Source organism: Acidovorax sp. GBBC 1281 (genome assembly GCF_028473645.1).
In the GTDB taxonomy this organism is placed as follows: Bacteria; Pseudomonadota; Gammaproteobacteria; order Burkholderiales; family Burkholderiaceae_C; genus Paracidovorax.
This window is the reverse complement of record NZ_CP097269.1, coordinates 1,514,656-1,625,000: the sequence shown is the minus strand read 5'-3', so window position 1 is coordinate 1,625,000 and position 110,345 is coordinate 1,514,656. Positions and strand designations below refer to the sequence as shown.

The 110,345-nt window shown below is 66.5% G+C and carries 93 protein-coding genes and 3 pseudogenes (2 of these 96 only partly in view); 33 read left to right on the top strand and 63 right to left on the bottom strand.

Annotated elements, in window-relative coordinates; translation table 11 throughout:
- On the top strand, positions 1-28 hold the 3' end of the coding sequence (locus M5C96_RS07380) for an IS5 family transposase (RefSeq protein ID WP_272563915.1). The gene continues 923 nt to the left of window position 1, outside the view; the window shows 28 of its 951 coding nt (coding positions 924-951); its start codon lies off the left edge, out of view; its stop codon occupies positions 26-28.
- 131 nt (positions 29-159) lie between these two features.
- Here M5C96_RS07380 and M5C96_RS07375 read toward each other — a convergent pair whose 3' ends face one another.
- From M5C96_RS07375 to surE, 23 genes are all read right to left on the bottom strand, one after another.
- Positions 160-1,245, bottom strand: coding sequence for an IS5 family transposase (locus tag M5C96_RS07375; RefSeq protein ID WP_272569564.1), 1,086 nt, complete (start codon positions 1,243-1,245; stop codon positions 160-162).
- Between the two features lie 84 nt (positions 1,246-1,329).
- Positions 1,330-1,854, bottom strand: coding sequence for a phosphoribosyltransferase (locus M5C96_RS07370; RefSeq protein WP_272569646.1), 525 nt, complete (start codon positions 1,852-1,854; stop codon positions 1,330-1,332).
- 52 nt (positions 1,855-1,906) lie between these two features.
- The gene (locus tag M5C96_RS07365) at positions 1,907-3,283 is read right to left on the bottom strand and encodes an adenylosuccinate synthase (RefSeq protein ID WP_272568233.1); all 1,377 of its coding nucleotides are present in this window, start codon (positions 3,281-3,283) and stop codon (positions 1,907-1,909) included.
- Between the two features lie 29 nt (positions 3,284-3,312).
- On the bottom strand, positions 3,313-4,461 hold the full coding sequence (locus M5C96_RS07360; RefSeq protein ID WP_272568231.1) for an ATP phosphoribosyltransferase regulatory subunit: 1,149 nt from the start codon (positions 4,459-4,461) through the stop codon (positions 3,313-3,315).
- Positions 4,462-4,681: 220 nt separating this feature from the next.
- Positions 4,682-5,599, bottom strand: coding sequence for a protease modulator HflC (gene hflC / locus M5C96_RS07355; protein ID WP_272568230.1), 918 nt, complete (start codon positions 5,597-5,599; stop codon positions 4,682-4,684).
- A 9-nt stretch (positions 5,600-5,608) separates the two neighbouring features.
- The gene (gene hflK, locus M5C96_RS07350; RefSeq protein ID WP_272568229.1) at positions 5,609-6,970 is read right to left on the bottom strand and encodes an FtsH protease activity modulator HflK; all 1,362 of its coding nucleotides are present in this window, start codon (positions 6,968-6,970) and stop codon (positions 5,609-5,611) included.
- Positions 6,971-7,022: 52 nt separating this feature from the next.
- Positions 7,023-8,201, bottom strand: coding sequence for a GTPase HflX (gene hflX, locus M5C96_RS07345; RefSeq protein ID WP_272568228.1), 1,179 nt, complete (start codon positions 8,199-8,201; stop codon positions 7,023-7,025).
- Positions 8,202-8,256: 55 nt separating this feature from the next.
- A complete protein-coding gene (hfq, locus tag M5C96_RS07340; RefSeq protein WP_272568224.1) occupies positions 8,257-8,511 on the bottom strand; it encodes an RNA chaperone Hfq in 255 nt (84 codons plus the stop codon).
- 100 nt (positions 8,512-8,611) lie between these two features.
- Entirely contained in the window at positions 8,612-9,955 is a 1,344-nt protein-coding gene (der, locus tag M5C96_RS07335) for a ribosome biogenesis GTPase Der (RefSeq protein WP_272568223.1), read from the bottom strand.
- 13 nt (positions 9,956-9,968) lie between these two features.
- On the bottom strand, positions 9,969-11,141 hold the full coding sequence (bamB, locus tag M5C96_RS07330) for an outer membrane protein assembly factor BamB (protein WP_442867366.1): 1,173 nt from the start codon (positions 11,139-11,141) through the stop codon (positions 9,969-9,971).
- Entirely contained in the window at positions 11,138-11,818 is a 681-nt protein-coding gene (locus tag M5C96_RS07325) for a YfgM family protein (protein WP_272568222.1), read from the bottom strand. The genes bamB and M5C96_RS07325 overlap by 4 nt, the downstream gene beginning before the upstream one ends.
- Positions 11,819-11,830: 12 nt before the next feature.
- Positions 11,831-13,096, bottom strand: coding sequence for a histidine--tRNA ligase (gene hisS, locus M5C96_RS07320; protein WP_442867384.1), 1,266 nt, complete (start codon positions 13,094-13,096; stop codon positions 11,831-11,833).
- 143 nt (positions 13,097-13,239) lie between these two features.
- On the bottom strand, positions 13,240-14,484 hold the full coding sequence (gene ispG / locus M5C96_RS07315; protein WP_272569641.1) for a flavodoxin-dependent (E)-4-hydroxy-3-methylbut-2-enyl-diphosphate synthase: 1,245 nt from the start codon (positions 14,482-14,484) through the stop codon (positions 13,240-13,242).
- Positions 14,485-14,516: 32 nt separating this feature from the next.
- Positions 14,517-15,443 (bottom strand): helix-turn-helix domain-containing protein, encoded by a 927-nt coding sequence (locus M5C96_RS07310; protein ID WP_272568221.1) that lies wholly within the window; start codon positions 15,441-15,443, stop codon positions 14,517-14,519.
- Complete coding sequence (pilW, locus tag M5C96_RS07305; RefSeq protein ID WP_442867365.1) at positions 15,436-16,269, bottom strand: type IV pilus biogenesis/stability protein PilW; 834 nt, start codon at positions 16,267-16,269, stop codon at positions 15,436-15,438. The genes M5C96_RS07310 and pilW overlap by 8 nt, the downstream gene beginning before the upstream one ends.
- Before the next feature lie 152 nt (positions 16,270-16,421).
- A complete protein-coding gene (rlmN, locus tag M5C96_RS07300) occupies positions 16,422-17,543 on the bottom strand; it encodes a 23S rRNA (adenine(2503)-C(2))-methyltransferase RlmN (RefSeq protein WP_272568220.1) in 1,122 nt (373 codons plus the stop codon).
- Positions 17,544-17,630: 87 nt separating this feature from the next.
- Positions 17,631-18,056, bottom strand: a complete 426-nt coding sequence (gene ndk, locus M5C96_RS07295; RefSeq protein ID WP_272568219.1) for a nucleoside-diphosphate kinase — start codon at positions 18,054-18,056, stop codon at positions 17,631-17,633.
- 101 nt (positions 18,057-18,157) lie between these two features.
- Positions 18,158-19,612 (bottom strand): pseudouridine synthase, encoded by a 1,455-nt coding sequence (locus M5C96_RS07290; RefSeq protein WP_272568218.1) that lies wholly within the window; start codon positions 19,610-19,612, stop codon positions 18,158-18,160.
- Positions 19,609-20,376: an SMC-Scp complex subunit ScpB gene (scpB, locus tag M5C96_RS07285; RefSeq protein ID WP_272568215.1), complete on the bottom strand. Its 768-nt coding sequence runs from the start codon at positions 20,374-20,376 to the stop codon at positions 19,609-19,611. Before scpB ends, M5C96_RS07290 begins: the two co-directional genes overlap by 4 nt.
- A gap of 150 nt (positions 20,377-20,526) precedes the next feature.
- Positions 20,527-21,543 (bottom strand): RluA family pseudouridine synthase, encoded by a 1,017-nt coding sequence (locus tag M5C96_RS07280; RefSeq protein ID WP_272568213.1) that lies wholly within the window; start codon positions 21,541-21,543, stop codon positions 20,527-20,529.
- Positions 21,540-22,430 (bottom strand): peptidoglycan DD-metalloendopeptidase family protein, encoded by an 891-nt coding sequence (locus tag M5C96_RS07275; RefSeq protein ID WP_272568212.1) that lies wholly within the window; start codon positions 22,428-22,430, stop codon positions 21,540-21,542. Before M5C96_RS07275 ends, M5C96_RS07280 begins: the two co-directional genes overlap by 4 nt.
- Positions 22,431-22,441: 11 nt before the next feature.
- Positions 22,442-23,212, bottom strand: a complete 771-nt coding sequence (locus tag M5C96_RS07270) for a protein-L-isoaspartate(D-aspartate) O-methyltransferase (RefSeq protein ID WP_272568210.1) — start codon at positions 23,210-23,212, stop codon at positions 22,442-22,444.
- Positions 23,209-24,003 (bottom strand): 5'/3'-nucleotidase SurE, encoded by a 795-nt coding sequence (surE, locus tag M5C96_RS07265; RefSeq protein ID WP_272568208.1) that lies wholly within the window; start codon positions 24,001-24,003, stop codon positions 23,209-23,211. The genes M5C96_RS07270 and surE overlap by 4 nt, the downstream gene beginning before the upstream one ends.
- 163 nt (positions 24,004-24,166) lie before the next feature.
- Between surE and M5C96_RS07260 the strand changes: the two genes are divergently transcribed.
- The 4 genes from M5C96_RS07260 to M5C96_RS07245 all read left to right on the top strand — a co-directional run bounded on the left by M5C96_RS07260 (position 24,167) and on the right by M5C96_RS07245 (position 30,523).
- Complete coding sequence (locus M5C96_RS07260) at positions 24,167-25,141, top strand: NADPH:quinone oxidoreductase family protein (protein WP_272568207.1); 975 nt, start codon at positions 24,167-24,169, stop codon at positions 25,139-25,141.
- A gap of 154 nt (positions 25,142-25,295) precedes the next feature.
- A complete protein-coding gene (locus M5C96_RS07255; protein ID WP_272568206.1) occupies positions 25,296-26,825 on the top strand; it encodes a GGDEF domain-containing protein in 1,530 nt (509 codons plus the stop codon).
- Between the two features lie 69 nt (positions 26,826-26,894).
- The gene (locus M5C96_RS07250) at positions 26,895-28,517 is read left to right on the top strand and encodes an alkaline phosphatase D family protein (protein WP_272568205.1); all 1,623 of its coding nucleotides are present in this window, start codon (positions 26,895-26,897) and stop codon (positions 28,515-28,517) included.
- Between the two features lie 176 nt (positions 28,518-28,693).
- Positions 28,694-30,523: a gamma-glutamyltransferase family protein gene (locus tag M5C96_RS07245; RefSeq protein WP_272568203.1), complete on the top strand. Its 1,830-nt coding sequence runs from the start codon at positions 28,694-28,696 to the stop codon at positions 30,521-30,523.
- Between the two features lie 78 nt (positions 30,524-30,601).
- On the opposite strand, the gene M5C96_RS07240 is transcribed toward M5C96_RS07245, so the two are convergent.
- From M5C96_RS07240 to M5C96_RS07215, 6 genes and pseudogenes are all read right to left on the bottom strand, one after another.
- Complete coding sequence (locus M5C96_RS07240; protein WP_272568201.1) at positions 30,602-31,027, bottom strand: cupin domain-containing protein; 426 nt, start codon at positions 31,025-31,027, stop codon at positions 30,602-30,604.
- Between the two features lie 218 nt (positions 31,028-31,245).
- Positions 31,246-31,987 (bottom strand): annotated as a pseudogene (locus M5C96_RS07235) (transporter substrate-binding domain-containing protein).
- A gap of 53 nt (positions 31,988-32,040) precedes the next feature.
- The gene (locus M5C96_RS07230; RefSeq protein WP_272568199.1) at positions 32,041-32,814 is read right to left on the bottom strand and encodes an EAL domain-containing protein; all 774 of its coding nucleotides are present in this window, start codon (positions 32,812-32,814) and stop codon (positions 32,041-32,043) included.
- A gap of 236 nt (positions 32,815-33,050) precedes the next feature.
- Complete coding sequence (locus M5C96_RS07225; protein ID WP_272568198.1) at positions 33,051-34,751, bottom strand: multicopper oxidase family protein; 1,701 nt, start codon at positions 34,749-34,751, stop codon at positions 33,051-33,053.
- Positions 34,752-34,760: 9 nt separating this feature from the next.
- Positions 34,761-35,846, bottom strand: coding sequence for an RCC1 domain-containing protein (locus tag M5C96_RS07220; protein WP_272568197.1), 1,086 nt, complete (start codon positions 35,844-35,846; stop codon positions 34,761-34,763).
- 17 nt (positions 35,847-35,863) lie between these two features.
- Positions 35,864-38,302 carry a hypothetical protein gene (locus M5C96_RS07215; protein WP_272568196.1) on the bottom strand — a complete coding sequence of 813 codons (2,439 nt, stop codon included), beginning with the start codon at positions 38,300-38,302 and terminating at the stop codon, positions 35,864-35,866.
- Positions 38,303-38,630: 328 nt separating this feature from the next.
- Here M5C96_RS07215 and M5C96_RS07210 point away from each other — a divergent pair, with 328 nt between their 5' ends.
- The 4 genes from M5C96_RS07210 (at position 38,631) to M5C96_RS07195 (ending at position 46,450) form a co-directional block, all read left to right on the top strand.
- A complete protein-coding gene (locus M5C96_RS07210; RefSeq protein WP_272568194.1) occupies positions 38,631-39,665 on the top strand; it encodes a helix-turn-helix domain-containing protein in 1,035 nt (344 codons plus the stop codon).
- 54 nt (positions 39,666-39,719) lie between these two features.
- Positions 39,720-41,714, top strand: a complete 1,995-nt coding sequence (gene dnaG, locus M5C96_RS07205; RefSeq protein ID WP_272568192.1) for a DNA primase — start codon at positions 39,720-39,722, stop codon at positions 41,712-41,714.
- A 254-nt stretch (positions 41,715-41,968) separates the two neighbouring features.
- Positions 41,969-44,335, top strand: a complete 2,367-nt coding sequence (gene rpoD, locus M5C96_RS07200) for an RNA polymerase sigma factor RpoD (RefSeq protein ID WP_272568190.1) — start codon at positions 41,969-41,971, stop codon at positions 44,333-44,335.
- A 441-nt stretch (positions 44,336-44,776) separates the two neighbouring features.
- Positions 44,777-46,450: a methyl-accepting chemotaxis protein gene (locus M5C96_RS07195; protein ID WP_272568188.1), complete on the top strand. Its 1,674-nt coding sequence runs from the start codon at positions 44,777-44,779 to the stop codon at positions 46,448-46,450.
- A gap of 27 nt (positions 46,451-46,477) precedes the next feature.
- Here the strand turns inward: M5C96_RS07195 and M5C96_RS07190 are convergent, their stop codons facing one another.
- The 5 genes from M5C96_RS07190 to M5C96_RS07170 all read right to left on the bottom strand — a co-directional run bounded on the left by M5C96_RS07190 (position 46,478) and on the right by M5C96_RS07170 (position 51,516).
- Positions 46,478-47,377, bottom strand: a complete 900-nt coding sequence (locus M5C96_RS07190; RefSeq protein WP_272568187.1) for a LysR substrate-binding domain-containing protein — start codon at positions 47,375-47,377, stop codon at positions 46,478-46,480.
- A 254-nt stretch (positions 47,378-47,631) separates the two neighbouring features.
- Complete coding sequence (locus M5C96_RS07185) at positions 47,632-48,798, bottom strand: mandelate racemase/muconate lactonizing enzyme family protein (RefSeq protein WP_272568186.1); 1,167 nt, start codon at positions 48,796-48,798, stop codon at positions 47,632-47,634.
- Positions 48,799-48,826: 28 nt separating this feature from the next.
- The gene (locus tag M5C96_RS07180; protein ID WP_272568185.1) at positions 48,827-49,540 is read right to left on the bottom strand and encodes an SDR family NAD(P)-dependent oxidoreductase; all 714 of its coding nucleotides are present in this window, start codon (positions 49,538-49,540) and stop codon (positions 48,827-48,829) included.
- On the bottom strand, positions 49,530-50,495 hold the full coding sequence (locus M5C96_RS07175) for a Bug family tripartite tricarboxylate transporter substrate binding protein (RefSeq protein WP_272568184.1): 966 nt from the start codon (positions 50,493-50,495) through the stop codon (positions 49,530-49,532). The genes M5C96_RS07180 and M5C96_RS07175 overlap by 11 nt, the downstream gene beginning before the upstream one ends.
- Positions 50,496-50,577: 82 nt before the next feature.
- A complete protein-coding gene (locus M5C96_RS07170; RefSeq protein ID WP_272551826.1) occupies positions 50,578-51,516 on the bottom strand; it encodes a dihydrodipicolinate synthase family protein in 939 nt (312 codons plus the stop codon).
- Positions 51,517-51,631: 115 nt separating this feature from the next.
- Here M5C96_RS07170 and M5C96_RS07165 point away from each other — a divergent pair, with 115 nt between their 5' ends.
- The 4 genes from M5C96_RS07165 (at position 51,632) to M5C96_RS07150 (ending at position 55,702) form a co-directional block, all read left to right on the top strand.
- Positions 51,632-52,585 (top strand): LysR family transcriptional regulator, encoded by a 954-nt coding sequence (locus tag M5C96_RS07165; protein WP_272568182.1) that lies wholly within the window; start codon positions 51,632-51,634, stop codon positions 52,583-52,585.
- A gap of 148 nt (positions 52,586-52,733) precedes the next feature.
- Complete coding sequence (locus M5C96_RS07160) at positions 52,734-54,371, top strand: sensor histidine kinase (protein WP_272568181.1); 1,638 nt, start codon at positions 52,734-52,736, stop codon at positions 54,369-54,371.
- The gene (locus M5C96_RS07155) at positions 54,368-55,051 is read left to right on the top strand and encodes a response regulator transcription factor (RefSeq protein WP_272568180.1); all 684 of its coding nucleotides are present in this window, start codon (positions 54,368-54,370) and stop codon (positions 55,049-55,051) included. The genes M5C96_RS07160 and M5C96_RS07155 overlap by 4 nt, the downstream gene beginning before the upstream one ends.
- A gap of 168 nt (positions 55,052-55,219) precedes the next feature.
- Complete coding sequence (locus M5C96_RS07150) at positions 55,220-55,702, top strand: SgcJ/EcaC family oxidoreductase (protein ID WP_272568179.1); 483 nt, start codon at positions 55,220-55,222, stop codon at positions 55,700-55,702.
- A gap of 76 nt (positions 55,703-55,778) precedes the next feature.
- On the opposite strand, the gene M5C96_RS07145 is transcribed toward M5C96_RS07150, so the two are convergent.
- The 8 genes from M5C96_RS07145 to M5C96_RS07110 all read right to left on the bottom strand — a co-directional run bounded on the left by M5C96_RS07145 (position 55,779) and on the right by M5C96_RS07110 (position 64,155).
- The gene (locus M5C96_RS07145; RefSeq protein ID WP_272568177.1) at positions 55,779-57,161 is read right to left on the bottom strand and encodes a sulfite reductase subunit alpha; all 1,383 of its coding nucleotides are present in this window, start codon (positions 57,159-57,161) and stop codon (positions 55,779-55,781) included.
- 21 nt (positions 57,162-57,182) lie between these two features.
- The gene (locus M5C96_RS07140) at positions 57,183-58,283 is read right to left on the bottom strand and encodes an FAD:protein FMN transferase (RefSeq protein WP_442867364.1); all 1,101 of its coding nucleotides are present in this window, start codon (positions 58,281-58,283) and stop codon (positions 57,183-57,185) included.
- A gap of 14 nt (positions 58,284-58,297) precedes the next feature.
- Complete coding sequence (locus M5C96_RS07135; protein WP_272568173.1) at positions 58,298-59,110, bottom strand: DUF4198 domain-containing protein; 813 nt, start codon at positions 59,108-59,110, stop codon at positions 58,298-58,300.
- A gap of 48 nt (positions 59,111-59,158) precedes the next feature.
- Positions 59,159-59,683: a DUF2271 domain-containing protein gene (locus tag M5C96_RS07130; protein WP_272568171.1), complete on the bottom strand. Its 525-nt coding sequence runs from the start codon at positions 59,681-59,683 to the stop codon at positions 59,159-59,161.
- Positions 59,684-59,704: 21 nt separating this feature from the next.
- Positions 59,705-60,331 carry a PepSY-associated TM helix domain-containing protein gene (locus tag M5C96_RS07125; RefSeq protein WP_272568170.1) on the bottom strand — a complete coding sequence of 209 codons (627 nt, stop codon included), beginning with the start codon at positions 60,329-60,331 and terminating at the stop codon, positions 59,705-59,707.
- Between the two features lie 491 nt (positions 60,332-60,822).
- Entirely contained in the window at positions 60,823-61,833 is a 1,011-nt protein-coding gene (locus M5C96_RS07120; protein WP_272568169.1) for a tripartite tricarboxylate transporter substrate-binding protein, read from the bottom strand.
- A gap of 89 nt (positions 61,834-61,922) precedes the next feature.
- Entirely contained in the window at positions 61,923-63,152 is a 1,230-nt protein-coding gene (locus M5C96_RS07115) for a CaiB/BaiF CoA transferase family protein (RefSeq protein WP_272568167.1), read from the bottom strand.
- Positions 63,153-63,174: 22 nt separating this feature from the next.
- Entirely contained in the window at positions 63,175-64,155 is a 981-nt protein-coding gene (locus tag M5C96_RS07110; protein ID WP_272568165.1) for a hydroxymethylglutaryl-CoA lyase, read from the bottom strand.
- 130 nt (positions 64,156-64,285) lie between these two features.
- On the opposite strand from M5C96_RS07110, the gene M5C96_RS07105 reads away from it, so the two are divergent.
- The 4 genes from M5C96_RS07105 to M5C96_RS07090 all read left to right on the top strand — a co-directional run bounded on the left by M5C96_RS07105 (position 64,286) and on the right by M5C96_RS07090 (position 67,510).
- The gene (locus tag M5C96_RS07105) at positions 64,286-65,194 is read left to right on the top strand and encodes a LysR family transcriptional regulator (protein ID WP_272568164.1); all 909 of its coding nucleotides are present in this window, start codon (positions 64,286-64,288) and stop codon (positions 65,192-65,194) included.
- A 204-nt stretch (positions 65,195-65,398) separates the two neighbouring features.
- Complete coding sequence (locus M5C96_RS07100; RefSeq protein WP_092744314.1) at positions 65,399-65,704, top strand: winged helix-turn-helix transcriptional regulator; 306 nt, start codon at positions 65,399-65,401, stop codon at positions 65,702-65,704.
- A gap of 145 nt (positions 65,705-65,849) precedes the next feature.
- Entirely contained in the window at positions 65,850-66,209 is a 360-nt protein-coding gene (locus M5C96_RS07095; protein ID WP_272568163.1) for an FKBP-type peptidyl-prolyl cis-trans isomerase, read from the top strand.
- Positions 66,210-66,430: 221 nt separating this feature from the next.
- Entirely contained in the window at positions 66,431-67,510 is a 1,080-nt protein-coding gene (locus tag M5C96_RS07090; RefSeq protein ID WP_272568161.1) for a TIGR03118 family protein, read from the top strand.
- A gap of 63 nt (positions 67,511-67,573) precedes the next feature.
- On the opposite strand, the gene M5C96_RS07085 is transcribed toward M5C96_RS07090, so the two are convergent.
- The 4 genes from M5C96_RS07085 to ppsA form a co-directional block, all read right to left on the bottom strand.
- Positions 67,574-68,065, bottom strand: coding sequence for a hypothetical protein (locus M5C96_RS07085; RefSeq protein WP_272568159.1), 492 nt, complete (start codon positions 68,063-68,065; stop codon positions 67,574-67,576).
- 172 nt (positions 68,066-68,237) lie between these two features.
- On the bottom strand, positions 68,238-70,331 hold the full coding sequence (locus M5C96_RS07080; protein ID WP_272568158.1) for a VC_2705 family sodium/solute symporter: 2,094 nt from the start codon (positions 70,329-70,331) through the stop codon (positions 68,238-68,240).
- On the bottom strand, positions 70,324-70,686 hold the full coding sequence (locus M5C96_RS07075; protein WP_272568157.1) for a DUF4212 domain-containing protein: 363 nt from the start codon (positions 70,684-70,686) through the stop codon (positions 70,324-70,326). The genes M5C96_RS07080 and M5C96_RS07075 overlap by 8 nt, the downstream gene beginning before the upstream one ends.
- Before the next feature lie 19 nt (positions 70,687-70,705).
- On the bottom strand, positions 70,706-73,096 hold the full coding sequence (gene ppsA, locus M5C96_RS07070; protein ID WP_272568155.1) for a phosphoenolpyruvate synthase: 2,391 nt from the start codon (positions 73,094-73,096) through the stop codon (positions 70,706-70,708).
- A 218-nt stretch (positions 73,097-73,314) separates the two neighbouring features.
- On the opposite strand from ppsA, the gene ppsR reads away from it, so the two are divergent.
- Together ppsR and M5C96_RS07060 are read left to right on the top strand one after the other, a co-directional pair.
- Positions 73,315-74,136: a posphoenolpyruvate synthetase regulatory kinase/phosphorylase PpsR gene (gene ppsR, locus M5C96_RS07065; RefSeq protein WP_272568151.1), complete on the top strand. Its 822-nt coding sequence runs from the start codon at positions 73,315-73,317 to the stop codon at positions 74,134-74,136.
- 28 nt (positions 74,137-74,164) lie between these two features.
- The gene (locus tag M5C96_RS07060; RefSeq protein WP_272568150.1) at positions 74,165-74,476 is read left to right on the top strand and encodes a hypothetical protein; all 312 of its coding nucleotides are present in this window, start codon (positions 74,165-74,167) and stop codon (positions 74,474-74,476) included.
- Between the two features lie 57 nt (positions 74,477-74,533).
- On the opposite strand, the gene M5C96_RS07055 is transcribed toward M5C96_RS07060, so the two are convergent.
- Positions 74,534-74,875 (bottom strand): hypothetical protein, encoded by a 342-nt coding sequence (locus M5C96_RS07055; RefSeq protein ID WP_272568148.1) that lies wholly within the window; start codon positions 74,873-74,875, stop codon positions 74,534-74,536.
- Positions 74,876-75,200: 325 nt separating this feature from the next.
- Between M5C96_RS07055 and M5C96_RS07050 the strand changes: the two genes are divergently transcribed.
- Positions 75,201-75,713, top strand: a complete 513-nt coding sequence (locus M5C96_RS07050) for a GAF domain-containing protein (RefSeq protein WP_272568146.1) — start codon at positions 75,201-75,203, stop codon at positions 75,711-75,713.
- A 96-nt stretch (positions 75,714-75,809) separates the two neighbouring features.
- Here M5C96_RS07050 and M5C96_RS07045 read toward each other — a convergent pair whose 3' ends face one another.
- Positions 75,810-76,709 (bottom strand): LysR family transcriptional regulator, encoded by a 900-nt coding sequence (locus M5C96_RS07045; protein WP_272568144.1) that lies wholly within the window; start codon positions 76,707-76,709, stop codon positions 75,810-75,812.
- 109 nt (positions 76,710-76,818) lie between these two features.
- On the opposite strand from M5C96_RS07045, the gene M5C96_RS07040 reads away from it, so the two are divergent.
- Positions 76,819-77,790 carry a Bug family tripartite tricarboxylate transporter substrate binding protein gene (locus M5C96_RS07040; protein ID WP_272568140.1) on the top strand — a complete coding sequence of 324 codons (972 nt, stop codon included), beginning with the start codon at positions 76,819-76,821 and terminating at the stop codon, positions 77,788-77,790.
- 50 nt (positions 77,791-77,840) lie between these two features.
- Positions 77,841-78,707, top strand: a complete 867-nt coding sequence (locus M5C96_RS07035; protein WP_272568138.1) for a substrate-binding domain-containing protein — start codon at positions 77,841-77,843, stop codon at positions 78,705-78,707.
- A 285-nt stretch (positions 78,708-78,992) separates the two neighbouring features.
- Here the strand turns inward: M5C96_RS07035 and M5C96_RS07030 are convergent, their stop codons facing one another.
- The 3 genes from M5C96_RS07030 to ahpC all read right to left on the bottom strand — a co-directional run bounded on the left by M5C96_RS07030 (position 78,993) and on the right by ahpC (position 83,841).
- Positions 78,993-81,026 (bottom strand): patatin-like phospholipase family protein, encoded by a 2,034-nt coding sequence (locus M5C96_RS07030; RefSeq protein WP_272568135.1) that lies wholly within the window; start codon positions 81,024-81,026, stop codon positions 78,993-78,995.
- Between the two features lie 493 nt (positions 81,027-81,519).
- Positions 81,520-83,088: an alkyl hydroperoxide reductase subunit F gene (ahpF, locus tag M5C96_RS07025; RefSeq protein WP_272568132.1), complete on the bottom strand. Its 1,569-nt coding sequence runs from the start codon at positions 83,086-83,088 to the stop codon at positions 81,520-81,522.
- A 177-nt stretch (positions 83,089-83,265) separates the two neighbouring features.
- On the bottom strand, positions 83,266-83,841 hold the full coding sequence (ahpC, locus tag M5C96_RS07020) for an alkyl hydroperoxide reductase subunit C (protein ID WP_272551795.1): 576 nt from the start codon (positions 83,839-83,841) through the stop codon (positions 83,266-83,268).
- A gap of 280 nt (positions 83,842-84,121) precedes the next feature.
- On the opposite strand from ahpC, the gene bfr reads away from it, so the two are divergent.
- The 7 genes from bfr (at position 84,122) to M5C96_RS06985 (ending at position 92,790) form a co-directional block, all read left to right on the top strand.
- Positions 84,122-84,598, top strand: a complete 477-nt coding sequence (bfr, locus tag M5C96_RS07015) for a bacterioferritin (protein ID WP_272568130.1) — start codon at positions 84,122-84,124, stop codon at positions 84,596-84,598.
- Positions 84,599-84,991: 393 nt separating this feature from the next.
- Positions 84,992-85,297 carry a DUF3649 domain-containing protein gene (locus M5C96_RS07010; RefSeq protein WP_272568129.1) on the top strand — a complete coding sequence of 102 codons (306 nt, stop codon included), beginning with the start codon at positions 84,992-84,994 and terminating at the stop codon, positions 85,295-85,297.
- Complete coding sequence (locus M5C96_RS07005; protein ID WP_272568127.1) at positions 85,297-86,970, top strand: PepSY-associated TM helix domain-containing protein; 1,674 nt, start codon at positions 85,297-85,299, stop codon at positions 86,968-86,970. The genes M5C96_RS07010 and M5C96_RS07005 overlap by 1 nt, the downstream gene beginning before the upstream one ends.
- 6 nt (positions 86,971-86,976) lie before the next feature.
- On the top strand, positions 86,977-87,303 hold the full coding sequence (locus tag M5C96_RS07000) for a DUF3325 domain-containing protein (protein ID WP_272568125.1): 327 nt from the start codon (positions 86,977-86,979) through the stop codon (positions 87,301-87,303).
- Positions 87,304-87,433: 130 nt separating this feature from the next.
- Complete coding sequence (locus M5C96_RS06995; protein WP_272568122.1) at positions 87,434-89,560, top strand: TonB-dependent siderophore receptor; 2,127 nt, start codon at positions 87,434-87,436, stop codon at positions 89,558-89,560.
- A 145-nt stretch (positions 89,561-89,705) separates the two neighbouring features.
- Positions 89,706-90,425, top strand: coding sequence for a DUF4198 domain-containing protein (locus tag M5C96_RS06990; RefSeq protein WP_272568121.1), 720 nt, complete (start codon positions 89,706-89,708; stop codon positions 90,423-90,425).
- Positions 90,426-90,585: 160 nt separating this feature from the next.
- Positions 90,586-92,790, top strand: coding sequence for a TonB-dependent siderophore receptor (locus tag M5C96_RS06985; RefSeq protein WP_272568119.1), 2,205 nt, complete (start codon positions 90,586-90,588; stop codon positions 92,788-92,790).
- A gap of 376 nt (positions 92,791-93,166) precedes the next feature.
- Here M5C96_RS06985 and M5C96_RS06980 read toward each other — a convergent pair whose 3' ends face one another.
- The 5 genes and pseudogenes from M5C96_RS06980 to M5C96_RS06960 all read right to left on the bottom strand — a co-directional run.
- On the bottom strand, positions 93,167-93,571 hold the full coding sequence (locus tag M5C96_RS06980) for a hypothetical protein (RefSeq protein ID WP_272568117.1): 405 nt from the start codon (positions 93,569-93,571) through the stop codon (positions 93,167-93,169).
- Positions 93,568-94,503 (bottom strand): DUF6402 family protein, encoded by a 936-nt coding sequence (locus M5C96_RS06975; protein ID WP_336297884.1) that lies wholly within the window; start codon positions 94,501-94,503, stop codon positions 93,568-93,570. Before M5C96_RS06975 ends, M5C96_RS06980 begins: the two co-directional genes overlap by 4 nt.
- 229 nt (positions 94,504-94,732) lie before the next feature.
- Positions 94,733-95,788, bottom strand: a complete 1,056-nt coding sequence (locus M5C96_RS06970) for a hypothetical protein (protein ID WP_272568114.1) — start codon at positions 95,786-95,788, stop codon at positions 94,733-94,735.
- A 17-nt stretch (positions 95,789-95,805) separates the two neighbouring features.
- Complete coding sequence (locus M5C96_RS06965; protein WP_272568112.1) at positions 95,806-96,327, bottom strand: GNAT family N-acetyltransferase; 522 nt, start codon at positions 96,325-96,327, stop codon at positions 95,806-95,808.
- A gap of 234 nt (positions 96,328-96,561) precedes the next feature.
- Positions 96,562-97,413: pseudogene (locus tag M5C96_RS06960) on the bottom strand (IS5 family transposase); the annotation flags it as partial.
- Between the two features lie 66 nt (positions 97,414-97,479).
- Between M5C96_RS06960 and M5C96_RS06955 the strand changes: the two are divergent.
- Positions 97,480-98,574: an IS630 family transposase gene (locus M5C96_RS06955; protein ID WP_272563777.1), complete on the top strand. Its 1,095-nt coding sequence runs from the start codon at positions 97,480-97,482 to the stop codon at positions 98,572-98,574.
- On the opposite strand, the pseudogene M5C96_RS06950 reads toward M5C96_RS06955, so the two are convergent.
- From M5C96_RS06950 to M5C96_RS06925, 6 genes and pseudogenes are all read right to left on the bottom strand, one after another.
- A pseudogene (locus M5C96_RS06950) lies at positions 98,572-98,673 on the bottom strand (IS5/IS1182 family transposase); the annotation flags it as partial. The gene M5C96_RS06955 and the pseudogene M5C96_RS06950 overlap by 3 nt on opposite strands.
- 197 nt (positions 98,674-98,870) lie before the next feature.
- Positions 98,871-100,307, bottom strand: coding sequence for an NAD-dependent succinate-semialdehyde dehydrogenase (locus tag M5C96_RS06945; RefSeq protein WP_272568110.1), 1,437 nt, complete (start codon positions 100,305-100,307; stop codon positions 98,871-98,873).
- A gap of 186 nt (positions 100,308-100,493) precedes the next feature.
- Positions 100,494-101,978, bottom strand: coding sequence for an efflux transporter outer membrane subunit (locus M5C96_RS06940; RefSeq protein ID WP_272568107.1), 1,485 nt, complete (start codon positions 101,976-101,978; stop codon positions 100,494-100,496).
- Positions 101,979-101,998: 20 nt separating this feature from the next.
- Positions 101,999-105,238, bottom strand: coding sequence for an efflux RND transporter permease subunit (locus M5C96_RS06935; RefSeq protein ID WP_272568104.1), 3,240 nt, complete (start codon positions 105,236-105,238; stop codon positions 101,999-102,001).
- A gap of 25 nt (positions 105,239-105,263) precedes the next feature.
- A complete protein-coding gene (locus tag M5C96_RS06930) occupies positions 105,264-106,511 on the bottom strand; it encodes an efflux RND transporter periplasmic adaptor subunit (protein ID WP_272568102.1) in 1,248 nt (415 codons plus the stop codon).
- A gap of 238 nt (positions 106,512-106,749) precedes the next feature.
- Entirely contained in the window at positions 106,750-107,589 is an 840-nt protein-coding gene (locus tag M5C96_RS06925) for an alpha/beta hydrolase (protein ID WP_272568100.1), read from the bottom strand.
- Positions 107,590-107,753: 164 nt separating this feature from the next.
- On the opposite strand from M5C96_RS06925, the gene M5C96_RS06920 reads away from it, so the two are divergent.
- The 3 genes from M5C96_RS06920 (at position 107,754) to M5C96_RS06910 (ending at position 109,661) form a co-directional block, all read left to right on the top strand.
- Entirely contained in the window at positions 107,754-108,665 is a 912-nt protein-coding gene (locus M5C96_RS06920; protein ID WP_272568098.1) for a LysR family transcriptional regulator, read from the top strand.
- Between the two features lie 119 nt (positions 108,666-108,784).
- Positions 108,785-109,114 carry a VF530 family protein gene (locus tag M5C96_RS06915; protein ID WP_272568097.1) on the top strand — a complete coding sequence of 110 codons (330 nt, stop codon included), beginning with the start codon at positions 108,785-108,787 and terminating at the stop codon, positions 109,112-109,114.
- A gap of 184 nt (positions 109,115-109,298) precedes the next feature.
- On the top strand, positions 109,299-109,661 hold the full coding sequence (locus M5C96_RS06910; protein WP_272568095.1) for a DUF4148 domain-containing protein: 363 nt from the start codon (positions 109,299-109,301) through the stop codon (positions 109,659-109,661).
- A gap of 40 nt (positions 109,662-109,701) precedes the next feature.
- On the opposite strand, the gene M5C96_RS06905 is transcribed toward M5C96_RS06910, so the two are convergent.
- Positions 109,702-110,345, bottom strand: partial view of an alpha-E domain-containing protein gene (locus M5C96_RS06905; protein ID WP_272568093.1) — the 3' portion only. The gene runs 331 nt beyond the window's last position; only the last 644 of its 975 coding nucleotides appear in the window; the start codon falls outside the window, past its right edge — the gene reads right to left on this strand; it ends in the stop codon at positions 109,702-109,704.

Sequence of the window (110,345 nt, the reverse complement as noted above, 5' to 3'; positions counted from 1 at the left end):
CACCGTGTCGGTGACTGCTGTGGCATAGGGGAGCCTCTCACAACCCCATGTTTGACGAATCCGAATAGGGAGGAGTGGGCGCCAGTAGCCGTTTGAGCGTGATGAGGCCCAGCAACGGTCTGCGCCTGGGTGCATGAGGGGCCTTGCAGGCCCGGTGGCTCAGGCTTTCACCGTTTGCAGGCGCACTTGTGCCTTGCCAGTGGCGGGCTTGAAGAAAGCATCCACGCCCCGATGCAGGAACCAGGCCAGTCGCTTCATGTTGTAGCAGGCGGCCATCATCGTCATCCCCACCGTGGCGCGCGCCTGTCCGATGGTGCGCACGAACTTGCCCCCCAGGTGGCGGATACCGGCGAACACGTGCTCCACCTTGGCTCGTTTCTTTGCGATGCGCTGGTTGCGCCCCTTCTGGCATTCGCTCTGTGGTCGGCCCGCCTGCGCACGGCGCTGCATCGCATCCACGAATCCCAGCACTTTCAGCATCTGGCACCTTTGGCGGCTCGGGTAGGCTTTGTCCGCATGCACTGCCCGCCCGGTGTTGTGCATGTCCAGCACCTCATCGAAGTGGTGCCCGTCGTGCTCGCTGGCCGTGCCCGTGGCGAGGCGGCGGATGAAGCCGTGCTTGAGGTCCACGCTCACGCTGAGCTTGTAGCCGAAGTGGCTTTTGCCGTGCTTCTTCGTGTGCGTGGCCTCCACATCCTTTTGCCTGCGTCGCGCTTGGCTCCAGTCCGGCTGCCCGCCTTGTGCCAGCGTTCGCCGCTCCTGCTGGCCGATGTGCTGTCGGGGCGCGGGCACCAGCGTGGCATCAATGGCTTGCCCGCCCCGGGCGATGTAGCCGTGGCGCTGCAGTTGGGCATCCACCCCCTGGAACAAGGCCGTTGCCCCGCCCACGCCAAGGCGCTCGCCAAAGCGCCAGATCGTGTTGCGGTCCGGCACGTTCATCGCATCCTGCAACAGGCAAAACCGCTGGTAGCTCCCCCGGTCCAGCAACTGATACTCCATCTGCTCATCGGACAGGTTGTACAGCCGCTTCAACACCAGGATGCGCACCATCACCTCGGTGGGGTAGGCGGGCCGACCGCCCCGGCGGCCACCCCCGCGTTCGATCAAGGCATCCACCAGCCGGGCCAGTTCTGCGAAGTCGATGTGCCGCGCGATCACCTGCAGCGGATCGCCCACCTCATCTCTCTTGTGTTGGCGCGAGGCCTCAGCGAACAGGTCGAACTTCAGGGCGCTACGGGGAGTGATCATGGCAAAGGATGGAGCACGCATTCTCGATCAACAAGGGACCGGATGGGTTTTGAGAGGTTCCCATAAAGCTCTCGCATCAAACTATAAGCGCCATTTATCCATTAATTTCTCAGGGCTCAAATTATCATAACCCTCAAAAGGTTGGTGAATCCAAGGATTAGTGGTTAAAAATTCAACGGAATAATCTGGGGTGAAGCGTGAAATTGCCTTAGTCCAAATTACCGCACTACGTAGCTCCACAATAGGAGTGTATTGAGTCTTCAACAACTCTATAACCGCATTCAAGGTATGCCCGGAATCAGCCAAATCATCAACCAAAAGCACTTTACCCGCAATTTCACCCCTTGGTGTTGTGATAAATCTTGCAATATCCAAGTGCCCCTGAATTGTGCCCGCTTCTGCGCGATATGAACTAGTGGACATGATTGCAAGCGGCTTGCTAAATATTCGACTTAAAATATCACCAGGACGCAGCCCGCCACGGGCGAGACACAAAATCGTATCAAACTCCCAACCAGACTGGTGAATCTTAAGTGCCAATTTTTCAATTAAGCTATGATATTCATCATAACTCACATATAGATGCTTACCGTCTTCCGTTAACATTAAGTACTCCTGATTCACGCACCAACCTCACACAATGACTAACTAGTAAATTTCAACTTACCAAGTATGGGTTATGCAATGTAATGGTGTGATCTCGATCAGGACTCGTGGAAATCATAGCAATTGGAACCCCAGTCACCTCCTCAATTCGCTCTAAATACCTTCTCGCGTTAGCAGGTAGCTCTTCATATCTTGTCACCCCAACAGTCGATTCAGTCCAGCCGGGAATCGACTCATAAATGGGAGTGCAGCGGGAAATCTCCTCTGCACCCATCGGTAAAATTTCGATGTGCGCCCCATCAAGCTCATACCCTGTACAAAGCATCAGTTCCGACAACCCATCCAACACGTCCAGCTTCGTGATACAGAGCCCTGTCAATCCATTGACTTGGGCACTTCGCTTCAAAAGTGCTGCATCGAACCAACCACAACGGCGACTACGGCCCGTAGTGACGCCTTTTTCCGCGCCTACCATACTCATGTGATAACCCGGTGTACCAGGGACCTCCCAATCCAGCTCCGTAGGGAAAGGACCTCCTCCAACCCGCGTGCAATAGGCTTTGGTGATACCCAAAACATAGTGAAGCAGGTTGGGACCCACGCCAGATCCCGCAGCAGCATTGCCAGCGACACAATTGCTAGATGTCACATAAGGGTAAGTGCCATGGTCTACATCCAGCAAGGTTCCCTGTGCACCCTCAAAAAGCAAATTGGCTCCCGCTACATGGGCAGCATTCAATTCGCTAGATACATCTGCAATCATGGGACCAAGCAGTTTCGCATGTTGCATAGCCTCGTCGAAGACTGCATTGAATTGCACTTCTCCGTCAACCAAATAGGGGGCCAACGAATCACCAAAAACAAAAGAGCCGGAGTTTAAAAAAGTCTTGAGAACATGGTTATGCAGTGCCAGCAACTCACGCAGCTTTTCAGCAAAACGGGCTGGATACTTCAGGTCTTGGACACGAAGTGCGCGTCGAGCAATTTTGTCTTCGTAAGCAGGACCAATGCCACGACCTGTTGTTCCTATTTTTTCAGTCCCCTGGTGCTCGCGTGCAGCCTCTCGAGCCACGTCGATGGCTACGTGAAAGGGCAAAATGAGTGGGCAGGCTTCGCTTACTCGAAGGCGCGATCGAACCTCAACCCCAGCTTTTTCCAAGCCTTTTATTTCTTCAAACAACTTGGCAACCGACAGCACGACACCATTGCCGATGTAGCATTTGACGCCCGGCCGCATGATGCCACTCGGAATCAGGTGCAAGGCCGTCTTGACGCCATTGATGACCAAAGTGTGACCTGCATTGTGCCCGCCTTGGAAACGAACAACACCTTGGGCGCTTTCTGTAAGCCAATCAACCAGCTTTCCCTTGCCTTCATCACCCCATTGGGTGCCTACAACGACTACGTTCCGACCTTTGGTTGCTTTCATTTCAAACCCGATTCAATATAGCTAATGCTTCAGATAACTTTCACGATCCAACGGTCGGCAACTTTAGCCAACTCCCGGTCGTAACGAAACTCGTCGAACTCACTCTCATTACCAGGAAAAACGCACACAACGGTCTCGCCGCGGCTCCGCAAATCAGCGACAGCCTCGTTGACGTCGGAATCTTGCATCCATGGGGCCCTGATGGCAGTTTTCAATGCCCGTGGAGAGATGACGCTTACCAGTTGTTTGATATCCAAGCTAAACCCGGCTGCAGGACGGTTACGGCCAAACACCGCTCCAACTTCATCGTACCGACCACCACGAACCACAGCGTCGCTCGCTCCCTTTGCATAGATGGTGAACCGAGTTCCGCTGTAGTAGGCATACCCTCTCAAATCCGCCAAATCAAATGTGACGTTGGCCCCTACAAGATGAGCGGCCAAAGATCGCAAATTGGTTAATATTTCGTCCACGCCGGGAACGTGATGAAGCGCTTCCTGTGCTTCGTCCAAAACAGAAACGTCACCATACAATTGCAGAAGCGCCTTCAGCCCCTCACGCGATGTCGAAGGGAAGTCGCGCGTAAGACTTGCCAATTCGCTCGCATCTTTGGCTGCAAGTGCGGCATGCACTCTACGTACCGCATGCGCGTCCAAAGAGAGATTTGTAAGAAGACGCCGCACGATGCGTACATCTGCCAAATCTACGCTGGTGTCACGAACTTCGGCCACGCGTAGACATTGCAGCGCAAGCAAAACCGCCTCCAGGTCGGCTTCCAGACCCGCGTGACCATAAATTTCGGCGCCAAATTGAAGCGGCTCTCTCGTTGCATGGGGGCGATCGGGCCTCGTATGAAGCACAGGCCCGCAATAGCACAGCCGCGTAACACCTTTGCGGTTGAGCAAATGGGCATCAATGCGTGCAACCTGCTGTGTCATATCGGCGCGTACACCCAAGGAGCGCCCCGACAGCTGGTCGACCAGCTTGAAGGTCTGAAGGTCGAGCGCCTCACCCGTGCCCGTCAACAACGACTCCAAATGTTCCATCAAGGGAGGCATGACCAGCTCATAGCCGTAGCTCTGAGCGGTGTCTATCAGCCCGCGACGTAGTTCTTCGATGTGTCGAGCCTCGGAAGGCAAGACATCGGCAATGTGATCCGGCAGGACCCAGGCAGACATGGAAAGTGGGAGGCTGTTAAAAACGCGATTCTACCGGCATGACCGTCCGCAGTGGCCGCATCCACCCGCAGCAGCGAACTGACCAAGCGGTCATATGCATGCGTGATCGGCACGATGCATCAATGGACCACGTGTGGTGCCGAATTGCTGTACCAAGACAACAGCACGGGAAGTCACAAAAAAGTAAGCGCGCCCAGTGAGGGCGCGCTATCCATGGACTCTACTTACGAGTCGCGGATGTAGGCGCAGCACCAGAGCTAGCGCCAACTCCACGGAAAGCTTTGAAAAATTCAGTGGAGGAAGGGTCTACCACCATGACATCGCTCTTCTTATTGAAGCTCGACTTGTAAGCTTCCAAGCTGCGATAGAACTGCGCAAATTGCGGGTCACGTCCAAAAGCTTCTGCATAAACGCGAGCAGCTTCTGCATCACCTTCGCCCTTCACCTTCTGGGCATCGCGATATGCGTTGGCAATCGCGACTTCACGCTGACGGTCTGCATCCGCTCGGATTTTTTCGCCCTCTGCCGCCCCTGTGGAACGCAGTTCGTTGGCCACCCTCTTGCGCTCAGCCTCCATGCGTCGATAAACAGACTCCGTGATGGCCTCGACATAGTCCACGCGGGTGATGCGAACATCAACGACATCGACGCCCCAAGGCTTGGCACCTTGAACGACCTCCAGCACCTCGCGCTTCACGTCCGACATCAAAGCATCACGCTTGAGTGACAACAACTCCTTGACGGTCCGCTTGTTGACCTCTTCCTGGAAGGCGTTACGCACGACCCGATTCAACTGCAGCGCTCCGGCATTCTCATCAAGGCCGACGTTGCGAATGTAAGCTGACGGATCTGAGATCCTCCAGCGCACATACCAGTCAATGACCACCCGCTGCTTTTCGGCAGTCAACATCGACTCTGTGTCAGTGCTGTCAAGTGTCAACAACCGCTTGTCGATGTATCGCACATTCTGAAAGGGCGGGGGCATCTTGAAGTTAAGACCTGGCTCCGTAATCACATCTTTGATTTGACCCAGTTGGTACACCACACCGAATTGGCGCTGGTCCACCACAAACAAGGTTGAGCTCAAGAGAGCAAGCAAAACCAAGACAGTAGAAACGAAAAATCCGACTCTGTTCACAATGCGCTCCTATCGAGACTCGCGCTCACGCGTACGGCTGGAGTCCCGCGCACGGGGATCAGCGGGAAATGTGGAAGCGGTTCCCGACGACGGAACAGCAGACGACGCAGCTGGCGGCAAGGAATCATTCGACGCTGCAGCACCAGTCTGCGCGACACCCTGCATGATCTTGTCCAAAGGCAAGTACAACAGATTCGAGCCCTGACGGGACTCCACCAGTACTTTGGTGACGTTCGTGTAGATCTGCTGCATCGATTCGATGTAGAGGCGGTCCCTGGTCACCTGGGGCGCCTTTTGATACTCAGCAAGCAGTGAACTGAATCGCTGCGCATCACCCTGGGACTGAGCCACAATCCGCGACTTGTAAGCTGCGGCTTCCTCAGCCAACCGAGAAGCCGACCCGACCGCGCGAGGGATGACATCGTTGGCATATGCTTGCGCTTCATTCTTGGCCCGCTCCCGCTCCTGCCCCGCCTTCAGAACATCATCGAAGGCTGCCTGCACTTGCTCAGGAGGACGCACCCCTCCCTGCTGCAAATTGATGCCCACCACTTCGACACCAACCTTATAGCGATCCAAGATCGTCTGCATGAGACTGCGCACCCTTGGCGCAATTTGATCTCGCTCTTCGGCCAAAGCGGTATCCATCCGCATCTTGCCGACGATCTCCCGCACCGCAGTCTCAGCTGCTTGCACCACGGCATCTGATGGGTTACGGCTCTCAAACAACCAAGCTCTCGCATCGTTCAAACGGTACTGCACGGCAAATTTGATTTCGACGATATTCTCGTCTTCAGTCAGCATTGCCGATTCACGCAAGCCGGTGCTTTTGATCACCACATCCCGGCCGACATCGGCAGACCGGATTTGCGTCACGAAAACGAGTTCGTGACGCTGGATCGGATAAGGCAGCCGCCAGTTGAAACCGGCGTTCACGGTGCTCTTGTATTTTCCAAACTGCGTGATGACGGCCTGCTGACCTTCTTGCACAATGAAAAATCCGGTCCCAAGCCAGATCAACACGGCAATTGCGGCAATCAAGCCAACGCCGAAACCCGCATTTTTCATGTCCGGCTGGAAACCGCCGCCTGCAGGACCACGGCCTCCACCCTGCTTCCCCCCAAAGAGACCGCCCAGCTTGCGGTTGAGGTCACGCCAGAGTTCATCCAGGTCCGGTGGCTGACCAGCGGTGTTTTTGTCACGTCCTCGATGACCCGAGGGGGGCGTGGATGGGGGACGCTCCGAATCGGAGTTTCCCGTGCCATCGTTCTTATCATCGCCACGACCCCAACGGGGGTCATTCAGATTCAACATTCCCCGGATGCGCTCAGGCAATATGGCCCAGCGCGGGGTACGGCTTTGAGGATTCATTCGCAAAATCTCTGTTTCTCTGAATACGTGAACAAAGCGGCATTGTGCCCAATCAGGCACTATCTGGAGGCAATTCAGCATCGGCACCTAGGGTCATGGATGCCGGCTGGGCTTTGGGCACGCAGTCCGACAATCCGCGCCTCAAGGAGGGAAGCCCCTCTCCAGAGCCAGCACTCAGGAAGAACCGCTGAACGGGGGTACCTTGCATGTCGTAGATGTCATTCAGGACTTCCGGCCGTTGCTCGGGCGACAACATGTCCAGCTTGTTGAAAACCAGTATCTGGGGCACGTTCGCAGCGCCGATTTCAGAGAGCACCCGCTGGACTTCCGCAATTTGCTCTGGAAAGTTGGGATTCGATGCATCTACCACATGCAGCAAAAGATTTGCATCTACCGCCTCCTGGAGAGTGGCCTGGAACGCATCAATCAATCCATGGGGAAGATCACGAATGAACCCCACGGTGTCCGACAAAGACACCGATCGCCCTGCCTCTGCAAGATAGAGTTGGCGAGTCGTCGTATCCAATGTGGCAAACAGCTGATCTGCGGCGTAAGCTCGCGCTTTTACCAGTGCATTGAACAGTGTGGATTTACCGGCGTTCGTGTACCCCACCAACGATATGTTGAAAGTATCCCGGCGCTCGCGCTGGCGTCGCTGTGTGGAGCGCTGACGCTTGACCTTTTCTAGTCTTTCGCGTGTGCGCTTGATCGACTCACCGATCATTCTTCGATCAAGCTCGATCTGTGTTTCGCCTGGCCCACCCCGGGCTCCGATGCCACCACGCTGACGCTCCAAATGGGACCAGCGTCGGACAAGTCTGGTGCTTAGGTATTGGAGTTTTGCCAACTCCACTTGCAGCTTGCCCTCATGGCTTCTGGCACGCTGGGCAAAGATTTCCAAGATCAACAACGTTCGATCATTGACTGGAAGATCCAGATGCCGTTCGAGATTGCGTTGTTGCGCTGGACTCAAGGCCTGGTCAAACAGCACTTCCACCGCCTGATGCATCTGAGCAAGCAGCCGGATCTCGTCCGCCTTGCCACTGCCTACAAACAGGGCGGCATCAGGGGCTTTCCGCTTGCAGGTGATTCGCGCCACGGGATTCAATCCCGCTGTCTGCGCAAGCAGCCCCAACTCTTCCAGCTCAGCGTCGAAATGGGGTAAACCAAAATCAACGCCAACCAAGATGACCGGCGTCTTCGGAGAGGCAAGCGTATCGTATGAACTCAAGACGGCCCGCCCAGAGGCATGTTCGCTACATGCCCGACGGGCATACCACCTTCGTTCAAGAGTTACCGGCCTCGGCGTCGGGCGCTTCAGCCGTCGAGAAGTTGACAGCGCGACCTGGGACGATGGTGGAGATGGCGTGCTTGTAGACCATCTGGGTGACCGTGTTACGCAGCAGCACCACGTATTGGTCGAATGATTCGATCTGGCCCTGAAGCTTGATGCCGTTCACGAGGTAGATCGAGACGGGTACATGCTCGCGACGAAGCGCGTTCAGGAAGGGATCTTGAAGAAGTTGGCCTTTGTTGCTCACGATATTCTCCGTGTTCAGGAATATTGTTGTAAAGCGGCACCTTACCACAGCTGTAGAGGCGCCGAAGGAAAACCGAGGAAACCCCTCGCAAGGTTCTGGGCTAGTGGTCGCCCTTGTCTGTGAAGGGGTTGTGCGACGTCTTCAACTCGATGCGAAGGGGGGTCCCGACCAGATCGAACTCCTTGCGGAAACGGCCTTCTAGGAAGCGTTTATACGCTTCCGTGACATGCTCCAACGAATTGCCATGGACCACGATGACAGGCGGATTCATGCCGCCTTGATGGGCGTATCGCAACTTGGGCCGGAACATGCCAGAACGCTTGGGCGCCTGGAACTGCACCGCCTCCAGCAACAACCGCGTCAATACGGGCGTGGACATCTTGCACATCGCCGCTTTCTGGGCCTGCACGATGGATGTCCACAAAGGGCCCAACCCCTGGCGCTTCTTTGCCGAAATGAAATGCAACGACGCAAACTTGAGGAACGACAACCGCGTCTCGATGGAGCGCTCCAGCAGCTGTCGACCATAGTCGTCCATGGCATCCCATTTGTTGACCGCCAAAACCACCGCTCGGCCACTTTCAAGGATGTATCCAGCGATGTGCGCATCCTGGTCGGTGACCCCTTGGGTCGCATCGAGGACGAGAAGCACCACATTGGCGGACTCAATGGCTTGCAGTGTCTTCACCACGGAGAACTTCTCGATGGCTTCGAACACCTTGCCTTTTCGACGCAAGCCTGCGGTGTCGACCAGCTCAAAGCGCTGGCCATTGCGCTCGAAAGGAACGGAAATGGCGTCTCGCGTGGTCCCTGGCATATCGAATGCCACCAAGCGCTCCTCGCCCAGCCACGTATTGATCAGGGTGGACTTACCGACATTCGGGCGGCCAGCGACCGCAAGCTTGACCACGCTCTTGTCTTCGGCTTCCGCGTCTTCGTCCGGATCCGGCAAGTGGAGAGGCTCGAGAGCCAACTCAACCAAGCTGCGAATACCCTGTCCGTGGGCTGCTGAAATGGGATAGATCTCTCCCAACCCCAGCTCATAGAACTCGACGAGTTGCACCCCCTCGCGCATTCCCTCGGCCTTGTTGCCGACAAGGAGACAGGGCTTGCCCAGGCGCCGCAGGTAGTTGGCGATGTCATGGTCCTGAGCAGACAACCCGGCGCGGGCATCGACGACAAAGATGACGACATCGGCCTCAGCGACAGCCTGCTGCGTCTGCTTGGCCATCTCGCGGTAAATGCCGCTGGCGGCATCGGGCTCGAAGCCTCCGGTGTCGATCACGATGTATTCGTGCTTGCCCTGCTTTCCGTTCCCGTAGTGCCGGTCACGCGTCAAGCCTGCGAAGTCGGCAACGATCGCATCCCTCGATTTCGTCAGCCGGTTGAAGAGCGTGGATTTGCCCACATTGGGGCGACCGACCAAAGCGATGACTGGTTTCATCCAGATCAACCCGTCAATCCGGGCGGAAGCCGTAAACGCCGCCGTTGCGCGTTACGACCACCAGAGTGCTCCCTGCCGCCACCGGCGCTGCAGCGATGCCCGAACCATCCGTCGTCATCCGATTCAGCGGTGAGCCATCTTCACGCGAGAGCAGGTGCACCAAGCCCGTGTCGTCACCGACGACGACCGACCTGCCAAGCAACAGCGGTGCGGTCAAGCGCCGGTATTGGAGTCGGTCCGAAGACCAGGCACGCGAGCCATCGGCACGCCGCCAGGCAACCACCACCCCGTTGCTCTCCGTGCCGAAAATCGAGGTGTCATCGCCGTGAATGCCTTCCGTTCCATTGGCCGGCTGCGTCCAGGCCACGATACCTCGCACCGTGTTCACACAACCCACAGTAGACACAAAAGCGCGGGCGCAAACACTGTCGCCCTCGCGGCTTGTGCGCCCGACCAATTCAACCAGCCGCTCGACATCATTGGTCCCTCTGGGGCTGGCCAGCGGCGCTTCCCAACGCACCGTGCCATTGTCAGGATTGAATCCGACCATCCGGCCCGCCAGTCCCGCGACCAGCGTGTCGCCCACAGCCGTCAATACACCCGACTGGCGCAACACCAGCGGCTCCCCCGGCCTGGGTTGATTCCACAAACGAAGCCCCGTCGCAGCATCAAACGCCGAAACGGACCGATCGGCCGCCAGGACGAAGATGCGATTGCCCGCCACCAACGGCGCTGTGTACGCTTGCGCGGACAGCGGCTTGCGCCAAATCTCAAGGCCATCGGACAAGGCAATCAACTGGTTATCGACGGAGACCACAGCGGCCCACTTGCCGTCGCTGCCCACACCAGCAGACAAAGGCGTGCCAAGGCTGGCTCGCCAGACATCACCGCCGGTGCGCGCATCGACGGCAGCGACCACGCCATCCGCAGAAGCCACCGTCACCGTGTTGCCATTGACATGCACATCCAGCGGCAGGCGACCGATGCCGCCCACTTTCGACGTCCACGCCTGGCGCACACCGATCACTGGCACGTTCGCACCCAACTCGGCGGGCTTCGGCTTTGCGGGACCGCCCCACAGGGAGCAACCGGTCAACAGTAGAAAGCATGCCGTTGCCACGGCAGCGACCGCTGCGCGTGGCGCACCCAAACGTGTTGTCTGAAAACCCATGCGACCGCGCATCATTTGGAATCTCCAGCAGTCGCTGCCGAGGCCACGAGTTGTGGCTGCACACCCAGGGCATTGAGCTTCACCTCGACCAAGCGGCGGTACTCCATGCCCTCTTCCAGCGATTTGTAGGCACGCTGGTATTCAGCGATGGCTTCCGGCTTCTTGTCCAGCAGCGCCAATGCGTCGCCCTTGCGGTCCGCGACCAAGGCATCGAACTCTGCAGGAAAACTTCCAGACAACTGCTTCAACGCTTCGTCGTATGCCTTCTGGTCCATCAGCAAGCTGGCAAGCCGCAGTTTGGCCAGTGCCTTGTAGCCCGCATCCGAAGCATTGTCGGCAACCCAAGCCAGGGCCGCCTTGGCACCGTCTGGATTGCCGCTTTCCACCAAGCTTTTGGCCACCAGAAGGCCGGCTTGCCCCGCCTTTGTCGTACCGCCATACCGCGATTTGAGGTCGCCGAAAGCCTGCTCCAAGCGCGCGGTGTCTTTTGCCTGCGCAGCCGTTTCCACGGCATCGGATAGCGCAGCGGCTTGTGCCGCCTGTCGGTTCTGCCAGTACTGGTATCCATTCCATGCCGCAAACGCGCCGAAAACCAATACCAGGATGCCACTGATCAGCGTGCCCCAGGTGTTCCAGAAATGCTTGAGTTGGTCAAGCTGCTCTTGTTCTTCAAGATCGAGGTGATTTGCCATGTAGGGTCTCTGTTAGCGGGGGGATTGTAGAGTGGGCGCCCAGTCGGGTAGCGCATCGAGCGCCCGCTCCACCTGGTCACCCCCGCCTTCCCGCAGTGGTTTGATCGTCACGACAGATCGCGCAAGCTCGTCGGCACCAAAGATCAATGCGTGCCTGCAGCCGCTGGCATCGGCCTTCTTGAACTGCGATTTCATGCTGCCCATGCCTTCGCCCCGAACCGCAGGGCTGTGCATCTGCACGCTCACGCCCAAGGCCCGCAACCGCTGCAGCACGGCCATGACAGCGGGCAACGACTTTTCGTCCGGCACGATGGCATAGGCATCGGCCACCAGCACGGGCGAGGCCGCTTCTTTCTCTTTGACGAGTTCCAGCACACGCTCCACGCCAAGAGCCCAGCCCACCGCCGGCGCAGGCTTGCCCCCGATTTGCTCGAAGAGATAGTCGTAGCGCCCTCCGCCGCAAATAGTGCCTTGGGAGCCGAGCTGCTCCGTCACGAACTCAAAGACCGTGAAGTTGTAGTAGTCCATGCCCCGGACGAGGCGCGGATTGACGGTCCAGGCCACACCATTCGCATCAAGGATGGCCTTGACGGTGTCGAAGTGGCGCCTGGATTCTTCGCCAAGGTAGTCCAGTAGTTTGGGAGCCGCTTGCACCAAGCTCTGCATGGCCGGATTCTTCGTATCCAGGATGCGCAGGGGATTGCTGTGCAGGCGGCGGCGAGCATCCTCGTCCAAAAGCTCAGAATGGCCCTCCAGATAGGCGATGAGCGCCGCACGGTGGGCTTTGCGCTCTTCAGGCTGCCCAAGGCTGTTGAGTTCCAGGCGAACGTCTTTCAGGCCCAGTTCCTTCCAGAGCGCATCCGCCAGCAGGATCAGCTCGGCGTCGACTTCGGCGCCATGAAAACCCATGGCTTCGGCACCGATCTGGTGGAACTGCCGGTAGCGCCCCCGCTGGGGCCGCTCATGGCGGAACATCGGCCCCATGTAGTACAGGCGCTTGCCACCGTCGTACAGCATCGAATGCTCCGCTGCGGCACGAACGACGCCTGCCGTCGCCTCGGGACGCAGCGTCAGATGCTCACCGTTCAAACGGTCTTCGAACGAATACATTTCCTTTTCGACGATATCGGTCACTTCGCCCAAGCCACGCACGAACAGCGCCGTCGGTTCGACGATGGGCGTTCGCACATTGCGATAGGCATATCGGGCCATGAGTGCCCGCACCTTGTCTTCCAGCCATTCCCAGCGCGCCGAGTCGGTTGGAAGAATATCGTTCATGCCTTTGACGGCCACCAATTTGCCAGTCTTTGGCAGAGGATTGCTTGTCTTGTTGCTCACGGAATGCATCAATGGGTTAAGTGACTGGCGCGCCAGCAGCGGCCTGCGCATGCACAGGCTCGGAAGGCGGCTTTCAATTCAGATCAAGAAGCAGCGACCGCCGTGCGGAAGCGGTCGGCGATATAGCGTTCGACGAGCTGCTGGAATTCCTGCGCGATATTGTCGCCGCGCAGGGTCAACGCCTTCTCTCCGTCGATGAAGACGGGCGCGGCCGGGGCCTCTCCGGTGCCTGGCAAGCTGATGCCGATGTCGGCATGCTTGCTTTCACCCGGACCGTTCACGATGCAGCCCATCACCGCCACCTTGATCTTTTCGACTCCGGGGTATTTGAGTCGCCAGACCGGCATCTGCGACCGCAGAAAGTCATCGATCTGCTTGGCCAACTCCTGAAAGGTGGTGCTGGTCGTGCGCCCGCAACCGGGGCATGCGGTCACGCTGGGCACGAATATGCGCAAACCCAGCGCCTGCAAAATTTCGGAAGCAACGACGACTTCCTGGGTGCGGGCCTCGCCAGGCTGCGGCGTGAGGGAGACGCGGATGGTGTCGCCGATGCCTTCCTGCAAAAGAATCGACAAGGCCGTGGTGGATGCCACGGTTCCCTTGGTGCCCATGCCCGCTTCGGTCAGGCCCAGGTGCAAGGCGTAGTCGCAGCGCTTTGCCAACTCACGGTACACGGACACCAGATCCTGCACTCCGCTGACCTTGCACGACAGGATGATCTGGTTGCCATCCAGACCCATTTCCTCTGCGCGCTTTGCCGATTCGATGGCCGATGTGATCAGCGCTTCATACATGACTTGCCGCGCATCCCAAGGAGACGGCCGCCGATTATTGGCATCCATGAGCTCGGCGAGCAACTCCTGGTCGAGGCTGCCCCAGTTGACGCCGATGCGCACGGCCTTGTCCCAGCGCATCGCCGCGTCGATCATCTGGCCGAACTGGCGGTCGCGCTTGTCGCCCTTGCCGACATTGCCGGGGTTGATGCGGTACTTGGACAGCGCCTGGGCGCAATCGGGGTATTCGGTCAGCAGCCGGTGCCCGTTGTAATGGAAATCTCCCACCAGCGGAACGGTTTCACCCATGCGATCGAGCTGCTCGCGGATATAGGGGACCGCCGCAGCCGCTTCGGGCGTGTTCACGGTGATCCGGACGAACTCGGAACCGGCCTGCGCCAGTTCTTTGATCTGTATCGCTGTGCCGATTGCATCGACGGTGTCGGTATTGGTCATGGACTGCACGCGCACGGGTGCGTCTCCGCCCACCGTGACCACACGCGAGCCCCAGGTGATTCGGGCTTGCCGCGAGCGTCGCGGCTGGGGCGCAGCCATCGCAATCGGAAAAGCGGGCGTCAATAAAGGGTTCACGGTTTCACCTCAAATCGGGCAACGTTTTCGCGCGAAACGGCTTTGAGTTCCAAAGGCTTGCCGTGGACCACCACTTCGGTGACGTCGGCCTTGCCGATGACCACGGACCATGGCGGGGTTCCCGGAACCGTCACGCTCTCGCCGGCCGCCAAGACACGCTGAAGGACGGTGGCTCCCGCCGCACTGCGCACCTGAACCCACGATTCTCCGCGCGTGCGAATGACCAGTGCGGCATCCGGACTACCTGCCGGTGCGGATGCCGGGGCCTCAGGCGCGGCCACTGCAGCCGTCGCCGCGGGCGATACACCCGATGGGCTTGCCATGGAAGATGGCGCAGAAGCCGACGGGGCTGGAACCGAAAGTGCAGTCACTGGCTGGGCAGGACTGGCAGCATCGGCCCCTCTGGTGCCTTCGGCTTCCGGGACAGTGCCTGTCGCCGCCACCGGCTCATTGCCGGCCACGCCATCGGGCCGATGGGGCCACAGCAGAACGGCAGCAGCGCCCACCAGCAACACGATCACCGCGAAGATGGCGGTGCGGGAACCCGATCCGCTGGAGGACGACGCCAACTGGCCGCTGCCAGGCTTGAACGATGCATTGATGCCTCGGTGCGCCGACAGCGCAGGTGGCTGATTGCGCGGCAGCAGCGCCAGCACGGGCGCAGGATCCACCTTGAGCGTTCGGCACATGCTGGAGGCCAGGGCACGCACAAAAACCACGTCCGGAAAAACCTCGAAGTAACCCGCTTCCAAGGCTTCCAGCTTGTGCACCGGCACCTTGAGGGCCACGGCCAGTGCCGCAATGTGCACGCCAGCGGATTCGCGGGCTTGCCGCAGCATCAGCCCTGCGGCCACGCTGTCCTGGGTTGGCGAGACTTCACTGTTCACAGGCTGTCCATCGTGCCCCACCACCGGCTCATTCATTGAACGCCCCTCGGTCATATGCCATCAATTCTTTGGAGTCAGGAAAACGCTTGCGCAGTTGTTCGGCGAGCTGCCGCATCGCCACCGAATCACTCAACGCCCGCTCGATCTTGATGCCCAGCCAAAGCGATTCCGCATTGGCGAACTCGCTGTTGTTCAGGCGGCGAATGTAGAACTGCGCACGCTTGATCTCGCCACGGCGAAACATGAGCGACGACAGGTTGTATCCCACCACAGGGTTGCCCGCATCCAGTTCATACGCCTTGAGCAATGTCTGCTCCGCTTCTGCGATCTGCCCGGCACGCTCCTGGCAAAGGCCTTGGGCCATGAGCGTCTTGCTGCGGGCGGTATAGGTCCGGCTGGCCAGGGCCCGCTCGAAATACTGCTGGCTTTCCGCGTACTTCTGCTGCTGGCACAGAAGCCAGCCATAGTTGTGCAGCAGGTTGGGCTCGGACGGGTGAAAGCCGAGTGCACGGCGAAAGCTCTCTTCCGCCAGCGGCAGATCTCCCAGGCGCAGATAAATCAGCCCGCGCAGGTTGTAGGCATCGCCGTACGACGGGTCTGTGGTCAGCGATTGGCGTACTTCGTCCAGCGCCACCGTGGTCTGGCCCATCTCGAGGTAATTGGCGGCCAGCTCCAACCGGAGCCTGGCGCGGCGGCGGGTTTCCGTCTCTTCCGACGGCGTGACGTACTCCGCACTGCCAGACGAGGCATTCGAGCCGCCAGAGGCCGCGCACCCACCCAGGCCCGCCAACCCGACCGCAGCAAGGCACAAGGCCATCGCCCATCGGGCATGCCGCTCAACAACCGCGACCGATCTCGTCATGTAGATCCTTCCTGCTCAAAGGCAATGCGTGCCATGCGCCAGCTTCCGGAAAAGGTGATTTGAAAATCCCAATGGCGGCATCGCTTCACCCCTTCGTCCGTCACGGCGTTTTCCGAGATGGCGGGCCCAAGGGGGTCAGCCGCACCGGAAAATCACGTCACAGGCTTGAGCACGATGGTGCGCTGCTTGGCCATGCGCTCGGCGGCCCGGGTGCGGTCTTTCACATCTCCCGCCAACTGGCCGCACGCGGCGTCGATATCGTCGCCACGCGTTTTGCGCACGGTCGTAACGATACCCGCATCACTCAACAACTTTGCGAAAACCGCAACTTGCTGCGGGGTCGATCGGTGCAGGCCAGAAGCAGGAAAGGGGTTGAATGGAATCAGGTTGAACTTGCAGCGAACACCCTGCCCATGGCGGGGGCGCACCAGATCGATGAGTTGCCGGGCATGCTCTGCCTGGTCGTTCACGCCATCGAGCATGCAATATTCGAAGGTGATGAAATCGCGCGGCGCATGCGCCAGATAGCGCTGGCAGGCATCCAGAAGTTCCTGCAAAGGGTACTTGCGATTGAGCGGCACCAGGTTGTCACGCAGCGGATCGTTGGGCGCGTGCAGCGAAACAGCCAGCGCCACAGGGCAGTCCTGCGAAAGCCGATCCATCATGGGAACGACACCCGAGGTCGACACCGTCACGCGGCGCCGGGACAGGCCGTAGCCGTGATCGTCCAGCATGGCACGCAACGCGGGCACGAGGGCGGTGTAATTCTGCAGCGGCTCACCCATGCCCATCATCACGACGTTGGAGATGACGCGCTCTTCGCTGCCCAGCCTTCGGCGCAGTGCATGCTCCGCGAACCACAACTGGGCGATGATTTCGCCCGTCGTCAGGTTGCGGCTGAAACCTTGGTGTCCGGTGGAGCAGAAACGGCATCCCACGGCGCATCCGGCCTGGGAAGAAATACACAGGGTGCCCCGGTCATCCTCTGGGATGAACACGGTTTCGACCGCATTGCCGTCACCCACGTCGAACAGCCACTTGACCGTGCCGTCCGTCGAAACATGTTCGCTCACGACCGGCAATGCCTGCACATGGGCGCAGGACTTCAGTTTTTCCCGCAGCGACTTCGCCAGATCGCTCATCTGGTCGAAATCGTGCGCGCCCCGCTGGTGAATCCAGCGGAACAATTGGGTCGCCCGAAAACGCTTCTCCCCCAGCTGCTCGCAAAACGCAGCCAGACCGTCGAGGTCGAAGTCAAGGAGATTGGTGGTCATCGGAGCGAAGGCTGTTCACGTCGATCACCGCCCCCTGCACTGGGCGCGCGGCCTGGGCAGCGCTCCGGCGCAAGGGTGGATCGCATATCAGCGCGAGTAGATGTTGAGGCCAGGGAAGAAGAAAGCCACTTCTGCCTGAGCGGTTTCCACAGCGTCGGAACCGTGTACGGCGTTGGCATCGATGCTGTCTGCGAAGTCAGCGCGGATCGTGCCGGCTTCTGCCTTCTTGGGGTCGGTGGCGCCCATGAGTTCACGGTTCTTCAGGATGGCGTTCTCGCCTTCCAGGGCCTGGATCATCACCGGGCCGGAGATCATGAAGTCCACCAGGTCCTTGAAGAAAGGACGCTCCTTGTGCACGCCGTAGAACTGTTCGGCTTCCAGGCGCGACAGGTGAGCCATGCGTGCTGCGACCACCTTCAGGCCAGCGGCTTCGAAGCGGGCGTAAATTTGGCCGATGACGTTCTTGGCCACTGCGTCGGGCTTGATGATGGAGAGGGTGCGTTCGATAGCCATGTTGATTTTCCTGAAGAGTGGTTGATCTATTTGAATTTTTCGCCCTGCGGACAAAGCCCTCGATTCTAACTGGGCGGATTAATTCCCCAAGGCGCGAAGGTTCAGCGACCGCCGCGGCGCGGCGGGCCGTTGCGTTTCTGGTCCTGCCGGTAGCGCGACAAGCTGTCCGTGCCGATGTAGCCCACCGACGTCTTCATCGGATCCGGCTGGCTGCCCGTGCCGCCACCGCCGCCCTGGCGCCCACCGGGTGCGCCGTCCTTGCCGCGCCCTGCGCCCGGTCCATAGCCCGGCTTGCGCGCAGAAGATGGCGCGGCCGCATCGCGCGGCGTGCCATTGTTGCGACCGCGGGGCCCGCCACGGCGCAAGCCGCTCTTGCGGTCCGCAGGTCCGGCAGGTGCCTCGACCGTCTCTCTGGGGGCCTTGTTGCCACCACCCACGGCCTGCATGAGCGCGCGGATATCGCGCTCGTCCAGTTCCAGCCACGCGCCGCGCTTGAGTCCGCGGGGCAGCATCATCGCGCCGTAGCGGATGCGGATGAGCCGGCTGACCGCATGGCCCACGGCCTCCAGCATGCGCCGGACTTCACGGTTGCGGCCTTCGGAGATGGTCACGCGATACCAGCAGTTGGAGCCTTCGCCGCCGCCATCCTCGATGGAGCCGAACGAAGCCATGCCGTCGTCGAGCTGCACGCCGTCGAGCAACCGCTGCTTCTCTTCGTTGCTGAGTGCGCCCAGCACCCGCACGGCATATTCACGCTCCAGGCCAAAGCGGGGGTGCATCAACTGGTTGGCCAGCTCGCCCGAACTGGTGAACAGCAGCAAGCCCTCGGTGTTCAGGTCCAGCCGCCCCACAGACTGCCACTTTCCGTGGGCAAGCCGCGGCAGCTTGCGAAACACGGTGGGCCGGTTCTGGGGATCGTCGTGCGTCACCACTTCGCCCGCTGGCTTGTGGTACGCGATGACCCGGGCGGGAGGGGGATCGATGCGGTAGCGAATGGGCCGGCCATTCACTTTCACCTGATCGCCGAACTGCACGCGCTGACCGATGTGCGCTGGCTCGTTGTTGACCGAAATCCGGCCTTCCAGGATCAATTGCTCCATTTCCAGGCGAGAGCCCAGCCCTGCCTGGGCCAGCACCTTATGCAGCTTGGGCGTTTCCACCTGCGGCAGCAGGACGCGGCGCGCAGGCACAGCATCGGCTGCCGTTTCGTCCTCGTCCAGGCGGCCGGACACGACGTCGGCAAACTGATATCCCGGCGTGGTACGCGCCCCCGCAGCAGGGCGAGGCCCCGAAGGGCGCTCCGATCTGGTTGAAGCAGGTTCAGTCCGCACCGGCGCAGGGGCAGCCTCCACCGCCGTCCCATCCGGTGCAGCGACAGCCTCGGCATCCTGCGCGGACTCGGCAGAAGCCTCCACCGGCTGGCCTGCTGCCGCGTCGGACGCCTTCGGCGCCTTCTTGCGGGGCGGCTTGCGGGTCGCGGGCTTCTTCACGCTGGCGTCTGCCTCGGCGGGCAACGCGGGCTGGTCGTCGGCAGGTTCTGAAATGGGATCGTTCATGGGAGACTCTCTGGTGTGCCGTTATCGGCGTCTTTTGGCTTCTCGTGCGAGGGGGCCAGCACGTCTTCTTCGTCGGATGGGCGCGGCGTGTCTTCTGTGGACGGGCCGGTGACCGGCTCCGTTTCGGAGCCCTGCGGCACCGAAGGCACCGCCTCTGACACAGGGGGGTTATCCCCTGGCGCCGGGTCGGCAGGTGCGTCAAGCGGCAAGGTGCCGCCAGAACCCAGCGCTTCGAGCACGCTGGCCTGCACGGCCGGATTTTCCATCACGGGCAACTGGTCGAGCGACTGCAGCCCGAGGTCGTCCAGAAACTGCCGCGTGGTGGCGAACAGGGCGGGCCGGCCCACGGTTTCGCGGTGCCCGATGACCTCCACCCAGCCACGGTCTTCCAGCTGCTTGATGATCAGGCTGTTCACGGTCACACCGCGGATGTCCTCGATGTCGCCCCGCGTCACCGGCTGCCGGTAGGCAATGATGGCCAGCGTTTCCAGGGTGGCCCGGGTGTAGCGCGGCGGCTTTTCCGGATGCAGCCGATCCAGGTACTCGCGCATTTCAGGGCGGCTCTGGAAACGCCAGCCCGTCGCGACCTGCACGAGCTCCACGCCCCGCAATGCCCAGTCCTGCTGGAGTTCCAGCAGGATGGTTTTCAGGGTATCGGTTCCGAGAGCGTCGTTGAAGAGCGTGCGCAACTCGCGCAGGGTCGCCGGTTGCGGAGCGCAGATCAGCGCGGTTTCAAGGACCCGTTTGGCGTCCACCGTATTCATGGTTCAGCAATTGCGGGGAAAGAGACGCCACGTGTCGAAAAGGGCGCCATGCCTGTCAAAGGGTTCGTTCAGCGGGACCGCGCGCAAAGACCTTGGTGCTGTTCCCAGCCCTGCAGTGTGTCCATGCGGGCGAGTCGGCTGGTACAGCCGCTAGGCGCGATTGTAGCGCAGGCCCCAAAAATCCAAGGCGTTTTCCATGTCCGGCGGCAGAGGCGCATGGAACTCCATCGGCTCCCCCGTCATGGGATGGGCGAAAGCCAGCCGGTACGCGTGCAGCGCCTGCCGCGCGAGCCCCCCCGCAGCTTCTCCGCCGTACAAGGCATCGCCCACCAGGGGATGGCGAAGCGAGGCCATGTGCACCCGGATCTGGTGCGTGCGCCCGGTGTGCAGCGTGCAGCGCACGAAGCAGACCGGATCGACGCTATCGAGCAGGGCGATGTCCGTGCGCGCGGGCTTGCCCGACTGCGTGGCCAGGTCCACCACGGCCATGCGCAGGCGGTTGCGCGGGTCGCGGCCGATGCTTCCCTCGACCACGCGCTGCTCCGGCCCGCTCCAGGGGCGGTGGCCGATGGCGAGGTACTGCCGGCTCACTTCGCGGGCGGCGATCATGCGCACCAGCGCATCCATGACGCCCCGCTCGCGCGCCACGACCATCAACCCGCTCGTGTCCTTGTCGAGCCGGTGGACGATGCCCGCCCGGGGCACCAGCAGCGCCTTGGGATCGCGGGCCAGCAGGCCGTTGAGCAAGGTCCCGCTCCAGTTGCCGGGCGCGGGGTGAACGACGAGCCCCGCAGGCTTGTGGATCACCAGCAGGTGCGCATCCTCGAACACCACGTCGATGGGCATGGACTCCGGCCGGAAGGCCTGGCTCTGCTGGGTGGGCCGCAGTTCCACCGCCACCACATCGCCCGCCTTGACACGGGCCGCAGGCTTGGCCGCGGCCTGCCCGTTGAGCAGAACGCCCCCCTGGGCCAGCAATTGCTGCAGATAGCTGCGCGAAAACTCGGGCACCTGATCGGCCAGCGCCCGGTCCAGGCGCTCGCCGTGCTGCGCCTCGCCGATGGCGAACTGGCGAATCTCCTGCGAGGCTTCGCCGCCCTCCTCCAGGTCTTCGGTGCCGGCCTCCCCCTCCGGGAGCAGGCCGGGGCCGGACGGCAGCGTGCTCAACGCGCCGGCAGGTAGCGGGACGGATCGACCGGCTTGCCCTGGCGGCGGATCTCGAAGTGCAGCTTCACCCGGTCGGTGTCGGAGCTGCCCATTTCGGCGATCTTCTGGCCGCGGCGCACCGTCTGGTCTTCCTTCACCAGCAGGGTCTGGTTGTGGGCGTAGGCCGTCAGGTAGGTGTTGTTGTGCTTGAGGATCACGAGGTTGCCGTAGCCACGCAGGCCGGCGCCGGCATAGACGACCCGTCCATCCGCGGAGGCGAGCACGGGGTCGCCCGCCTTGCCGCCGATGTCATAACCCTTGTTGCGGGCCTCGTCGAAACCCGCCACGAGCGAACCCGACGATGGCCAGATGAACGCCATGTCGTCTTCACCGCCGGTTGCGGCAGGCGCGGGGCTGGGCGCAGGAGCGGGGGCAGCAGCTACGGCGGGGGCCGATGCGCCGGGCTTGGCACCGCTGGCGGGGGTGGCCGGAGCGATCGCGGACGAGGTGACCGGACGGGTGACCACGCCGGTATCGCTGGCCACCGAAGGCGCTGGCGTGGCCGACGGCGCGGCCACGCGGAGCACCTGGCCGACCTCGATGAGGTTGGCGTTGTCCAGGTTGTTCCAGCGGGCGATGTCCTTCCAGCTTTGGCCGTTTTCCAGCCCGATGCGAATCAGGGTATCTCCTGGCTTGACCGTGTAGTAGCCGGGTTTGCCGGCGTTTTCAGCACCGGGCAGGGGCTTGGCCGCGGGAGCGACCACCATGCCGGGCTGGGAGGCGGATGTGGAAGCGGACGTGCCACGATCTTCCACCGGTGCCCTGTTGACGCGGGTACCGCAACCCGTCAGCACCAAGGCCGCGAGCGCTACCGAACCCCAACCAACAAGACCACGCGTAACCAACATAAGCAATCCCTTCAGGCAATCCCCGATTTTAGGGGGACAAAATGAACGGCCTCCAAAACGTTCTGTTTCAATCCGTGCGCCGTTTTGTCGATGACCAGCAACACCTGGTGGCCGCCGGCGCCCACCATGGGCGCCACGAGGCGGCCACCCACGGCCAGTTGGTCGATCCACGCCTGAGGGAGGGTCTCGCCGCCTGCCGCGGCGATGATGGCCGCATACGGCGCGCCTTTCGCATAGCCCACCGTGCCGTCGCCGAAGATGAGGTGCACGTTCGCGAGGCGCCAGGGACGCAGGTTGTCGCGCGCCTTCTCGTGCAACGCGCGCAAACGTTCGATGGTGTACACCTCGCGGGCCACGCGCCCGAGCACTGCGGCCTGGTAGCCGCAGCCGGTGCCGATCTCCAGCACGCGCCCCAGACCGGCGGCGCGCGCGCCCTCCGCGCCCAGCAGCAGCTCCGTCATGCGGGCGACGATGCTCGGCTTGGAGATGGTCTGGCCCAGCCCGATCGGCAGGCTGGTGTCTTCGTAGGCCTGGTTGACGAGGGCGGTGTCCACGAAGCGGTGCCGCTCCACCGAGCCCATGGCCTGCAGCACGGCCGGCGATGCGATGCCCGAAGCCGCCAGGCGCTGCACCATGCGCGCCCGCACGGCGGCCGAATCGAGCCCCACGCCCTGGGGCATGGGCGGGGCATCGCGGCGCGGCGCGGGCTGCGATGGCGGCCGGGGCGCAGCGCCCGGTGGGGGGTCGATGCGGGCCGGAAAGCCGGGGCGGCGCTGGGTCATCGGGCGGGGGCCGGCGCGGGAGCGGCGGGCGCGTCGGGCACCAGGCGCGCCGCGGTCTGCGTCCAGTAGCCCAGGCCTTCGTGGTCGGTCAGGTCCACCTTCAACGGGGTGATGGCCACATGGCCCTGGGCCGTGGCGTGGAAGTCCGTGCCCTCGGCGTCGTCCTTGGCCGCGCCGGCGCCGCCGATCCAGTACATGACCTCCCCGCGCGGGCTTTGCTGCTCGATGACGCGCTCGGCCGCGTGGCGGCGGCCCAGGCGGCACAGCCGCAGGGGCCGCAGTGCATCGAACGGCATGTTGGGAATGTTCACGTTGAGGAGCCAGGGAGCCTCGCCCACCAGGTTCTGCGCCTGCATCTGCTCGACGATCTCGCGCGCCTTGCGGGCGGCGGATTCGATCTCGCCCCAGCCCTTGTCCACCTGCGAGAACGCGATGGCCGGAATGCCGAAGAGGTAGCCTTCCATCGCCGCGCCCACGGTGCCGGAGTAGATGGTGTCGTCGCCCATGTTGGCGCCGTTGTTGATGCCCGAGACGACCAGATCGGGCCGGTAGCCGAGCAGGCCGGTGAGCGCGATGTGCACGCAGTCCGCCGGGGTGCCGTTCACGTACCGGAAGCCGTTGGCCGCCTGGTGCACGTACAGCGGCGAATGCAGCGTGAGCGCGTTGGACTTGGCGCTGTTGTTGTGTTCGGGCGCCACCACCTCGACGTCCGCGATGGTCTTGAGCGCATCGTGCAGGGCCACGATGCCGGGTGCCTGGTAGCCGTCGTCGTTGGAAATGAGGATCTTCATGGGTGGCAGGAAGCAGGGTGCGAGCGATTGTAGGCCGCGTCCGACAAGGCGCGGCCGGGCCTGCTCCCGACTGCCCGCCCCTGCCGCCGGCCGCCGTCGCTCCAGGGACTCGCCACGCCGGCCCCCCCGCCTATCATGCGGCCACACCGACAGGAGACCTCCCATGCATGCTTGGCTTTGCACCAACCCGACGGGCGTCGACGCCCTGGCCTGGACCGAACTGCCCACGCCCACGCCGAAGGCGGGCGAGGTGCTGATCGCGATCAAGGCCGCCAGCCTGAACTTTCCCGACCTGCTCATCGTGCAGAACAAGTACCAGATGAAGCCCCCCCTGCCCTTCGTGCCGGGGTCGGAATACGCTGGCGTGGTGGAGGCCGTGGGCGAAGGTGTCACGCACCTGCGCCCCGGGCAGAGCGTGGCCTGCCTCACCGGCACGGGCGGCTTCGGCACCCACGCGGTGGCGCCCGCGGCGCTGTGCATGCCGCTGCCCGAGGGCTTTTCGCACGTGGATGCGGCGGCGTTCATCATGATCTACGCCACCTCGCACCATGCGCTGGTGGACCGGGGGCAGCTCAAGGCTGGCGAGACGGTGCTGGTGCTGGGTGCGGCCGGCGGCGTGGGCACGGCGGCCATCCAGATCGCCAAGAAGATGGGCGCCCGCGTGATCGCGGCGGCCTCCACCGAGGAAAAATGCAAGCTGTGCCTGTCCGTGGGCGCCGACGCCGTCATCAACTACACCGAGGAAAACCTGCGCGAGGCGATCAAGTCGCTGACCGACGGCAAGGGCCCGGACGTGATCTACGACCCGGTGGGCGGCGACTTCACCGAGCCCGCCTTCCGCTCGATCGCCTGGCGCGGGCGCTACCTGGTGGTGGGCTTCGCCTCCGGCCCCATCCCGGCGCTGCCGCTGAATCTGGCGCTGCTCAAGGGCGCCTCGATCGTGGGCGTGTTCTGGGGCGAGTTCTCCAAGCGCGAGCGGCAGGCCAACGCCGCCATGATGGCCGAACTGGCCGCTTGGTACGGCGAGGGCGCCATCAAGCCCGTGATCGACCGCACCATGCCGATGGCGCAACTGCCCGCGGCCTATGCCCACATGGGATCGCGCGGGGTGATGGGCAAGCTGGTCATGGTGAACTGACGCGAGCGCCGGCCCGCACCCGCCGGGCCCCTCACCCCGTTCACCCAGGCCGGTGGTGCGCGGGGCCGGCGTTGCACGGATGCCCTGCGGGCGCCTGTTCAAGCGGTGCGCCGTCTGTCACACTCGCGCATCTTTGCCTTTCCGTGCACGCCAGATGGCCGACCGCCCCCCTTCAGAAATCGCGCGAGAAACCCTCAAGCAGCTGGCCGCGCGCCGTTTGGCGCCCACGCCCGACAACTACCAGGCGCTCTACGACGAGATCGCCGGCAACCCCAGCCCCACCGCCTTTCCGGAAGGCCCCCTGCGCCACATCCTGCGCGTGCTGCCCGGGCAGACCCCGGCGCAAAAACGCCTGCTGGGCCTGTTCGAATCCGCCATCGACAACACCGACTGGGCCCAGTTGCAGAGCGTGCTGGTGGGCTACGCCAACCTCGGCCTGGCCAGCGTGGCCGCACCGGCCGCCGCGGCAGCGGAACCCTCGGCCGCCACGCACCTGCCCGAGGAACTGACCGAGCAGCTCGCCCGCCTGATCGACAACACCCTGCCTGCGCTGGGCGAGGACGATGCCCGCGTGCACGAACTGGCCGCGCAGCTGACCAACTTCCTTCGCCAGCCTTCGCCCCCGGTCTCGACCTTCGGCCTGATGCTGAACAACTTCAGCTACCGGCTCTCGTTCGCCACCGAGGACCAGGCGGCCATCCGCGCCAGCCTGCTCGAACTGCTGCACATGCTGTTCGAGAACATCGCCGTGCTGAGCCAGGACGACCGCTGGCTGCAGGGCCAGGTCGAGGCGCTGATGGCCGCCTCCACGCCGCCGCTCACGCTGCGCCGGCTGGACGAGGTGCAGCGGCGTCTGAAGGACGTGATCTTCAAGCAGACGGAGGCCAAGGAGCGCACCGTGCAGGCGCAGGAACAGATGAAGGAGCTGCTGGCCACCTTCATCGAGCGGCTGGTGCAGATCACCGCCTCCAGCAGCACCTACCACGACAAGATGGAGCACTGCGCCGAGCGCATCGGCCAAGCCAACAGCCTGCAGGAGATCACCCCGCTGCTCGAAGAGGTGATGAGCGCCACGCGCGCCATGGCCCTGGACAGCCGGGTGGCGCGCGACGAGCTGCAGGACCTGCGCGCGCGCTCCGATGCGCGCCATGCCGAGATCGCCAAGCTGCAGGAAGAGCTGGACCGCGCCAGCGCCCAGGCCCGGCACGACCCGCTCACCGGCTCGCTCAACCGCAAGGGCCTGGACGAGGTGATGGAGCGCGAGATCGCCCGCGCCACGCGCAACGGCTCGCCCCTGTGCGTGGCCTTGCTGGACGTGGACAACTTCAAGCTCATCAACGACCGCCTGGGCCACACGGCCGGCGACGAGGCGCTGGTGCACCTGGCCGGCGTCACGCGCGAGGTGATGCGCCCGCAGGACATGCTGGCGCGCTACGGCGGCGAGGAATTCGTGCTGGTGCTGCCCGACACCGACCTGGACCAGGGCGTGGAAGCCATGAAGCGGCTGCAGCGCGAGCTGACCACGCGCTACTTCCTGAAGGACCGCGAGAAGGTGCTCATCACCTTCAGCGCCGGCGTGGCGCAGATGGCCGAGCAGGAAGGCAGCACGGAAGCCATCCGCCGGGCCGACCAGGGGATGTACCTGGCCAAGCGCGCGGGCAAGAACCGGGTGATGGCCGCCTGAGCCCGTCCCGGGCGGCCTGGTCCGCGCGCCCGGCCGGACCGTTCCCGCCCACGCCCTGCAACCCTTCCCATGACGCAAACCCCTCTGCTCTCGCGCCGGGCATTGCTGCAAAAGGCCGCCTGGGCCGCGGGCGCGGCCGCCTGGCCCCGTTGGGCCGGGGCCGGCGCCGGCGCGCTGCGGCACGACCCGTTCACGCTGGGCGTGGCCAGAGGCGACCCCTCGCCCGATGGCATGGTGCTGTGGACGCGCCTCGTGCCCGCCGAACCCGGCGCGTGGAACCGCCCGATCGCCGTGCGGTGGGAAGTGGCGCACGACGACGCGTTTCGCCGCATCGTGCAGCGCGGCACGGCCACCGCCCTGCCGGAGTTCGCGCACAGCGTGCATGTCGAGCTGCAGGGGCTGGCCCCGGGGCGCTGGTACCACTACCGCTTTCTGCAGGGCGACGCCGTCAGCGCCACCGGCCGCACGCGCACCGCGCCGGCCGCCGGGGATTTGGCGCCGGGCCTGCGCATCGCCTTCGCGTCGTGCCAGCGGTGGGAGCACGGCCACTACGCGGCATGGGCCGACGTGTGCCGCCAGTCGCCCGACCTGGTGCTGTTCCTGGGCGACTACATCTACGAGTACGCCAGCCCCAAGGACCCGGCCGGGCTGGCGCGCGTGCACGGCCTGCGCCTGGCGCACACGCTGGCCGACTACCGCGACCGCTACGCGCTGCACAAGAGCGACCCGTCGCTGCAGGCCGCCCACGCGCTGTGCCCCTGGGCCACGACCTGGGACGACCACGAGGTGCAGAACGACTACGCCGGCACGCACGGCCGCGGCGACGCCGCCGACTTCCTGGCGATGCGCACGGCGGCATGGCAGGCCTTCTACGAACACACGCCGCTGCGCGCCGCGAGCCTGGCGGCCAGCGGGTTCGGCGCGCTGCAGGTGTACCGCGCGCTGCCCTGGGGGCGGCTGGCGACCATCCACCTGCTGGATGCGCGCCAGTTCCGCGACCGCCAGGCCTGCCGCGCGGAAGGCAGCAGCGGCGCGGGCGCCGTGCGGCCCGGCGACTGCGCCGAGCTGCAGGCGCCCGGGCGCAGCTTCCTGGGCACGGCGCAGGAGCGCTGGCTGGATGCCGGCCTGGCCGCCGATGCACGCGGCGGCGGCGTGGGAAGCACCATCGGCGACGCCACCCGCTGGAGCGTGGTCGCGCAGCAGACGCTGTTCTCGCCGCGCCACTACCCCTCCGGCGTGCAATCGACCGACAGCTGGGACGGCTACCCGGCCGCGCGCCAGCGGCTGCTGCAGTCGCTGGCCCGGCATGCGCCGCGCAACACCGTGCTGCTGGGGGGCGATATCCACCAGAACTACGTCTGCAACGTGATGGCGCCGTCCGACGGGGCCGCGCCGGCTGAGTCCCCCGTGGCCCCCACCGCCCGCGTGCTGGCCAGCGAGTTCTGCGGCACCTCGATCAGCTCGCGCTCGGGCACCACGCAGGACAAGGTGGACGCCATCGCCCGCCACAACCCGCACGTGCTGCTGGCGCGCTGCGACCTGCGCGGCTGGGGGCTGGCCGAGGTCACGCACCGGCGCTGGACCACCACGCTGCGCACCGTGGACGACCCGCTACGGGCCGACAGCGGCGCCTCCACCCTGGCCCGCTTCGTGGTGGAAGACGGTCGCCCCGGGCCCGTGCGCGACCTTTGATTTGCTACAAAATAGATAGCGAAACGCCATAGTATTTATTGCGCTGGAGGCCAAAAAGACCAAAGGCGTCCAACGCAGGGGCCACCCACGCGCGCCGGTTCGGTAGCGGGGTGTAACACCCGCAGGCCAGGCCTGCACCCCGCATTACCATGGCGCCCACCACACAGGGAGACTCCATGATCCAAAAGCACCTGCCCGCCGCCCGGCTGGCCGCCCTCGCTGCCACCGCCCTGCTCGCGGCCTGCGGCACCAGCCCCCGCCTGAACTACACCCTGCCCGACCAGCCCGAAGGCGCGTCCGGCTATACCGAGAAGCCCGGCTGGGCGACGCAGAAGTTCGCCGTGGCGGCCGCCAACCCGCTGGCCACCGATGCGGGCTACCAGGTGCTCAAGGCCGGCGGCTCGGCGATCGATGCCGCCATCGCGGTGCAGATGGTGCTGTCGCTGGTCGAGCCGCAGTCGAGCGGCATCGGCGGCGGCGCGTTCCTGCTGCACTCGGCGGGCAGCCGGGTCGAGGCCTACGACGGCCGCGAGACGGCGCCGGCCGCCGCCACCGAGAACCTCTTTCTCGGCCCCGACGGCAAGCCCGTGCCTTTCTACGACGGCGTGGTGGGCGGCCGCTCGGTGGGTACGCCCGGCGCGGTGCGCATGCTGGAGCTGGCGCACAAGGAGCACGGCAAGCTGCCGTGGGCATCGCTGTTCCAGCCAGTCATCCAGCTGGCCGAGAACGGCTTCAAGGTGAGCCCGCGCCTGAACACGCTGCTGGCCAACGAAAAGTACCTGGCCCAGGACCCGGCCGCCCGCGCCTATTTCTTCGACGCGGCGGGCCAGCCCTGGCCCGTGGGCCATGTGCTCAGGAACCCCGAGCTGGCCGCCGTGCTGAAAGGCATCGCGAACAACGGCTCCAAGGCGCTGCTGGAGGGCGAGGTGGCGCAGGCCATCGTCGCCAAGGTGCAGGGCCACCCGACCAACCCCGGGCGCCTGGCGCTGGCCGACCTGGCTGGCTACCAGCCCAAGAAGCGCGAGGCGCTGTGCACGGACTACCAGGTGGCCTCCAAGGACTTTCGCCTATGCGGCTTTCCGCCGCCCAGCTCGGGCGCGATCGCCGTGGGGCAGATCCTGGGCATCCTGAAGAACACCGACGCCAACACGATGGCGCTGCAGGAAGGCCCCAAGGGCGCGGGCGACTGGCTGCCCAGTGCCGACTGGCTCTACCTGTACAACGAGGCCTCGCGCCTGGCCTTCGCCGACCGCGGCCTCTACGTGGCCGACCCCGACTTCGTGCAACCGCCGGGCGGTAGCTGGAGCACCCTGCTCGCCCCCGCCTACCTCGCCCAGCGCGCCAAGCTGATCGGCCCGCAGAGCATGAAGGTGGCGCAGCCCGGCAACCCCGGCGCGGTCCAAACCAGCCATGCGCCCATGCCCGACCAGATCGAGCACGGCACCAGCCACATCAGCGTCGTCGATGCCTTCGGCAACGCGGTGGCGATGACGACCACCATCGAAGACCAGTTCGGCTCGCGCCAGATGGTCAAGGGCTTCCTGCTGAACAACGAGCTGACCGATTTCAGCTTCGCGCCCAAGGACGCGCAAGGCCAGCCCATCGCCAACCAGGTGGAGCCCGGCAAGCGCCCGCGCTCGTCGATGGCGCCCACGCTGGTGTTCGACAAGCAGACCGGCCAAGTGGTGATGAGCGGCGGCAGCCCGGGCGGCGCGCTCATCATCCACTACACGGCCAAGACGCTCTACGGCATCTTCAACTGGGGGCTGATGCCGCAGCAGGCCATCAACCTGCCCAATTTCGGCTCGCTCAATGGCCCGACGATGCTGGAGGAAAAACGCTTCCCGCCGGCCACGGTGGAGGCGCTGCGTGCCCGCGGCGCCGAGGTGCGCGAGATGAACATGACCAGCGGCCTGCAGGCCATCACCCGCGCCGAGGTGCACGGGCAGCCGATGTGGCTGGGCGGCGCCGACCCGCGCCGCGAAGGCGTGGTGATGGGGGACTGAGCGCCCGCCCCTCAAAAAAAGAGCACCCGGCGGGTGCTCTTTGGCGTTGTGGCCCGGTGACGGCCGCTGCGCCAGCGCCTACTGCTCGGCGATCACGTCCAGGAACACCAGCGGCTCGGTGCCGGTGTTGGTCAGCCCGTGCGATTCGCCCTTGCGCACGATGGTCACGTCGCCCGGCTTCACGGCCACGTCCACGCCGTCCTTGTCCTTGAAGGTGCCGCGGCCCGAGACGATGACGTAGGTGTCCTCGTTGCTGGTGTGCTTGTGGTAGCCGATGGAGTCGCCCGGCTGCAGCGTGAGCCAGCTGATCTCCTTGATGGCCTGGTCCTTGAGCGCCTTGTCGCGCGTGAAGGCGTATTCGCCGGCCAGCGTGCCCTTGCCGCCGCCGGCGCCCTCCTTGTTGGCTTTCAGCAGCGCCTCCTTGGGGTACACCTCGGCCGACGCCGTCGATGCAACCCCCACCAGGGCGAATGCGGCGGCCAGCAGGCGGAACGTTTTTTTCATGGGTTGTCTCCTTTGGAATGGTCGGGTGGCAGCGCGGGCCGCCGCAGCATGCCGCGGCCCGTTCGCTGCCGATGCGATCTTATGCGCGCCCCCGCGCGCACCGCACCGGCCAGCACCCCGGCGGGACCCTGCGAAGCAGGATTGGTATCAAAACAGGCCCCGGCACAATCGACACTAGGGCATTCCGCTATTAAAACAATAGCAAGCGAATCGCCGCCTCACGCCGGTGCCTGGGCCGGCGCCACCGAGGCGCCCTGGATGCCGTGCCGCTCCAGCGCCTGTTGCACGAAGCCGCTGGCCTTGGCCTCCTCCACGAAGGCATGCAGCACACCCGCCGCGGCCTCGCCCCGGCCCTTGGGCAGCCCCCTGCTGGATGACCATGAAGCGGCCCGGCAGCAGGCGCAGGCCGCCGCCCAGGCGCTGCGCATCGGCCTGCAACTGCTGCTTGACGCCCGCAGCCACGTCGGCGCCTTCGGCCAGGAAGGTTTCCACGACGGCGGGCGACGTGGGGGCGCGCACCAGGGTGGCGGCCTTCATCTCGCGGCTCAGGTAGAGATCGTAGGCGCTGCCCTTGCCGACCACCACCCGGTGCCCGGGCCGGTCCACGGCCTCGTTGTCGCGCAGCGGCGAATCGTCACGCACCAGGTAGCAGCCTTCGATGAGCACGTACGGCGCGGTGAACGCGATGCCGGCACCCCGCAGGGGGTCCACCGCGAAAAAGCCGACGTCGGCCTGCTCCTGCGTGACGGCTTCGACCGATTGGCCGGCCGCATCGAACACGGCGAAGGCGATGGGCACGCCCAGGCGCTCGGCCAGCGCCCGCGCCAGATCGACGGACACACCGGACGGGTCCGCCCCCGGCGCACCGGCCTTGGCCAGGATGGGATTGCCCAGGTTGATGGACGCCCGCAACACCCCGGTGGGTGCAAAGGCCTGGAGGACGGCAGGATCGAGGGGCATGCGGCAGGAAGCGATGGGGTGGAAGAAAGCCGGTCGTCCGGGCGCGGGGCGAATCAGCCAACCGCCGCTTCTTGCGGCCAGTTCACCGGCGGCAAGGCTTGCAGCGCGGGCTTTGCAAAGAGGTAGCCCTGAAACAGATGGATGCCGAGGCCGCGCAGGGTGTGCAATTCGGCGTTGGTCTCAACGCCTTCGGCCAGCGCCTGCACGCCCAGGTCTTTGCACAGGCCCACGATGCTGCGCACGATGGCCTGCCGCACCGGGTGCCCATCGATGCCGCGCACCAGGTCGATGTCGATCTTGAGTAGATCGGGCTGGAAGTCGGCCAGCAGATTCAGGCCCGCGTAGCCCGCACCGAAGTCGTCGATGGCACTCAGAAAACCGTGGCGGCGATAGGCGTGCAGGATGCCTTGCAAGTGCGCCTTGTCCAGCGAATTCTCGCGCTCGGCGATCTCGAAAATGATGCGCTCGGTGGGGAACCCGCAGCGCTGCGCGGCCTGCAGCGTGACGCGGATGCACGCCTCGGGCTGGTACACGGCGTTGGGTAGGAAATTGATGCTCAGCCGGCAGGGCATGCCCAGTTGCGCGGCCAGTTCCACCGCTTTCACGCGGCACGCCTGGTCGAAGGAGTACAGGTTCTCTTGCGTCACCTTGGCCAGGATGCTGTAGGCCGAGCTGCCGTCCAGTCCGCGCACCAGAGCTTCGTAGGCATACACGCTGCGGTCGCGCAGATCGACGATGGGCTGGAACGCCATCGTGAATTCGAAATCCAGCGCCTGGCCATCGCGGCAGGCGGTGCAGGCGGAAGTGGGTGAGGATGGCAACTTCATGGCGGCACAGGAGCGATCGAACGTGTAGCTTACGCCCTTTCTGATGCCCTTCGCACGCCCATTGGTCAGGCCTGCAGGGACCTGCTCGACCGTGGACACCAACGGGATCCGAGCCCTTGCAGGAGGGTTTCAGGCTGCTGGGGCCCGATGCACTGCACCGGGCCCCGCCGCGCTCTTCGCTTCTTCTCCCCTCTCTCTTTGTGTCGGTTGCCGTTTCGGTGGCGGTGCCCGAGGTGTCAGGCGACCACGTGCACCAGTTGCATCATTCCCAGGTCTTCGTGGTCGAGCGCATGGCAGTGCCACACGAACTGGCCGTGGAAGTCGGTGAACCGCATGCGAAAGGTGATGCTGCCCATCGGCGGCACCGGGAGCGTGTCGGCCCAGTAGGGATCGACCGGCTCGCCGTTGACCCGCACCACATAGCTGTCGTTGACGTGGATGTGGAACGGGTGCGGGTAGCGGTTGAGGTTCTGGATGGTCCACTCCTCCACCGCGCCCAACGCCACCGTCTGCGTGGCCGTGAGCGACGACTGGAACGGCGACAGCCGGGCCTGCGGCGAGGCATCGCCGGACGAGAACACGGTGTCGGTGAAGCCATCCACGCCGTCGGACAGCGGGATGAACCAGCCCTCCCCCACCGGGATGGGCTGGGCCAGGCGCTCGCTCGTCTTGGGCAGCACGGCCAGCACCAGGCTGCGCTGCTTGCCGCCATGGGCCGCCAGTTCCTCATCGGTGATGGGCAGGTGCTCGGCATAGCGCGGCAGGCGCGCTGGCTGGGGCAGCGGGGTGGACAGCGGCGTGCCCTCCACCACGATGCGCGCGACGATCTCGTCCTGCGCCTCGCTCGACGGCGCCTTGACCGAACGCAGGTAATACGTGCCGGGCACGTCGCTGGCCTTCACCACGATCGAATGGCGGTTGCCGGGGTACAGCGCGTTGCCGGGCCAATGGGCGTTGTCGAACCGGTCCGAGGTGGCCGCGTTGATGGGCTTGAAGCGGCGGTTGAACACGTTGCCGTCCTTGGCATACGCCCAGAGCGTGTGGCCGTCCAGCACGGGGTTGAACGGGTAGAACGAGGCCGTGTTGATGAAGTGCCACTGCTGCACCTCGCCCGGCCGCATGACGATGGTGGGCTGGTAGGCACCATTGAGAAGAAAGCCCGACGACGCGGTACGGATGGAGTCGTAGAACGATTCCGTCTTGCCGTCGCCGGTCAGGTTGACCTTGTGCACGTGGATCGCGCGCTCGCGGATGTCCGGCGTGTCGATGAAGGTGTCCTTGGGGTCGTGGATGAGGATGGCGCCGAACATGCCGCTGGAGACCTGCACATTGGACGACCCGTGCAGATGGGGGTGGTACCAGTAGATGCCGTTGGTGTGGTCGGCCGGGATGGCCACCTCGTGCTGGCGGCTGGCCCCCGGCAGCACGCCGGCCTCGGCCATGTCCACCACGTAGTCGCCGAACACGCCGGGGCGGATCTCCCGCGGATCGACGTGCAGGCCGTGGAAATGCAGGTTGGTGCTGTTCTGGTGGTTGAGGTAGTCCAGCGAGGACTGGCCCTTCACGTTGGCCGGCAGTTCGTTGACCAGCCGGATGCGCAGCGTGTCGCCGGGCTGCAGGTGCAGCGTGGGCGCCATGTACTGGCCGTTGAAGCTGCGCAGCGCGGTCTGCACCGTGCGGGCCACGCCCGGATAGGCCGGCGGCTGCGATCCCGCGATGCGCAGCGGCTGCGCACCGTAGCGGGCGAACAGGTCCAGGCTGAGCTGGCCGCCGGACGACGTCAGCGCGGCGGGCTCGGGCAGCGTGTCCGCCGTGGCGCCGGAGGCGCTGCCGCCGCAGCCGGCCAGCGGGGCAACCACCGTGCCCAGGGAGAGCCCGAACATCCACTGCAGGCTGGCGCGGCGCGTCGGCTCCGGGGTCGAGAAAGAATCGGTCATGGCGGGCCTTCAGGCGAATGCGATGGGATGGGGACGGACCTGCACGGCGGTGGACGGAAACGCCCCGCAGGCGGACGAGCGGTTGTCGCCCCAGGCGAGCAGCCCGGTGCCGGTGCGCGCCAGCACGTGGCCCGATCCGGCCGCCAGTTGCAGCATGCCGCGCAGCGCCGGCACGCGCAGCGGCTTGGCGGAAAAGGCCATGCCGTCCCGCGCGAGCTGCCCCATGCCGTTCCAGCCCCACGCGAACACATCGCCCTGGCGCGACAGCGCCACGGTGTAGAACATGCCCGCATCCACCTGCGCCACGGCAAAGCCGGTGCGCACCCGCACGGGCCGGGCGAAATAGCGCGCGGCCGCATCGCCCGATTGCCCGTACTGATTGGAGCCCCAGGCCCACAGCCCGCCTTGCGCGTCCACCGCGAAGCTGTGCGTGTCGCCCGCGGCCACCTGCACGATGCGCCCGGGCAGGTCCACTCGCACCGGCAAGGCGGATTCAGTCAGTGCCCCGTTGCCGAGCTGGCCGGCCGCGTTGGCCCCCCAGGCCCAGACGCGGCCGGCACGGTCCAGCGCCAGCACGTGCGCATGGCCGGACGCCAGGTGCGCGATGGCGCCCAGGCCTTCGATGGCCTGCGGGCCGGATTCGCGCGACACCGTCACGCGGCCCAGTTGCCCGTAGGCCGCCATGCCCCAGGAGCGCACCGTACCGTCGGCCTGCAGCGCGAATGCGGCGGCTTCGGTCTGGGCCACCTGGACCACCGGGGACGGCAGGCCCGACACGCCCACGCGGTCGGCGCCGTGCTCCGGCGACACCACGGGCCGGCAGGCCACCACGGCGCCACCCTCACGCACGGCCAGCGTGTGGGAATGCCCGTCGTGCACCGCGGTGAACGGCAGGCCCGGGTTCAGCCACTGGGGCTGCGGCTGCGCGTAGCGGTTGTGGCCGATCTCGGTGGGGCTGGACGAGCACAGCTCGCCTGGATAGCCGGGTGGCAGCTGGGCGCCGAGCCGCTTGACGCCGCCCCAGCCGTAGGCCGCACCGTCTGCGGCGAGGGCGATGGACCGGTCGCGGCCGGCACTGATGGTGAGAAATGGCATGGAATGCGCCTCGCGGGTCAGGGCAGCAGCACGAGGTAGGCGAACCCTTCGGCGCCGCCGATCGTGGCCTTGATCTGGATCTGCTTTTTCGATGTGGGGGCCTGGGACACCGTCACCCGGCCGGAGGGGCTGATCTGCACGCCGGAATCGCTCGGGTTGCACGACCAGACGGCCATGTCCTTGTCGATGGCGGCCCCTGAACTCAGGACGCCCCGGATGCTGAGGTCGTACGAAAACGGGTATTGCTTGGTGATCTTCGTGGCAGGGGACAGCAGCAGCCGCTTGAGCACCGGCACCGGCGCGCTCTGGTTGCCGTAGAGGATGGCCTTGCCTTCGAGCCGGCCCCATTGCCCGGGCTGGTCCGACAGGTACCAGGGCAGTTCGGCCTTGATCGTGTAGGCACGTGGCGTGCGCTCCTGGCTGCGCAGTTGCACCAGGCCGCTGGTGCCTTCGTGGTTGGACACGTGCACGTCCGATGCGTTATCGCCCTCGACGCTCCAGATGGCATACTGGGTCACGTCCTTCCACTCGCCGCTGTCGGAGTAGCGCACCAGCGCCCAACCCTGCGCCGTGTCGGCCGTGGATTTGAAACCTTCGTAGAACTCGACCTTGAACTCCACGGGAACGGGCGGCGTGCGCACGTACAGCACCGGCATGGTCCACGGCACGGGTGGCTGCGAGGAGCCGTATTCGGTATAGCACTTGCCGTCGCCACGGCAGAATTTGATGCGGATGTTTTCCTCGTCGCCGTTGTACAGGTTCATCACCAGCGTGCGCAGTTCGTAGTCCGACTGGCCCCAGTGGCGATCGCGGCGCTTGTAGGCATTGCGGGTGACGATGTAGCCCGGGCCGAGGATCTTGTACGGCCTGGACCCCGCCTGCCCCAGGTCGGCGAAATGCCGGTAGCGGGTGGTGCCGTCCTGCTGGTACGACTGCGGCTTGAAGCCGAAATACCGCATGACTTGAGGCGTCGCAGCCGACTGTTCGCCGGAAGGCAGCCGATGGCGCACGGCGTTCGGCGGTATCAGGCTCTGCAGTTCGGTGATGCTGGGCAGGCGCCAGGGATTGCCCGCGCTCGCCGGGTCGGCCATCAGCCCTTCCAGACCGTCGTACTCGAACATCTCCGGTTTCCACATCAGGCCGGTGTCGCGGTCCAGGATGCTGCCGTCGGCGAAGGGCTTGAGCCCGTTGGGGTACATCAGCCGCTGGCGCTTGAGGTGGATGTGGTACTCGTCCAGGTGCCGCTCCGCCTTGTCCAGCTGCGGCGGATCGCCCGCATGGGCGGCCTCGACCTTGAGGTTCAGCGCCTGGGCCTGCAGTGCGCGCGCCTGGTTGAAGGCGTTGAACAGCAGGTCGTCATAGGCCGTTCCGGCGCGGCCCGAATAGAACTTGGGGTGGTCGTCCAGCAGCAGGCGGATCAGCCCCTTGGCATCGGCACCGGAGCCCACCTGGTTGTCGTGCAGCTGGGTCAGCACCAGGCTTTCATTCACGGACTTGACGAATTGCTCCTGAAGCTGGTCGGCCGTCGGCGGCGCATCCCCCGCTGCGCTGGCCAGCAACTCGGTCTTGTCCTGCACGAACGCCTTCAATACCTCCAGCGCCGTCAGGCGGGCGATGTAGGCCGTGGACCGCGGCACCTTGTCGATCGCCTCGCTCAGCCGCTTGATCTCGGCCGTGATCGCCTGCAGTTGCTTGGCGGTGGTGTCCTCTCCTTCACCCAGCCCCAGTTCGTTCAGGAAGCTGTTGATCCCGCTGACCCGCATGAGCCAGCCTTTGACCTTGCCGCCGGCCCAATCCTTGAAGTTGCCGGACAAGCCATCCACCAGGTCCTTGATGGTGGCGTCGGGGCTTTTGTCGGCGCCCAGCAGGCCGGTCGCGTTCCGTCCGAAGCGCTGGACGGAGACCGTGGCGTCGATGCCGTCCGCCACCTGCCGGGTCAGAGCCTGCGTGCCGCCCGCGCCGCGTGCGGCCTGGTGGAAGTGGTCAGCATCGAACCGGTCGCGGTCCAGGCTGAAGCCCAGAGTCCCCACGGGAAGGTCGGGCGGCAGCCCCAGCGACTCCAGCACGCGTGCCTGGGCCCGCGCCAGCGCCATCCCTGGCTGCGTGGCGAGGTAGGCATCCACCAGCGTGGAGATCGGCGACAGCACGACCGCCGTGCCGGACCGGTAGTCCTCGAGCCGGGCGGCCAGGTGCAGGCCGTCCCCCAGGTCCAGGACGAGGCGCAGGCCGCCCTGCGCCGCGTGCACCAGCACCGTGGCATGGCCGTCGAAGGCCGTCTGCACCAGCGTCTGGCCGCCCGCGCCGAAGACCGTGAGCGTGCCCTGGCCCGGGCCGCCCGGCTCGGCATGGACCGGTACCGACAGCGCATGGGGTGCAGGGCCGAGTCCGCCTTCGCCGCAGCTTCGGACGAGGTCAAGATGCTGCAGGGGGTCGAGGGGGCTATCCACAGGGTGCATAAGTTGTGTCCGGCAGGCCGGTCCATTGGGGTGATGACGCAGTTTTTTCGCCCGGAATCGGGCGGCAGGCCTCCCGCCCACCGGTGCATCGTGACGTTTCGCCCCGGCCGTTTCAACCCGCTGATCCAGTGGGGATTTCCATCCCACGCCGCGGCCAGAGCACTCCATGCAGCCCATTGAGACGGGCGGCCATGCCAGGCCCAACGGGTGAGACGCGGGGTCCATTTCGACCCCGTTCGGCGCGCAGGGTTTTTTTCGCGACCTGTCGCGCGTGCACTACATTTCGAGTGGAAACACACAGAAAGCGACAGACCGCCGAAGGGAATTCATGGCAAACGAGATCCGTCCGGCTTCCGATGCCCATCCACCCCGCCGCCATGCTGCGCTCGCCAGTCCGCACGTCCCAGGGACCCTGGTGGAGGTCTCCACCGACCCCATCCCCTCAGGCGAGCGCCTCGACTTCTGGCGGGAATCGGTGCTCAGCCGAATGCGCCCCGAGTCCGACGCGCCGGACGGAGCGGCGTTCGGCGGGCGGCTGCGGCGCATCGTCGGCCATGGGGCCGATCTGGTCGAGCACGCGAGCGAGGCCGTGCATGCCGTGCGCACCGAGGCCATGTGCCGCCGGGACGGCGCGGACGACATCAGCCTGTCGCTGATGGTGGAGTGCGACTGGGCCACCCAGGAAAACCACGGAGCGCAGCAGATCTCGGCCGGCATGCTCTACCTCGTGGACTACGCCCGGCCCGTGGAGATCCGGCGCTCACGCCACCGCGACATGTCCCTCATCGTGTCGCGCAAGACGATCCACGACACCCTGGGCCCCGGCTTCGCACTGCCCGACCAGCTGCCGCAGCGCCCGGGCCTGGGCAGCGTTCTGCAGACCCTGATGGCCGCCACCTGGCGCGAGGCGCCGCGCATGGGAATCGACGAACGCACCGTGGCGCTGAAAGCCTGCACCGACATGGCCCTGGCCCTGCTGCAGACATCGCAGAAAGCGGGTCTGCAGGCCGATGCCGGCCGCTTCGACGACAGCCTGTACCGGGCGGCCTGGGGCCTGGTGCGGCGCCACTGCGGCGACCCGGCCTTCGGTGCCGAGCGGCTGGCGGTGCTGCTGGAATGCTCGCGTGCTTCGCTGTACCGACTGTTCGCACGCCATGGCGAAGGCGTGGCGGCGGCCATCTGGAGCGCCCGGCTGGAGGCCGCCTGGCAGCAGATCACCGCGACCGCAGGGGCCGTCACCGAGCGGCCCAGTCTCTCGGAGATCGCCCTGCGGTGCGGGTTTTCGGACCCGTCCACCTTCCAGCGCATGTTCAAGCGCCGCTTCGGCCTCAGCCCGCGCGAGGCGCGCCACCAGGCGAACTGACCCGCGGGCCGACCGGCGGGTACCGGCACCGGCGCGTTGGGGGACAATCGCCGGGTGTCCATCCCCCAGTCGTTCATCCAGGAATTGCTCGCCCGCGTCGATGTGGTCGACATCGTCGGCCGCTACGTGCAACTCAAGAAGGGCGGCGCCAACTTCATGGGGCTGTGCCCCTTCCACGGGGAAAAATCGCCCTCGTTCAGCGTCAGCCCCTCCAAGCAGTTCTACCACTGCTTCGGCTGCGGCAAGAACGGCAATGCCATCAGTTTCCTCATGGAGCACGCCGGCATGGGCTTCGTGGAGGCCGTGCAGGACCTGGCCCAGCAGGTGGGCCTGCAGGTGCCGCAGGACGACGTCTCTCCCCAGGAGCGCGAGCGCGCCGCCGCCCAGCGGCAAAAGCAGGCCACGCTGACGGACGTGCTCGAGAAGGCCGGCGAATCCTTTCGCAAGCACCTCAAGGATTCGCCGCGTGCGGTGGGCTACTTCAAGGGGCGCGGCGTGTCCGGCACGGTGGCCAAGCGCTATGGCCTGGGCTACGCGCCCGAGGGCTGGCGCAATCTGGCCAGCGTGTTTCCCGAGTACGACAGCCCCCTGCTGGCCGAGAGCGGCCTGGTGATCGTGAACGAGGAGGACGACAAGCGCTACGACCGCTTCCGCGACCGCGTGATGTTCCCGATCCGCAACGTGAAGGGCGAGTGCATCGGCTTCGGCGGGCGCGTGCTGGGCGACGACAAGCCCAAGTACCTCAACTCGCCGGAAACGCCCGTGTTCCACAAGGGCCGCGAACTCTACGGCCTGTTCGAGGCGCGCACCGCCATCCGCGAACACGGCTACGTGCTGGTCACGGAAGGCTACATGGACGTGGTGGCACTGGCGCAGCTCGGCTTCCCGAACGCCGTGGCCACGCTGGGCACGGCCTGCACGCCCGACCACGTGCACAAGCTTTTCCGCTTCACCGAAACCGTGGTGTTCAGCTTCGACGGCGACGCGGCCGGGCGGCGCGCAGCGCGCAAGGCGCTCGACGGCGCCCTGCCCTACGCCACCGACACGCGCAGCGTGAAGTTCCTGTTCCTGCCGGCCGAGCATGACCCCGACAGCTTCATCCGCGAACACGGCACCGAGGCCTTCGCCCGGCATGTGGGCGAGGCGCTGCCGCTCAGCCGCTTCCTTTTGGAGGCGGCCCGCGAGAACTGCGACCTGGGCACCGCCGAAGGCCGGGCCCACATGGTGAGCAACGCGCGGCCGCTGTGGTCCGCCCTGCCCGACGGCGCGCTCAAGCGGCAGTTGCTGACCGAACTGGCCGAGCTGGGCCAGCTCGACGCACGCGACCTGTCCGATCTGTGGAACCAGGCCGCGGCACAGGACGCGAGCCGCCAGGGCGGCGGCGCGCACCGCGCGGCCCCCGGGGGCGCCCCCCCGCCCGCCTACGCCGACGAACCACCCTGGGGCGCCTCGGCGCAGGACGCCGGCTGGGCCCCGGCCGGCGAGCCGCCCGGCGGCGGCCAGGGCTATGCCGCCAAACCGTTTCGCAAAAACAACGGCGACTGGAAAGGCAAGGGCCGCTGGAAGAAGGAGGACGAGCGCCCCATCCAGCCGCGCCTGCCCCGCACCCCGGCAGCGAGCCGCACGGACCATGCGGTACGGCTTCTGCTGTCGCACATGGAGTTCCTGGAAGACCTGGCCCACGAGGACCATGCGGTGCTGTGCGCCCAAGCGCCGCCGCACGGGCCGCTGTTCACCTGGCTGGAAGGCCAGTTGCACGAGCACGGTCCGCTGGCCTGGGCCGTGCTGCGCGAGAGCCTGCGCGGGCACGAATGCGAGGGGCTGGCAGAGCGTGTGATGACTGGCTCGCACGCCCATACCGAGGGCGACGTGCAGGAACTGCGGGCCGAGCTGCGCGACCTGCTCGACCGCATGCTCATCGAGGAGCTCAAGCGCCAGCAAAACGAGCTCATCCTGCTGGCGGCGCGCGACCCGGCGGCACTGGCGCAGTACCAGGCCCTGGAGCAGCGGCTCAAGGCATTGCGCGGAATTTCGCTCAAGCCGGCTTGAAATTCCCCTGGGCCGCTATAATGTAGGGTTAATCGGCAAGAGCGACAGCAGCACCTCCGGGCCGGGCAACCGTGACACACACGCACGACCGCCCTTCACACCGCAAGGACTGCACACCAAATGTTCGCCCACACATCTTGCCCCTGAGGGTCGCTCCCTCGAACCGCGAAGGCTCCGGCCTTTGCCGTGCCACCCGCGCCGGGATCCATGGCGCTTGCGTTTTCTTTGTGTCCGTTTTTGATCCTGAGGTGTCCATGCCTGCTCAAAAGTCCGCGAAGTCGCCCAAGTCCGCCCCAGGCACCGCCGCGAAGGCCGCTTCCAAACCTGCTGCCAAAGCCGCAACGACCGAGCCCAAGAAGGCCCTGGCCGCCGCTGCTCCAGCCGCCAAGAAAGTCCATACCGTGCCCGTGAACAAGTCCTCTGACAAGGCCGAAGCCTCCGAAGAAACCAAGAAGCCCGCCCGCGCCAAGGCCGCCGCGGCCTCCGCCGACGACGAAACGCCAAAGAAGCGCCCCGGCCGCCCGGCCAAGGCAGCCGGCGCCGCCGCAGCCGACAAGGCCCCTGCCAAGCGGGGCCGCAAGCCCAAGGCCGGCGCGGACGACGATGCGGTGGGTGACGACGCCGACCTGTCCGACATCGAGGCCGACCTCGAAGGCGAACCCGAAGCCGAAGCCACCCCCACGGCCACGGTCGAGAAGGTCAAGCCCCTTCGCATGAAGATCAGCAAGGCGAAGGAACGCGCCTTGATGAAGGAATTCGGTCTGGACGAGACCGTCCTGTCCGAGGAAGACCTGGCCAAGCGCCGCTCGCGCCTGAAGACCCTGATCACCCTGGGTAAGACGCGCGGCTACCTGACGCAGGTCGAAATCTCCGACCACCTGCCCGACAAGCTGGTCGATGCCGAGACGATGGAAGTCGTGGTCACGATGCTCAACGACATGGGTGTGGCCGTGTACGAGCAGACGCCCGATGCCGAGACCCTGTTCCAGAACAACGTGACGCCCACCGCGGCGACCGTCGAGGAAGCGGAAGAAGAAGCCGAAGCGGCCCTGTCCACCGTGGACAGCGAATTCGGCCGCACCACCGACCCCGTGCGCATGTACATGCGCGAAATGGGCACGGTGGAGCTGCTGACCCGCGAAGGCGAAATCGAAATCGCCAAGCGCATCGAAGGCGGCCTGCAGGCCATGATGGAGGCGATCAGCGCATCGCCCGCCACCATCGCCGAGATCCTGAACATGGGCGAAGAGATCCGCGAAGGCAAGGTCGTCATCTCCACCATCGTGGACGGCTTCTCCAACCCCAATGAAGCCGACGACTACGTGGCCGAAGAAGACTTCGACGAATTCGACGAAGAGGACGACGACGACGGCAAGGGCGGCTCCAAGGCGCTGACCAAGAAGCTCGAAGAACTCAAGCGCGAAGCCCTGTCCCGCTTCGACACCATGCGCGACCTGTTCGAGAAGGTCCACAAGATCTACGACAAGGAAGGCTACGGCACGCCTGCGTACATGAAGGCCCAGCAGGCCCTGTCGGCCGAGCTGATGACCATCCGCTTCACCGCCAAGACCATCGAGAAGCTGTGCGACATGGTGCGCGGCCAGGTGGACGACGTGCGCAAGAAGGAGCGCGAACTGCGCCGCATCATCGTGGACAAGTGCGGCATGCCGCAGGAAACCTTCATCAAGGAATTCCCGCCCAACCTGCTGAACCTGAAGTGGGTGGAAAAGCAGGCGGCGTCCGGCAAGCCCTGGAGCACCGTGCTGCAGCGCAACATTCCGCCGGTGCAGGAGCTGCAGCAGCGCCTGATGGACCTGCAGGCGCGCGTGGTGGTGCCGCTGCCCGAGCTCAAGGACATCAACAAGCGCATGAACGAGGGCGAATCGTCCTCGCGCGATGCCAAGAAGGAAATGATCGAGGCCAACCTGCGCCTCGTGATCTCCATCGCCAAGAAGTACACGAACCGCGGCCTGCAGTTTCTGGACCTGATCCAGGAAGGCAACATCGGCCTGATGAAGGCCGTGGACAAGTTCGAATACCGCCGCGGCTACAAATTCTCGACCTACGCCACGTGGTGGATCCGCCAGGCCATCACGCGCTCGATCGCCGACCAGGCGCGCACCATCCGCATCCCGGTGCACATGATCGAGACGATCAACAAGATGAACCGCATCTCGCGCCAGCATCTGCAGGAGTTCGGCTTCGAGCCCGATGCGTCCATCCTGGCGGCCAAGATGGAGATTCCGGAAGACAAGATCCGCAAGATCATGAAGATCGCCAAGGAACCGATCTCCATGGAAACGCCGATCGGCGACGACGAGGACAGCCACCTGGGCGACTTCATCGAGGACGGTGCCAACACCGCCCCGATCGACGCCGCCATGCAGGCCGGCCTGCGCGATGTGGTCAAGGACATCCTGGACGGCCTCACGCCGCGCGAGGCCAAGGTGCTGCGCATGCGCTTCGGCATCGAGATGTCCACCGACCACACGCTGGAAGAAGTCGGCAAGCAGTTCGACGTGACGCGCGAGCGCATCCGCCAGATAGAAGCCAAGGCATTGCGCAAGCTCAAGCACCCCAGCCGCAGCGACAAGCTGCGCAGCTTCATCGACTCGCTGTAATCAGCCCGCCGCCGCCCCCCTGGGCCGCGTCCATCGAAAAGCCTGCCCCCGCCTTGCGGGAGCAGGCTTTTTTCATGGCTGGACGTTTTCGCGGAAGCACCCCTTGGCCCGCATGGGAAAGAGTCCCACCACCCTTCGGAAGATGGCCGGCCGCCACATGCGGCGTTTGGCAAGACATGCGAAATTGGCACGTGTTGCTTTCCAAAATTTCGCTTTGGATTTGAAAATCTGAAACATAGACTTACGAACGACATTGCACTACCAGCAAGTTTCCACGCAGATGGACAGGGAGGGAGGGTAGAAGCCGAAGCGGCTGACCCATGGAGCGAACCGCACGCCGCAAGAGGAAAGCATTGAAGTGCGCGCCACCTGCAACTCCGCCCCGGCACTTGCGGGTGGCGCATTTTTTTCTGAGCCCATCAAGAAAGAAAGAGCACGTCCATGAACCACCCATTCTTCGGGAACCTGCGCATCGGCCCCCGCATCACGCTCGCATTTCTTTCCACGATCGTGTTGCTGCTCCTCGTGGCCGGCATCTCCATGTCGGCCCTGAGCAACGTCAACCAGGCGCTGACGCTGGTGACCAAGGACTATTACGTCAAGGTCCGGCTGCTGAACGAGATTTCCGACGAGGTCGATCAGCAGGCCCGCTACGTGCGCAACCTGGTGATCTTCGATGACGCAACCCAGCGGGCGCAGGAGATCAAGGGCATCGAAGGCAGCCGCGAACTCATCACCGGCATGTACGCAAAGCTCACGCCCACGGTGCAAAGCGACATGGGCAAGCGGTTGCTCGCAGACACGCAGGAGCAGCGGGCCGCCTATGTGAAGGACGTGGACGCCTTCCTTTCGCTGATCCGCGCAGGCCAGACCGAGGAAGCCAAGGGCCTGCTGGCCAACACGCTGCGGCGCAACCAGCTGGCCTACATGGCAGCGATCGACAAGATGTCCGATCACCAGCAACTGCAGATGGACAAGGCCAGCGACGGCGCGGACCGCGAGGTGAAGACGGGCTTTCAGCTCATCATCGGCATCGCGTGCGCGGCGGTGGCCGTGTCGTTCGTGCTGGGCTGGCTCATCACGCGATCCATCACCCGGCCCATCGGGCGCGCGGTGCAGATCGCCGAGACCGTGGCGGCGGGCGACCTGACGTCGCACATCGAGGCGAACAGCAAGGACGAGGTGGGCCAGTTGCTCAACGCGCTGCAGCGCATGAACGCCAGCCTGGTGCAGATCGTGGGCAACGTGCGCACGAGCGCCGATTCCATCGCGACGGGGTCGGTGCAGATCGCCAACGGCAACGCCGACCTGAGCCAGCGCACCGAGGAACAGGCCAGCAACCTGGAAGAGACCGCGGCGTCCATGGAAGAACTGACCTCCACCGTGCAGCAGAACGCCGATTCGGCCCGCCGTGCGCACCAGCTGGCCTCCGGCGCGTCGGCCGTGGCCACGCAGGGCGGTTCGGTGGTGGGCAACGTCGTGTCCACCATGCAGGACATCCAGCAGAGTTCCAGCCGCATGGCGGAGATCATCGGGGTGATCGACGGCATCGCCTTCCAGACCAACATCCTGGCGCTGAACGCCGCGGTGGAGGCGGCCCGCGCCGGCGAGCAAGGGCGCGGCTTCGCGGTGGTGGCCAGCGAGGTGCGATCCCTCGCGGGGCGCTCGGCGGAGGCCGCCAAGGAGATCAAGGCGATGATCGAAGCCAGCGTCTCGCGCGTGAGCACCGGCAGCGACCTCGTGGCCCAGGCCGGGCGCACCATGGACGAGGTGGTGGCGCAGGTCACGCAGGTGTCCACGCTGCTGTCGGAGATCAGCGCGGCCAGCGCCGAGCAATCGAGCGGCATCAACCAGGTGGGAGATGCGGTGCAGCAACTGGACCAGGTCACGCAGCAGAACGCGGCACTGGTGGAGGAAAGCGCTGCCGCCGCCGACAGCCTGAAGTTCCAGGCCGAATCGCTTTCGCGCATGGTGGCCCAGTTCCGCCTGCCGGGCGATACCGATGCCGGCACGGCCGGAACCCCGACTGGCACCGCCCGCAGCAGCAGCAACAGCCGCCATGGCGCGCTGCCGGCGCCCGCGCAGCGGCTGATCGGCTCGTCGGGCGCCTACTGAGCCGGCGCTCCCGCCCGATGGCGGGGCTCAGCAGCCGAGCTGGCGCACCTGGAAGTAATCCTGCGCCAGGTCCAGCCAGGCGCGCGCCGCGGGCGTGTGCGGCACGCCGCGGCGCCAGGCCAGGGTGAAGTGCCAGATGGAGGGCAGATCGTCCACGTCGAGGTAGCACACGCCGGGGTGCTTGCTCCAGCGCGTGATGACGCGCGGCAGCAGGATCACCCCGAGCTGCTGCGCCACCAGCTGCACCAGGAAATCGACTTGCCCCGTGCCCATGACGGACACGTTGGGCCGCACACCCTGCCGCGCACAGGCCTGCAGGATCGCCCGGTTCACGGTCGTGCCCTCCTCGAACAGGATGAGCGGCCATTGCGACAGATCCGCGAGCGCAATGCGGGTGGTGCCCCTGGGCACGAAGGCCTGTGGCACCAAGGCCACCATGGGCTCGGTGCGCACATGCTGCCAGTCGAAGTCGTGAGCGGCTGGCGCCACCAGCGCCGCCAAGTCCACCTCGCCCGCCCGCAGCTGCGCTTCCAGCCGGTCGAGCGGCTCGACCACCATCGTCACGTCGATGGCCGGAAAGCGCTGCCGGAACTCGGTGAACAGCCCCGCGTAGTAAGCGCTGGTGCCCATGCGGGGAAAGCCGATGCGCAGGCTTCCGCGCTGCACCTGCTGCATTTCCGCCAGTTCGCCCTCCAGCCCATGCATCTCATGCAGGATGTTCACCGCGCGGCGCAGCAGCAGATCGCCCGCAGCGGTGAGGCCCTTGCCGCGCCCCGTGCGCGCGAGCAGTTGCACACCCATCTCGGATTCGAGCCCCTTCATCGCCTTGCTGACCGCCGACTGCGTGGCGCACACCACCTTGGCCGCTTCGGCGAAGCTGCCGTGTTTGGCGATTTCCACGAAAAGGCGCAGGGTCTTGATGTCCATGGGGATGGATGAGCACGAAGGACACGAGAAAACCGACGATACAAGCAAATGCCGACCCATCACAGGGCCCCGGCCAGCATAAGGCCCCCCGCACGCCCCGCGCCACCCCCATGGCAAACGCCCGGCCTCGCAGGGCGAGGCCGGGCGTCGGAGCGATGCCGCCAGGGCAACGGTTCTGGTCAAAAAGGCCTGCAGCACATATCTTACTAGGGCATATTGCTCATATTTTTATAGCAAAACGCTCCGCCATATTCTCAGGAAGCCAGGGCCCGCATCTCCGCGATCAGGTCGGACTTTCCCTCTAACCCGATGCCTGGCAACGGTGGCAACGTGACGTAACCGTTTTCGACCTTCACGCCGTCCGGGAAGCCGCCATAGGGCTGGAACAGGTCGGGGTAGCTTTCGTTGCCGCCCAGGCCCAGGCCCGCGGCGATGGCCAGCGACATCTGGTGGCCGCCGTGGGGGATGCAGCGGCTGGGGGACCAGCCATGGTCCTTGAGCATGTCCAGCGTGCGCAGGTATTCCACCAGCCCGTAGCTCAAAGCGCAGTCGAACTGCAGCCAGTCGCGGTCCTTGTGCATGCCGCCGTGGCGGATGAGGTTGCGCGCGTCCTGCATCGAAAACAGGTTCTCGCCCGTGGCCATGGGGCCTTGGTACACCTCGCCCAGCCTGGCCTGCAGTTCGTAGTCGAGCGGGTCGCCGGCCTCTTCGTACCAGAACAGCGGGTACTGCGACAGGGCGCGGCCGTAGTCGATGGCGGTCGGCAGGTCGAACCGGCCATTGGCATCCACCGCCAGCTGCTGGCCCGGGCCGAGGATCTTGAGAACCGACTCGATGCGCTCGCAGTCGTCGGCCAGCGAGGCTCCGCCGATCTTCATCTTGACCACCGAATAGCCACGCGCCAGATAGCTCTCCATTTCCTTGCGGAGGCCGTCCAGCCCCTTGCCGGGGTAGTAGTAGCCGCCGGCGGCATACACGAAGACGCGCGGGTCGGGCGTGCCGTTGCCGTAGCGTTCGGCCAGCAGCTGGTAGAGCGGCTGGCCGGCGATCTTGGCCACCGCGTCCCACACGGCCATGTCGATGGTGCCAACGGCCACCGAGCGCTCGCCGTGGCCGCCGGGCTTTTCGTTGATCATCATGCGGGCCCAGACCTTGTGCGGATCGAGGTTCTCGCCGGTGCCGTCCACCAGCGTGGCGGGGTCGGCTTCGAGCACGCGGGGGATGAAGCGGTCGCGCATCAGCGCGCCCTGGCCGTAGCGGCCGTTGGAGTTGAAGCCGTAGCCGATCACCGGCTTGCCGTCGCGGACCACGTCGGTCACGACGGCCACCAGGCTCAGGGTCATCTTCGAAAAGTCGATGTAGGCGTTGCGGATGTCGGATTTGATGGGCCGGGTGGATTCGACGATATCGACGATTTTCATGGTGCTTGGGTGGTTGAAAAAAGAAGGATCAGCGGGCGAGCGAGGAGCCCCCGCAGATGGCGATGTCCTGCCCCGTGATGGCCGCCGCCGGCGGCGACAGCAGGTAGCCCACGAGCGCGGCGATCTCGCCGGGCTCGATGAGGCGGCCGATGGGCGGCAGGCGCGGTGCGCTGCCGGCGCGGGCGGGGTCGTTCAGCATGCCGGTGGCGGTGGCTGCGGGCGAGACGACGTTCACCGTCACGCCCTGCCCCGCCACTTCGGCCGCCCAGCTGCGCGCCAGCGCGACCAGCGCCGCCTTGGTGGCCGCGTACTGGCCGCGCCCGGGCATGCCCTGCGCCACGCGGCTGCCGATGAACACCACCCGGCCGTTCCCACGTGCGGCCATGGCGGGCACGATGGCATCGGCCAGGCGCGTGGCGGCATCGACGTGCAGGCGCCACATCAACCCGCCGCCTGCGTGGTCCAGTTGGCCCAGCGGGCCCACGCGCAGCACACCCGCGGCATGCACCAGGGCCTGGACGGCCTGCAGCCCCGCGGCGGCACGGGCGATGTCTTCGCCATCGGTCAGATCGACGGCCACGGGCGTGAACGCGGCATGTTCGATGGCCGGCGTGGCCACGTCCAGCCCGCTCACCTGCCAGCCCGCGGCCAGCAGCGACTCGGCGATGGCGCGGCCGATGCCGCTGCTGCTGCCGGTGACGGCGGCATGGGCGCCTGTGGGCAGCGTGCCGTCATTCCGCACGGATGTTGCCCTCGGTCACGATCTTCTGGGAGCGCTCCATGTCGGCGCGCTGGAACTTGGCGAAGTCGTCCACGCTGCCCGGCGTGACGAGCAGCCCCTGGTCCTTGAGCTTCTGGGCCATGTCGCCGGCCAGGGCCTTGTTCACCTCGGCGTTCAGGCGCTGCACCAGCGCGGGCGGCGTCTTGGCCGGGGCCCACAGGCCGTACCAGCTGTAGAACTCGAAGCCAGGAATGGTCTCGGCCACCGTGGGCACATCGGGCAGGTTGGGCACGCGCTGGGCGGAGGTCACGGCCACCACCTTCAGCATGCCGCTCTTGTGGTACTGGAGCGAGCCGAGGATGGGGTCGATGAAGCCGTCGATCTGCCCGCCGATCAGGTCCTGGAAGGCCGGCGCCGTGCCCTTGTAGGGCACGATGAGGTAGTCGATCTTGCCGGCCCGTTTCAGCAGCTCGGTCGAGAGATGCCCCGCCGAGCCGATGGAGCCCACGGCGAAGGTCATCTTGCCCGGGTGGCTCTTGGCGTAGCCCAGCAGGGATTTGATGTCGGTCACCGGCAGGTCCTTGTTGACCGCCACCGACAGGGGCGCCTTGGCCACCAGCGCCACGGGTGCGAAGTCCTGCGTGACGCTGAACGGCACCGACTTGAGTGTCATCGGCGCGGTCGTGAAGGTGGAGGCGCTGAACAGCAGCGTGTAGCCGTCCGCCGCGGCCTTGGCGACCGCGTCGCCGCCGATCACGCCGCTGCCGCCGGGCTTGTTGTCGATCACGAAGCTCTGCCCGGTCTGCTCGCCGAGCTTTTGCGCCAGCATGCGGCCCACGGCATCCAGCGTGCCGCCCGGCGGGAACGGGATCACCACGCGCACCGGCTTGTTCGGGTAGGTCTGCGCGAAGCCGCTGGCAGCGGCAGTGAGCGCGAGGGCGCCGAGGACGGCGCGGAGGAATGGCTTGCGTTGCATGGCTTGTCTCCTGTCTTTATGGGGTCGCGAATGTCCGGTGCGGGCCGTGCGGTGCGGCCCGTCTTGTCATGGCACCCGCAGATCAGCGCTGCAGCAGGCCCGCCTGCCGTACGGCGGCGCGCAGGGCCTCGACCTCCTGGGCGTTGGGCGCCTCGGTGGGCGGGCGCACGGTGGCGTCGTCGATCACGCCGGCCAGGTACATGCCGCCCTTCATGCGCGCATGGGCCTCGCCCGTGGGCTCGCCGCCGCCGTACACCGCGTCCTTGAGCGGCGTGATGACGGCCTGCACGGCCATGGCCTTCTTCAGATCGCCGGCCTTCACCGCGTTCCACAGGTCGATGATGAGCTGCGGGATGAAGGTGGCGAAGCCCACCAGCGCGCCATCGACGCCCTGCACCATCGAGGCCAGCAGGTATTCGTCGTGGCAGGTGAGGATGGCCTTGGAGGCGTCGGCCTCGCGGATCGCCTGGATGTCGCGGGCGTACTTGTTCATGTCGCGCTGGCCCACCTTGAAGGCCTGCAGGTAGGGCAGCCGGGCGAGTTCGGCCAGCAGTTGCGACGAGTACGAGGCGCGCGTCCACGCCGGGTACACGTGGCACACCAGGTCCAGGCCCGGCGCGGCCCGGTGGATGGCCTCGAAATACTGCAGCGCATGGCCCGGCGTGAAGCCGAATCGCAGCCAGTGGTGGGGCGGCATGACATCCAGCGCCACGGCGCCGGCAGCCTGGGCGGCGCGGGCATGTTCGGCGGCCTCGGCCAGGCCCTCGCAGACGATGGAGGAGATGACGGGCGTGCGGCCCTTCAGTTCGTCGGCCACGATGCGGGTGACCTCGGCGCGCTCGGCGGGGGTGAGGGAAAACACCTCGCCGGTGTGCCCGTTGGTCATGATGGCCACCACGCCCTCGTGGCCGGCCAGCCAGGCGGCGAGCTTGCGCAGGGCGGGCTCGTCGATGCGGTGGTCGGGGGTGAAGGGGCACGAGATGGCGGGGATGATCCCGCGATAATTCGCGATGGAAGGCATTCAAAGTCTCCGTTATGGGTGCAGGGGAACGACAACGCAGCGGATCTTCCGGCGACGGCCCCGCACCGTCCAATACCCGAATCGCATACATCTATCTGCACGGAACACGACGCCCATGGGACCTGGCAACCGCCCCCTCGATCTCGAATGGCTGGAAGACTTCCTGGCCCTGGCCGAGTGCGGCAATTTCTCGCGCGCCGCCGAGGCCCGGGCCATCGCCCAGCCCGCGTTCAGCCGCCACATCCGCGCGCTGGAGGAATGGGTGGGCGTGGAGCTGTTCGACCGCAGCGCGCACCCGGCCGCCCTCACGGCGGCGGGGCAGCGCTTTCTGCCCCTGATGGAAACCCTGCTGGCCAACCTGGAGGCCGCGCGCATTAAGGCGCGCGCCGCGCACGACACGGCCGCCGCCAGCCTGCGCTTCGCGGCCACGCACGTGCTCTCCCTCACCTTCTTTCCGCGCTGGCTGGGCCAGCTGGAGGCGCAGCTGCGCCTGGGGCCCATCCAGACCATGTCGGACAGCTCCCGCGCGTGCGAAGACCTGGCGCTGCAGCGGCGCGTGCAGTTCGTGCTGTGCCACGGCCATGCCGAAGCGCCCGGGCGCCTGGACGAGGCACAGTACCCCATGCAGCGGCTGTCGGACGACGTGCTGCAGCCGGTGAGCGCGGCGGGCCCCGACGGCGGGCCGCTGCACGCCATCGGCCGGGACGGCGCCCCGCTGCCCCTGCTGGCCTACAGCGACGCCTCGGGCCTGGGCCGCATCATGCGGGCGCGCATGCGCGGCGTGTACGGCGATGGCGGGGAGTCGGCGGTGCCGGGAGGCGTGGCGGTGGTGTTCACCGCGCACCACGCGGTGCTGCTCAAGACCATGGCGCTGGAGGGCCGCGGCGTCGCATGGCTGCCCCACAGCCTCATCGCCGACGAGCTGCGGTCCGGAACGCTCGTGGCGGCCGGCGGGCAGGACTGGAACGTGCCGGTGGAGATCCGCCTGTACCGCCAGCGCGCCGAAATGTCGCAGGTGGCCGAATCGCTGTGGACACTGGCCGGCAGCCATGCCATTGCGCCCCGATAGCCTTCATGCCGGCGGATTGATTGGTCATTTAGCTATATTTTGATAGCAAAACGATTCACAGCCCTGGGCACGCCTGCCAGGCCCGGGCAACGGCCGCGGGGGCGCCGGACAGGCACATAATTCAAGCCCATCGCACTCCGACGGCACCATGTACCGCGCAAGACTCTCCCTGGCATTCGCCGCCCTCGTGGCCCTGGTATGCATCCAGGCCGCGTTCGTGTACTGGGGCACCCACCGCGTCAACGACTACACGCAGCACAGCCGGCTGGCCAGCGACATCCTCTCGGAGTTGCTGGACCTGTCGGCCAACAAGCAGCGGCTGCGCGTGTGGGCCACCCAGCGCCTGATGAACGCCAATGCCGTGCCCGATGTGCGCGAGCGGCTGCTCGAACGCATGCACGAAGGCGCGGCCGCCCTGGCGGAACTGGCCCGCCGCGACCTGGCCCTGTGGAACGAACTGGCCCACCGCGAGGGCATGTCCATGCCCCAGGAGGTGCCGCAGCTCGTGGGCATGACGGAGCTGCTGGAAGACAACATCCGGGCCGTGGAGGCCCGCCTGGCGCAGTTGCAGCCGCTGGAGCCCGGGGCCGACTTCCCTGCGGTGTGGGAAGAGCTGAACGCCACGTTCGACATGGCGCGCGGCCTGGACCTGCGCGAACTCATCAACGGCGCCATCGAGCGCCAGCGCAGCGCCGTTCCGGTGGCGCGCGCCGCCACCGAGCGCGGGCTGGACGTGCTGCGCCAGCAGGCGATCACGCTGGTGATCGTCACCCTCGCCGTGGCGGCCCTGCTGGCGCTGCACCTGAACCGCCGCCTGCAGCGCCCGCTGGACCGCCTGCTCGCCGGCACGCGGGCCCTGCAGGCCGGTGCGCTGGACCACCGCGTGGCCACCGGCTCGAAGGACGAATTCGACCGCGTCGCCCAGCACTTCAATGCCATGGCGGAGGAGCTGCAGCAGCACCGCGCCCATGCCGATGCGGCGCGCCGCGAACTGGAGGATGCGGTGGAGGCCCGCACGCACGAACTGAGCGTGGCGCACGAAACCCTGCAGCGCGTGGACCAGCGCCGGCGCCAGCTGTTCGCCGATCTGGGCCACGAACTGCGCACGCCCGCCACGGCCATCCGGGGCGAGGCCGAGATCGCGATGCGCGGCGGCGACCGGCCGGCGCAGGAATACCGCCAGACGCTGGAGCGCATCGTGGGCGGCGTCGATCAGCTCACCAAGGTGATCCACGACCTGCTGCTGATCGCCAGGACCGAGGCGGACCAGTTGGTGATCCGCCCGCGCCGCCTGGACCTGCAGGCCCTGGTCACCGATGCGGCGGAGCAGGCCGCCGCGCTGGGCGGGCTGCACGGCGTGACCGTGGAGCCCCTGCCGCCCGCCCCCGGCGGCCCGCTGGTGGTGAACGCCGATGCCGACCGGCTGCGCCAGGCGCTGATGATCGTGCTGGACAACGCAGTGCGCTATTCGCAGCGCGGCGGCACGGTGCGCGTGGGCTGCCAGCCCGGCCCCGATGGCGAAGCCCAGGTGCTGGTGCGCGACGAAGGCATCGGCATCGAGGCCGAGGAACTGCCCGCCGTGTTCCAGCGCTTCGTGCGCGGCCAGCGCGCGCGGGCGCACCGCGCGGACGGCACCGGCATCGGGCTGTCGATCGCGCAGTCCATCGTGCACGCGCACCACGGCCGCATCGACATCGACAGCCAGCCCGGCGTGGGCACGGTGGTCCAGATCACCGTGCCTTCGGCCAGCCACCCCGAAACCCTGTCCCCCGAGGAAAACGCATGAACATCCTGGTGGTCGAAGACGATCCGCGCGTGGCGGACTTCCTGCTGCGCGGCCTCAAGGCCGAAGGCTACAGCGTGGAGCTGGCGCGCAACGGCCCGGACGGCCTGGCCCTGGCGCGCACCGGCGATCCCGGGCTGCTGCTGCTCGACCTCATGCTGCCCGGCCTGAGCGGCCTGGAGCTGTGCCAGACGCTGCGCTCCGAAGGCCGCCACGTGCCGGTGCTGATGCTCAGCGCACTCAGCAACACCGAGGACAAGGTCAACGGCCTGCGGCTGGGCGCCGACGACTACCTCACCAAGCCCTTCGCGTTCGAAGAGCTGCTGGCCCGCATCGAGGCGCTGATGCGCCGGGGGCGCGAGCAGCGCCAGCGCGCCAGCACGCTGCAGGTGGCCGATCTGGTGCTCGACCTGGAGCGCATGCAGGCCAGCCGCGCCGGCCAGCCCATCGCGCTGACGGCGAAAGAGCTGGCCTTCCTGGAGCTGCTCATGAGCGCGCCCGGCCGGGTGTACAGCCGCGAGCGCATCCTCTCCAATGTATGGGGCACCAACGAGGACCCGCTGACGAATGTGGTCGATGTCTATGTGCGCCGGCTGCGCGCAAAAATCGACGAAGGCCATGCCATCTCGCTTCTGAAAACGGTGCGCGGCTTCGGGTACCGGCTGGACGCCGCGGCCGAGTGACACGGGGGCGAAAGCCTGTTCATCCGCGGTTCATTTTTGCGTCATCTGCACTTCATGGGGCTGCAACGGCCGTGTTCATGCACGCCTTGAAGAATAGGTCCTGTATCGCAGTGAGCGATGCAGTGCCGGCGAAGGCCGGCGCTTGACCCACTTTTCTCAAAGGACCCCATGAAGACGCTTCACACCGCCCTCTCCGCAGCTGCCCTGGCTCTGTTCTCCGTCTCCGCCCCGGCCTTCGCGCAGGGTCAGGGTGAGCCGGTCTGCTTCCCTGCCGACGAAAAGCAGATCTCCGCGCTGTTCGACCGCTGGAACGCTTCGCTGCGCACGCTGGACCCGGACAAGGTCACCGCGAACTACGCGCAGGACGGCGTGCTGCTGCCCACCGTGTCCAACCAGCCCCGCACGACGCCGCTGGAAATCCGCGACTACTTCGTGAAGTTCCTCAAGGCCGAACCGCAAGGCAAGATCGACACCCGCACGATCCGCATCGGCTGCAACGTGGCGCAGGACGTGGGCACCTACACGTTCACCCTCAAGGACGGCAAGACCGTGAAGGCCCGCTACACCTACGTGTACGAGCGCGTGAACGGCCAGTGGCTGATCGCCCACCACCACTCCTCGGCCATGCCCGAGACGGTGGCCGCCAAGTAAGCGGCCTTCCCACCGGCGCTCCATCGCCGGGCAGCGCAGGGGCCGGCATGCCGGCCCCTGCGCCGTGGTGCCTGCGTCAATACACGTCGCGGCGGTAGCGCCCGCTGCGCACCAGACCCTCCATCGCCTCCTCGCCGAGCGCGGCGCAAAGCGCGGCATGCACGCCCTGCGCCATGCCCACCAGGCTGCCGCAGACGTAGATGGCCGCGCCGTCCGCCACCCAGGCACGCAGTGCATCGGCGGCCTCGGCCAGGCGGTCCTGCACGTGCACCCGCTGCGCCTGGTCGCGCGAGAACGCCAGGTCCAGGCGCGTCAGCACACCGCTGGCCTGCCAGGCCTGGATCTCTGCGCGGTACAGGAAATCGTGCGCCGCCTGGCGCTCGCCGAACACCAGCCAGTTCGGGCCCGCACCCGCCGCGGCGCGCGCCCGCAGATGGCTGCGCAGGCCGGCGATGCCCGTGCCGTTGCCGATCAAGACGAGGGGCCGCGCAGCGTTGTCCTGCAGCCGGAAAGGCCCGTGCGCGCGCAGGCGCAGCGGCACGGCGCCCCCCGGCGCCAGGCCTGCGCACAGCCAGCCCGATGCCGCGCCGGGCGTGCCGTCCTCGCGCACGGCCTGGCGCACGGTGAGATGGATGCGTCCGTCACCCGCCACCGAGGCGATGGAATAGTCGCGCGGTCGTTGCGGGTCGGCCGGCGCGCACAGTTGCACCAGATCGCCCGACGCCCAATCGGCCGCGGTGCCGGGCGGGGGCGCCAGTTCGATGTGGAACACCGGCGCGCCCAGGCTGCCCGGGTTGAGGTGGCGGCGCGTGGCCAGCGTCCAGTCGGCGAACGGCAGCGCCTCCCAGGCAGGCGCCCCGTTCAGGTTCGCGACCTGCGACAGCTGGTGCTGCCATGCCAGGAGCGCGGCCGGGGCGCCGTTGTCCATCTCCACCCGCTCGAACAGCGGCACCGCGCCCTGCGCGCGCAGCCAGCCGTCCAGCTGGCGGCCGAAGCCGCAGTAGTGCGCGTATTGCCGGTCGCCCAGCGCGAGCAGGCCGTACTGCAGGCCCGCCAGCGAGGGTGCCGCGGCCGCACCCATCCACTGCCCCTGGAAGCCCGCCGCGTTGTCGGGCGCATCGCCCTCTCCGTACGTGCTGGCCAGGAACAGCGCCCGGCGCGTGCACTGCAGCAGCGCCGCATCCACCGCGCCCAACGCGCACAGGTGCACGGGCTCGCCGGCCGCGTGCAGCAGGCGCGCGGTCTCGCGGGCCAGCGCCTCGGCCTGGCCCGTCTGGCTGGCATAGGCCACGAGCAGCGGCGGGCCCCCTTCGCGGGCCGAGGCCAGCTCGGCCGCCTCGGCCCGCGCACGGCGTGCGCGGCGGCGCTCGCGCCGTGCGATGGCGGTGCACATCAGCCCATAGAGCAGGACCAGGATCAATGCCGCGGCAAGGCGCGGCACGGGAATCGAAAAAACCATGGGATGCAGCAGGCGATGGTGTCAGGCCCCCGCCAGCGCTTCGAAGGCCGGCGTCGCGGCCCAGGCCAGGCCCCGCGGCGTGCGCTCGCACACCAGTGCGGCAAGCCCCTGCCGCCGCGCGAAGTCCAGGCCGTCCTGCGGGCCCAGCACGGTGATGACGGTGGCCAGCGCGTCGGCCTGCATGCACTCGGCATGCAGCACCGTCACGCTCGCCAGCGCGTGGTGCACGGGCTCGCCGGTGCGCGGATCGATGGTGTGGGAATAGCGGCGGCCTGCATGGTCGAACGCATGCCAGAGGTCGCCCGAGGTGGCCACAGCCATGCCCTGGAGCACCAGCGCGCGCGGTGCATGGCCCGCGGGATCGGCCACGGCCACGCGCCAGGGCTGCCCGTCCGGCCGGAGGCCGCTGGCACGCAGCTCGCCGCCCACCTCCACCAGAAAATCGGTCCAGCCCTGCGCCTGCAGATGCTGCGCCACGCAGTCCACCGCATAGCCCTTGGCGATGCCGCTCAGATCGAGCTGCGCACCGCCGGGCTGCCAGGCCTGGCGGTGCGCAGGCTGCAACGCGATGCGGCCATGGCCCACGCGGGCCCGTGCATCGCTCAGGGCCTGGGGCGATGGGATGCGCGCCACCGGCCCTGCCTGCGGATCGGCCCCCGGGCCGAAGCCCCACAGGTCCACGAGCGGGCCCACGGTGGGGTCCCAGGCGCCGCCGCTGCGCTGCGACCAGTCGAAGGCGCATTGCAGCACGGTGAAGAATTCGTCCGGCAGCGTGTGCCAGGTGCCGGCGGCGGCGCGGTTGAAGCGCGAGAGGTCGGAGTCTGGCTCCCAATGGCTCATCTGCTGCACGACCCGGCCCAGCGCGGCGTCGATGGCGGCACGCACCGGCGCGAGCGGCGCGAAGCGCGGGTTGCCCAGGCGCACGCGCCAGGTCGTGCCCATGGACTCGCCCGACAGCGTGTGCAGCGCGGCCGGATCGGCGCGGCGCGGCGACGGCGCATACCCGGCGGGCACGAACGAAGGCGTGGCCGCGCCGCCCGCTGGCCGCGGCGGCAGCACTTCAGTGGTGGCGCCGCTGCGGCCACCGCCCTGCAGCGGCACGCCCGCATAGCGCACCCGCACGGGGGCGGACGGGGTCAGGGCAGTACCTCCAACGTGCCCACGTACGACAGGCGGCGTTCCTTGGCCTGGGGCAGCGACACCTTGTCGTCCTTGGCATCGGCATCGACCCAGTACATGCCGGCCTGCGGCCAGGTCACGCTGAACTCGCCCTTGGCATCGGTAGTGGCCTTGATCTCGTCCTGCTTGTCGCGGTAGCGCGTGGCACCCGCCACCAGCACCACCTCCAGCCCAGCGGCGGGCTTGCCGTCGATGTGGAAGGCGAAGGTGGCCTTGTCGCCCTTCACCAGGTCGTTGGGGTGCGTCACGGGCACCAGCTCCAGCCCCTTGCCGCTGGCCTTCACGGCGCTGGGCTTGCCCACCGTCACGTAGGTTTCGATGCGCCCGGCCGACTGCGTGACCTTGAGGTCCTGGGCGTCGGCAGGCACCTCGGCCGCGAATTTTTCCGCCGTGCCGCGCCAGCGCCTGGGTTGGCCGGCCTTGTCCTTGTAGGTGGCGAACAGGCCGTTGTTCAGCACGGCCAGGCGGTAGGTGCCGGTCTGCGTGAGGTTCAGGTCGAACACGCTGCGCAGCTTGCCCTTGTGCGCGTTCTCGGGCGCCACGGCACTGCCGTCGGGGGCGGTGACGGTGAGGTTTTCCAGGCCCAGTGGGAAGTGGTTGAAGAAGAACAGGTCGTTGGACACCGCGGCGTCCACCGTGATCCATTCGGCCTTGGACAGCACGGTGGTGGACGGCAACAGCCACACGTTGTGGGCTTGCGCGGAGGTGAACGCGCCGCAGAGGGCGACGAGGCAGGCAGCGGCGAGGCGCGATGGGGTTTTGGAATGCATGCGGAAACTCCGGACGGATGGGAATGGGGGGGTGAAGGGCTTGCCGGATCAGGGCTTGAGTTCGAGCGTGATCTCGCCCAGCTCCGTGGTGCCCTTGGCCCGCAGGGGCTCGCCCTTGGCGGCAGGCCAGGCGAAAGGCACGGTCACCACCTCGCGGCCACCGACCTCGCGCGCGGCCTCCACCACCAGCTTGTAGTTGCCGGCGGGCAGCCGGGCGAGCGGGTTCGTGCCCTCAGTGAACTGCAGCAGGTGCTTGCCGGCGGGGCGCGTGGGACTGGTCACGCCGTCGATCGGCACCGACAGTTCGCGGCCCGTGCGGCGCCACCACTGGCGCATGTCCTTGAGCCACTTGCTGCCCTCGGCGTCCTTCATCTTCACGTCGTACCAGACGGCCAGGGTGGAGGCCACGGTGGCATCGGCGCGCTCGACCCACACGGCCACGTAGGGGCGGTGGTATTCGGCCACGTCCAGGCGCGGGATCTCGATCCCCACGCCGAGACCGGCCGCGAAGGCAGGCGCGCCCAGGCAGGCCCCCATCGCCACGGTGTAGCGCAGCTGCAAATGCTTTTTCATGGGCATTTTTCCTCTTTCGGTTCAGTGGATAAACAGGAACGCCAGCAGGGCCGGCAGCACCAGGCCCAGGCCGACCATCGGCCACGTGAAGGGCCGGTTGCCGGCGTGCATCTTCAGGATGAACAGGCCCGTGATGCAGAACACCAGGCAGGCGGCGGCGAAGGCGTCGATGAACCAGCTCCATGCCGCGCCCGTGTTGCGGCCCTTGTGCAGGTCGTTGAAGTAGGAGATCCAGCCCCGGTCGGTGCGTTCGTACTCGGCCTCGCCATCCGCCAGGCCCACGCGGATCCAGGCGTCGCCGCCGGGGCGCGGCAGCGAGACATAGACCTCGTCGGCAGACCACTCGGCCTCGCGCCCTGCCGTGTCGACGGACCACTGCGCCCGCGCCCAATCCTGCAGGGCCGGCGGCCAGGGCGCGCGGGCCTGCCCGGCGGGGGGCGCCACACCCTGGAGCACCGGCGCGGGCACGGTCGCCCGCAGGCTGGTGACCCGAGGCTTGGCCTCGATCTGGCCGGCGTGGTTGAGCGTGAACCCGGTCACCGCGAACAGCAGCATGCCGACGAGGCAGATGGCGGAACTCACCCAGTGCCATTCATGCAGGGTCTTGAGCCAGCGGGCGCGGCGGCGAGGGTCCGGAGGGCGGGTCATGCGGGAACGGAAGGGGCCGGATGGAGGGACAGGGAGCGAGCCACCGCACAGGGTGGCGCCCGGGAAAACCCGCAATTCTAGAGCGTCTAATTGAAAATGAATCGCATTTGCAAAATCTTTACCCGGAGGTCGCGGGCATGGCGATCCGCCGGCCGGGGGTCGCGTGCCGCGCGCTGGCACCGATGGATGCCGGCTTCTGCGTCGATATGAAATGCTCGTCACCCACGGGGGCTCGTCCCCTCCGCTAGGCTTGCCGTCACACGGCGGCGATGGCGCGATGACGCGATAGCGGTTGACCGGCTCGGCCGCCCGCCGAGCGCGGGCGCGAATGCCGAAGGCTCCGACTGGCATGGATCTGGCGGCACGGCCCGTTTCGCATCGCGAGGTGCTACAGCATCTGGAGCGCGCCGCACCTGCGTGAACTGGGGCCTGCGCGGCCCCTTCTGAGCGCCATGCGGCCTGCGCGAAGGCCGGTGCATGGCGGCTGCGTTTCAGTCCATCTTCACGTTCGCGCTTTTCACCACCTGCGCCATGCGTGCGGCCTCGCTGCGAAAGAACGCCGCCGCCTGCTCGGGCGGTGTGAGCTTGATGTCGTAGCCCTGGGCCAGCAGGGCCTCGCGCGCCTCGGGCATCTCCATGGCGGCCTTGAAGCCGTTGTAGAGCCGCGCCACCTCGGTCTTGGGCAGGCCCGTGGGGCCGATGGGGGCGATCCACCCTTCCAGCTCGAAGCCCGACAGGCCCTGCTCGGCGATGGTGGGCACGCTGGGCAGCGTGGGCACGCGCACGGCGGTGGTGACGCCCAGCGCGCGCAGCGCGCCCGCCTTGATGTGCGCCGCGGCCGGCGCCACGGCCACGACGCCCAGTTGCACCTGTCCGCCCAGGATGTCGTTCATCAGCGGCCCCATGCCCCTGTACGAGATGTGCTTGATGTCCACCTGCGCCTGGTCCACGAACATCGCCGCACCCAGGTGCAGGATGGTGCCGTTGCCGGACGAGCCGTAGTTCAGCACGCCGGGTTTGGCCCTGGCATACGCAATCAGCTCCTGCACGGTCTTGGCCGGCACCGACGGATGCGCGACCAGCACGAAGGGCGTGGCACCCAGCACGGTGATGGGCGTGATGTCGGCCAGCGAATCGAACGGGATGTTCTTGTAGACGGCCGGGTTCACCACGTGGTTGTTCGAGACCACGCCGATCACCGACCCGTCCCGCGGCGCCCGCACGATCTGCGCCGTGCCGGTGATGCCGCCCGCGCCGGGCAGGTTCTCGATCACGACCGGATGGCCCAGGGCCTTGGCCAGGCTGTTGCTGATGGCGCGGATGGCGCCGTCCGCGCCCGAGCCGGCCGACAGCGGCAGGATCACGCGCAGCGGCTTGTCGCCCGGTTGCGCGTTGGCCAGGCCCGGCACCGCGAGCGCAGCGGCGCCCCAGGCCAGTGCGCGGCGGCGGGTGAGAACGGCGGGGCGCAGCGCCGGTTCGCAGGGGGTGGGCAGCGATGTCATGGTTTGTCTCCGTGATCGTTGGGGGGATGAAGGGGCGGCGCGGTCTTTGCCGCGCTCGCATGCCGGTGGTGGGGCCGAGCCCGTTCTCGTCAGGCCACGGCGGCGGCCCCGTGCAGCGCGGCGATGGCCTCGGGCGCGTAGCCCAGGCCGGCGAGCAGTTCGCGCGTGTGCTGGCCCAGTTGCGGCGGGTCCAGCCGCACGCCCATGCGCTGGCCGTCCAGCCGCAGCGGCAGCAGCGTGACCCGCGCGGTGCTGCCGGCGCGCTCGCCGTCGGGCAAGGTGACATCGGCCAGGCCGCCCGTGGCGTTCAGGTGCGGATCGTCGAACAGCTGCTCGGGGCGCAGGATGGGCGCGAACGGCAGGCCGTTCCGCTCGAAGATGGCCGACAGCGCCTCGGCCGTGTGCCCGGCCAGGCGGCGGCGGAGTTCGGGCAGCAGCGTGGCGCGGGCGCGCACGCGGTCATTGTTCAAGGCCAGGCCCGGGTCGGCCTTCAGGTCGGCATAGCCCATGGCGTCGCAGAAGGTGGCCCACTGCGCGTCGCTCACGGCGGCCAGAAAGATCTGCCCGCCGTCCTTCACGCTGAACACGTCGTACACCGCCCACGACGAGATGCGGTCGGGCATGGGCGCGGCGGGCTGGCCCGTCACGGCGTACTGCATCATGTGCTGGCCGACGAGGAACACGTTGTTCTCGAACAGGGCGGAATCCACCTCCTGCCCCCGGCCCGTCTGGGCGCGCTGCATCAGCGCCGCCATGGCGCCGATGGCGCCGAACATGCCGCCCATGATGTCGTTCACGCTGGTGCCCGCGCGCAGCGGATCGCCCGGGCGGCCGGTCATGTAGGCCAGCCCGCCCATCATCTGCACGACCTCGTCGAGCGCAGTGCGGTGCTCATAGGGGCCGGGCAGGAAGCCCGTGTGGTTCACGTAGACCAGCCGCTCGTTCAGGCGGGACAGCGCGGCGTAGTCGAGGCCGTACTTGGCCATCACCCCCGGCTTGAAGTTCTGCGCCACCACGTCGGCCGACGAGGCCAGGCGGATCGCCACCTCCAGCCCCTCGGGCTTGCGCAGGTCCAGGGCGATGCTCTTCTTGTTGCGGTTGAACATGGGAAAGAACCCGGCGCCCGCGCCCAGCAGATGCCGCGTGCGGTCGCCGTCCAACGGCTCGACCTTGATGACCTCGGCACCGAGGTCGGCCAGCACCATGCCGCACGTGGGGCCCATGACCATGTGGGTGAACTCCACCACGCGCAGGCCCTCCAGGGGCAGGCGCGGGCGTTCGGCAGTGGGGACGGAAGAAGGATTCAAGGGAGCGTTCATGGGCGCAACGATAAGGGTTCGGTCAGGCAGCGGACGCAACCGCTGCGGGGAGGGACGCGGCCGTGCGGGGCAGTCCGGCCTGCCAGAGCGCGCCGTGCAGGGTCTCCCCCTCCAGCCAGCCGGCCACGCGCTCGCGCAGCGCCAGCAGCGCGGCCACGTCGAGGCCGGTGGAAACGCCCATGCGCTCCAGCATGAAGGCGAGGTCTTCGGTGGTGACGTTGCCGCTCGCCCCGGGGGCGTGGGGGCATCCGCCGATGCCGGCCAGGCAGGCATCGAATCGGGTGATGCCGGTCTGCCAGGCGGCATAGGCGTTGGCCAGCCCCATGCCGCGCGTGTCGTGGAAATGCGCGCAGGCCAGCCGCTCGCCGACGAGTCCGCGGGCTTTCTCGAACAGGCGCTGCACGCCCGCCGGATCGGCATGGCCCACGGTGTCGGCCAGGCTCACGCGGTCGGCCCCGGCGTCGAGCAGGGCCTGCATCAGGCGCAGCACTTCGCTTTCGGCCACCTCGCCCTGGAGCGTGCAGCCGAAGGCCGTGCCCACCCCGCCTTCGATCAGGGTGCGGCTACCCGCCGCATCGCGCGCCGCGCGGATGCGCGCCACCTCGGCCACCACCTCGTCCGGCGTCTTGCGCAGGTTGGCCAGGCTGTGCGCGTGGCTGGCGGACAGCGGCACGACCATCAGGTCGGCCTGGCATTCGATGGCCCGCTCCGCCCCGCGCAGGTTGGGCACCAGCACCGAGGCGACCAGGCCCGGCAGGGATTTGGCGTGCGCGAGCACCTCGGCGGTGTCGGCCAGTTGCGGCAGCAGGCGCGCCGGCACGAACGAGCCGACCTCGATCTCCCGCTGGCCGGCCGCATAGGCGGCATCGACCCATTCGATCTTGCGGGCGGTGGGCACCACGGTAGCGATGCTTTGCAGGCCATCGCGCAGGCCCACCTCTCTCACGATGGCCTGGGCGGACGAATGGGGGAGCGGATGGGCTGCGGGCGTGCGGGGGGTCACGGAGTCTCCTGTCTGGGGTCTTGTGCAGGCATTCTAGAAATTCCCTTCCATCAATTCATTCCAATTTTGGAAGGCCTAAGATTCCAGGAAGGAAAATCTTGAATCTCTTCCCTTCTTCCACATTCCTTCCATGCGCCTGCCCGATCTCCAGACCCTCAAGCTCTTCGTGGCGGTGTGCGAGCACCGCAACATCGCCCGCGCGGCGGAGCAGGAATCCATCGTCGGCTCGGCGGTGAGCAAGCGGCTGGCGCAACTGGAGGACACGCTGGGCACACCCCTGCTGGTGCGCAAGCGCCACGGCGTGGTGCCCACCGTCGCCGGCGAAACCCTGCTGGAACATGCCCGCACCATGCTGGCGAGCGTGGACCGCATCAAGCGCGACATGGCGGCCTTCGCCACCGGCATCCGCGGGCACGTGCGCATGCTGGTCACGGCCTCCGTCATGGCCGAATCGCTGGCGGACGACGTGGCGGCCTTCCTGCAGAACCCCGCGCACCGCGACATCCAGGTGAGCATGGAGGAACGGGTGAGCCCCGAGGTGGTCCGCGGCATCCGCGAAGGCAGCGCCTCCATCGGCATCTGTTGGGACGCGGCCGATCTGCAGGGCCTGGAGACGCGCAGCTACCGGCACGACCACCTGGCCATCGTCGCCCACCCCTCGCACCCGGTGGCGCGCCAGGACAGCGTGCGGTTCGCCGACGTGCTGGGCTACGAGTTCGTGAGCATGCCGGCCCTGAGCGCCGTGCACGTGCTGCTGGCGCGCGCCGCGGCGGTGGAGGGCAAGACGCTGGTGCACCGCGTGCTGGTGTCCAACTTCGATGCGGCGCTGCGCGTGGTGCGCGCCAACCTCGCCATCAGCGTGGTGCCCGCCGAGGTGGCGGTGCCGTTCGCCGCGGCCACAGGGGTGCGCATCGTGCCAATGGCCGACCCGTGGGCCCGGCGGCGGTTCGCGCTGTGTTTCCGGCCGGCGCCGGGCCTGGCGCCGGCCGCCCAATTGCTGGTCGAGCACCTGGTGTCGGCGGGTGCCGCGGCGCGCTGAGAGAGCGTCCACCGGGGCCGTGGCAGGAGTGCAACAATCCTGTAACACCTGAGTATTTTTACCCCGCAGCGCAAGTGGGGTGCTGCTCTGGAGCTATTAAACTTGTAGCAAAATGGTTTACACGCTATATTCACAGCGTTCCGGCCGCCCGGGTTTTGCCCGCTGCCGGATTTCTATCTCTCTATCGCGCAAGGAGAAGCTTTCATGAGCTCCAAGGAAAACGCCGCCATCAACCAGCTGTTCGAAAAGCTCGAATGCCGCTATGCGTTGCGCGTGCTGTGGGCCCTGCGCGACGGCCACCCCCAAACCTTCCGGCTGCTGCAGGACAGCGTGGGCGGCATCACGCCCAACACGCTGAACACCCGCATCAAGGAACTGCGCGAAGCCGGCCTGCTGGACCACGGCAACGACGGCTACACGGTCACCCCCTCGGGCGTGGACCTGCTCAAACGGCTGTCCGACGTGCAGGCCTTCGCCACCCGCTGGGTCGCAGCGCGGGTCAAGAAGTAAGTCGACCAAGCCGGCGCGAGGCCCCTCCAGCGTCCGCCACCCTGTCCGACCCGCGCGCTGCGCGGGTTTGGTCTTTTAGGGCTCCAGCGCAATAAGCACTAGGGCATATCGCTATCATTTCAGTAGCACTTCGAAAGGAACACCCATGGCATTCACCACCACCCCCTCCGGCCTGCAATACGAAGACACCGTCGTGGGCGAAGGCGCCGAGGCCACGCGCGGCAACCACGTCAGCGTGCACTACACCGGCTGGCTCTACAACAACGGCGAGCAGGGCGCCAAGTTCGACTCCAGCCGCGACCGCAACGATCCGTTCGAGTTCGGCCTGGGCGCCGGCATGGTGATCAAGGGCTGGGACGAAGGCGTGCAGGGCATGAAGGTGGGCGGTCAGCGCACGCTGATCATTCCCGCCGCCCTGGGCTACGGTGCCCGCGGCGCCGGTGGCGTGATCCCGCCGAACGCCACGCTGAAGTTCGACGTCGAGTTGCTCGGCGTCGGCGGCTGATCGGCGCGGCGTGATCCGCACCGAGACCGGCGCCCGGTGGGCGCCGCCTCCCCCCCAAAGGGCTGTGCCTTCGCAAGAAGGCACAGCCCTTTTTCCATGCGGGGCACCCTTGCCTGCCCACCCGTGCTTCCATTTTCTTTTCACCGCCCCCACAACCTTTGGCAACGCAGTCCGCACTCACGACGGCAGAAAAATGACTGCGATCTTCCAACGGAGCAATCTTGAAAATATCCAGAATCTTGTGGGGTGCGGTGCCGGCGACGGCGTTGGTGCTGGCCGGCTGCGGCGGGAGCGACGCCCCGCCGACGGTCACCTCCTTCACGGCCAAGGCCGTGGTGTCCGACGGCAGCATTGCAGGCACGCAGACCGATGCCAACCTGAAGAACGGCTGGGGCATCGCCTTCAACCCGAACGGCTTCGTCTGGGTGACCGCCACGGCCACGCAGAAGTCCACGCTCTATGACGGCAACGGCGTGCCGCAGACCCTGGTGGTGACCGTGCCCCCCGCTGGCAGCGCCCCGGCCAACCCCACCGGCATCATCTTCAGCGGCACCAGCAGCTTCCCGGTCACCAAGAACGGCGTGACCGGCCCCAGCCGCTTCGTGTTTTCCAGCGAGGACGGCAGCCTCTCCGGCTGGAGCCCCGCAGCCGATCTGGCCAATGCCATCGTGACCTACCGGGACGGCGGCGGCGCGATCTACAAGGGCCTGGCCGTGGCCACCCGCAGCGGCGCGGATTTCCTGTACGCCACCGACTTCCGCAATAACAAGGTCGACGTGTTCGACACCAGCTTCCAGAAGGTGCAACTGGCGGGTAACTTCGCCGATCCGCAGCTGCCGGCCAACTATGCGCCCTACGGCATCCAGACCATCGGCACGCGCATCTACGTGACCTATGCGCAGCAGGACGCCAACCGCCGCAACGCCGTGGCGGGCGCCGGCCTGGGCGCGCTGAATGCCTTCAACACCGACGGCACCCTGGCGCAGCGCATCGTCATGCCCGGCGCCACACTCAACGCGCCCTGGGGCATCGCCCAGGCGCCTGGCAACTTCGCCGGGGCCAGCAGCCGCCTGATCGTCGCCAATGAAGGCGACGGCACGCTGCAGGCGTTCGACCCCGCAACGGGCGAATGGAACGGCGCCTTGGCGCAAAAGGACGGAACGACCCTGCAACTGGACGGCGTGCGCGGCATCGCGTTCGGCAACGGCCTGAACCAGCAGCCGCTGAACACGCTGTTCTATGTGGCGGGGCCGAACAAGGGCGTGAACGGCGCCTACGGCCGCGTGGACGTGCAGCCCTGATCCGCGCCTTCCTGCCGCATCGCCACGGCGCTGCGGCAGGACCGGCCCGCTGCGCGAGGCCGGTCAGCCGAACAGCGCCCGCTCCAGGCGCCGGTATTTTTCATCGCCCACCAGTTCGCGGATCTTCGGCGCCAGTGCGGCGAGGTCGTCGAAACTGCGCGCGCCCTCGACCGCCAGGTTCAGCCGAAAGCCGCGCAGCCCCAGGCTAGACGTGATTTCCGTGGCGATCGGATAGGCCGCCTGGTAGCGCTCCATGGGCGAGGATGCCTCGCCGGTTGCCGGGGCCGCACCCGACGCGTCCGCCGGGGCCGGCACGCCCTCGGGCGACGCGTTCTGCAGGTCCGGCGCACTGCCGTCCGGCAACGACAGCAGGCCCTGCCCGACCATCGCCAGTACGTCGTCCATGCCGATGCCCATGGTCGCGGTGGCCGCCAGCACCTGTGCCAGCGTGCGCTTGCCATCGAACAGGATGAAGGCCGAACGCTGCCGCGAGGTCAGCGCCCCGTGGCGGTCCTTGAGGGCCAGATGGCCTGAAGATGTCTTGACGAGTAGCACGGTTCCCCCTGATCGTGTTCGGCGGCGTCGGGGACACGCGCCCGGCCGATGGCTGAGCGCAGCGTCGCACGCGGTCGGGGCTTTGTGAATCCGGGTTTATCCATAACCACCATCCCCCTCCCCCCGCATCGCCGCGAGCCCCACCGTGCGCCGTGGCGCGCGCACCCGCCGTTCACATCCCCGGCAGGCGCGAATTAACCGACGGGCCCGCGCCTGGCGCCCGCGTGAGCAGGCTCACCAGCCACGCGGTCGCAAGTCCCACCGGCACGCCGAACACGCCGGCCGAGATCGGCTGGATGCCGAACCACAGGCCTTCCGCCAGCAGCACGGCAGGCACCATGGCGCGCACGGCCTCCACATGCGACAGCAGGTAGTACACGGTCACGCCCAGCCCGCACAGCATGCCCGCCACCGCGCCCTGCCGCGTCGCGCCGCGCCAGAAGATGCCCAGCACCATCGCCGGCACGAAGGCCGAGGCGGCCAGCGAGAACGAGGCCGACACCATGGGCAGGATCTCCGAGCGCTTGAGCGCCGCCACGAACGCGGCGGACAGCGCCACCGCCAGCAGGGTGAACTTGGTCAGGATCACGCGCTGCTCGGGCGATGCCCTGCGGCCCGTCTCGTGAAAGTACAGATCGCGCACCAGCGCATTGCTGATGGTGAGCAGCAGGCCATCGGCCGTGGAGAGCGCCGCCGCCAGCCCGCCCGCGGCGACCAGCCCCGAGATCACATACGGCAGCCCGCCCAGCTCGGGCGTGGCCAGCATGATCAGGTCGGCGCCGAAGCGGATCTCGCCGAACTGCACGATGCCGTCGCCGTTCACGTCTTCCACCGACAGTAGCGCCGCATCCACCCGCGCCCACTGCCCGATCCAGTTGGGCAGCGCATCGAACGGGCTGCCGACCAGGTTGCTCATGACCTCGAACTTCACCAGCACCGCCAGCGCCGGCGCGCTGAGGTACAGCAGCGCGATGAAGAATAGCGACCAGGCCACCGAAGAGCGCGCGGCCGCCACCGAGGGCACGGTGTAGTAGCGCGTGAGCAGGTGCGGCAGCCCGGCCGTGCCCACCATGAGGCAGAACATCAGCGCGAGGAAATTGCGCCGGGTGTCCTCGTACGCCCGCTGCGCCTCGGGCGGGCCGTCCGGGTCGCCCACGTAGGGCTGGCTGTGCGCGGGCAGGCCGCCCAGGGGGCGGGCGCGCTCTTCGCTCTCGCGCATCTCGCGGCTCCAGCGCTCGCGGGCCGTGTCCTCGTCGCGCGGCATGGTGGCCAGCTCCCGGCTGGCCGCCACGATGAGGCCGACGTCCGCGTTCTGGTCGCGCAGTTGGCGGATGCGCTGGCGGGCCGCTTCGCGCTCGCGCTCCAGCGCCGCGCCCACATCCTGCAGCCGGGCCTGCAGCTCCTGGGCCCGCGCTTGGTAGGCCGCCACCACCTGGCGCTCCGCGGGGTCGGCGAGCAGCCGGGCCTCCATGTCGGCGATCTTGCCGATCTGGGTGCCGTACACCAGCGGTGCCAGGGGATTGCCCAGCTGCTTGTAGGCCAGCCAGGAGACGGGAATGAGGAACGCGAGCAGCAGCATCACGTACTGCGCCACCTGCGTCCAGGTGATGGCGCGCATGCCGCCCAGGAAGGAGCACAGCAGCACCCCGCCCAGGCCCAGCATGATGCCGATCTCGAACTGAACGCCCGTGAGCCGCGATGCGATCAGGCCCACGCCGTAGATCTGCGCCACCACGTAGGTGAACGAGCACAGCACGGCCGCGAGCGCTGCGATCACGCGCGGCCAGCGCCCGCCGAAACGCACCTGAAAGAATTCCGGGATGGTGTAGAGGTTCATGGCCCGCAGGTGCGGCGCGATCAGCAGGGCCACGAGGCAGAACCCGCCCGTCCAGCCCAGCAGATAGGCCAGCCCGCCGGCCTGCCCCGGCACCCCCGAGAAGCCCTGCAGGTACAGCGCGCCCGACAGGCTGATGAACGAGGCCGCGCTCATCCAGTCGGCCGCCGCCGCCATGCCGTTGTACACGGGCGGAATGCGGCGCCCGGCGACGTAGTACTCGTCGGCATCGGTCGTGCGCCCATACACGCCGATGGCCGCATAGACCATGACGGACAGGAACAGGAAGATGGGGCCGATCCAGTGGCGCGACAGGCCGCGCTGCTCGGCCCAGGCCATGACGGCCAGGAAGGCGATCACCCCGGCCACGTAGAGCGCAAGGATGCGGCGCAGCCGCCGGCCGTAGGCAGCTTGCGGCGGCGCGTCAGCCATGCGGCTTGCCGGGGGCGCCCGGGCCGGGCGCGTCGGGGGTGGACGGCGGCGTGTCCGCACCACCGGCCACCGCGTTCGCGTCCTGCCGCTCGAAATGGTTCATCGCCGCGCAGTAGATCGCCACGATGCCGATGAACACCAGCACCGCGCCCTGCGACGCGATCCAGTACCCCAGCGGCCAGCCCCCCACCACCATGAACTGCAGGTCGCGGGCGAAGTAGCAGGCCCCGAAGGACACCGCGGCCCAGGCCAGCAGCAGTCCCGCCTTCAGCCAGAGGTGGCGGGCATCGTGCAGGTCGGGCGGAAAGGGATGTCCGGCCCCGGGCTCCTCGATCGCCGATGGGCGCGTGGGCATGGTGGCCGGACCGGGGCCGTCAGCGGGCCAGTTGCTGCCAGGTGGCGATCACGCTGTCGGGGTTGAGCGAGATCGACGAGATGCCTTCCTTGGCCAGCCACTCGGCGAAGTCCGGGTGGTCGCTGGGGCCCTGGCCGCAAATGCCCACGTACTTGCCCTGGGCCTTGCAGGCGGCGATGGCGCGCGAAAGCAGCGCCAGCACGGCGGGGTCGCGTTCGTCGAAGTCCTGCGCGAGCAGCTCGAGCCCCGAGTCGCGGTCCAGGCCCAGCGTGAGCTGGGTCAGGTCGTTGGAGCCGATCGAGAACCCGTCGAAGTACTGCAGGAACTCGTCCGCCAGCACGGCGTTGCTGGGCACCTCGCACATCATGATGACCTTCAGCTCGGCCTCGCCGCGCTTCAGGCCATGCTTGGCCAGCAGCTGGGTGACCTTGTCGGCCTGGCCCAGCGTGCGCACGAAGGGCACCATCACCTGCACGTTGGTCAGCCCCATCTCGCCGCGCACGCGCTTGATGGCGTCGCACTCCATCGCGAACGCCTCGCCGAAATCGGCGCTGATGTAGCGCGCCGCGCCACGGAAGCCCAGCATCGGGTTCTCTTCCTCGGGCTCGTAGCGGCTGCCGCCGATGAGCTTGCGGTACTCGTTGGACTTGAAATCCGACAGGCGCACGATCACCGGCTTGGGCCAGAAGGCGGCGGCGATGGTGGCCACGCCCTCGGCCACCTTGTCCACGTAGAACGCACGGGGCGAGGCATGGCCGCGCGCCACCGATTCCACGGCCTTCTTCAGGTCGGCATCGACGGCGGGGTAGTCCAGGATGGCCTTGGGGTGCACACCGATGTTGTTGTTGATGATGAACTCCAGCCGGGCCAGGCCCACGCCGTCGTTGGGCAGCTGGCAGAAGTCGAAGGCCAGTTGCGGGTTGCCCACGTTCATCATGATCTTGGTGCCGATCTTGGGCATTTCGCCGCGCTGCACCTCGGTCACCTCGGTTTCGAGCAGACCGTCGTAGATCTTGCCGGTGTCGCCCTCGGCGCAGCTCACCGTCACCAGCGTGCCGTCCTTGAGCAGGCTGGTGGCGTCGCCGCAGCCCACCACGGCGGGAATGCCCAGTTCACGCGCGATGATGGCCGCATGGCAGGTGCGACCGCCGCGGTTGGTGACGATGGCGCTGGCGCGCTTCATCACGGGCTCCCAGTTGGGATCGGTCATGTCGGTGACCAGCACGTCGCCGGGCTGCACCTTGTCCATTTCGGCGATGTCGCTCACCAGGCGCACGGGGCCGGTGCCGATCTTCTGGCCGATGGCACGGCCTTCGGCCAGCACGGTGCCCGTGCCTTTCAGTTTGAAGCGCTGCTCGGCCTGGCCCTTGGACTGGCTCTTCACCGTCTCGGGGCGGGCCTGCAGGATGTAGAGCAGGCCGTCGGTGCCGTCCTTGCCCCATTCGATGTCCATCGGGCGGCCGTAGTGCTGTTCGATCACCAGGGCGTAGTGCGCCAGTTGCTCTACGTCGGCATCGGACAGCGAGAAGCGGTTGCGCTGCTCGGTCGCCACTTCCACCGTCTTGACCAGCTTGCCGGTGGCGGCCTTCTCCTCGGCCGAGGCGAAGACCATCTGCACCAGCTTGGAGCCCAGGTTGCGGCGGATCACGGCCTTGTTGCCCGCCTGGAGCATGGGCTTGTGCACATAGAACTCGTCGGGATTCACGGCGCCCTGCACGACCGTCTCGCCCAGGCCATAGCTGCTGGTGATGAAGACCACCTCTTCGAAGCCGGACTCGGTGTCGATGGTGAACATCACACCGGCCGCACCCAGGTCGGAGCGCACCATGCGCTGCACGCCGGCCGACAGGGCGACCACGTCGTGCGCGAAGCCCTTGTGCACGCGGTAGCTGATGGCGCGGTCGTTGTACAGGGAGGCGAACACCTCCTTCATCTTGTGCAGCACGTCGTCGATGCCGACCACGTTGAGAAAGGTTTCCTGCTGGCCCGCGAACGAGGCATCGGGCAGGTCTTCCGCCGTGGCGGACGAACGCACGGCAAAGCTCGCCTGGGGGTTGCCTTCGGACAGTTTTGCGAAGGCTTCGGCGATCGCCTGCTGCAGGTCGGCCGGGAAGGGCTGGGCCTCGACCATGGCACGGATCTCCGCGCCGGCAGCGGCCAGGGCGCGCACGTCTTCGGTGTCCAGCGCGGCGAGGCGCTTGCTGATCTTGTCGGCCAGGCCGTCGTGGGCGAGGAACTGGCGGAACGCGTGGGCGGTGGTGGCAAAGCCCGTGGGAACGCGAACGCCCTGGGGCAGCTGGGAGATCATCTCGCCGAGGGAGGCGTTTTTGCCGCCCACCGACTCGACGTCGGTCATTCTCAGGTTTTCAAACGGAACGACCAGGGCGGTCGCGTTGAAGAGTGCAGACATGGGATAGCTCCAGAAGTTGAAACTGGGTCTGCGCCTGCGCTCCGGGGGAGCAATCGCGGGCGAGCGCCCATGCACGGCGTTCGGCTTTGGTGTTGTGGTTGTGGGCCGCCGGGGTGCATGGTGAGAATTTGGATAATGAGCGCCATTGTAGGCTTGCCCTGCGCGGCCGCGCTGGCGGCGGGCTGACGGATCGTCCCCCTTCTTCGGAACCCCTGCCCATGCACACGCGCACCGTTTTCTTCATCTCCGACGGCACCGGCATCACGGCCGAAACCTTCGGCAACGCCATCCTGGCCCAGTTCGACATGAAGCCGCGCCACGTGCGCCTGCCCTTCATCGACACCGAGGACAAGGCGCACCAGGCCGTGCGGCAGATCAACCACACGGCGGACGTGGAGGGCAAGAAGCCCATCGTCTTCACCACCTTGGTCAACATGGGCGTGCTGCGCGTCATCCAGGAAGGCTGCAAGGGCATGCTGCTGGACATGTTCGGCACCTTCATCCGGCCGCTGGAGACCGAGCTGGGCACCAAGTCGCACCACCGCGTGGGGCGTTTTTCGGACGTGAGCCTGAGCAAGGAATACACCGACCGCATCGAGGCGATCAACTTCAGCCTGGACCACGACGACGGCCAGAGCCACCGCGACCTGGCCGGCGCCGACGTGATCCTGGTGGGCGTGTCGCGCAGCGGCAAGACCCCCACCAGCCTGTACCTGGCCATGCAGTGCGGCCTGAAGGTGGCCAACTATCCGCTGATTCCCGAGGACTTCGAGCGGCGCCAGCTGCCCCCGGCGCTGGAGCCGCACCGCAAGAAGATCTTCGGGCTGACGATCCAGCCCGAGCGGCTTTCGCAGATCCGCAACGAACGGCGCCCCAACTCCCGGTACGCGGCACTGGACAACTGCCGCAACGAGGTGTCCGAGGCCGAGGCGATGATGCGGCGCGCAGGCATCCGCTGGCTGTCCACGACCACCAAAAGCATCGAGGAAATCGCCACGACCATCCTGCAGGAAGTGCGTCCCGAGCGGCTGGTGTATTGAATCGCGGCGATTTCGCCAAAGGCTATAAATGAATCCGCAAACCATGAACAAGCCGTTGCGGATGATCCTGCATGCAGCGTCCATCCTGGGCCTGCTGATCATGGCGCTTGTGCCACAAAATCAATACGACTTCATGCACGGGATGGACCCGTCCATTCCCGCCAACGCCATCGAAAACGGGTCGGGCAATGCCATCGTGGCCGCGAGTGCGATCTTTGCCCTTGTCGCAGTGGTGCAGATCGCCATCGCGGCGAAGGCCTCCCGGCCACGGGCCCGCGTTCTGCCCGCGGTGCTCGTTCTTCTTGGCCTGGCGATCCTGGCGATCAAGGTGGCCGGCTGAGTCGAAGAGGCCCGGGGTCAGGACCAGTTCTACCAAAGGCGCGATAGCACCGCCGGCCTACTGCACCGCCTCCGGCGCCGCGTGCCACAGGGCCTGGGGGCGGGGCTCGGGGTCGCGGTTTTCTTGCGCTGCCGCGCGGCGCTCCGGACCCGGGGTCCAGTGGGTCTGCAGACTGCGCAGCATGGTGCGAAAGTGCGAGGTCAGCCCCGGCATCTGCGACAGGGCCTGCAGGTTCACGATGATCTTGCGGGCCATGGCATCGCGATACGGGGCCTCGGCGGTGTGCGCGTGGCCCGTCATGAGCGCCATCGTGCTGGCCAGCAGCGCCTCGGTGCAGGGCAGGCGGTATTCCTCGTCGGTGGGGTTTTCAGTGTCCGGGCGCGGTGCATCGGCAGCCATGGTCAAGCCTCCTTCGGGATTGCAACAGACCAGGCCAGCCATCGGCCGCGCCGCATCCCACGACGGGGCAGCTTGCGGACCGGACGGGCCGACGGCGCCGCCCGCGGAGTCCACGGCCGACGGGCCGGACAGCGGGTGCGCCACGCGAACGGGCGCAGACCTGGATCATTCAGGGAACAAAAGGCGCTGGCTCGGAGCGCTGCACCCCACGGGTGGCGCCTGGCTGGCTGCAGCACAGTATATGAGAATAATTCTCAAGCCGATGATGGTCATTCGGCCCGTTGCTCAGCCGAACGCCAGCTCTGCTCTGGCTTAGACTGGCGGCATGCTTTTAGATTACGACCCCGACGACCTCGACGTCAAGATTTCGGAGCTGCTGGTCGCGACCAGCGATTCCGCCGACCCTGAGCTTCCCGCCGCCGTTCCGGAGGTGCTGAAACTGCTGCGCACGCGGCTGGGCATGGACGTCGCCTTCGTGTCCCAGCTCACGGCCGACCACCGCACCATCATGGCCGTGGACAGCGCGCCGGATTTCTCGCCGGTGGAAGTGGGCCGGTCCGACCCGGTCGAAGAAAGCTGGTGCCAACGGGTGGTCGAAGGCCGGTTGCCGGAGCGGATGGAAGATGCCGCGCCCTACATCGCGTCCGGCAAGGCGCCGGACCCGGGGTTCCCCATCGGCACCCATCTGAGCACGCCGGTGCGCCTGTCCGGCGGGGCGGTGTACGGCACGTTGTGCTGCTTCAGCCGCGGTGTTCGTGCCGATGCGGACATCGACCGGCTGCGTTACACGGCCAACCTGCTGGCCGCGCGGCTGGCGCCGGGTTCGGCGCGGGCTTGAGCAAGCCTGGCGCCGAATGCGGCGGCGCCGGGCCATCGGGGCAGCGGATGCATGCCGGCCGCCAAATCCCCTGCCCTTCGAGTGCAACCGGCCGCGTCAGACCGCGGTATGCATCTGCAGCAGGCGCTGCCGCAGGGCCTCGGCCACCGGGCTGAGTTCGCGCGAGCGCCGCTGCAGCAGCCCCAGGGTGCGCCACAGGTCGGGCCCGGTCAGCGGCACGCCGCACACCTGGGAATGCGCGGGCGACAGCGCCAACTGCGGCAAGGCCGCCAGCCCCAACCCGGCCTCGACCAGGGCCAGCGCGCCGGTCACATGGTTGCATTCGTACCAGGCGACGGGAGGATTCGGCAGTTCCGCCATGGCCTGGTCCAGCAGCAGGCGGTTGCTGCTGCGGCTGGAGACCGACACCAGCCGCTGGCCGGCCAGTTCCTCCCAACGCACCTCGGGGCGCTGGGCCCAGGCGTGGCTGCGCGGCATGGCCAGCACGTAGCGTTCGCGCAGCAGCGGCTGGAACAGCAGCGTCGACTCCTGGGTGCCGGTGAAGCTCAGGCCGAAGTCCGCCTCGCCGCGGGCCACGGCCTCCATCACCTGCTGGGCGTTCTCGTCGATCACGTGCACCTGCACGTCGGGCAGCGCCTGTGCGAAGGCCTGCAGCGCCCGCGGAAGCAGGTGGTTGGCCACGGACGGCACGCAGGCGATGGTCACGCGGCCCCGGCGCAACTGCACCTGGTCGCCGAAGCGCTGGACCGCCTCGTCCAGCCCGGTCAATGCCATGCGCGCCTCGTGCAGGAACTCCTGGCCCATCGCGGTCAGTTCCACCGTGCGGGTGGTCCGCTCCAGCAGCCGGGCACCGAGCGCGGATTCCAGCCGCTCCACCCGCCGGCTCAAGGCCGGGGCGGACAGGCACAGGATCTCGGCCGCCACGCGGAAGCTGGACTGGTCCGCGGTGACCACGAAGGCCTGCAGTTCCTTGAGGTCGAATTTGATGCTTCGCATGCAACAGTCGTTTCGTAAATTGCAATTTACGGATCATTGTGCCCCTCCTACGATGCGCCCTTGATCGCCGGGCCAACGACCCGGCGGCGCTTTCCCGGAGACATACCCCATGCAACGACGCCCCCTCATCGCGGCAGCCTTCCTGGCCGCCAGCTTCCCCCTCGCCAGCACCGCCCAGGCGCAGGACTTTCCCCCCAAGAAGCCGGTGACCCTCGTGGTCGGCTTCGCCGCAGGCGGCTCGGCCGACATCGCCGCCCGCATCATCGCCAAGAAGCTGGGCGAGAACATCGGCCAGAGCGTGGTGGTGGACAACAAGCCGGGGGCTGGGGGCAACCTGGCCCATGCCCAGGTGGCCAACGGCCCGTCGGACGGGTCCATGCTGCTGTTCGGCTCCATCGGGCCGCTGAGCATCGCGCCCCATTTCATGAAGGTGGCGTACGACCCGCTCAAGGACCTGGCGCCCATCTCGATGGGCGTGGCCTTCCCGAACGTGCTGGTGGTGCCCGCGAGCACCGGCATCAAATCGCTCGGCGATTTCGTGGCCAAAGCCAAGCGCGAGCCCGGCAAGCTGGACTACGCCTCCACCGGCCCGGGCTCGGCCGCGCACCTGGCGGGAGAACTGCTCAACGACGTGGCGAAGATCGACACACTGCACGTTCCCTACAAAGGGGGCGCCCCGGCGCTGCAGGACGTGCTGGGCGGGCGGGTCACCGCGTTCTACGCCGCACCGCCTTCGGCCCTGCCCCACATCGAATCGGGCAAGCTCATTCCCCTGGCGACCACTGGCCTGACCCGCCCGGCCTACCTGCCCAACGTGCCCACCGTGGCGGAGACCTACCCGGGCTTCAACGCCACCAACTGGTATGCCTTCGTGGCCTCGGCCAAGACGCCCAAGCCCCTGCTGGACCGCTGGAACACCGAAATCGTCAAGGTGCTCAACACGCCGGAGGTGCGCGACAACCTGCTCAAGCACGGGCAGACCGCCAGCCCCACGGGCCGCGAAGAACTCGGCCAATTCATCGCGGCGGAGCACGCCAAGTGGGGCCGCATCATCCGCGAACGCAAGATCACCGCCGACTGAGACGGCAGGCCGGACGCATTCCCCCCAGAAAAAATCAGGAGACAAAGGACATGCCGCTCAACCTCCCGCTCACACCGTCCCCCACCACGGCCACGCCCAGCAACGCCCGGCGCCGCGTGCTGCGCACCCTGCTGGGCACCGCCCTGGGCCTGGGGCTGGCCCTGGGAGGCGCCGCGCCGCCCGCTGCCCAGGCCGCGGAGATCCGCGTGGTCACCTCGGGCGGCTTCTCGGCCGCCTACGACCAGTTGGTGCCGCTGTACGAGCAGGCCACCGGCCACACGGTCGTCACGGCGCGCGGTGCGTCGCTCGGCAACGCACCCGACTCCATCCCCAGCCGCATGGCGCGGGGCGAGCAGTTCGACATCGTGATCCTGGCCGATTCGGGGCTGGACGAATTGACGGCGCAGGGCAAGGTGCAAGCGGGCAGCCGCGTCGACCTGGCCCGCTCCATGATCGGCATGAGCGTGCGCAAAGGCACGCCCAAGCCGGACATCAGCAGCCCCGCGGCCCTCAAGCAGACCCTGCTCCAGGCCAAATCGGTCGCCTATTCCGCCAGCGCCAGCGGCACCTACCTGGTCAACGAACTGTTCCCGCGCCTGGGCGTGGCCGAGGCGATGAAGACCAAGGCCACCAGGATCTACAGCGAACGCGTCGGCGCGGTGGTGCTGCGGGGCGATGCGGAGCTGGGCTTCCAGCAGGTGAGTGAATTGCTGCCGTTCAAGGAGCTGGAATTCGTCGGGCCCCTGCCGGACGCCGTGCAGCAGCGCGTGTTCTTCTCGGCCGGCGTGGCCGAGGGCGCGCAGAACGCGGATGCCGCCCGCCATCTGATCCGCTTCCTGGCGTCACCAGCGGCCGCCGCCATCGTGCGAAGCACCGGCATGGAGCCTGCAACAGCGCCCTCCCTGAAGCAGGACTAAAACGGGCCCGACATTGCAACTCGGCAAAAGCCGATGATCCAATCTCCCTTCAGCGCAACAAGGAAAAAGGTTTTTTGCCATTAAAAACATAGCAATCAAACCAAAGCAGCCTACCGCCGCTCAAGTCACACCCAACACAGCCAGTCGTTCTCTCGCTGGGGACGATCCGTGCAGAAACGATGCCCGCGCCTCTGCCAAAGTTGGCGAGGAACCTGCCGCGCACCCGACCGGAGATGAACCACCCGATGGCGCACAGTCAGCGGCCCCGCAGTCAGCGCATATGCCTCACGCCGGGTCGGGAAGAGACAGCCGCACCCGCAACAGGCTTTCCCGGTCGGCGGACGAAAGGTCTTTGCGTTGCAGTGCCTCATCGAGTTGACGCGCCGTGACCTCGACGTCTGCCCGCCCGCTCACGGCGGCCAGGTTCCGCCCCACCTCGCCCAGCACGTCGCGAATCGCCGGAGTGACACCCGCGCGCGCCATCGCCGGATAGGCGATCTGGTGGGCCACCCGAAGGCCCGCGCGCCTGGCCGTCTGGTTCTCATCCTGGTCACGGCACAGGCGCAGGAAGGAACTGCCTTCGGGTAGTGCCGAGCCCCGCACCAGATCCATGATGCGCTGGTGCGCAGGCTGCGGAGATGCGGTCAGCAAAGCGGCCCAGGCATCCAGGCGATCAGGGCGCCCCTGGGCTTTGGCCTCGACCGTGCGCGCCCAGTCGTGGATCTGATGGCGCAGCGCATCGGCTGGGGCCGCATCGTCCGCACTCGCCAGGTCCAAGGCTGCCTGGGCCAGGCTCGCGCGCATCCAGGCCGCCGCCTCGACCGCTTCGCGAAATGCGGGTTGCCCATCAGCAACGGGGTGTTTCGGGCCGCCGATCTGTGCGAATCGGTCGCCGTCCAGGTCTGCCAGCAGGTGGTCCAGTGACCGAAAGGACACATCGGCGCGGCGCGTTTGCAGGTGGCGATCAATCCGGTCGAAAAAAGCGTTCTGCAGCGTGGTGCGCTCCTGCGGCGTCATCTCCAGCGCAAGGGTGCCTTTGCTGCCGGAATAATCGGGCCCAACACCAGGCACGCCCTTCAACTGGGCCATGACCGTCCTGGGGCGCAGATCCTCCTGGGCCAGCCGTTCAGCCGCGAACTGGCGCGAGGCATTGTTCAGCCGGCCCGCCTCGCTGCTGTTGCGCACCTTGTCCATCACCTGGCCCCAGAGCCCTCCGCTGCCCTCGCCAGAGGATTCCCCCAGGGCCTTTTTCAAGACAGGGTGCTCCAGGGTCAGCACCAGGTTTTCTTCCTTCGCGGCGTCGGGGTCGATCAGTTGCAGCGCCGCGGTATTCATCAGCACGCCGCCGTCCTCGAACTGGAGCTTCAAGGAACCGTCGGTGGTGCCGTGCGGCAGGCTTTGCATGCCTCGCGCCACGATGCCGGGCAGCGAGGCGGACAGCTTGGCAGCATGGGCAACCTCCATCCAGCGCAGGTCCGGATTGTCGGAGCTGAAAACCGCGAGTTGCCGTTCCGGACGAGGCGCCCCGGTCTCGCTCACGACCGCGGTGCTGGTGCAGAAAAAGCCCTTGATACCCGGCACGTCCTGGCCCAGGCGGTCAAGGTCGCCCAACGTGAGATCACCGCAAGCGGCCTCATCCAGTTCCGCTTCCAATCGTGCCCGTTCCTCTTCCTGCCCAGGTTGGCCGATCAAGCGCTGCAACCCGTCCCTGGCGGTCTCATAGCGCTCCTGGCGGTGGCGCAGCGCATTCAACTCGGAGAGGGCATCGCCAGACAACTCGCTGCCATGGGCCAGAACCTCCAGCGCGTCGAGCCGATCACGGGCCTGCAGTCGGGCCTGGATCTGCCGAATGTCGGCCCGGGTGTCCGCCAGCTCCGATGCGGCAATGCGTTGAAGGACCGACTCCCGAACCTTGCGGTTGAGCAGGTTCGTGAGGTTGGGCATCTCGGTGCCGCGGTTACTCACCATCCGGACCAGCGCGCCCACCTTGCCCGGTGGTGGCCTGGATACGGCACCCGGCCGGCGGGCCTTCTTGTCCATCATGCCGAGCATGTCGAGTTGATTGACCGTTTCTTCGAGGTCGTCCGGCCGCGCGCCACTGGCCAGCATGGCGGCCACGAGGGCTCCCGCAGAAGCGCCTCCTATTTGCCGAAGGTGTTCCAGTTGCCCGTGGGCGTGCAGTGCCTGGATGGCGCCGGGATACACCGCGCCCTTCGCCCCGCCCCCGGTGAGCTCCAGACGGCGCAGCATGAACGGCTGCGCCAGGATGGCGGCGCCGCTGACGTCCATATGGATGGAAAAACCCTGGCCCGAAAACACGGGTGGCGGCAAGGCCGGCGTAGCAGGCAACGCAGCCGGACTGGAAGCCGCCCGCTGGGGCGGGCGCCCCCTCGGCCGCTGAAGCGGGTCGCTGCCTTGCAAAGACTCCGCCGCCTCCGCAGTCTCCGGAGAACGCACACAGCCCAGGAGAGCCGACGCCGAATCCTTCCAGGATGACCGTCGACGCAACGGATGCCCGGACTCCAGCGAGGCGCTGGTTGCGTGCTGGCGCAACGAGGAAGAGGAGGAGGAGGGAGCCGTATCGGCGCGTTCGGGTGAAGAGCTCAGCTTTGAGGGAGACGACGGTAGTTTGGATAGCACGGCGGCGGCGCGGAAATGATTTCGTTCCATTCTCCGGAACACGCCCACCGCCGTGGCGCACGAGACGAAGCGTTGGCCAGGAAAACGCATGTCCGGCCACACAGGCGCCAGACTTTCCCCTCAAGGAAAGCAGCACCGGGCAGCCGGCCCAGGCCAGCCGGCGTTTCAGCCATCAGGCCGGTGCGGTGGATCGGATCAGGTGGTCGAATGCGCCCAGGGCCGCCTTCGCGCCCTCGCCCGCCGCGATGATGATCTGCTTGTACGGCACCGTGGTCACGTCGCCCGCGGCGAACACGCCCGGCACGTTGGTGCGGCCATGCGAGTCCACCACGATTTCGCCGAACTTCGACAGCTCCACCGTGCCCTGCAGCCACTGGGTGTTGGGCAGCAGGCCGATCTGCACGAAGATGCCTTCCAGCGCCAGTTGCTTCGCTTCGCCGCTCGCGCGGTCCTGGTAGGCCAGGCCCGTCACGCGGTTGCCGTCGCCCAGCACCTCGGTCGTCTGCGCCTGGGTGATGACGGTCACGTTGGGCAGGCTGCGCAGCTTGCGCTGCAGCACGGCATCGGCCTTCAGCTCGGCCGCGAACTCCAGCAGCATGACGTGCGCCACCACGCCGGACAGGTCGATGGCCGCCTCCACGCCGGAGTTGCCGCCGCCGATCACCGCCACGCGCTTGCCCTTGAACAGCGGTCCGTCGCAGTGCGGGCAGTAGGTCACGCCCTTGGTGCGGTACTGGTCTTCGCCGGGCACGTTCATGTTGCGCCACCGCGCGCCGGTCGAGAGGATGACCGTGCGCGAGCGCAAGGTGCCGCCGTTTTCCAGCTCGACCTCGATCAGGCCGCCTTCCGCTGCGGCGGGCTTCAAGGCCTTGGCGCGCTGCAGGTTCATCAGGTCCACCTCGTAGTCGTGCACGTGCTGCTCCAGCGCTGCGGCGAATTGGGGGCCGTCCGTCTTGCTGATCGAGATGTAGTTCTCGATGTCCAGCGTGTCGTTGACCTGGCCGCCGAAGCGCTCCGCGGCCACGCCGGTGCGGATGCCCTTGCGGGCGGCATACACGGCGGCCGCGGCGCCGGCCGGGCCACCGCCGACCACCAGCACGTCGAAGGCTTCCTTGGCCGAGAGCTTGGCCGCATCGCGCGCCGCCGCGCCGGTGTCCAGCTTGCCCACGATCTCTTCCACGGTCATGCGGCCCGAGCCGAACACCTGGCCGTTCATGAACACCATGGGCACGGCCATGATTTCGCGGTCGGTCACTTCCTGCTGGAAGGCGCCGCCTTCGATCACCGTGGTCTTGATGCGCGGGTTGAGGATGGCCATCAGCGACAGCGCCTGCACCACGTCCGGGCAGTTGTGGCAGGTCAGGCTCATGTAGACGTCGAACTCGAAGTCGCCATCGATCGCCTGGATCTGCTCGATCACGTCCTGCTCCACCTTCGGGGGATGGCCGCCGGTCCACAGCAGGGCCAGCACCAGCGAGGTGAATTCATGGCCCAGCGGCAGGCCGGCGAAGCGCAGGTGGGTCTGCGTGCCGGCGCGCTGCAGGGTGAACGAGGGCTTGCGCGCGTCGTTGCCGTCGGTGCGCAGGGTGATCTTGTCGCTGCGCAGGCCCTGGATGGTTTCCAGCAGTTCGCGGGTCTGGGTGGACACCTCGCTGCCGTCCAGGGACGCCACGATCTCAAACGGTTGCGTCACGCGCTCCAGGTAAGCCGAAAGTTGGGTTTTGAGTTGGTCGTCGAGCATGGTGGTGTCCTTTGCGATTCGAGTTGTGTCGTTGGGCGGCGCGGCCAGTGCCGGGCACGGAGCGGAGAAATCGGGGGTGAGCGGGCGAAAAAAAGCCGGACGGCATGGCGCGCACGCCATGCTGCTGTCCGGCCAGGGGCGCCCGAGGCGCCCCGCTCCTGCGGGAGGCCGAGGGGCTTAGATCTTGCCGACCAGATCCAGGGAAGGCGTCAGCGTCTTGGCGCCTTCCTTCCACTTGGCGGGGCAGACCTGGCCTGGGTTGGCGGCGGTGAATTGGGCCGCCTTCAGCTTGCGCAGGGTTTCCGACACGTCGCGGGCGATTTCGTTGGAATGGATTTCCTGGGTCTTGATCACGCCATCGGGGTTGATCACGAACGTGCCGCGCAATGCCAGGCCTTCTTCAGGAATGTGCACGCCGAACGCGTTGGTCAGCTGGTGCGTGGGGTCGCCCACCAGCGGGAACTTGGCCTTGCCGACGGCGTCGGAGGTTTCGTGCCACACCTTGTGCGAGAAGTGCGTGTCGGTCGTCACGATGTAGACCTCGGCGCCGGCCTTCTGGAACTCGGCATAGTTGTCGGCCGCGTCTTCGATTTCGGTGGGGCAGTTGAAGGTGAAGGCCGCCGGCATGAAAATCAGGACGGACCACTTGCCCTTGAGGTTGGCTTCGGTCACTTCAATGAAGTCGCCCTTGCCGTCGCGGTTCACGAAAGCGGTGGTCTTGAAGGGCTGGACTTGCGTATTGATCAGGGACATTGCTGTTTCCTAGGTTGATGGCTGAACACGAAAACCTGAAGTTTAGGCGCTACCAACCCATCAATCCAATTAATTGACTTCATCAAGTCGATTGCCACAGACTATAAAAAGCAAAGGGCTTCGTGGCGTGGGCAGGAGCGAACGACTGTATCTGAGGACGCCCAACGCGAACACAACTCAGCATCAAACGCAGCCATACCGTCCCGGCAGGGGGATTGCCTTGCGCCGCATGGCCCGCGTCATGACAATCGCAGCCCAACCCCACACAAGGAGAATCTCCATGCAAGGCGACGCACAGGTCATTTCGCATCTGCAGGCCCAGCTCAAGAACGAGCTGACGGCCATCAACCAGTATTTCCTGCACTACCGGATGCTCAAGCATTGGGGGTTCGACAAGCTGGCGAAGAAGGAATACGAAGAATCCATCGGCGAGATGAAGCATGCCGACAAGCTCATGGACCGCATCTTCATGCTGGACGGCCTGCCCAACCTGCAGGACCTGGCCAAGCTGCAGGTCGGCGAGGACGTGCCCGAGATCCTCGAATGCGACCTGCGGTCCGAGCGGGGCGCCCAGGCCACCATCAAGGACGGCATCGCCCACTGCGAAACGGTGCGCGACTATGTCTCGCGCGATCTGCTCCAGGGCATCCTGGACGACACCGAAGAGCACATCGACTTCTTGGAGACGCAGATCGACCTGCTGGCCAAGGTCGGGCTGCAGAACTACCTGCAGTCGCAGATGGGCGAAGCCGAATAACCCCCCCTTGCCCGCCTGCCCGGCGCAACGCGTCTGGGCACATACCATTCCAGCCGGCCTTCGGGCCGGTTCGTCGTGTCCGGCCCCTTGCACCCCAAAGTGTTGCGCACACGCATCAGGCCGTGCGCAAATACCACCCAAGTTCACGTTGTTTGTTGCGATTGCATACAACGGAATGCGAACGATTCTCATGAAATCTAAAATGTCGGCCTAGCCAGCCAGACAGTTCGCCCGGGCCTTCGCGCCCCGCCTGCAGCCAGCGCCCCAACCTGCATGGAGCCTTTCGATGCTGCACCAGCCTGCGCGTACCTGTTTCGTCCCACTGGCCGATCCTTCTTTTTTCGATGCTTTCTCCCGCGCGGCCGCCATCGCTTCGGCGCGCGCGGGGCGCCCATGAAGGCAGCCCGCCTCGACTGGCGCTACCGCCTGGCGGTCACCTCCCGCGCCATGGCCGGCGCTTTCGGGGGCTACGCGCTGGCAGCGGCCGCGACCGCCGCCCTCACCCTGGCGCTGCTGCCCTTCATGACCCGCGTGGAGGCGGTGCTCACGGCCACGCTGCTGTCGTGGCTGGTCTATGCCTGCGCCGTGGCCTGGGCGTTCTATGCCCGCACGGTCTGGGGTGCCTGGGGCGCCATCGGACTGCCGGCGCTCGCCCTGGGCGCGCTGGCGATGGCGCCGCGCTGGCTGGGGGGTGCCTGATGGCCAGGGCCGTACCCGACCGCGAAGGCTTTCGCCAGGCCATGGCATGGCTGCACACCTGGTCCGGCCTGATCCTGGGCTGGCTGCTGTTTGCCATCTTCTTCACCGGCACGCTGAGTTTCTTCAAGACCGAATTCAACCTGTGGATGCGGCCCGAACTGCATGCCCTGCCGCCCGCCAGCGCCGATGTGGCCGCGCGCGCACAGCAGGCCCTGCACCGCAAGGCGCCCGACGTGACGCAGTGGTTCATGCGCCTGCCCGACGAGCGCCAGCCCGGCGTGACCATCCTGTGGCGCGGCAAGGAGGGCGGGCGCTTCAAGACCCTGCTGATGAACCCGCAGACCGGCGAGGCCATCGAGACGCGCGACACCATGGGCGGCGATTTCTTCTACCGCTTCCACTTCGAGCTGCGCACCGCGCAAAAGGGCCGCTGGACGCTGGAGGGCCGCTGGGTGGTGGGCGTGGCCACGATGCTGATGTTCATCGCGCTGCTGACCGGCGTGGTCACGCACCGGCGGATCTTCAAGGATTTCTTCACCTTCCGGCCCACCAAGGGCGGCCAGCGCGCGTGGCTGGATGCGCACAACGTCTCGGGCGTGCTGGTGCTGCCGTTCTATCTGATGATCACCTTCAGCGGTCTGATGATCTTCCACTCGATGTACATGCCATCGGGCATCGCCGCCGCCTACGCCGGCCCGAAAGGCACCGACTCGCAGGCGTACTTTGCCGAGATGCAGGGCGACACGGCATCGGCTCGCACCACGCGCCGCGCACCGGACGACGTGGCGCAAGCGCTGCCGCTGACCGATCTGGCGCCGCTGCTGGCCAGTGCGCACCGCACCTGGGGCGATGCGCGCATCGGCGGTCTCAGTGCCCGCCGCGACGGCGACCGCGCAGTGATCGAGGTCACGCGCCACGATGGCGACCGCCTTCAGTACGGGCCCGCCCGCATGCGCTTTGACGCCGTCACGGGCGAGACGCTGGCGCTGATCGATCCCGACTCGCCCGCCCTGCGCACCTACCGCGTGCTCTACGGCCTGCATCTGGCGCGCTTTGCCGGGCCGGGCATGCGCTGGGGGCTGTTCGGCTTCGGCGTGCTGGGCAGCCTGATGATCGCGACCGGCATGGTGCTGTGGAGCGTCAAGCGCCGCCAGCAGGCGCAGCGCAAGGGCGCCGCCGCGCCGCCGCTCAAGCGCGGCGAGCGCCTGGTGGCCAGCCTCAACGTGGCGCTGCTGGGCGGCATGCCGCTGGCCACGGGCGTGTTCCTCGCCTCCAACCGGCTGCTGCCGCTCGGCCTGCAAGACCGCGCCGATGCCGAACTGGCCTGCTTCTTCGGCGCCTGGGGCTTGGCCCTGGTGATCGGCATCGTGCGGCCCGACCGCTGGGGCTGGAGCGGGCTGCTGGGCTTGGCGGGCATGGTGTTCGCCGCGTTGCCGGTGCTGAACGCCCTCACCACGCACACCCATTTGGGCGTGACGCTGCCAGCCGGCGAATGGACGTGGGCGGGCATGGACCTGTCGTTCCTCGCCACCGGCGCCCTGCTGGGCTGGATGGCCTGGCGCCTGCGCCCCGCGCGCGGCGTGAAGGCAGCCACCGCCCGGGGCCGGTCCGCCGCCGATGCCGGCGCCGCCACGCCCTCCAGCACACCGTCCACCCCAGCCGCCGGAGCCTGACCGCCAATGTTCGAATTCTTTCTCTGCCTTGCCGGCTGGTCGGGTTTGGCCCTGGGCATGGACCGCCATCACCAGGACGCCTGGAACCGTGAAGGCGCCGAGCCCCAACTGCGCACGCTGCGCCGCGTGGGGTGGGCGCTGCTGGTGCTGTCGCTCGTGCACGCCGCCGCATGGCCGGGCGACAGCACCGCCGCGCTCAGCGTGACGTGGTGGGCCATAGCGCTGTCGCTGTCCGCCGTGTGCGCCACGGCGCTGGCCACCTGGCTGCCGCGCCGCCTGCCCGTGCTGGGCACGGTGGCCGCCGCCGCCGCGCTGCTGGCGCTGGCGCTCTAGGGCCTTCGGGTCCCGGTGCCCGCGACTGCGTGGGCACCGGTTTCGTTATCAGCCACCTGCCGCCCCCGGGGCGCGCGGGGAGCCATTTACTTCATGCCGTGTCGTTTCTTTCATCGACGGAAAGCCTGTCATGCGATTGCCTCCCCTGAACGCCATCATCACCGCGGCCGCATCGCTCGCCGCCGCCAATACCCCTGCCCAGACGGCGGCGCCCACCGCCGCGCTGCCCGAGGTCAAGGTGACCGATGCCCCGCAAAGCGAGGCCACCGAGGGCTCGGGCCAGTACATCGCCCGCGAGATCAGCGTGGGCAAGCTGGTGCAGTCGCCGCGTGAGACGCCGCAGTCGGTGAGCGTAATCACGCGCCAGCTGCTCGATGACATGAACCTCAACAAGCTGGAAGACGCCGTCAAGCAGACCACCGGCGTGAACGTGACGCGCCTGGATGGCGCCGGCAACTACAACACCATCCAGTCGCGCGGCTTCGACATCGGCGCGCTGCTGCTGGACGGCGTGCCGATCCCGCAGGGCCCCAACTACGCCACCGCGATGGACACCGCCATCTACGACCGCATCGAGGTGCTGCGCGGTCCGTCCGGCCTGCTGCAGGGCGCGAGCGAACCCGGCGGCACCATCAACCTGGTGCGCAAGCGTGCGCAGTCCGCGCTGGGGCTGAACGCCAACGTTTCCGCGGGGTCGTGGAACATGCGCCGCGCCGACGTGGACCTGACCGGCGCGCTCAACGCCGCGGGCACGCTGCGCGGCCGCGTGGTGGCGGTGAAGGACGACCGCGACAGCCACGTCGCCACGCTGAAGAACGACAAGACCCTGGGCTACGGCACGCTGGAGCTGGACATCACCCCGTCCACCACGCTGTCGGTCGGCCACACGCGCCAGAAGGTGCGCGCCACGGTGGACCAGGGCCTGCCCGCGTATGCCGACGGCCGGCTGCTGGACGTGCCGCGCTCCACGTTCGCGGGCATCGCCGCCAACCGCCAGGACCTGGACAACACCGACACCTTCGCCGAACTGGAGCACCGCCTGTCCAATGGCGGGCAGGTCAAGTTCGTGGCGCGCGACGTGCACCGCGAATCGCTGTACCGCTCGGTGCGGGCCAACTCGGCCGTGGCGGCCAACGGCAACTACCAGTTGCAGTCGGTGGACTTTCAGCAGGACCTGAAGGACCGCAACTACGACCTGTACATCGCCTCGCCGCTGTCGCTGGCCGGCCGCACGCACCGCGTGCTGCTGGGCGTGAGCCACACGACCAGTGAAAGCCTGGACGGCAACTCCGCCTTCGGCGCGCCCCGCACCGCCAACATCTTCAATCCGCAGTACGACCTGCCCTACCCCAGCATCACGCTGCCCGGCTTTCAGAGCGCCACCCGGCGCACCGAGAACGCGCTGTACGGTCAGGCGCAGGTCAGCGTGGCCGAGCGCCTGAAGGTGCTGGCCGGCGGGCGCCTGTCCTGGGCCAAGGCCGAGACGCGCACGCTGAGCACGGGCCAGACCACGGCCACCGCCGACCCCGGACGGCAGTTCATCCCCTCGGTGGCCGCGATCTACGAGCTGAACGAAAACCTGTCGGCCTACACGAGCTATGCCGAGACCTTCGTGGTGCAGTCCAGCCTGGACCGCGCGGGCCGCCTGCTCACGCCGCGTTCGGGCTCGCAGATCGAGGCGGGCGTCAAGGGCGAGTTTTTGAACAAGCGCCTGCAGACGCACTTCGCCCTCTTCCGCATCCTGGACAAGGACCGCGCCATCGCCGACCCGGACGTTCCCACCGCCTCCCTGGCCGGCGGCAAGGTGCGCGCGCAGGGCTTCGAGACCGAGGTGAGCGGCCAGGTCGCGCCCGGCTGGGACGTCCTCGCCGGCTACGCCTTCACCGCCACCAAGTACCTGCAGGCCCCGGTGTCGCAGCAGGGCCAGGTGTTCAGCCCCATCACGCCGCGCCACAGCGTGAACCTGTCCACCCGCTATGCCTTCAAGGGCCCGGTGCTGCAGGGGCTGAGCGTGGGCGGCGGCGTGAGCTACCGCAGCGAGTTCTTCGCGCAAAGCGGCACGGTGCGCCTGACCTCGGGCGACTACGCGCTGTTCAACGCCCAGGTGGCCTACCAGATCAACGACAAGCTTTCGGTGAGCCTGAACGTGGACAACCTGTTCGACAAGACCTACTACGAGAAGGTCTCCAGCCTGGGCCGCCAGAACTTCTACGGCGAGCCGCGCCGCGTGACGGTGGCGCTCAAGGCGCGCTACTAGGCGCACGGCCGAGCGGGGCCCCGATGCTGCCGGCCGCCAAGCCTTTTTGCATCAAAACGGCCTCCAGCGCATGTTCTTCTAGGGCATTCCGCTATTTATTTGATAGCAAACGTTTTTTCAACCTCTGTTTCACAGGAGCTTTCCGATGTCCACCTTGCTCAAGCCCATCACCGCCGCCGTGCTGTCCGCGCTGGCGGCCACGGCCGTCCAGGCCCACCAGGTCTGGATCGAGGCCAGCGGCGCCCAGGCCCGCGTGCAGTTCGGCGAATACGCCGACGGCCTGCTGGAAAAGTCGCCCGGTGCGCTCGACAAGTTCAAGGGCGTGCCGGTGCTCGAGCAGCAGCAGCCACGCGGCGGCGAGGCCCGGCGAATCGAAGGCCAGCGCACCGCCACCGCGTTCACCTACGCCCTGCCGGCGCCGGCCGACACGCTGTTCGCCGAGGCGCCGTATCCGCTGATCGACCGCACCAAGGCCGGCCAGCCACCGCTGCTGTGGCGCCCCGCCGCGCGCTGGGTGGCCAGCCTGGCGCAGCCCGTGGCCGCCACCGCGCCGCTGGACGTGGTGCCCACCGGCAAGGCGGGCGAGCTGCGCGTGGTGTTCAACGGCAAGCCGCTGCCCAAGGCCCAGGTGACCCTGGTATCGCCCTCGGGCTGGGCCCGCGAGGCCGCCACGAATGCCGAAGGCACGGTGCACTTCGAGCTGCCCTGGAAGGGCCAGTACGTGGCCGAGGTCAAGCACAGCGACAAGCAACCCGGCGAACACGCAGGCGAGAAGTACGGCGAGGCCAGCTACCTCACGACGCTCACCTTCGTGCAGGCGGCCGGCATGGAATCGCCCCCGCTGCCTGCCCCGGCCGCGCACTGACCGCCGCGCCGGGCCGGCGCTGACCGGCCTACCGTCCCCGAAGACCTTTCACGGCCGCCGCGCCGTGACGGCGGCGGCGCCCTGCGCGCCGCATTTTTAAACCGAACAGCCCTCCTGCCAGCGGATTCATTGCCAGGAGTGCTATTGAAAAAGTAGCAACATGACCTCGCACCTTCTTCCCCCGCGTGCCCACGGCGCGCCCTGCCGCCCCCTGCCCCTGGCCGCCGCCCTGCACACCGCGATCGCGCTGCTGTGCGGCCTGGGCGCCAGCGCCGTCCAAGCCCAGTCCGCCGCGCCCGTGGCGGAAACCACGCTCGCCCCCGTGACCGTCAAGGCCGGCGTGGACCAGGAAAGCCCCACCGCGCCCGTCAGCGGCTTCGTGGCCAAGCGCGCCCTTTCGGCCACCAAGACCGACACGCCGCTCATCGAAACCCCGCAGGCCATCAGCGTGGTCACGCGCGACCAGATGGAGGCGCAAGGCGCGCTGACCCTGCGCCAGACCACGGCCTACACCGCCGGCATGGTGTCCAACTACTTCGACAGCCGGGTGGACAGCTTCACGGCACGCGGCGGCAGCGTGACGCAGTACCAGGACGGCCTGCTGCGCACCTACGGCACCTACAACAACACCAAGGCCGAGCCCTACCTGCTGGAGCGCGTCGAATTCCTGCGCGGCCCCTCGTCCGTGCTGTACGGCCAGGGCAGCGTGGGCGGCGTGCTCAACCTCACCAGCAAGCGCCCGCAGGCCGAGCCGCTGCGCGAAGTGCAGGTGCAGATGGGCAACTACGCGCGCAAGCAGATCGCCGCCGACATGACCGGCCCGCTCACCCAGGACGGCGAGTGGCTCTACCGGCTGGTGGCCGTGGGCCGCGACAGCGACTCGCAGGTCGACCACGTGAGCGACGACCGCCTCATCCTCGCCCCGTCGCTCACCTGGAAGCCCAACGCCGCCACCTCGCTCACGCTGCAGTTCACGCACCAGAAAGACAAAAGCGGCTCGCTGATCGGCTTCTTCCCGTGGCAGGGCACGCGGCTGTCCAGCCCCTACGGCCAGATCCCGACCTCGACCTTCATCAGCGAACCGGGCTGGGACGCCTTCGACACCGAGAACAACTCCTGGGGCTATCTGTTCAGCCACCGCCTGAACGACCAATGGACGGTGCGCCAGAACCTGCGCCGCACGGTGAGCGAGGTGGACTACCGCAGCATCTACACCAGCTTCAGCGCCAACCGCGCCACCGGCCGGCCGGCGCGCCCGGTGTTCAATGCGGACAACCGCACCTTGCTGCGCGACGCCTCCTGGCAGATCAACTCCAGCCGCCTGCTGCTGGCGGACACGCAGATCGAAGGCAAGGTGCAGGCCGGCGCCACCGAACACACGCTGCTCTTCGGCATGGACGCGCAGCGCAACGAGACCAGCCAGTCCACGTGGTTCCAGACCATCTCGGGCATCGACGCGTATGCGCCGGTGTACGGCAACTTCACGGCGCCCTCGGCCTCCGCGCTGGTGCGCCAGCCCAACGTCACGCAGCGCCAACTGGGCTTTTACGCCCAGGACCAGATCCGCTGGGGCCGCTGGACGGCCACGCTCGGCCTGCGCCACGACAGCGCCAAGACCGAGACGGTCGGCCGCCCCGCCGCCGCCGTGGACGACACCGCCTGGACCAAGCGCGTCGGCGCCACCTACCAGGCCGATGGCGGCTGGGCACCGTACGTGGGCTACTCCGAATCGTTCCAGCCGCTGGGCGGCGTGGACTTCTTCGGCACCCCGTTCAAGCCCCAGCGCGGCGAGCAGTGGGAAGCCGGCGTGAAGTGGCAGCCGCAGGACCGGGGCATCAGCGCCTATGCCGCCGTGTACCAGCTGCGTGAGAAGAACCGCAAGACCAACGACCCCTCCAACCCGCTCAACAGCCTGCAGCTCGGCGAGGTGAAGACCAAGGGCTTCGAGGCCGAGATGACCGCCAGCCTGGCCCGCAACTGGGACTGGACGGTGGGCTACGCCTACACCCACGCCGTCATCTCGCGCAGCAACGCCGGCGACCAGGGCCTGCCCGTGGCCAGCGTGCCCAAGCACACGGCGTCGAGCTGGCTCATGCACCGCTTCGCGGCCGAAGGACGCGGCGGCTGGACGGTGGGTGCGGGCGTGCGCTACACCGGCTCGCAGTGGACCGGCACCACGGCCATCACCACGCCGTCGGCGCTCATCGCCGATGCCATGGCGGCCTACGACGCCGGCAGCTGGCGCCTGGCCTTCAACGTGGTCAACCTGGCCGACAAGGTGCAGATCACCCAGTGCCTGGCGCGCGGCGACTGTTTTTACGGCCAGCGCCGCACGTACACGATGACGGGCACCTACCGGTTCTGAACCTAAGAGTTATCCCGGCAGGCAGAGCCAGCACTGCTCGCCTGCCGGAGCCCAGCCGATAGTAGCCACCGCTTGATCATCCAGTAGTTGCTGCAAAGACAACGGCCATAGTCAGCCGACAACACAATAAGGAACCTCTCAAAACCCCAATCCCAGCCACCAAGCACCTTTAAATCAACGAGTTATGACGCTCAAACTTGCAAATCCGGAGATTTTGAGAGGTTCCCCGACGGTTGAGAAAATGCAGCACTGGCTTTTGGAGAGATCAAAGAGAAAGATTCTTGTGCCATACACGAAGCAAGAATCTTTCGTAAAGAACGCTGATCTGGAAGAAATTTTTTATTCAACAAGGCCCCATAGATGCGCCACAACGTGCCTACGGCATAACCTGAGAAGGTGTGAGTCTTTCGCAGTTCATGCATTCAGGTGGGATGTTTTCAAAAACAACATCATTGCCTATTTGAACAACATTCAGCGGCGACTCAAACCACCAGTACAGCTGCCCATTCATCCACATATCGACCACCTTGCTTTCACCCAGAAGAACTTCCGGATCGTTTCGATACAAGCGAACGAATGTAGGAATTTTCATTTTGTAATGAATAATCCGCTGAATGAAAGAAGCGTCATAGTATTCCACCCGATAAACATGGCGCGGGCTGAGCGACGTATGAGAAAGTTTCGGTTTGGATGCATACCATAGACCGACGAAAGCAAGCATGCAAAGAAGCGTGATGACAACCCGGTGAAGGTGGGGTTTGTTCTTTTTTGGGGTGTTCATAAAGTGAATTTTTGAGAAAATGGAAGGTGCACGCGGTATACGTCAGACAGCACCATGAAATCTCCCCCTTTATTGTTTTTACTACGCCACTTCTGAAAATCACCATTGTTTACGTAATATTTCCGCCTCTCCACATCCGAAGGCTTTTCGTCAACGGTTGAGTCTTCAATTTGGATAGTTAATATGGTGGAGAGCCCACATTCAACGCCACTGAAACCCCAGCAGCCAAGAGGTTGCGATATCAACGAAGCATCATTGAAATCGTAAGAATCTCGCAAATAAAAACCTAGCTCATCAATTTCAATGAGGATTTTTCCACCCGATTGAGGGGTGACAATTCCAGAAACAGCAATGTTGAGCTGGGACTCTCCCATGGCACCATAGAAGTCATCCATGGGGTCACCCGATTTGCCAACGCCCAAATAATTGACTTGAAAGAGATCATCAATAATCTTGGCTGGTTGGTCCAGGTTACCGAATCGCCAGCATTGCTGCGTTCGCTGACGAGATTCTCGGACAACCCGGCGCTTCAAAAGAGTCAATCCCGCAGTGCTGGGCCACTTGGCCTGTAGTTGAGCCACTGCCGTCTGGACGCGAGCGAATTTCAGCGCCCACGCCATAGTGACAGTCGTCTCGTCAAGCTGCGTCGTGGGCAACTGGCTAAGCCGATTTCCCTCAGCACTGCGTTTGGCTTCTGGAGAAAGCGCAAATGACGCACCATTGAACCACCGGTCCATCAAACTGGCAGCTACGGGCCAGCCCAATCGTGAACGCATCACATTGGGGATGTCGCGCAGTTGGAAAACTTTGGTTTGGTAAGTTGGTTCTTTCTTTTTAGAATTTCCGCTGATTGCACCCAGCGCATCTCGCAATATATCGGTCATAAAATTTCTCTTTTTAATATTTCTTTCCATCATTTCGAGCGCGTCCACCGTCCGCTACATATCGGCGTGGCTCAAGGCAATTTGCAGTGACTCGGCCCATTCATCAAATAATTAGCAGTCTTGATTTTTGGGAACCTCCCAAAACCCCGATGCCAGCCACTCAACACCTTTATAAATCAAAGAGTTACGGCGCTCAAACCTGCAAATTCAAAGGTTTTGAGAGCTTCCCAATAGGCACCACGGAAGCAATGCTAAAGGAAATTATTTTTGATTTTCTTCATGGTTTAATTTCCCCCAAAGATTCGATGATTTTTTGTGATTCGACACGCCCCAGATCCCGTTGCTCTTTAGAAATTCCGGATTCAGCTCTATTGAGAAAATCGCTTTTGAGCAGAGCTTGGCGTTTCGATTCATCACGACCGACCAAATAATGCCAGGCGTGCGCATAAGCGTACGAGCGCACAGGATCGTAAAGATCACTGAAAACCGCACCGGGACGTTCAGTTACGGGCTTGTTGTCGTACACATCCGAAAGAAGCAGCAAAGCACCTATCTGCCCTTGCTGCGCAGCCACGTTCAACCATGAAACCGCCTGTGTCTGCCACTCTTTAACTCCTGGATTTTCAAGGGTCTGGGGGCCAGTGGTTGCGCCCCATCTGCCTAAAGGTCCCGCCGTATAGAAAGCCACCATCGCGTCCAAATCACCGTCTCTGGCCCAATTGCCGAGAATCTCCGAGCGCAATTCGTAGTCAGCATCCGAAAGGCGGGCGCACATCTCGCTTTGCGTCTTCACCATAGAGTCAAGGGCAGCAGTTTGGGCAGTTACACCTGTACGGCTCTTTTCTGCCACCGCTGCTTCCCTGTTTAGCTCCGTAGAAGCACAAAAAGAGAGTCCTGCAATGACTTCCTCCTGAATTGACCGACCCTTTTTACCTTGACGATAATCCACCACACCTTGCCAAACGGGGCGTATCGGCATTTTCAAACCGTTGACAAGCACCTTGGCACTGGCAGGCTGGGAAGCATTTTTATCATCCCTACCCAATGCGCCGGAGGCACTGGCACTCAAAGGCTGGAGATTTAAGTTCGCAACAGGAGCGATTTTTTTAGATCTATTGACTGGCAGGGCGTCGCCTTCCCAGTGGGCCATTGTTACTGCACCTGCGGCAATTAATAATCCACCAACGATGAAGACCTTACGACTTTTCATTAGAAAACCCTTTTTTGCATTTTCATCTCGACGATTTTTTACCCTCTCATTATCAAAATATTTGCCCATATCAATATTAACGGGTTTCAGGCTTGGATTTTTCGGACAGAAGCATCGCTTCAAGGCAGCTGATTCATCGCTCAGGAATGGGTCGTTGCTTCGTGGAATGGGTTTAACTGTGGCTGAAGGTGTGCCCAACGCTCTGACTCAAGCGCCATCTCCGACACAGAAAGTTGCGGAGTGAAATGAACACCGATGCAACTCAGACTTCTGGCAAATTTCCAAAAGCCACAGGAACTGGAAAGTTCTCTCACCACGGTGATCGGAATTTTGTAGTTTTGGGCAAGGTAATTCAGCAACGCAGTGCCGTACCCCTGCCTCCGATACGCGCTAAAAATTTCAACGTTATACACGTAGACACGATCATTCAAGGGTGATACCGCATAACAAGCCTCTCCCACAGTCGTTCCCTGCTGGTTCTTGATGACGGCTTTCACGTCTGGATTGGGAGCCGTGAAAGTCATGTCGTAAGTTCTGGTCACATCCATGGTGATTTTTGGAACGTGAGCCAGCCTACGTTGCACGCGCCATCTGGACAAAATGCCGATCATCTTATTCTCCCCATAATTTATACAAATACGAAGCAAGTCTTCGAAGACCATGCCCAGGCAGAGCCAGGCATGCTAAACATTGGGTGTTTTTCGCCAGCACCCTATAAGCGTTTTAAATAACGCCAAAGCCATTAGCGTGTCGAACTCTAACGGTTTAAGATTTGATCGCCCAAAGCAATTTGTTACAAACCGTTTTGCTGGAGATATTGATCGCTCGAGAGCAATGGCCGGGGCGCTGTTGCACAAATCGAATTGCAGACGGCATGACCCCAACCCCAGACGGACCTATGCCACAGCAGTCACCGACACGGTGTGAGGACGGCCGATCTGACTGAACCGATTGAGCAAGGCCACGCGGACATGCAGCTCCACAACCTGGCGGTCGAACGTGCGCGCGATCACCCGTTCGCCCAGTCGCTTGAAGCAGTGCATCTTCGTCTCCACAAGGCTGCGCCGGTGGTAGCCGCTCCACTTCTTCCAAATGCCGCGACCCAGGCGCTGGCACGCCCGAATGGCCTCATTACGATGCGCCGAGCCCGGACTCGACTTCTTCCAATGGCTGGCGTTCTTGCGGGGCGGGATCACCGCCATCGCGTGCCGCTCGGCAATGGCGTCCAGGCAGGCGCGCGTGTCGTAGGCGCCATCGGCACTGACGCTTTCGATGGATTCGTCAGTGGGAATCTGAGCCAGCAACCCGGGCAACATCGGCGCATCCCCAATGGCGTTGCTGGTCACCTCGATGGCGCGTATTTCCAGCGTCTGCGCGTCGATGCTCAGATGGACCTTGCGCCATTCGCGCCGGTATTCAGCACCATGCTTCTTGCGTTTCCACTCTCCTTCGCCCAGGAACTTGATGCCGGTGCTGTCCACCAGCAACTGCAGCGGCGAGTTGGTTCGCTGGTAGCTCAGTTCGACCTGCAAGGTCTTTTGGCGCCGGCAAACAGTGCTGAAGTCAGGTACCGGCCAGTCCAGCTTTGCCAGCCGCAGCAGGCTCTGCACCATGCCCAGCGCCTGTCGCAAGGGCTGGCCGAACAGGCACTTGATGCTCAGGCAGAACTGGATTGCTGCGTCCGAGAAGGTTCGGCTGCGTCCACGCCTGCCGGTCGGCGTGCCAAACCACTGCATGCCCTCATCTAGTGTCCTGTCCCGTTAATTCGCAGGCACGATAGCTGCATGGTTTCGGGCCATCCTTGAGGTGCCGCCATGCCCAATGCAACGACCCGAACAGAAATTGCGCTTAGTGAAGTGGAGCGCGCGGAACTGACGTCCATGGCGCGATCACGTTCGCTGCCAGCGGCGTTGTCGCTCAGGGCGCGCATCGTGCTGACTTGCGAAGGCACAGATAAAGCCAGCACCGCGGTTGCGCAGGCTCTGGGGATCAGTCGTAGCACTGTCACCAAGTGGCGCGGGCGCTATGCGCGCCATCGCATTGCAGGGCTTTACGACGAGTTGCGCCCGGGTCGCCCCCGCACGGTAGATGACGAGCGTGTTGCTGAGTTGATTACCAAGACGTTGCACACCAAGCCTGCTGATGGGGGTACCCACTGGAGCACCCGCACGCTGGCCGCCGATACGGGCATCAGCAAGAGCACGGTGGCGCGCTATCTGCAGACCTTCAACCTCAAGCCGCACCGGGCCGACAGCTTCAAGCTGTCGACCGATCCGCTGTTCATCGAGAAGCTGCGCGACGTTGTGGGGCTGTACCTGAACCCACCTGACAACGCGCTGGTGCTGTGCGTGGACGAGAAGAGCCAATGCCAAGCTTTGGAGCGTACGCAGCCGATGCTGCCAATGGGGTTTGGCTATGTCGAAGGTGTCACGCACGACTACGTGCGCCACGGCACCACCACCTTGTTCGCGGCCCTGAACGTGATGAATGGCCAAGTGATCGCGCAGTGCCGGCCCCGGCATCGTCATCAAGAGTTCCTTGCCTTCCTGCGCGCCATCGACAAGGCAGTGCCCGACGAACTGGATGTGCACTGCATAGCTGATAACTACGCCAGCCACAAGCATCCAAAGGTGCGCGCTTGGTTGGCCGAGCGGCCTCGCTGGCACATGCACTTCGTTCCGACCTATTCAAGCTGGCTCAATCAGGTCGAGCGCTTCTTCTCGATCATCACCACGCGGGCAATCCGCCGTGGCTCGTTCACCAGCGTGAAGGATCTGATCAACAAGATCGACACATTCATCGCGAATTACAACCAGTCCTGCCAGCCGTTTACTTGGACAGCTACAGCAGACTCCATCCTCGAAAAACTCGCCAGACTATGCGGGCGAATTAACGGGACAGGACACTAGCCACATCGTCAACGAGCCTCGCGCTTTCAGCGCCGCGTTGTACGCCTTCCAGTTCGTCGTGCGGTACTTGCTCCGCTGCCTGTTCTTCGTCTCTGTCACGCAGTCAGTCTACGGGCATCAGCATCGCGATTTGTGCAACAAAGCCAGCAAGAACGCGAGCAGTTGGGCGAAGGTGAGCATAGGACGATGATATTCGCGCGCGGCTCCCTCTCCACCAGCCTGGAGCGCAGCATGCCTCGACCCCCCAAAAAAAAGGCCGCGCTGTGCAGCGCGGCCTTTCGACGAACCGGTGGCGATCACACGTTCATGATCGACACGAGGCGCGTGTTCAGATGGGCTTCGACCGCTTCAGAGCCGCCTTCGGAGCCGTAGCCCGAATCCTTCAGCCCACCGAAAGGCAGTTCTGCCGCTGGAGCGGCGGCCTGGTTGATCCAGAGCATGCCCACTTCCAGGCGCTGGGCCAGCAGGTGCGCGTTCTTGAGCGAGCGCGTGAAGGCGTAGCCCGCCAGGCCGAACGGCAGGCGGTTGGCCTCGGCGATGGCGTCCTCGATCTTCTCGAAGCCGCGCACGGCGGCCACGGGACCGAAGGGCTCTTCGTTGAAGATGCGGGCCGACAGGGGCACGTCGTTGAGCACCGTGGGCTGGAAGAAGTTGCCTTCGCTGCCGATGCGTTCGCCGCCGGTGGCCAGTTGCGCGCCCTGCTGCACCGCGTCGGCCATCAGGTCGGCCATGGCGGTGATGCGGCGCGGGTTGGCCAGCGGGCCCATCTGCGTGCCATCGACCAGGCCGTTGCCCACCTTGAGGCCCTGCGCGTGGCGCGACAGCGCAGCCACGAACTCGGCGCGGATGCTTTCATGCACCAGGAACCGCGTGGGCGAAATGCACACCTGGCCCGCGTTGCGGAACTTGGCGCCGCCGGCGGCCTTGATGGCCAGCTCGACATCGGCGTCTTCCGCCACGATCACCGGGGCGTGGCCGCCCAGCTCCATGGTCACGCGCTTCATGTGCTTGCCGGCCAGGGCGGCCAGCTGCTTGCCCACGGGCGTGGAGCCGGTGAAGGTCACCTTGCGGATGATCGGGTGCGGGATGAGGTAGTTGGAGATTTCCGCCGGGTCGCCATAGACCAGGCCCACGGCGCCCGCGGGCACGCCGGCATCGGCGAACGCGCGGATCAGCTCGGCCGGGCTGGCCGGCGTTTCTTCCGGCGCCTTCACGAGGATCGAGCAGCCGGCCGACAGGGCCGCGGCCAGCTTGCGCACCACCTGGTTGATCGGGAAGTTCCAGGGCGTGAACGCCGCCACGGGGCCGACGGGGTCCTTCACCACCATCTGGCGCGCGGCCAGGTTGCGGGACGGCACGATGCGGCCATACACGCGCTGCGATTCGTCGGCGAACCACTCGATGATGTCGGCGGAGGCCATGGTTTCCATGCGGGCCTCGGCCAGGGGCTTGCCCTGCTCCTGCACCATGATTGCGGCGATGGCGTCGGCGCGCTCGCGCATCAGGGCGGCGGCGCGGCGCATGGTCTTGGCGCGGTCCACGGCGGGAATGTCGCGCCAGGCCTCGAAGCCCTTTTGCGCGGCCTCCAGGGCACGGTCCAGGTCGGCCTTGCCCGCATGCGCCACGCGGCCGATTTCCTTGCCGGTGGCGGGGTTGTGCACGGCGATGGATTTGCCGTCGGCGGCGTCCTGCCATTGGCCGGCGATGAAAAGGCGGGTGCTGGGGTAACTCATTGTGCGAATGCTCCTGCTGTCGGGGGTGGGTGGAAGGAAGAAGGGGGCGAACCCCTGCCGCGGCGGACCCGTCCGCGCGGCGCCAACGGGCAACTATAGGCCCGTTCGCCGGGCCGTGCAGTCCGCGCGGTTACATCCCCAAAGCCCGTGCGGGGCCGGGCCGTGCACACATGGGTACCCAGCGGATCAGGGCCGCGTTGCCGCCACCTGTGCGGGCGCGTCGCCCCAGCCACCGCCCAGCGCGCGGATCAACCCCACCGTCGCCGTGTACTGCGCGGTGCGCACCTGCAGCGCCTGGCGGCGGTTGCGCAGCTCGCTGCGGCGCGCGTCCAGCAGTTCGAGCTGGCTCACCAGGCCGTTGCGGTAACGCGAGTCCGACAGCTGCGTGGCGCGCGCGGCGGCCTGCACGGCGCGGCCCTGGGCCTCGGCCTGGCCCGCCAGCAGGCGCAGGGCACCCAGTTGGTCCTCGACCTCGCGGAACGCGGTGAGCACCTGCCCCCGGTGCGCGGCGAGCGCCCCTTCCAGGCGGGCGCGGGCGCCCTCTTCCTGCGCGGCGCGCTGGCCGCCGTCGAAGATCGGCAGCGACAGCAACGCGCCGATGCCCCACGACCGGGCCGACCACTTGAACAGGTCGCCCAGCTCGGGCGAGGCATAGCCGCCGTTGCCCGTGAGCGTGACGGCTGGAAACCACGCCGCCTGCGCCACGCCCACGCGGGCCTGCGCCGCCAGCACCGAGGCCTGCGCCGCCGACACGTCAGGCCGGCGCGCGAGCACCATGCCGGGCACGCCGGCCGGGATCACGGGCAGCACCGCTTCGCCAGCAGCGCCTGCAGTGCCCGCAGGCGCCACGGCGAAGCCGCTCGCCACGTCGCCCACCAGCACGGCCAGGGCGTTGTTCAGCAGCACCTGCTGGCGCTCCAGCGCGAGCGCCTCCGATTCGGTGGCGGCCACTTCCGTCTGCACGCGCGCAAGGTCCAGCTCGGCCACGTCGCCGGCCTGGTAGCGGCGCTGCGTGAGACGCAGCGTGTCACGGTACGCGGCCAGGCTTTCCTCCACCAGCACGCGCTCGGCCTGCACCGCGCGCCATTGCAGATAGGTCTGCGCCACGTCGGCCTGCACCATGAGGCGCGTGCTCTGCAGCAGCGCATCGCGCGCCTGGGCGTCGAGCCGCGCGGCATCGCTGGCCTGCGACAGGCGGCCGAACAGGTCGAGCTCGTACGACACGTTCAGGCCCGCCGTGGCCAGCGTGGCCGGCACCGGGCCGCCTGTGGCGGTGTTGGCGCCCGCCTGGCGCGACACGCCGGTGGACACGCCAACCTGCGGGGCGCGGTTGGCATCGGCCGAGCGCAGCAGCGCCCGCGCTTCGGCCAGCCGCGCGGCGGCCTCCTGCACGGTGGTGTTGCCGCGGCCGGCGCGCTCCACCAGGCCGTTCAGCACCGGGTCCTGAAAGCCCAGCCACCACTCGCCGCGCGGCTGTGCCTCGGCGGGGGGCGCGGTGGTCCACGACCGCGCGCCGTCGGCCTCGCTGAACGTGGCCGGCACGGCCACGCCGGCATGCTCGGGCGGCGGGGCGAGCGGGGTGCCCATGCAGCCAGCCAGCACCAGGGCGGCCGCCAGGGGCGCCAGGCGGGACCAGGACGGCAGGGAAATCGACATCAAGGGGGCAGTCATCGCAAAACTCCTTCGCTCGCTCATTCGTCATGCCCGCGCGGCGACGCCAGCACGGGGTGGGCCACGGCGCCAGCGCCGGTCCCGGAGGTATCGGTCAGAGGCGCGGTGTGGCTGCCGTGCTGCTGCAGCGGCCGGTTGCCGGCCAGGCGGCGCAGCGCCACGTAGAACACCGGCGTGAGGAACAGGCCGAAGGCCGTCACCCCGATCATTCCGGCGAACACCGCCACGCCCATGGCACTGCGCATCTCGGCGCCGGCACCGGTGGACAGCACCAGCGGCAGCACGCCCATCACGAACGCCAGCGACGTCATCAGGATGGGGCGCAGCCGCAGGCGGCTGGCCTCGATGGCGGCCTGCACCGGCGTGCGGCCGGCAAACTCCAGCTCGCGGGCGAACTCCACGATCAGGATGGCGTTCTTGGCCGACAGCCCCACCAGCACGATGAGCCCGATCTGCGTGAACACGTTGTTATCGCCGCCTGACAGCCACACGCCCGTCATCGCAGCCAGCAGGCCCATGGGGACGATCAGGATGATGGCGATGGGCAGCGTGAGGCTTTCGTACTGCGCGGCCAGCACCAGGAACACCAGCAGGATCGCGATGGGGAACACCAGCACGGCGGAATTGCCGGCCAGGATTTCCTGGTAGGTCAGCTCGGTCCATTCGAAGCCGATGCCCTGCGGCAGCGTCTCGGCGGCGATGCGCTCGATGGCGGCCTGCGCCTGGCCCGACGAAAAGCCGGGCGCGGGCCCGCCGTTCACGTCGGCCGACAGGAAGCCGTTGTAGCGCATGGCGCGCTCGGGGCCGAAGCTGGGTTCGAGCTTCATCAGTGCCGACAGCGGCACCATCTCGCCGGTGGTGGAGCGCACCTTGAGCAGGCCCACGTCCTCGGCACGCGCCCGGAAGGCTGCATCGGCCTGAACGCGCACGCTGTAGGTGCGGCCGAACTGGTTGAAGTCGTTGGCGTACAGGCTGCCCAGGTAGATCTGCAGCGTCTCGAAGATGTCCGTCACCGGCACGCCCAGTTGCCGCGCCTTGGTGCGGTCGATGTTGGCGTACAGCTGCGGCACGTTGACCTGCCAGCTCGTGAACAGGCCGGCGAGTTCCGGCGTCTGGTACGCCTTGCCCATGAAGGCCTTCACGGCGGCGTCCATGGCCTCGTAGCCCAGCGAGGCGCGGTCTTCGATCTGCAGCTTGAAGCCGCCCGTCGTGCCCAGGCCGGCCACCGGGGGCGGCGGGAACATGGCGATGAACGCGTCCTGGATGCTGCCGAAGGCCTGGTTCAACTGGCCCGCAACGGCGCCGCCGCTCTGGTCCGCGCGGCCGCGCTCGGCGAAGGGCTTGAGCGTGACGAACACGATGCCCGAATTGGAGCTGTTGGTGAAGCCGTTGATCGACAGGCCCGGGAAGGCGATGGCGTCTTCCACGTTCGGATTCTTCTTGACGATCTCGCCCATGCGGCGGATCACGTCCTCGGTGCGGTCCAGCGTGGCACCGTCGGGCAGCTGCGCGAAGCCCACCAGGTACTGCTTGTCCTGCGCCGGCACGAAGCCGCCGGGCACGACCTTGAACAGGCCCCAGGTCGCGGCCACCAGCGCGGCGTAGATCACCAGCATCAGCGCCTTGCGGCCGATGACGCGCTTGACGCCGCCGCTGTAGGCCTCGGAGCCGCGGTGGAACACGCTGTTGAAGCGGCGGAAGAACCCGCCCAGCACCTTGTCCATGCCGCGCGTGAGCGCGTCCTTGGGCTCATGGTGGCCCTTGAGCAGCAGTGCGCTCAAAGCCGGCGACAGCGTGAGCGAATTGATCGCCGAGATCACCGTGGAGATCGCGATGGTCACCGCGAACTGACGGTAGAACTGCCCCGTGAGCCCGCTGATGAAGGCCAGCGGCACGAACACCGCCACCAGCACCAGCGCGATGGCGATGATGGGGCCGGACACTTCGCGCATGGCGCGGTAGGTGGCTTCGCGCGGGGTCAGGCCCGCCTCGATGTTGCGCTCCACGTTCTCCACCACCACGATGGCGTCGTCCACCACGATGCCGATGGCCAGCACCAGCCCGAACAGGGACAGCGCGTTGATCGAAAAGCCCAGCAGGTGCAGCACCGCGAACGTGCCCACCACCGACACCGGCACGGCCAGCAGCGGAATGATGGAGGCGCGCCAGGTCTGCAGGAACAGGATCACCACGATCACCACCAGCGCCACGGCTTCCAGCAGGGTCTGGATGACGGATTTGATGGAGGCGCGCACGAACTGCGTCGGGTCGTAGGCGATGCGGAACTCCACGCCCTCGGGCATGTTCTTTTGCAGTTCGGCCATGGTCTTGCGCACGTTCGACGAGATGTCGAGCGCGTTGGAGCCCGGCGCCTGGAACACGCCCATGCCCACGGCCGGGTCGTTGTTGAGCAGCGAGCGCAGCGAGTAGTCGGCCGCACCCAGCTCCAGCCGGGCCACATCGCGCAGGCGCGTCACCGCGCCGTCGCTGCCGGTCTTGACGATGATGTCGCCGAACTCCTCTTCGGTCTGCAGGCGGCCCTGCGCATTGATCGACAGCTGCATGTCCACGCCGGGCAGGCCGGGCGACTGCCCCACCACGCCGGCCGCAGCCTGCACGTTCTGGCCGCGGATGGCGGCCACCACGTCAGCCGCCGACAGGCCGCGCTGCGCGACCTTCTGCGGGTCGAGCCAGGCGCGCATCGAATAGTCACCGCCGCCGAAGATCTGCACCTGGCCCACGCCCTGGATGCGGGCGAGCCGGTCCTTCACGTTGAGCACCGCGTAGTTGCGCAGGTAGTCGATGCCGTAGCGGCCGTTGGGCGAGACCATGTGCACGACCATGGTCAGGTCGGGCGCGCTCTTGACCGTGGTGACGCCCAGCCGGCGCACTTCCTCGGGCAGGCGCGGCTCGGCCTGCGAGACGCGGTTTTGCACCAGTTGCTGAGCCTTGTCGGGGTCGGTGCCCAGCGCGAAGGTGACGGTCAGCGTCATCACGCCGTCGGTCGTGGCCTGGCTGCCCATGTAGAGCATGCCCTCCACGCCGTTGATGGATTCCTCCAGCGGCGTGGCCACGGTCTCGGCGATCACCTTGGGGTTGGCGCCCGGATACTGGGCGCGCACCACCACGGAGGGCGGCGCCACCTCGGGGTACTCGGAGATGGGCAGCGCACGCAGCGCGATCAGCCCGGACAGGAAGATGAGCACCGACAGCACCCCGGCGAAGATGGGGCGGTCGATGAAGAAGCGGGAGAGATTCATGGTGTTCCTTCTTGGCGCTCCGCGATCACGCCGCGGGCTGCCTGGCGGCGGCGCGGGCCTGGGCGCCATCGCCGGCCACGCCGGCCTTGGCGGTCATGGGCACGTCCTGGGGGGAGACCTGGGCGCCGGGGCGCACGCGCTGCAGGCCGTTGACGACGATGCGTTCGCCGGCCTTCAGGCCCGAGGTGACGACGCGCAGGCCGTTCACCGGCGCGCCCAACTGCACCTCGCGGTACTCGGCCTTGTTGCCCTCGCCCACCACCATCACGTACTTCTTGTTCTGGTCCGTGCCCACGGCGCGCTCGTTGATGAGCACAGCCTGGGTGTTCTTGACCTGGCCCATGCGGATGCGCGCGAACTGGCCGGGCATCAGCACGCCATCCGCGTTGTCGAACACGGCGCGCACGCGCACCGTGCCGCTGCGGGCATCCACCTGGTTGTCGATGAGCTGCAGGTGCCCGGTGTGCGGCGTGCCGCCGGCCGTGCCCGTGCCCATCTGCACCGGAATGCTTTCGATCAGGGTGCGCGCGCTCTTGCCCGAACGCAGGCCCTCCAGCGCCTTCGCCACGATCTGCTCGTCGGTGTCGAAGCTCGCGTAGATCGGGCTCACCGACACCAGCGTGGTCAGCACCGGCGCGCCGGCGCCCGCGGCCACCAGGTTGCCCACGGTGACCTCGATGCGGCCCACGCGGCCCGCGACCGGGGCGCGCACCTGGGTGTAGCCCAGGTTCAGGCGCGCCGTCTGCAGCGCGGCCTGCGCGGCGCGCAGGTTGGCGTCGGCCTCGCGCTGGGCATTCATGCGTTCGTCGTGCTCGCGCTGGGCGATGGCACGCTCTTCCCACAGGCGCGTGGCGCGCTCCATTTCGCTGCGGGTGTAGGAGACGCGGGCCTGCGCGGCGACCACCTGGGCCTCGGCGCGGTCCACCTCGGCGGCGTAGGGCGCGGGGTCCACGGTGACCAGCAGGTCGCCCTGCTTGACCAGCGAGCCTTCTCGGAAATGCACGGCCTGCACGGCGCCGCCCACACGCGGGCGGATGTCCACGCGCTGCACGGCTTCGAGCCGGCCCGAAAACTCGTCCCACAGCGCGATCTCCTGCTGCAGCACGGCGGCCACCGAGACGGGCACCGCGGGCGGTGCGGCTTCCGGGGCCGGGGATTCGGCATGCGAGCTGGGCAGCCCGAAGAGCGTGCCGCCCGCGGCGGCGATGGCGGCCGCGGCGCCGGCGGCGGCCCACCAGCGGCGACGGGAAGGGGAAGTGTGTTGCGGGTTCATGGTGGAAGTCCTCCGGGTTTTTTCAAGGCAAAGGCAAAAAGTCGAAATCGATCGGGCAAGGCTTGCCCCTTCCGGCCCACGGGGGCCAGAAAACAAAAGGGACGCAGCAAACAGCGGAAAGGCGGCGAAAGGCGGGTCGTGCGGCTCGCCGAAGCGGATCGCAGTATCAAACCTCAACCGGGGTTGAGGTCAATGCACCCCGCGGGTCAGCGCGCGGGCAGGTCGGTGGTGGTGAGGGTCAGGGCGCAGGACATCGGGTGGCCTCGAAGAAACGGCTGAACTGCGCCTGAACCTCGGGCGCACAAGGGCATTCGCCCGAACCGGGCTGCAGCAGGGCATCGGGCCACTGGTTCGCCTTGGCGAACACGTGCTGCGTGACTTCCAGCCCCGCCGCCTGCAGCCGGTTGGCGTAGGCGAGGGCTTCGTCGCGCATGGGATCGTCGTCGCCCACCAGCACCAGCGTGTGCGGCAGGCCGGCCAGCCGCTGCGCCATCGCGGGCACGGCATAGGGGTGTTCGGCATCGCGGGTGCAGCGCAGGAACTGCAGCCAGCCATCGGCCCACTTGCAGGCGGTCGATTCGCCCATGGCGGCACGCACCGAAGGCGTGGCGCCGCAGGGGTCGAGCATCGGCGACAGCAGGATCTGTCCGGCCAGCGGCGGATGGGACTGGTCGCGCGCCATCAGCGCCACGCCCGCGGCCAGGTTGCCGCCGGCCTCCTCTCCCGCCACGTACACCCCGGCGCCGGGACCGGCCAGGCGGGTGCGGTGCTTGTGCGCCCACTTGAGCACCAGGTAGCCGGCGTCCACCGGCTGCGGGAAGGGATGGTCGGGCGAGAGCGGGTATGCCACCGACACCACCAGCGCGCCGGCGCGCTCCAGCAGCCGGGCCACCGTGCAGCCGTTGTCCAGATCGCCCGCCACGAAGGCACCGCCATGGAAGTGCACCACCAGCGGCAGCGTTTCCTTGGGCTTCTTGCGGCCGTACATGCGCACGGACACTTCCTGCCCCTTGGCCACCTCAATGGTGGCGTCGGTGCAGGTGGAAGACGATGGCGATGGGGTGAAGGTGCTGGACATGGCGGTGACCGGACAAGACCGGGTGATGTGAAATGTAGCGACGCAGCCGCCGACGATAAACCAGCCAAATGCCACAGCTCTGTTTCCGATTGCCGAACAATCGACGGCACGGGGCCGTGTGAGAATTCCTTGGCCCCATTCGGGGCCAGAGAGAAGGAGGGCCCATGGACCAGATCCAGGCCATGCGGGTTTTTGCAAGGGTGGTGGAGGCAGGTACGTTCACGCGGGCGGCCGATTCGCTGCAATTGCCCAAGGCGACCATTACCAAGTACGTGCAGGCGCTTGAGGCGCGGCTGCGCGTGAAGCTGCTCAACCGCACCACGCGGCGCGTGACCGTCACGGCCGATGGGGCGGCCTACTACGACCGAACGGTGCGCCTGCTCGCCGATTTCGACGACATCGAGGCGAGCATGACGCACGCGCGCGCCACGCCCACCGGCCGGCTGCGCGTGGACGTGGGCACCTCGGTGGCGCGGCTGCTCATCATTCCGCGGCTGGAGGAGTTCCATGCGCGGTTTCCCGACATCCAGATCGACCTGGGGGTGAGCGACCGGCCGGTGGATTTGATCGGCGACAACGTCGACTGCGTGATCCGCGGCGGCGAGTTGACCGACCAGTCGCTGGTGGCACGGCGCATCGGCAACCTGGCCTTCGTCACCGTGGCCGCGCCGGCCTACCTGGAGCGCTACGGCACGCCCACCCACCCCCTCGATCTGGAGGGCGACCACAAGAGCGTGATCTATTTCTCGCCGCTGTCCACCCGCCGCTATCCACTGGAGTTCGTGCGCGACGGCGAGATGATCGAGGTCACCGGGCCCTCGCAACTGGCGGTAAACGAGTCCAACGCCTACTCGGCGGCGCTGGTCGCGGCGCGCGGCGTGGGGCAGATCACGCTGTTCCAGGCGGCCCGGCAACTGGAGCGCGGCGACCTCGTGCGGCTGCTGCCCGAGTGGTCCATTCCGCCCATCCCGATCTACGTGGTGTACCCGCCCAACCGGCACCTGAGCGCCAAGGTGCGGGCCTTCGTGGACTGGGCGGCCGAGCTGTTCGCCAGCGAGCGGTATCTGCAGACCTGAACGTTCGCTATATTTTTCATAGCTACACGCCCTAGTATCGATTGCACTGGGGCCCTTTTCGATGCACACCCGCGCGAGGCCGCCCTCCACCGGCCGCGCGGGGCCGTATGCTCCCCGGCATGACCGAATCCGAAGTCCCCGAACCCGGCGAACCCCCCGCCACCACCGCGCCCTCCACCCCGAGCGCCACGCCACCCGCGCCACCGGCCAGGCAGCCCCGCAACCCCCTGCACGGCATCACGCTCGAAGCCATCGTGGTCGCGCTGCACGACTACTACGGCTGGGAAGGCCTGGCGCAGCGCGTGGCCCTGCGTTGCTTCGAAAGCGATCCCAGCGTGGCGTCCAGCCTGAAATTCCTGCGCAAGACGCCCTGGGCGCGCGAGAAGGTCGAGAGCCTGTACCTGTTCATGCTGCGCGAGCAAAAGCGCCAGGGCGGCGGGCCGGGCTGAACGCGGCCGGCCCTGACAACCAACCCATTCCTGACGGCCCATTCGCGCTGCGCCAGCGCAGCTCAGGCACCCGGGCCGTGCATTCGTCGCAATCGGCTCGCGGCCGCAGGCCCCGGTGGGCACATTGGAGGCACGGAGAGGCACACGCCTGTCCTGATCCCCCAACCCGCCCCAGGAGCCTTCCATGCCCACCGTTTTCGACCGCCGCAACACCACCGCCTCGCCCCACACCCTGGCGCGCACGACCCTCGCCGCCTGCGCCCTGCTCGCGGGCTCCCTGGCCATGGCACAGACCAGCGCGCCGCCGGATGCGGCCACCGCAGCCGCGACTGCGCCCCGAGTGGTTGCGATGGATGCCCCCGCAGGCCGCACGCGCGCCGAGGTCATTGCCGAGCTGCAATGCGCGCGGGCCTCGGGCGAACTGGAGGCCATGGCGATGCAGTCCTATGGCATGCCCACCCCGCCCGTGAACCGGGCCGTGCCCGAATGCGCCGCAGCGGGCGGCACGGCCGTGGCCGGCAGCGCCACCTCCCGCCCCGCTCCGTGAGCCGCGGCGGATTGTGCGGACGGCAGACGCCGTCCGTGCTTCAGGCCGGCACGGGCACCAGGAAGTCGCGGCTGATGCCCGCGCCCAGCTCGTTCACCCGGTCCAGGAACTGCGTAAGGTACGCATGCAGCCCGGTGGACAGGATCTCGTCGATGCGGCCGTAGCGCAGGTCGGCCAGCAGCCGGCCCGCCTTGCGCTGGGTTTCCGACGACTGGTCGTTGGCCACCACCGCCAGGTTCTCGCCCACCTCGTGCAGGCTGGCGTGCAGCGAGCGCGGCATGTCGCGGCGCAGGATGAGCAGGTCGGCCACGCGCTCGGGCGTGATGACGTCGCGGTACACGCGGCGGTACACCTCAAACGCCGACACGCTGCGCAGGATGGCGCTCCAGTGGTAGAAGTCGAACTCCTGCGGCGCGGCCCGACTGCGGTCGCGCGTGCCCGATCCGTGGAAGTCGCTCTGCACCGCGTGGAACTTCACGTCCAGCAGCCGCGCGGTGTTGTCCGAGCGCTCGAGGAACGTGCCCAGCCGCAGGAAATGAAAGGCCTCGTCCTGCAGCATGGTGCCCAGCGTAACGCCGCGCGACAGGTGCGAGCGGTACTTGACCCATTCGAAGAACTGGCCCGGATCGCGTTCGAACAAGCTGCCTTCCAGCTGGCGGTGCAGCTCCAGCCAAGTCTGGTTCT

Bases quoted from the DNA above. Each gene is read 5' to 3' on its own strand.
- M5C96_RS07370 (WP_272569646.1), bottom strand. From the start codon at position 1,854: ATGTTAACGGAAGACGGTAAGCATCTATATGTGAGTTATGATGAATAT.
- M5C96_RS07365 (WP_272568233.1), bottom strand. From the start codon at position 3,283: ATGAAAGCAACCAAAGGTCGGAACGTAGTCGTTGTAGGCACCCAATGG.
- M5C96_RS07360 (WP_272568231.1), bottom strand. From the start codon at position 4,461: ATGTCTGCCTGGGTCCTGCCGGATCACATTGCCGATGTCTTGCCTTCC.
- hflK (WP_272568229.1), bottom strand. From the start codon at position 6,970: ATGAATCCTCAAAGCCGTACCCCGCGCTGGGCCATATTGCCTGAGCGC.
- der (WP_272568223.1), bottom strand. From the start codon at position 9,955: ATGAAACCAGTCATCGCTTTGGTCGGTCGCCCCAATGTGGGCAAATCC.
- bamB (WP_442867366.1), bottom strand. From the start codon at position 11,141: ATGATGCGCGGTCGCATGGGTTTTCAGACAACACGTTTGGGTGCGCCA.
- M5C96_RS07325 (WP_272568222.1), bottom strand. From the start codon at position 11,818: ATGGCAAATCACCTCGATCTTGAAGAACAAGAGCAGCTTGACCAACTC.
- hisS (WP_442867384.1), bottom strand. From the start codon at position 13,096: ATGAACGATATTCTTCCAACCGACTCGGCGCGCTGGGAATGGCTGGAA.
- ispG (WP_272569641.1), bottom strand. From the start codon at position 14,484: ATGGCTGCGCCCCAGCCGCGACGCTCGCGGCAAGCCCGAATCACCTGG.
- M5C96_RS07310 (WP_272568221.1), bottom strand. From the start codon at position 15,443: ATGAATGAGCCGGTGGTGGGGCACGATGGACAGCCTGTGAACAGTGAA.
- pilW (WP_442867365.1), bottom strand. From the start codon at position 16,269: ATGACGAGATCGGTCGCGGTTGTTGAGCGGCATGCCCGATGGGCGATG.
- rlmN (WP_272568220.1), bottom strand. From the start codon at position 17,543: ATGACCACCAATCTCCTTGACTTCGACCTCGACGGTCTGGCTGCGTTT.
- ndk (WP_272568219.1), bottom strand. From the start codon at position 18,056: ATGGCTATCGAACGCACCCTCTCCATCATCAAGCCCGACGCAGTGGCC.
- M5C96_RS07290 (WP_272568218.1), bottom strand. From the start codon at position 19,612: ATGAACGATCCCATTTCAGAACCTGCCGACGACCAGCCCGCGTTGCCC.
- scpB (WP_272568215.1), bottom strand. From the start codon at position 20,376: ATGAATACGGTGGACGCCAAACGGGTCCTTGAAACCGCGCTGATCTGC.
- M5C96_RS07275 (WP_272568212.1), bottom strand. From the start codon at position 22,430: ATGTTGGTTACGCGTGGTCTTGTTGGTTGGGGTTCGGTAGCGCTCGCG.
- M5C96_RS07270 (WP_272568210.1), bottom strand. From the start codon at position 23,212: ATGACCCAGCGCCGCCCCGGCTTTCCGGCCCGCATCGACCCCCCACCG.
- surE (WP_272568208.1), bottom strand. From the start codon at position 24,003: ATGAAGATCCTCATTTCCAACGACGACGGCTACCAGGCACCCGGCATC.
- M5C96_RS07260 (WP_272568207.1), top strand. From the start codon at position 24,167: ATGCATGCTTGGCTTTGCACCAACCCGACGGGCGTCGACGCCCTGGCC.
- M5C96_RS07255 (WP_272568206.1), top strand. From the start codon at position 25,296: ATGGCCGACCGCCCCCCTTCAGAAATCGCGCGAGAAACCCTCAAGCAG.
- M5C96_RS07250 (WP_272568205.1), top strand. From the start codon at position 26,895: ATGACGCAAACCCCTCTGCTCTCGCGCCGGGCATTGCTGCAAAAGGCC.
- M5C96_RS07245 (WP_272568203.1), top strand. From the start codon at position 28,694: ATGATCCAAAAGCACCTGCCCGCCGCCCGGCTGGCCGCCCTCGCTGCC.
- M5C96_RS07240 (WP_272568201.1), bottom strand. From the start codon at position 31,027: ATGAAAAAAACGTTCCGCCTGCTGGCCGCCGCATTCGCCCTGGTGGGG.
- M5C96_RS07230 (WP_272568199.1), bottom strand. From the start codon at position 32,814: ATGAAGTTGCCATCCTCACCCACTTCCGCCTGCACCGCCTGCCGCGAT.
- M5C96_RS07225 (WP_272568198.1), bottom strand. From the start codon at position 34,751: ATGACCGATTCTTTCTCGACCCCGGAGCCGACGCGCCGCGCCAGCCTG.
- M5C96_RS07220 (WP_272568197.1), bottom strand. From the start codon at position 35,846: ATGCCATTTCTCACCATCAGTGCCGGCCGCGACCGGTCCATCGCCCTC.
- M5C96_RS07215 (WP_272568196.1), bottom strand. From the start codon at position 38,302: ATGCACCCTGTGGATAGCCCCCTCGACCCCCTGCAGCATCTTGACCTC.
- M5C96_RS07210 (WP_272568194.1), top strand. From the start codon at position 38,631: ATGGCAAACGAGATCCGTCCGGCTTCCGATGCCCATCCACCCCGCCGC.
- rpoD (WP_272568190.1), top strand. From the start codon at position 41,969: ATGCCTGCTCAAAAGTCCGCGAAGTCGCCCAAGTCCGCCCCAGGCACC.
- M5C96_RS07195 (WP_272568188.1), top strand. From the start codon at position 44,777: ATGAACCACCCATTCTTCGGGAACCTGCGCATCGGCCCCCGCATCACG.
- M5C96_RS07190 (WP_272568187.1), bottom strand. From the start codon at position 47,377: ATGGACATCAAGACCCTGCGCCTTTTCGTGGAAATCGCCAAACACGGC.
- M5C96_RS07185 (WP_272568186.1), bottom strand. From the start codon at position 48,798: ATGAAAATCGTCGATATCGTCGAATCCACCCGGCCCATCAAATCCGAC.
- M5C96_RS07175 (WP_272568184.1), bottom strand. From the start codon at position 50,495: ATGCAACGCAAGCCATTCCTCCGCGCCGTCCTCGGCGCCCTCGCGCTC.
- M5C96_RS07170 (WP_272551826.1), bottom strand. From the start codon at position 51,516: ATGCCTTCCATCGCGAATTATCGCGGGATCATCCCCGCCATCTCGTGC.
- M5C96_RS07165 (WP_272568182.1), top strand. From the start codon at position 51,632: ATGGGACCTGGCAACCGCCCCCTCGATCTCGAATGGCTGGAAGACTTC.
- M5C96_RS07160 (WP_272568181.1), top strand. From the start codon at position 52,734: ATGTACCGCGCAAGACTCTCCCTGGCATTCGCCGCCCTCGTGGCCCTG.
- M5C96_RS07155 (WP_272568180.1), top strand. From the start codon at position 54,368: ATGAACATCCTGGTGGTCGAAGACGATCCGCGCGTGGCGGACTTCCTG.
- M5C96_RS07150 (WP_272568179.1), top strand. From the start codon at position 55,220: ATGAAGACGCTTCACACCGCCCTCTCCGCAGCTGCCCTGGCTCTGTTC.
- M5C96_RS07145 (WP_272568177.1), bottom strand. From the start codon at position 57,161: ATGGTTTTTTCGATTCCCGTGCCGCGCCTTGCCGCGGCATTGATCCTG.
- M5C96_RS07135 (WP_272568173.1), bottom strand. From the start codon at position 59,110: ATGCATTCCAAAACCCCATCGCGCCTCGCCGCTGCCTGCCTCGTCGCC.
- M5C96_RS07130 (WP_272568171.1), bottom strand. From the start codon at position 59,683: ATGAAAAAGCATTTGCAGCTGCGCTACACCGTGGCGATGGGGGCCTGC.
- M5C96_RS07125 (WP_272568170.1), bottom strand. From the start codon at position 60,331: ATGACCCGCCCTCCGGACCCTCGCCGCCGCGCCCGCTGGCTCAAGACC.
- M5C96_RS07120 (WP_272568169.1), bottom strand. From the start codon at position 61,833: ATGACATCGCTGCCCACCCCCTGCGAACCGGCGCTGCGCCCCGCCGTT.
- M5C96_RS07115 (WP_272568167.1), bottom strand. From the start codon at position 63,152: ATGAACGCTCCCTTGAATCCTTCTTCCGTCCCCACTGCCGAACGCCCG.
- M5C96_RS07105 (WP_272568164.1), top strand. From the start codon at position 64,286: ATGCGCCTGCCCGATCTCCAGACCCTCAAGCTCTTCGTGGCGGTGTGC.
- M5C96_RS07100 (WP_092744314.1), top strand. From the start codon at position 65,399: ATGAGCTCCAAGGAAAACGCCGCCATCAACCAGCTGTTCGAAAAGCTC.
- M5C96_RS07095 (WP_272568163.1), top strand. From the start codon at position 65,850: ATGGCATTCACCACCACCCCCTCCGGCCTGCAATACGAAGACACCGTC.
- M5C96_RS07080 (WP_272568158.1), bottom strand. From the start codon at position 70,331: ATGGCTGACGCGCCGCCGCAAGCTGCCTACGGCCGGCGGCTGCGCCGC.
- M5C96_RS07075 (WP_272568157.1), bottom strand. From the start codon at position 70,686: ATGCCCACGCGCCCATCGGCGATCGAGGAGCCCGGGGCCGGACATCCC.
- ppsA (WP_272568155.1), bottom strand. From the start codon at position 73,096: ATGTCTGCACTCTTCAACGCGACCGCCCTGGTCGTTCCGTTTGAAAAC.
- ppsR (WP_272568151.1), top strand. From the start codon at position 73,315: ATGCACACGCGCACCGTTTTCTTCATCTCCGACGGCACCGGCATCACG.
- M5C96_RS07060 (WP_272568150.1), top strand. From the start codon at position 74,165: ATGAATCCGCAAACCATGAACAAGCCGTTGCGGATGATCCTGCATGCA.
- M5C96_RS07055 (WP_272568148.1), bottom strand. From the start codon at position 74,875: ATGGCTGCCGATGCACCGCGCCCGGACACTGAAAACCCCACCGACGAG.
- M5C96_RS07050 (WP_272568146.1), top strand. From the start codon at position 75,201: ATGCTTTTAGATTACGACCCCGACGACCTCGACGTCAAGATTTCGGAG.
- M5C96_RS07045 (WP_272568144.1), bottom strand. From the start codon at position 76,709: ATGCGAAGCATCAAATTCGACCTCAAGGAACTGCAGGCCTTCGTGGTC.
- M5C96_RS07040 (WP_272568140.1), top strand. From the start codon at position 76,819: ATGCAACGACGCCCCCTCATCGCGGCAGCCTTCCTGGCCGCCAGCTTC.
- M5C96_RS07035 (WP_272568138.1), top strand. From the start codon at position 77,841: ATGCCGCTCAACCTCCCGCTCACACCGTCCCCCACCACGGCCACGCCC.
- ahpF (WP_272568132.1), bottom strand. From the start codon at position 83,088: ATGCTCGACGACCAACTCAAAACCCAACTTTCGGCTTACCTGGAGCGC.
- ahpC (WP_272551795.1), bottom strand. From the start codon at position 83,841: ATGTCCCTGATCAATACGCAAGTCCAGCCCTTCAAGACCACCGCTTTC.
- bfr (WP_272568130.1), top strand. From the start codon at position 84,122: ATGCAAGGCGACGCACAGGTCATTTCGCATCTGCAGGCCCAGCTCAAG.
- M5C96_RS07010 (WP_272568129.1), top strand. From the start codon at position 84,992: ATGAAGGCAGCCCGCCTCGACTGGCGCTACCGCCTGGCGGTCACCTCC.
- M5C96_RS07005 (WP_272568127.1), top strand. From the start codon at position 85,297: ATGGCCAGGGCCGTACCCGACCGCGAAGGCTTTCGCCAGGCCATGGCA.
- M5C96_RS07000 (WP_272568125.1), top strand. From the start codon at position 86,977: ATGTTCGAATTCTTTCTCTGCCTTGCCGGCTGGTCGGGTTTGGCCCTG.
- M5C96_RS06995 (WP_272568122.1), top strand. From the start codon at position 87,434: ATGCGATTGCCTCCCCTGAACGCCATCATCACCGCGGCCGCATCGCTC.
- M5C96_RS06990 (WP_272568121.1), top strand. From the start codon at position 89,706: ATGTCCACCTTGCTCAAGCCCATCACCGCCGCCGTGCTGTCCGCGCTG.
- M5C96_RS06985 (WP_272568119.1), top strand. From the start codon at position 90,586: ATGACCTCGCACCTTCTTCCCCCGCGTGCCCACGGCGCGCCCTGCCGC.
- M5C96_RS06980 (WP_272568117.1), bottom strand. From the start codon at position 93,571: ATGAACACCCCAAAAAAGAACAAACCCCACCTTCACCGGGTTGTCATC.
- M5C96_RS06965 (WP_272568112.1), bottom strand. From the start codon at position 96,327: ATGGTCTTCGAAGACTTGCTTCGTATTTGTATAAATTATGGGGAGAAT.
- M5C96_RS06955 (WP_272563777.1), top strand. From the start codon at position 97,480: ATGCCCAATGCAACGACCCGAACAGAAATTGCGCTTAGTGAAGTGGAG.
- M5C96_RS06945 (WP_272568110.1), bottom strand. From the start codon at position 100,307: ATGAGTTACCCCAGCACCCGCCTTTTCATCGCCGGCCAATGGCAGGAC.
- M5C96_RS06940 (WP_272568107.1), bottom strand. From the start codon at position 101,978: ATGACTGCCCCCTTGATGTCGATTTCCCTGCCGTCCTGGTCCCGCCTG.
- M5C96_RS06935 (WP_272568104.1), bottom strand. From the start codon at position 105,238: ATGAATCTCTCCCGCTTCTTCATCGACCGCCCCATCTTCGCCGGGGTG.
- M5C96_RS06930 (WP_272568102.1), bottom strand. From the start codon at position 106,511: ATGAACCCGCAACACACTTCCCCTTCCCGTCGCCGCTGGTGGGCCGCC.
- M5C96_RS06925 (WP_272568100.1), bottom strand. From the start codon at position 107,589: ATGTCCAGCACCTTCACCCCATCGCCATCGTCTTCCACCTGCACCGAC.
- M5C96_RS06920 (WP_272568098.1), top strand. From the start codon at position 107,754: ATGGACCAGATCCAGGCCATGCGGGTTTTTGCAAGGGTGGTGGAGGCA.
- M5C96_RS06915 (WP_272568097.1), top strand. From the start codon at position 108,785: ATGACCGAATCCGAAGTCCCCGAACCCGGCGAACCCCCCGCCACCACC.
- M5C96_RS06910 (WP_272568095.1), top strand. From the start codon at position 109,299: ATGCCCACCGTTTTCGACCGCCGCAACACCACCGCCTCGCCCCACACC.